Annotated in this window: 107 protein-coding genes and 3 tRNA genes (2 of these 110 only partly in view); 52 read left to right on the forward strand and 58 right to left on the reverse strand. The window is 67.4% G+C overall.

Annotation, left to right across the window (positions count from 1 at the left end; translation table 11 throughout):
• Positions 1–256 carry the 3' portion of a peptidoglycan-binding protein LysM gene (gene lysM, locus JYG37_RS11550; protein ID WP_050013247.1) on the forward strand. It extends 215 nt beyond the left edge of the window, so only the last 256 of its 471 coding nucleotides appear in the window; its start codon lies beyond the left edge, outside the window; it ends in the stop codon at positions 254–256.
• Between the two features lie 93 nt (positions 257–349).
• On the opposite strand, the gene JYG37_RS11555 is transcribed toward lysM, so the two are convergent.
• A complete protein-coding gene (locus tag JYG37_RS11555; protein ID WP_124554584.1) occupies positions 350–1,372 on the reverse strand; it encodes an asparaginase in 1,023 nt (340 codons plus the stop codon).
• Between the two features lie 271 nt (positions 1,373–1,643).
• Here JYG37_RS11555 and JYG37_RS11560 point away from each other — a divergent pair, with 271 nt between their 5' ends.
• The 3 genes from JYG37_RS11560 (at position 1,644) to JYG37_RS11570 (ending at position 3,486) form a co-directional block, all read left to right on the forward strand.
• The gene (locus tag JYG37_RS11560) at positions 1,644–1,934 is read left to right on the forward strand and encodes a PsiF family protein (protein ID WP_011549641.1); all 291 of its coding nucleotides are present in this window, start codon (positions 1,644–1,646) and stop codon (positions 1,932–1,934) included.
• Positions 1,935–2,192: 258 nt separating this feature from the next.
• A complete protein-coding gene (locus tag JYG37_RS11565; protein ID WP_012328676.1) occupies positions 2,193–2,642 on the forward strand; it encodes a membrane protein in 450 nt (149 codons plus the stop codon).
• Positions 2,643–2,898: 256 nt separating this feature from the next.
• Positions 2,899–3,486 carry a BPSL1445 family SYLF domain-containing lipoprotein gene (locus JYG37_RS11570; protein ID WP_050013250.1) on the forward strand — a complete coding sequence of 196 codons (588 nt, stop codon included), beginning with the start codon at positions 2,899–2,901 and terminating at the stop codon, positions 3,484–3,486.
• Between the two features lie 123 nt (positions 3,487–3,609).
• Here JYG37_RS11570 and JYG37_RS11575 read toward each other — a convergent pair whose 3' ends face one another.
• From JYG37_RS11575 to mltG, 9 genes are all read right to left on the reverse strand, one after another.
• Positions 3,610–4,674: a glycosyltransferase family 4 protein gene (locus JYG37_RS11575; protein ID WP_050013251.1), complete on the reverse strand. Its 1,065-nt coding sequence runs from the start codon at positions 4,672–4,674 to the stop codon at positions 3,610–3,612.
• 282 nt (positions 4,675–4,956) lie between these two features.
• Positions 4,957–6,132 (reverse strand): AAA family ATPase, encoded by a 1,176-nt coding sequence (locus JYG37_RS11580; protein ID WP_124652561.1) that lies wholly within the window; start codon positions 6,130–6,132, stop codon positions 4,957–4,959.
• A gap of 43 nt (positions 6,133–6,175) precedes the next feature.
• Positions 6,176–7,348, reverse strand: coding sequence for a mechanosensitive ion channel family protein (locus JYG37_RS11585; RefSeq protein ID WP_213345418.1), 1,173 nt, complete (start codon positions 7,346–7,348; stop codon positions 6,176–6,178).
• Between the two features lie 89 nt (positions 7,349–7,437).
• Positions 7,438–7,794: a Rap1a/Tai family immunity protein gene (locus JYG37_RS11590; protein WP_006485939.1), complete on the reverse strand. Its 357-nt coding sequence runs from the start codon at positions 7,792–7,794 to the stop codon at positions 7,438–7,440.
• Positions 7,795–7,916: 122 nt separating this feature from the next.
• A complete protein-coding gene (locus tag JYG37_RS11595) occupies positions 7,917–8,627 on the reverse strand; it encodes an ankyrin repeat domain-containing protein (protein ID WP_124652565.1) in 711 nt (236 codons plus the stop codon).
• 43 nt (positions 8,628–8,670) lie between these two features.
• Complete coding sequence (locus JYG37_RS11600) at positions 8,671–9,450, reverse strand: TatD family hydrolase (protein ID WP_050013255.1); 780 nt, start codon at positions 9,448–9,450, stop codon at positions 8,671–8,673.
• A 141-nt stretch (positions 9,451–9,591) separates the two neighbouring features.
• On the reverse strand, positions 9,592–10,620 hold the full coding sequence (locus tag JYG37_RS11605; RefSeq protein WP_050013256.1) for a DNA polymerase III subunit delta': 1,029 nt from the start codon (positions 10,618–10,620) through the stop codon (positions 9,592–9,594).
• Positions 10,621–10,638: 18 nt separating this feature from the next.
• On the reverse strand, positions 10,639–11,259 hold the full coding sequence (gene tmk, locus JYG37_RS11610) for a dTMP kinase (RefSeq protein WP_050013257.1): 621 nt from the start codon (positions 11,257–11,259) through the stop codon (positions 10,639–10,641).
• Entirely contained in the window at positions 11,259–12,278 is a 1,020-nt protein-coding gene (mltG, locus tag JYG37_RS11615; RefSeq protein ID WP_050013258.1) for an endolytic transglycosylase MltG, read from the reverse strand. The genes tmk and mltG overlap by 1 nt, the downstream gene beginning before the upstream one ends.
• 77 nt (positions 12,279–12,355) lie before the next feature.
• Here mltG and ygfZ point away from each other — a divergent pair, with 77 nt between their 5' ends.
• On the forward strand, positions 12,356–13,390 hold the full coding sequence (gene ygfZ, locus JYG37_RS11620; RefSeq protein ID WP_213345420.1) for a CAF17-like 4Fe-4S cluster assembly/insertion protein YgfZ: 1,035 nt from the start codon (positions 12,356–12,358) through the stop codon (positions 13,388–13,390).
• A 76-nt stretch (positions 13,391–13,466) separates the two neighbouring features.
• A complete protein-coding gene (locus tag JYG37_RS11625) occupies positions 13,467–14,312 on the forward strand; it encodes an NRDE family protein (protein ID WP_213345421.1) in 846 nt (281 codons plus the stop codon).
• A gap of 16 nt (positions 14,313–14,328) precedes the next feature.
• Here JYG37_RS11625 and JYG37_RS11630 read toward each other — a convergent pair whose 3' ends face one another.
• The 6 genes from JYG37_RS11630 to JYG37_RS11655 form a co-directional block, all read right to left on the reverse strand.
• Positions 14,329–14,775: a GNAT family N-acetyltransferase gene (locus tag JYG37_RS11630; RefSeq protein WP_175975455.1), complete on the reverse strand. Its 447-nt coding sequence runs from the start codon at positions 14,773–14,775 to the stop codon at positions 14,329–14,331.
• 41 nt (positions 14,776–14,816) lie between these two features.
• Positions 14,817–15,776, reverse strand: a complete 960-nt coding sequence (locus tag JYG37_RS11635; protein WP_213345423.1) for an alpha/beta hydrolase — start codon at positions 15,774–15,776, stop codon at positions 14,817–14,819.
• Between the two features lie 162 nt (positions 15,777–15,938).
• Positions 15,939–16,418 (reverse strand): PaaI family thioesterase, encoded by a 480-nt coding sequence (locus JYG37_RS11640; RefSeq protein ID WP_213345424.1) that lies wholly within the window; start codon positions 16,416–16,418, stop codon positions 15,939–15,941.
• Positions 16,415–16,729 carry a Dabb family protein gene (locus JYG37_RS11645; RefSeq protein WP_012328683.1) on the reverse strand — a complete coding sequence of 105 codons (315 nt, stop codon included), beginning with the start codon at positions 16,727–16,729 and terminating at the stop codon, positions 16,415–16,417. Before JYG37_RS11645 ends, JYG37_RS11640 begins: the two co-directional genes overlap by 4 nt.
• A 317-nt stretch (positions 16,730–17,046) precedes the next feature.
• A complete protein-coding gene (locus tag JYG37_RS11650) occupies positions 17,047–18,525 on the reverse strand; it encodes a sensor domain-containing diguanylate cyclase (protein WP_050013263.1) in 1,479 nt (492 codons plus the stop codon).
• A gap of 58 nt (positions 18,526–18,583) precedes the next feature.
• Positions 18,584–18,976, reverse strand: a complete 393-nt coding sequence (locus tag JYG37_RS11655; protein ID WP_124679869.1) for a hypothetical protein — start codon at positions 18,974–18,976, stop codon at positions 18,584–18,586.
• A 422-nt stretch (positions 18,977–19,398) separates the two neighbouring features.
• Here JYG37_RS11655 and JYG37_RS11660 point away from each other — a divergent pair, with 422 nt between their 5' ends.
• Complete coding sequence (locus tag JYG37_RS11660; RefSeq protein WP_213345425.1) at positions 19,399–21,540, forward strand: glucosidase family protein; 2,142 nt, start codon at positions 19,399–19,401, stop codon at positions 21,538–21,540.
• Positions 21,541–21,610: 70 nt separating this feature from the next.
• On the opposite strand, the gene JYG37_RS11665 is transcribed toward JYG37_RS11660, so the two are convergent.
• The 5 genes from JYG37_RS11665 to JYG37_RS11685 form a co-directional block, all read right to left on the reverse strand.
• Complete coding sequence (locus tag JYG37_RS11665; RefSeq protein ID WP_124630777.1) at positions 21,611–23,011, reverse strand: sensor domain-containing diguanylate cyclase; 1,401 nt, start codon at positions 23,009–23,011, stop codon at positions 21,611–21,613.
• 322 nt (positions 23,012–23,333) lie between these two features.
• On the reverse strand, positions 23,334–24,512 hold the full coding sequence (locus JYG37_RS11670) for an acetyl-CoA C-acyltransferase (RefSeq protein WP_050013266.1): 1,179 nt from the start codon (positions 24,510–24,512) through the stop codon (positions 23,334–23,336).
• Positions 24,513–24,551: 39 nt separating this feature from the next.
• Positions 24,552–25,184 (reverse strand): bifunctional nicotinamidase/pyrazinamidase, encoded by a 633-nt coding sequence (gene pncA / locus JYG37_RS11675; protein WP_050013267.1) that lies wholly within the window; start codon positions 25,182–25,184, stop codon positions 24,552–24,554.
• Between the two features lie 44 nt (positions 25,185–25,228).
• The gene (locus JYG37_RS11680; RefSeq protein ID WP_213345426.1) at positions 25,229–27,313 is read right to left on the reverse strand and encodes a 3-hydroxyacyl-CoA dehydrogenase NAD-binding domain-containing protein; all 2,085 of its coding nucleotides are present in this window, start codon (positions 27,311–27,313) and stop codon (positions 25,229–25,231) included.
• A 201-nt stretch (positions 27,314–27,514) separates the two neighbouring features.
• Positions 27,515–29,158 carry a 3-(methylthio)propionyl-CoA ligase gene (locus tag JYG37_RS11685; protein WP_050013269.1) on the reverse strand — a complete coding sequence of 548 codons (1,644 nt, stop codon included), beginning with the start codon at positions 29,156–29,158 and terminating at the stop codon, positions 27,515–27,517.
• A gap of 177 nt (positions 29,159–29,335) precedes the next feature.
• Here JYG37_RS11685 and JYG37_RS11690 point away from each other — a divergent pair, with 177 nt between their 5' ends.
• From JYG37_RS11690 to JYG37_RS11710, 5 genes are all read left to right on the forward strand, one after another.
• Positions 29,336–30,904, forward strand: a complete 1,569-nt coding sequence (locus JYG37_RS11690; RefSeq protein WP_089488547.1) for a protein adenylyltransferase SelO — start codon at positions 29,336–29,338, stop codon at positions 30,902–30,904.
• Between the two features lie 44 nt (positions 30,905–30,948).
• Positions 30,949–31,380, forward strand: a complete 432-nt coding sequence (msrB, locus tag JYG37_RS11695) for a peptide-methionine (R)-S-oxide reductase MsrB (protein ID WP_213345427.1) — start codon at positions 30,949–30,951, stop codon at positions 31,378–31,380.
• 128 nt (positions 31,381–31,508) lie between these two features.
• Positions 31,509–32,039 carry a septation protein A gene (locus tag JYG37_RS11700; RefSeq protein WP_050013272.1) on the forward strand — a complete coding sequence of 177 codons (531 nt, stop codon included), beginning with the start codon at positions 31,509–31,511 and terminating at the stop codon, positions 32,037–32,039.
• Position 32,040: 1 nt separating this feature from the next.
• Positions 32,041–32,349: a BolA family protein gene (locus JYG37_RS11705; RefSeq protein WP_050013273.1), complete on the forward strand. Its 309-nt coding sequence runs from the start codon at positions 32,041–32,043 to the stop codon at positions 32,347–32,349.
• A gap of 18 nt (positions 32,350–32,367) precedes the next feature.
• Positions 32,368–33,150, forward strand: coding sequence for a peptidylprolyl isomerase (locus tag JYG37_RS11710; protein WP_050013274.1), 783 nt, complete (start codon positions 32,368–32,370; stop codon positions 33,148–33,150).
• 170 nt (positions 33,151–33,320) lie between these two features.
• Here the strand turns inward: JYG37_RS11710 and JYG37_RS11715 are convergent, their stop codons facing one another.
• Together JYG37_RS11715 and purL are read right to left on the reverse strand one after the other, a co-directional pair.
• A complete protein-coding gene (locus tag JYG37_RS11715) occupies positions 33,321–33,869 on the reverse strand; it encodes a GNAT family N-acetyltransferase (protein ID WP_124630781.1) in 549 nt (182 codons plus the stop codon).
• A gap of 5 nt (positions 33,870–33,874) precedes the next feature.
• Positions 33,875–37,939, reverse strand: coding sequence for a phosphoribosylformylglycinamidine synthase (purL, locus tag JYG37_RS11720; protein ID WP_050013275.1), 4,065 nt, complete (start codon positions 37,937–37,939; stop codon positions 33,875–33,877).
• 329 nt (positions 37,940–38,268) lie between these two features.
• On the opposite strand from purL, the gene JYG37_RS11725 reads away from it, so the two are divergent.
• From JYG37_RS11725 to pgi, 3 genes are all read left to right on the forward strand, one after another.
• Entirely contained in the window at positions 38,269–39,570 is a 1,302-nt protein-coding gene (locus JYG37_RS11725) for an FAD-dependent oxidoreductase (protein ID WP_213345428.1), read from the forward strand.
• Positions 39,571–39,622: 52 nt separating this feature from the next.
• Positions 39,623–41,185 (forward strand): NAD(P)H-hydrate dehydratase, encoded by a 1,563-nt coding sequence (locus JYG37_RS11730; RefSeq protein WP_213345430.1) that lies wholly within the window; start codon positions 39,623–39,625, stop codon positions 41,183–41,185.
• A gap of 111 nt (positions 41,186–41,296) precedes the next feature.
• Complete coding sequence (gene pgi / locus JYG37_RS11735; protein ID WP_050013278.1) at positions 41,297–42,919, forward strand: glucose-6-phosphate isomerase; 1,623 nt, start codon at positions 41,297–41,299, stop codon at positions 42,917–42,919.
• A 68-nt stretch (positions 42,920–42,987) separates the two neighbouring features.
• Here pgi and JYG37_RS11740 read toward each other — a convergent pair whose 3' ends face one another.
• Positions 42,988–43,701 (reverse strand): ABC transporter ATP-binding protein, encoded by a 714-nt coding sequence (locus tag JYG37_RS11740; RefSeq protein WP_213345431.1) that lies wholly within the window; start codon positions 43,699–43,701, stop codon positions 42,988–42,990.
• On the opposite strand from JYG37_RS11740, the gene JYG37_RS11745 reads away from it, so the two are divergent.
• On the forward strand, positions 43,700–44,368 hold the full coding sequence (locus tag JYG37_RS11745; RefSeq protein ID WP_050013280.1) for an arylesterase: 669 nt from the start codon (positions 43,700–43,702) through the stop codon (positions 44,366–44,368). The two genes, JYG37_RS11740 and JYG37_RS11745, sit on opposite strands and share 2 nt — an antisense overlap.
• A gap of 72 nt (positions 44,369–44,440) precedes the next feature.
• Here the strand turns inward: JYG37_RS11745 and JYG37_RS11750 are convergent, their stop codons facing one another.
• The 7 genes from JYG37_RS11750 to tig all read right to left on the reverse strand — a co-directional run bounded on the left by JYG37_RS11750 (position 44,441) and on the right by tig (position 53,168).
• Positions 44,441–46,378 carry a SurA N-terminal domain-containing protein gene (locus tag JYG37_RS11750; RefSeq protein WP_050013281.1) on the reverse strand — a complete coding sequence of 646 codons (1,938 nt, stop codon included), beginning with the start codon at positions 46,376–46,378 and terminating at the stop codon, positions 44,441–44,443.
• Between the two features lie 209 nt (positions 46,379–46,587).
• Positions 46,588–46,664, reverse strand: a tRNA-Asp gene (locus JYG37_RS11755).
• 23 nt (positions 46,665–46,687) lie between these two features.
• Positions 46,688–46,763 (reverse strand) — tRNA-Val (locus tag JYG37_RS11760).
• 207 nt (positions 46,764–46,970) lie between these two features.
• Positions 46,971–49,394: an endopeptidase La gene (gene lon, locus JYG37_RS11765; protein WP_050013282.1), complete on the reverse strand. Its 2,424-nt coding sequence runs from the start codon at positions 49,392–49,394 to the stop codon at positions 46,971–46,973.
• Between the two features lie 197 nt (positions 49,395–49,591).
• Complete coding sequence (gene clpX / locus JYG37_RS11770; protein WP_006489345.1) at positions 49,592–50,863, reverse strand: ATP-dependent Clp protease ATP-binding subunit ClpX; 1,272 nt, start codon at positions 50,861–50,863, stop codon at positions 49,592–49,594.
• A gap of 164 nt (positions 50,864–51,027) precedes the next feature.
• The gene (gene clpP, locus JYG37_RS11775; RefSeq protein ID WP_006496351.1) at positions 51,028–51,681 is read right to left on the reverse strand and encodes an ATP-dependent Clp endopeptidase proteolytic subunit ClpP; all 654 of its coding nucleotides are present in this window, start codon (positions 51,679–51,681) and stop codon (positions 51,028–51,030) included.
• A 140-nt stretch (positions 51,682–51,821) separates the two neighbouring features.
• Positions 51,822–53,168: a trigger factor gene (gene tig, locus JYG37_RS11780; RefSeq protein WP_050013283.1), complete on the reverse strand. Its 1,347-nt coding sequence runs from the start codon at positions 53,166–53,168 to the stop codon at positions 51,822–51,824.
• Between the two features lie 392 nt (positions 53,169–53,560).
• Here tig and JYG37_RS11785 point away from each other — a divergent pair, with 392 nt between their 5' ends.
• Positions 53,561–54,706, forward strand: coding sequence for a glycerate kinase (locus tag JYG37_RS11785; protein ID WP_089488549.1), 1,146 nt, complete (start codon positions 53,561–53,563; stop codon positions 54,704–54,706).
• A gap of 62 nt (positions 54,707–54,768) precedes the next feature.
• On the forward strand, positions 54,769–55,218 hold the full coding sequence (locus JYG37_RS11790; protein WP_050013285.1) for a MarR family winged helix-turn-helix transcriptional regulator: 450 nt from the start codon (positions 54,769–54,771) through the stop codon (positions 55,216–55,218).
• Between the two features lie 198 nt (positions 55,219–55,416).
• Here JYG37_RS11790 and JYG37_RS11795 read toward each other — a convergent pair whose 3' ends face one another.
• Together JYG37_RS11795 and JYG37_RS11800 are read right to left on the reverse strand one after the other, a co-directional pair.
• Positions 55,417–56,415 (reverse strand): 2-dehydropantoate 2-reductase, encoded by a 999-nt coding sequence (locus tag JYG37_RS11795; RefSeq protein WP_050013286.1) that lies wholly within the window; start codon positions 56,413–56,415, stop codon positions 55,417–55,419.
• A 105-nt stretch (positions 56,416–56,520) separates the two neighbouring features.
• Complete coding sequence (locus JYG37_RS11800) at positions 56,521–57,672, reverse strand: helix-turn-helix transcriptional regulator (RefSeq protein WP_050013287.1); 1,152 nt, start codon at positions 57,670–57,672, stop codon at positions 56,521–56,523.
• A 132-nt stretch (positions 57,673–57,804) separates the two neighbouring features.
• Between JYG37_RS11800 and JYG37_RS11805 the strand changes: the two genes are divergently transcribed.
• The 6 genes from JYG37_RS11805 (at position 57,805) to JYG37_RS11830 (ending at position 62,081) form a co-directional block, all read left to right on the forward strand.
• Entirely contained in the window at positions 57,805–57,978 is a 174-nt protein-coding gene (locus JYG37_RS11805; protein ID WP_235356189.1) for a hypothetical protein, read from the forward strand.
• Positions 57,975–59,021, forward strand: coding sequence for a porin (locus JYG37_RS11810; RefSeq protein ID WP_213345432.1), 1,047 nt, complete (start codon positions 57,975–57,977; stop codon positions 59,019–59,021). Before JYG37_RS11805 ends, JYG37_RS11810 begins: the two co-directional genes overlap by 4 nt.
• 21 nt (positions 59,022–59,042) lie before the next feature.
• Positions 59,043–60,245, forward strand: a complete 1,203-nt coding sequence (locus JYG37_RS11815; RefSeq protein WP_050013290.1) for an MFS transporter — start codon at positions 59,043–59,045, stop codon at positions 60,243–60,245.
• A 14-nt stretch (positions 60,246–60,259) separates the two neighbouring features.
• Positions 60,260–61,369, forward strand: coding sequence for a histone deacetylase-like amidohydrolase (locus tag JYG37_RS11820; RefSeq protein ID WP_089488551.1), 1,110 nt, complete (start codon positions 60,260–60,262; stop codon positions 61,367–61,369).
• A gap of 111 nt (positions 61,370–61,480) precedes the next feature.
• On the forward strand, positions 61,481–61,711 hold the full coding sequence (locus tag JYG37_RS11825) for a hypothetical protein (protein ID WP_050013292.1): 231 nt from the start codon (positions 61,481–61,483) through the stop codon (positions 61,709–61,711).
• A gap of 70 nt (positions 61,712–61,781) precedes the next feature.
• On the forward strand, positions 61,782–62,081 hold the full coding sequence (locus JYG37_RS11830; protein ID WP_050013293.1) for a hypothetical protein: 300 nt from the start codon (positions 61,782–61,784) through the stop codon (positions 62,079–62,081).
• A gap of 148 nt (positions 62,082–62,229) precedes the next feature.
• Here JYG37_RS11830 and JYG37_RS11835 read toward each other — a convergent pair.
• Positions 62,230–62,316 (reverse strand) — tRNA-Leu (locus JYG37_RS11835).
• Positions 62,317–62,565: 249 nt separating this feature from the next.
• Here JYG37_RS11835 and hpnD point away from each other — a divergent pair.
• Positions 62,566–63,399 (forward strand): presqualene diphosphate synthase HpnD, encoded by an 834-nt coding sequence (hpnD, locus tag JYG37_RS11840; RefSeq protein ID WP_050013294.1) that lies wholly within the window; start codon positions 62,566–62,568, stop codon positions 63,397–63,399.
• A 10-nt stretch (positions 63,400–63,409) separates the two neighbouring features.
• Here hpnD and JYG37_RS11845 read toward each other — a convergent pair whose 3' ends face one another.
• From JYG37_RS11845 to JYG37_RS11855, 3 genes are all read right to left on the reverse strand, one after another.
• Entirely contained in the window at positions 63,410–64,630 is a 1,221-nt protein-coding gene (locus JYG37_RS11845; protein ID WP_089488553.1) for a DUF1501 domain-containing protein, read from the reverse strand.
• A 54-nt stretch (positions 64,631–64,684) separates the two neighbouring features.
• On the reverse strand, positions 64,685–66,190 hold the full coding sequence (locus tag JYG37_RS11850) for a DUF1800 domain-containing protein (protein ID WP_124630791.1): 1,506 nt from the start codon (positions 66,188–66,190) through the stop codon (positions 64,685–64,687).
• A gap of 134 nt (positions 66,191–66,324) precedes the next feature.
• The gene (locus JYG37_RS11855; RefSeq protein ID WP_006478566.1) at positions 66,325–66,603 is read right to left on the reverse strand and encodes a hypothetical protein; all 279 of its coding nucleotides are present in this window, start codon (positions 66,601–66,603) and stop codon (positions 66,325–66,327) included.
• Between the two features lie 258 nt (positions 66,604–66,861).
• On the opposite strand from JYG37_RS11855, the gene ompR reads away from it, so the two are divergent.
• The 4 genes from ompR to JYG37_RS11875 all read left to right on the forward strand — a co-directional run bounded on the left by ompR (position 66,862) and on the right by JYG37_RS11875 (position 70,341).
• On the forward strand, positions 66,862–67,596 hold the full coding sequence (gene ompR / locus JYG37_RS11860) for an osmolarity response regulator transcription factor OmpR (RefSeq protein ID WP_006478565.1): 735 nt from the start codon (positions 66,862–66,864) through the stop codon (positions 67,594–67,596).
• A gap of 41 nt (positions 67,597–67,637) precedes the next feature.
• Complete coding sequence (locus tag JYG37_RS11865; protein WP_050013296.1) at positions 67,638–68,999, forward strand: ATP-binding protein; 1,362 nt, start codon at positions 67,638–67,640, stop codon at positions 68,997–68,999.
• Positions 69,000–69,188: 189 nt separating this feature from the next.
• Positions 69,189–69,737: a peroxiredoxin gene (locus JYG37_RS11870; RefSeq protein WP_006478563.1), complete on the forward strand. Its 549-nt coding sequence runs from the start codon at positions 69,189–69,191 to the stop codon at positions 69,735–69,737.
• Positions 69,738–69,813: 76 nt separating this feature from the next.
• Positions 69,814–70,341 (forward strand): carboxymuconolactone decarboxylase family protein, encoded by a 528-nt coding sequence (locus JYG37_RS11875; protein ID WP_050013297.1) that lies wholly within the window; start codon positions 69,814–69,816, stop codon positions 70,339–70,341.
• Between the two features lie 126 nt (positions 70,342–70,467).
• Here the strand turns inward: JYG37_RS11875 and ispF are convergent, their stop codons facing one another.
• Both ispF and ispD read right to left on the reverse strand, forming a co-directional pair.
• Positions 70,468–70,953: a 2-C-methyl-D-erythritol 2,4-cyclodiphosphate synthase gene (gene ispF / locus JYG37_RS11880; RefSeq protein ID WP_050013298.1), complete on the reverse strand. Its 486-nt coding sequence runs from the start codon at positions 70,951–70,953 to the stop codon at positions 70,468–70,470.
• Between the two features lie 28 nt (positions 70,954–70,981).
• Positions 70,982–71,692 carry a 2-C-methyl-D-erythritol 4-phosphate cytidylyltransferase gene (gene ispD, locus JYG37_RS11885; protein WP_050013299.1) on the reverse strand — a complete coding sequence of 237 codons (711 nt, stop codon included), beginning with the start codon at positions 71,690–71,692 and terminating at the stop codon, positions 70,982–70,984.
• A 19-nt stretch (positions 71,693–71,711) separates the two neighbouring features.
• On the opposite strand from ispD, the gene mfd reads away from it, so the two are divergent.
• From mfd to JYG37_RS11905, 4 genes are all read left to right on the forward strand, one after another.
• Positions 71,712–75,269 (forward strand): transcription-repair coupling factor, encoded by a 3,558-nt coding sequence (gene mfd / locus JYG37_RS11890; protein ID WP_213345434.1) that lies wholly within the window; start codon positions 71,712–71,714, stop codon positions 75,267–75,269.
• 104 nt (positions 75,270–75,373) lie between these two features.
• Complete coding sequence (gene argE, locus JYG37_RS11895; RefSeq protein WP_089488555.1) at positions 75,374–76,594, forward strand: acetylornithine deacetylase; 1,221 nt, start codon at positions 75,374–75,376, stop codon at positions 76,592–76,594.
• 60 nt (positions 76,595–76,654) lie between these two features.
• Positions 76,655–77,674, forward strand: coding sequence for a threonine/serine dehydratase family protein (locus JYG37_RS11900; protein ID WP_050013302.1), 1,020 nt, complete (start codon positions 76,655–76,657; stop codon positions 77,672–77,674).
• Between the two features lie 145 nt (positions 77,675–77,819).
• Positions 77,820–78,254 (forward strand): DUF3574 domain-containing protein, encoded by a 435-nt coding sequence (locus JYG37_RS11905; RefSeq protein WP_050013303.1) that lies wholly within the window; start codon positions 77,820–77,822, stop codon positions 78,252–78,254.
• 83 nt (positions 78,255–78,337) lie between these two features.
• Here JYG37_RS11905 and JYG37_RS11910 read toward each other — a convergent pair whose 3' ends face one another.
• On the reverse strand, positions 78,338–80,860 hold the full coding sequence (locus JYG37_RS11910; RefSeq protein ID WP_050013304.1) for a penicillin-binding protein 1A: 2,523 nt from the start codon (positions 80,858–80,860) through the stop codon (positions 78,338–78,340).
• A 453-nt stretch (positions 80,861–81,313) separates the two neighbouring features.
• Between JYG37_RS11910 and JYG37_RS11915 the strand changes: the two genes are divergently transcribed.
• The 4 genes from JYG37_RS11915 to JYG37_RS11930 all read left to right on the forward strand — a co-directional run bounded on the left by JYG37_RS11915 (position 81,314) and on the right by JYG37_RS11930 (position 84,719).
• Positions 81,314–81,994 carry a PspA/IM30 family protein gene (locus tag JYG37_RS11915; protein ID WP_050013305.1) on the forward strand — a complete coding sequence of 227 codons (681 nt, stop codon included), beginning with the start codon at positions 81,314–81,316 and terminating at the stop codon, positions 81,992–81,994.
• Positions 81,995–82,084: 90 nt separating this feature from the next.
• Positions 82,085–83,266: a tetratricopeptide repeat protein gene (locus JYG37_RS11920; protein ID WP_050013306.1), complete on the forward strand. Its 1,182-nt coding sequence runs from the start codon at positions 82,085–82,087 to the stop codon at positions 83,264–83,266.
• A gap of 241 nt (positions 83,267–83,507) precedes the next feature.
• Positions 83,508–83,939, forward strand: coding sequence for a large conductance mechanosensitive channel protein MscL (gene mscL, locus JYG37_RS11925; RefSeq protein ID WP_050013307.1), 432 nt, complete (start codon positions 83,508–83,510; stop codon positions 83,937–83,939).
• 333 nt (positions 83,940–84,272) lie between these two features.
• Positions 84,273–84,719, forward strand: a complete 447-nt coding sequence (locus JYG37_RS11930) for a hypothetical protein (protein WP_006488003.1) — start codon at positions 84,273–84,275, stop codon at positions 84,717–84,719.
• Positions 84,720–84,785: 66 nt separating this feature from the next.
• Here JYG37_RS11930 and JYG37_RS11935 read toward each other — a convergent pair whose 3' ends face one another.
• Positions 84,786–85,679, reverse strand: coding sequence for an NAD(P)-dependent oxidoreductase (locus tag JYG37_RS11935; protein WP_176016011.1), 894 nt, complete (start codon positions 85,677–85,679; stop codon positions 84,786–84,788).
• Positions 85,680–85,847: 168 nt separating this feature from the next.
• Here JYG37_RS11935 and JYG37_RS11940 point away from each other — a divergent pair, with 168 nt between their 5' ends.
• Both JYG37_RS11940 and JYG37_RS11945 read left to right on the forward strand, forming a co-directional pair.
• Positions 85,848–86,057 carry a dodecin gene (locus JYG37_RS11940; RefSeq protein WP_011549586.1) on the forward strand — a complete coding sequence of 70 codons (210 nt, stop codon included), beginning with the start codon at positions 85,848–85,850 and terminating at the stop codon, positions 86,055–86,057.
• A gap of 221 nt (positions 86,058–86,278) precedes the next feature.
• On the forward strand, positions 86,279–87,208 hold the full coding sequence (locus JYG37_RS11945) for a LysR substrate-binding domain-containing protein (RefSeq protein ID WP_006478550.1): 930 nt from the start codon (positions 86,279–86,281) through the stop codon (positions 87,206–87,208).
• A gap of 101 nt (positions 87,209–87,309) precedes the next feature.
• Here JYG37_RS11945 and JYG37_RS11950 read toward each other — a convergent pair whose 3' ends face one another.
• Positions 87,310–88,722, reverse strand: coding sequence for an 8-oxoguanine deaminase (locus JYG37_RS11950; protein ID WP_089488557.1), 1,413 nt, complete (start codon positions 88,720–88,722; stop codon positions 87,310–87,312).
• Between the two features lie 505 nt (positions 88,723–89,227).
• Between JYG37_RS11950 and uraH the strand changes: the two genes are divergently transcribed.
• On the forward strand, positions 89,228–89,581 hold the full coding sequence (uraH, locus tag JYG37_RS11955) for a hydroxyisourate hydrolase (protein ID WP_089435183.1): 354 nt from the start codon (positions 89,228–89,230) through the stop codon (positions 89,579–89,581).
• A gap of 53 nt (positions 89,582–89,634) precedes the next feature.
• Positions 89,635–90,828, forward strand: a complete 1,194-nt coding sequence (locus JYG37_RS11960; RefSeq protein WP_213345435.1) for a urate hydroxylase PuuD — start codon at positions 89,635–89,637, stop codon at positions 90,826–90,828.
• 107 nt (positions 90,829–90,935) lie between these two features.
• On the opposite strand, the gene JYG37_RS11965 is transcribed toward JYG37_RS11960, so the two are convergent.
• A complete protein-coding gene (locus tag JYG37_RS11965) occupies positions 90,936–91,346 on the reverse strand; it encodes an ACT domain-containing protein (RefSeq protein WP_050013311.1) in 411 nt (136 codons plus the stop codon).
• 144 nt (positions 91,347–91,490) lie between these two features.
• A complete protein-coding gene (locus JYG37_RS11970; protein ID WP_124630794.1) occupies positions 91,491–91,895 on the reverse strand; it encodes a RidA family protein in 405 nt (134 codons plus the stop codon).
• Between the two features lie 151 nt (positions 91,896–92,046).
• Here JYG37_RS11970 and JYG37_RS11975 point away from each other — a divergent pair, with 151 nt between their 5' ends.
• Entirely contained in the window at positions 92,047–93,012 is a 966-nt protein-coding gene (locus JYG37_RS11975) for a LysR family transcriptional regulator (RefSeq protein ID WP_050013313.1), read from the forward strand.
• Positions 93,013–93,091: 79 nt separating this feature from the next.
• Here the strand turns inward: JYG37_RS11975 and JYG37_RS11980 are convergent, their stop codons facing one another.
• The 11 genes from JYG37_RS11980 to JYG37_RS12030 form a co-directional block, all read right to left on the reverse strand.
• Positions 93,092–93,604: an ureidoglycolate lyase gene (locus tag JYG37_RS11980; protein ID WP_213345436.1), complete on the reverse strand. Its 513-nt coding sequence runs from the start codon at positions 93,602–93,604 to the stop codon at positions 93,092–93,094.
• Positions 93,601–94,614 (reverse strand): allantoicase, encoded by a 1,014-nt coding sequence (gene alc / locus JYG37_RS11985; RefSeq protein ID WP_089467694.1) that lies wholly within the window; start codon positions 94,612–94,614, stop codon positions 93,601–93,603. Before alc ends, JYG37_RS11980 begins: the two co-directional genes overlap by 4 nt.
• A 75-nt stretch (positions 94,615–94,689) precedes the next feature.
• Positions 94,690–95,211 carry a 2-oxo-4-hydroxy-4-carboxy-5-ureidoimidazoline decarboxylase gene (gene uraD / locus JYG37_RS11990; protein WP_050013316.1) on the reverse strand — a complete coding sequence of 174 codons (522 nt, stop codon included), beginning with the start codon at positions 95,209–95,211 and terminating at the stop codon, positions 94,690–94,692.
• A complete protein-coding gene (puuE, locus tag JYG37_RS11995) occupies positions 95,208–96,161 on the reverse strand; it encodes an allantoinase PuuE (RefSeq protein ID WP_050013317.1) in 954 nt (317 codons plus the stop codon). Before puuE ends, uraD begins: the two co-directional genes overlap by 4 nt.
• Positions 96,162–96,308: 147 nt before the next feature.
• On the reverse strand, positions 96,309–97,100 hold the full coding sequence (locus JYG37_RS12000) for an aspartate/glutamate racemase family protein (protein WP_176016012.1): 792 nt from the start codon (positions 97,098–97,100) through the stop codon (positions 96,309–96,311).
• Between the two features lie 10 nt (positions 97,101–97,110).
• Positions 97,111–98,595: an NCS1 family nucleobase:cation symporter-1 gene (locus JYG37_RS12005; RefSeq protein ID WP_027809652.1), complete on the reverse strand. Its 1,485-nt coding sequence runs from the start codon at positions 98,593–98,595 to the stop codon at positions 97,111–97,113.
• A gap of 149 nt (positions 98,596–98,744) precedes the next feature.
• On the reverse strand, positions 98,745–99,449 hold the full coding sequence (locus tag JYG37_RS12010) for a GntR family transcriptional regulator (protein ID WP_050013319.1): 705 nt from the start codon (positions 99,447–99,449) through the stop codon (positions 98,745–98,747).
• Positions 99,450–99,755: 306 nt separating this feature from the next.
• Complete coding sequence (ldcA, locus tag JYG37_RS12015) at positions 99,756–100,694, reverse strand: muramoyltetrapeptide carboxypeptidase (protein WP_050013320.1); 939 nt, start codon at positions 100,692–100,694, stop codon at positions 99,756–99,758.
• 103 nt (positions 100,695–100,797) lie between these two features.
• Positions 100,798–101,394, reverse strand: coding sequence for a tRNA adenosine(34) deaminase TadA (tadA, locus tag JYG37_RS12020; protein ID WP_050013321.1), 597 nt, complete (start codon positions 101,392–101,394; stop codon positions 100,798–100,800).
• The gene (locus JYG37_RS12025) at positions 101,391–101,792 is read right to left on the reverse strand and encodes a DnaJ family domain-containing protein (protein ID WP_027784729.1); all 402 of its coding nucleotides are present in this window, start codon (positions 101,790–101,792) and stop codon (positions 101,391–101,393) included. The genes tadA and JYG37_RS12025 overlap by 4 nt, the downstream gene beginning before the upstream one ends.
• A gap of 279 nt (positions 101,793–102,071) precedes the next feature.
• Positions 102,072–103,295, reverse strand: a complete 1,224-nt coding sequence (locus JYG37_RS12030; protein WP_213346096.1) for an MFS transporter — start codon at positions 103,293–103,295, stop codon at positions 102,072–102,074.
• Positions 103,296–103,592: 297 nt separating this feature from the next.
• On the opposite strand from JYG37_RS12030, the gene JYG37_RS12035 reads away from it, so the two are divergent.
• The 8 genes from JYG37_RS12035 to JYG37_RS12070 all read left to right on the forward strand — a co-directional run bounded on the left by JYG37_RS12035 (position 103,593) and on the right by JYG37_RS12070 (position 109,823).
• Positions 103,593–104,363, forward strand: coding sequence for a GntR family transcriptional regulator (locus JYG37_RS12035; protein ID WP_124593982.1), 771 nt, complete (start codon positions 103,593–103,595; stop codon positions 104,361–104,363).
• Complete coding sequence (locus tag JYG37_RS12040) at positions 104,360–106,099, forward strand: fumarate reductase/succinate dehydrogenase flavoprotein subunit (RefSeq protein ID WP_089488558.1); 1,740 nt, start codon at positions 104,360–104,362, stop codon at positions 106,097–106,099. Before JYG37_RS12035 ends, JYG37_RS12040 begins: the two co-directional genes overlap by 4 nt.
• A gap of 11 nt (positions 106,100–106,110) precedes the next feature.
• Entirely contained in the window at positions 106,111–106,356 is a 246-nt protein-coding gene (locus tag JYG37_RS12045) for a 4Fe-4S dicluster domain-containing protein (protein WP_050013325.1), read from the forward strand.
• A 132-nt stretch (positions 106,357–106,488) separates the two neighbouring features.
• A complete protein-coding gene (locus JYG37_RS12050; RefSeq protein ID WP_050013326.1) occupies positions 106,489–107,493 on the forward strand; it encodes a HEAT repeat domain-containing protein in 1,005 nt (334 codons plus the stop codon).
• Positions 107,490–107,768: a gamma-butyrobetaine hydroxylase-like domain-containing protein gene (locus JYG37_RS12055; protein ID WP_050013327.1), complete on the forward strand. Its 279-nt coding sequence runs from the start codon at positions 107,490–107,492 to the stop codon at positions 107,766–107,768. Before JYG37_RS12050 ends, JYG37_RS12055 begins: the two co-directional genes overlap by 4 nt.
• 75 nt (positions 107,769–107,843) lie before the next feature.
• On the forward strand, positions 107,844–108,758 hold the full coding sequence (locus tag JYG37_RS12060; protein WP_349631909.1) for an NAD(P)-dependent oxidoreductase: 915 nt from the start codon (positions 107,844–107,846) through the stop codon (positions 108,756–108,758).
• Positions 108,759–108,807: 49 nt separating this feature from the next.
• On the forward strand, positions 108,808–109,281 hold the full coding sequence (locus JYG37_RS12065) for an NUDIX hydrolase (protein ID WP_080334221.1): 474 nt from the start codon (positions 108,808–108,810) through the stop codon (positions 109,279–109,281).
• Positions 109,282–109,373: 92 nt separating this feature from the next.
• Positions 109,374–109,823, forward strand: a complete 450-nt coding sequence (locus tag JYG37_RS12070) for an acetyltransferase (RefSeq protein WP_050013330.1) — start codon at positions 109,374–109,376, stop codon at positions 109,821–109,823.
• A gap of 3 nt (positions 109,824–109,826) precedes the next feature.
• On the opposite strand, the gene JYG37_RS12075 is transcribed toward JYG37_RS12070, so the two are convergent.
• Positions 109,827–110,414, reverse strand: a complete 588-nt coding sequence (locus JYG37_RS12075; protein ID WP_249745992.1) for a 2'-5' RNA ligase family protein — start codon at positions 110,412–110,414, stop codon at positions 109,827–109,829.
• A 152-nt stretch (positions 110,415–110,566) separates the two neighbouring features.
• Here JYG37_RS12075 and JYG37_RS12080 point away from each other — a divergent pair, with 152 nt between their 5' ends.
• Complete coding sequence (locus tag JYG37_RS12080; protein ID WP_124637773.1) at positions 110,567–111,184, forward strand: 3'-5' exonuclease; 618 nt, start codon at positions 110,567–110,569, stop codon at positions 111,182–111,184.
• A 468-nt stretch (positions 111,185–111,652) separates the two neighbouring features.
• Here the strand turns inward: JYG37_RS12080 and JYG37_RS12085 are convergent, their stop codons facing one another.
• Entirely contained in the window at positions 111,653–112,900 is a 1,248-nt protein-coding gene (locus tag JYG37_RS12085) for a type II toxin-antitoxin system HipA family toxin (RefSeq protein WP_124554634.1), read from the reverse strand.
• Positions 112,893–113,228 (reverse strand): helix-turn-helix domain-containing protein, encoded by a 336-nt coding sequence (locus tag JYG37_RS12090; protein WP_124554635.1) that lies wholly within the window; start codon positions 113,226–113,228, stop codon positions 112,893–112,895. Before JYG37_RS12090 ends, JYG37_RS12085 begins: the two co-directional genes overlap by 8 nt.
• Positions 113,229–113,484: 256 nt before the next feature.
• On the opposite strand from JYG37_RS12090, the gene JYG37_RS12095 reads away from it, so the two are divergent.
• A protein-coding gene (locus JYG37_RS12095; protein WP_249745993.1) for a hypothetical protein crosses the window boundary here: on the forward strand, positions 113,485–113,783 show its beginning. The gene runs 1,180 nt beyond the window's last position; the window shows 299 of its 1,479 coding nt (coding positions 1–299); its start codon is at positions 113,485–113,487; its stop codon lies beyond the right edge, outside the window.

Here is a 113,783-nt window from a genome sequence, read left to right on the forward strand (position 1 = left end):
CACGAAGGCGAAGGTCAAGGTCGCGGCCGGCAACGTGCAGGGTGTCGCGGGCGTCAACGACGACGATCTGCAGCCGGACGATCCGGAAGTGCGGTACCACGACGTGAAGCCGGGCGACACGCTGTCGGCGATCGCCAAGGAAGTGTACGGCGACGCGAACAAATATCCGGCGATCTTCGAGGCGAACAAGCCGATGCTGTCAAGCCCGGACCGGATCTACCCGGGCCAGAAGCTCGTGATTCCGCCGCAGTCCTGAGCATTCGCGCAGCACTGACGTAAAAATGGCAGGCTATTCATTGGCCTGCCATTTTTTATGCTTTCTACGCGCCGCCCGAGCGGCGGCCATCGGTCACAGCGTGTCGAATACGCGTTGCAATGCGTCGCGATCGCGAATGCCGTTCGCGAGTGCGAGCATCAGCAGCACACGCGCCTTGAACGGGTGCAGCGAGCCCGCGCTCACGAAACCGAGCGCATCGTCGCTCGCGGCGCCGTTGCGCATCACGTGCCCCGAACCGACGCGCGACGCACGGACCACGGCCACGCCCGCGTTCACCGCATCGGCGAGCGCCGTCTGCAGCGTCGCATGGATCGACCCGTTGCCGGTGCCCGCGACGACGAGGCCGCGCACGCCGGCCGCGACGAGCGCGTCGACGGCCGTGCGCGTCACGCCCGCATAGCTCGCGACGACTTCGACCGGCGGCCAGGTCGCGGCGATCGCCAGTTGCGCGTCGCGCGTGCGCGTGACGCGGCGGGCGAATTCGACGCGGCCGTCCTGCACCCAGCCGAGCGCACCGAGCTCCGGTGACTGGAACGCGTCGACCGCGTACGTGCTCGTCTTCACGACGTCGCGCGCGCCATGGATCCGGTTGTTGAACGCGACCAGCACGCCCTGCCCGCGCGCGGCCGGATGGGCGGCCACGGTCACCGCGTTCAACAGGTTCAGCGGGCCGTCGGACGACAGCGCGGTGGCCGGCCGCATCGCGGCCGTCAGCACGACCGGCTTGTCGCCCCGGACGACCAGATGCAGCGCGTACGCGGTTTCCTCGAGCGTATCGGTGCCGTGGGTGATCACGATGCCGTCGATGGCCGGATCGGCCATCAGCGCGTCGATCCGCGCGGCGAGCGTATTCCATAGCGGCAGCGCGAGATCCTTGCTGTCGATGCTGGCGACCTGCTCCGCGTCGATGCGTGCGACCGACGCGAGCGCCGGCACGGCGTCGACGAGGAAATTGACGCCGAGCGCGCCGGCCTGATAGCCAGCCGTGCTGGCCGCGTCGGGCGCGGCGCCGGCGATGGTGCCGCCGGTGGCGAGTACGGCGATGCGCGGCAGCGCCGCCGCGGACGAAGAGGATGCGGTGTTCGGTGTATTCATGGCCGCGATTGTAATGGCTCGCGCCCGGCATCCGGTAGGTCCGGCGCGAACGCGCGCTGCGCGCGCCCCGTGTCATGGTTTGTCCCGATCGCCGGCGCGTGCGCGCCGTCAACGGCCATGCCGCCCCCCGCGTTATAGAAAGGCCGTTTTGGTGTTTTCACATTGATTTGCCATAATCGGAGCGCGCGGCGCGATGCGACCCTGTTCACGTCGCGCCGGGCTTCGTGACGGCGTCGATATAAAACGCAATTCACCCCATGGGAGTGTCGAAATGAAAATCCAATCGCTCGTAGCCGCAGTGCTTCTCGGCGGCATGCTGGCTTCCCCCGCATTCGCGGCGAACAGCCAGCAGGACAAGATGAAGGCCTGTAACACGCAGGCAGCCGGCAAGACGGGCGATGAACGCAAGGCGTTCATGAAGGACTGCCTGTCGGCGAAGCCCGCGAAGGCGATGACGCAGCAGGAAAAGATGAAGGCGTGCAACACGCAGGCCACCGGCAAGAAGGGCGACGATCGCAAGGCGTTCATGAAGAGCTGCCTGAGCAACCAGCCGGCCGCCTGAGTTCCGGCGCTCCCGTCTCGAATGCCGCGCCCCGCTTCGGCGGGCGCGGCATTTTTATATTCGTTGCACGCGCATCGACGCACGCATTCCAGCGTTTCCCGCCCCGTTTTTCCGGCCTGCCGCCGCGGTGCCGTCACATGGTGCGGCAATTCGCCGCGTTTTCTTCTATGATGGCTGCAACGCGGCCCACCCAAGACCAAGAAGCGCCATCGGGCCGCCCTCGAGACGGACGCGCACGCGCGTCAAACGGAGGCTTGGATGGCATGGAGACAACACCGCTGGTTCCGCCGCTGGCTGATCGTGATCGTGTTCTGGGCGGTGCCCGTCGCGATCATCGCCGTGCGCGAGATCCGCGAGGAAATGGCGTACAACAAGGCGGACCTGCAGCTCGCGCTGACCACCTGGCAGCTCACCGACGCGCAGCAGGCCGCCGGCGCCGCCGCGAAGTGCCACGGGGATCCTGACGAAGCGCGCGCGGCCGGCTGCCCGGCCGACGTGCTCGCCGCCAACGCGCCGCGCCAGCAGGCGGCCCGCGACGAATACGTGGTGCGCCGCAATACGCTCGCCGGTTACCTGTGGCATGCGTTCGTCGGCTACTGGGTCGTCCCGGCCGCGTTCCTGTTCGCATGCGGCGTCGTGATCGCGCTGATCCGCCGCGCGCTGCGCCGCCCGCCGATCAAGCCGCCCGTTCCGCCCGTCACGCACTGACACCGACGCACACCGCAAGCGCCGCCGCTCTCCGCTCTCCGCTCGCCCCTCGCGTTCGCCGCACGCCGGCCACGCGCGGGCCACGCGTCGCGCGTCGGCGTCGTTTCGTCCGTTGGCGCGCCGCGACATCCCCGCGCGATTTGACGCTTTTTCACACGGCAACGAAAAGAGGCCGTAATCCGCTGTGATATAACTGCCGACGTGATCCGCTCCTTGAGCGAGACTCACTCCGAACGTCATCCGATGGAGAACAACGATGCAAAAACGGACTCTTGTGCTCAAAGCCGCCGCCGCGCTCATCGTCGGTAGCCTCGCGCTCACCGGTTGCACCACCACCCCGGACAAGCCGGACAACGCCGCGACCAACGCGTCGAAGCGTCAGTCGATCGACGCGAGCGTCGACGCCACGCTGTCGCGCATGTACTCCACCGTCAAGGGTTCGCGCGAGCTCGTCGCGAAATCGCGCGGCGTGCTGGTCTTCCCCGAAGTGCTCCAGGCCGGCTTCATCGTCGGCGCCCAGTCCGGCAACGGCGCGCTGCGCGTGGGCGGCAGCACCGTCGGCTACTACAACACGTCGTCGCTGTCGGTCGGCCTGCAGGCGGGCGCGCAGTCGAAGGCGGTCGTGTTCCTGTTCATGACGCAGCAGGCGCTCGACGAATTCCGCAACTCGGACGGCTGGGCAGCCGGCGCCGGCGCATCGGTCGCACTCGTGAAGATGGGCGCGAACGGAGCGGTCGACTCCAACACGGCCACGGCGCCGATCCAGGTCGTCGTGCTGACCAACGCGGGCCTGATGGGCGACGTGTCGATCAACGGCACGAAGGTCACGAAGCTCAAGATCTGACGTCGACGCACTGCCCGCGCGCATGGCGCGCGGGGCATGCGCAAACGGCGATGTCCTTGCGGGCATCGCCGTTTTTTTATCCGCCCGCGACGCGCGCCAGGTCGGACAGGTTGCTCAGGCCGATCAGGTCGTCGAATCGATCACCTTGAAGCGCGAGCGCTTCTGCGCGCGGATCACCGACTGGTACACGTCGACGTACTGCTGCGCCATCCGGCGCGACGTGAAGCGCTCCTCGAAGCGCTGCCGCACGCGCGCACGCGGCAGCAGATGCAGCCGGTTCACGGCGGCCACCGCGCTGATTTCATCCTCGACGATGAAACCCGATACGCCCTCGTCCACCACTTCGGGCACCGCGCCGCGGTTGAACGCGATCACCGGCGTGCCGCACGACATCGCCTCGATCATCACCAGGCCGAACGGCTCAGGCCAGTCGATCGGAAACAGCAGCGCATGCGCGCCCGACAGGAATTCGGCCTTCTCGTGATCGGCGATCTCGCCGATGTATTCGACGTGCGGCAACGCGAAGAGCGGCTTGATCTCGCGGTCGAAGTATTCCTGGTCGGCCGCGTCGATCTTCGCGGCGATCCGGATCGGCAGCCCGCACTGGCGCGCGATGCGGATCGCGGTGTCGACGCGTTTTTCCGGCGAGATGCGGCCGAGGAACGCGAGATAGCGCGGCTCGACCGGCTGCGGCATGTACAGCGTATCGGGCAACCCGTGATAGACGGTCGTCAGCCATTTCGCCTGCGGCAACGGCTGGCGCTGCGAATTGGAAATCGAGATCACCGGCGCCGTGTTGAACGTGTCGAACACCGGTTGCTGCTCGGGCAGGTCGAGCCGGCCGTGCAGCGTCGTCACGTAAGGCGTTTCCTGCCGGTTGAAGACCGAGAACGAGTAGTAGTCCATGTGGAAATGGAGCACGTCGAAATCCTTCGCGCGGCGCGCGACCGTCTCCATCAGCAGCATGTGCGGCGCGACGCGGTCGCGGATCGATGAATCGAGCCGCAGCGCGCGCGGCCACACGGGCTCGAGTTTCGCCCGCGTCGTCGAATCGCCGCTCGCGAACAGCGTCACGTCGTGGCCGAGCTCGACGAGCGCCTCGGTGATGTAGGACACGACGCGCTCCGTGCCGCCGTACAGCTTTGGCGGCACGGATTCGGTCAGCGGGGCGATCTGGGCAATTCTCATGGTCCACGTCTCCTGTGTCCTGTCCGTTGCGGCACGGCCGGCCGGTCCGCGCTCGCGCGCGCCGTCCGTCTCCCTGCCGCGCCGGCCGGCGTGGGGCCAGCCGGATATCTCATTATTATTCGCGATCCCGACGAGCGAAACCGCAGGTCTTGCATTTTTTGGGGGTTGTTACAGACCGGATACATTCGACCGAGCGGGCCCGGCCGCCCCGCGTCGGGCCCCGGTCGGGCCGATCCCGCGCCACCGGGCGCCGATCGCCACCCCGAGCACGCGATCGGGCTGTCAACGCGACGGCCACTTCCACGCCGGCAGGTCGCGCGAATCGGCATCGACGAGCGCGGTCGCGCCGAGCTGCTTGTCGAGCACCAGCGATTCGCAGCCGGCCTCGCGCTCGAGTGTCGCGATGAGCCGCGCCGCGTGCGACACGACCAGCACCTGCGAGTGCCGGGCCGCCTGCGCGATCAGGCGGCCGAGCGCGGGCAGCAGATCGGGATGCAGGCTCGTCTCCGGCTCGTTCAGCACCATCAACGCAGGCGGCCGCGGCGTCAGCAGCGCGGCCGCGAGCAGCAGGTAGCGCAGCGTGCCGTCGGACAGCTCGGCCGCCGCCAGCGGCCGCAGCAGCCCCGGCTGGCGCATCAGCACGTCGAAGCGGCCGCGGCCGCCCGGATTGTCGATCTCGACCGACGCGCCGGGAAACGCGTCGTCGATCGCCGCGTCGAGCGCCGCCGCGTCGCCGATTTCGCGAATCGTCTGCAGCGCGGCGGCCAGGTCCGCCCCGTCGTCCGCGAGCACCGGCGTATGGGTGCCGATGTGCGACTGGCGCGCCGGCGCCTGCGCATCGGTCCGGAAATGGTCGTAGAAGCGCCACGAGCGGATCCGTTCGCGCATCGCGATCATCTCGGGCGCGCCGATCGGATCGGCGAACTCGGTCATCATGCTGTCGAAGCTCGCGACCGGCTGCGGAATCGTCCGCCAGTCGCCCGATGCGGTACGCGCACGGATCTGCGCGCCCTGCCGGTCGACCAGCAGCGTGGACGGGCGCGGCACCGCGCCGCCCCAGATGCATTCGCGCTTGACCACCGGATCGAGCGCGAACTGCGAGCGGCTCGGCAGCGGCAGGCCGAGATCGATCGAATAGCCGAAATCGTCGCACGCGAAGCCGAGCTTCAGGCTTACCGGGCCATTGCGCACGGTGCCCGTCACCGGCACGTCGCCCGCCAGCATCGCGCGCGAAAAGCGCTCGGGGCCGGCCCACAGCGTCGACGGCAAGCCGCCTTCGCGCGCGAGCGACGGGATCACGCGGCCCTGTGCGGTATCGGCGAGCAGCCGCAGCGCGCGGTACACGCTCGACTTGCCGCTGCCGTTCGGTCCCGTGACGACGTTGAGCGCCGCGAGCGGCACGATCAGCTCGCGCAGCGAGCGGTAATTGGCGATGGCGAACGTCTTCAGCGCGGTCATGGAATTGGGCAACGGGGAATGGCAAGCAGGCGCCGGGCCGCGTTCAGCGGCCGTCGACGGCCTGCGGATCGGCCGCGGTGTTGGCCGCCGTGCTGGCGGCGGGCGACCGCGCGTGCGGCCGTTCGGGATTCGGCGCATCGGGCGCCGATTCGTGCGGATACAGCTCCATCCGGCTGCGCGGCAGGCATTGCGGATAGCGGTTTTGCAGATAGGCGATCAACCCTTCGCGCACGCGGCAGCGCAGATCCCAGCACGACGACGAGTCGGCCGCGCTGACAAGCGCGCGCAACTGCATCGTGCGCTCGGTCGCATCGGTCACCTGCAGCACCTGCACGCGGCCGTCCCACTCGGGCGCGACATGGACGAGCCGCGCGAGTTCCTCGCGCAGCGGCGCGAGCGGCGTGCGGTAGTCGACCGACAGATACACGGTGCCGATGATTTCCGCGCTGCTGCGCGTCCAGTTCGTGAACGGGTTCTCGATGATCCACTGCAGCGGCACGACGAGGCGCCGCTGGTCCCACAGCCGCACCGACACGAACGAGCCGGTGATTTCCTCGATGCGCCCCCACTCGCCCTGGATCACGACCACGTCGTCGAGCCGGATCGGCTGCGTGAGCGCGATCTGCAACCCGGCGATCAGGTTGCCGAGCACCGGCCGCGCGGCGATACCGGCGACCAGCCCGGCCACACCGGCCGATGCCAGCAGGCTCGCGCCGACCTGCCGTACGTTGGGGAACGTCATCAGCGCGGCGCCGGTGCCGATGATCACGATCAGCACCATCACGGTCCGCACGAGCACCTTGGCCTGCGTATGGACGCGCCGCGCCTGGAGGTTGTCGGCCGTATCGATCGGATGGGCCTGGATGATCGCGTCGCCGACGCCGGCCGCGAGCCGCACGAGCAGCCACGTGAGCGATACGATCGAGCCGACCGCGGCCGCGGCGCGCATGCCGCGCACGAACGATATGCCGTCGTCCGCCTGGACCCACAGGAATTCGAGCGCCAGCAGCGCCAGCACGACGAGCGACGGCTTGTCGATGTAGCGCAGGATCGCGCTCATCAGCGGATACGGCTGCGCGATGCGCTTGACGATGCGTGCGCCGAGGCGGTGCACGACCGTGACGACCAGTATGACGATGACCGACACGCCCAGCGTGCCGAGCCACGAATGCAACGGCGCATCGGCGATGCGCTGCAGTTCCTCGATTGAAATCATCGGCGCCCTCGAGTGATGAAGCGCGCAGGCTTCGTCCTGGATGCGTCGGCGACGTCCGGGCCACGCACGCGCCCGGACACGGCGTCAGATCAGTTGCCGCTCCTGCAGGGAAACGCCTTGCCGAGACCGAGCGACACCGCGGTGCTCGCGTTGTAGTCGGCCAGCTTCGGATTTTCCGCGATGTACTTGCGTACCGCGTCCGTCATCTGTTGCGCCCGGATGTCGGGCGGCAGGCAGAAGTACTGGCCGACGCGCGGCCCCGTGGTGCCGCCGATCGCATCGATCGTGTTGTAGACGCCGTCGGCGGCGCCTTCGATATAGGCCGCGCACGACGCCCGCGACTTGACGTCCGTCTTCGCGCACAGCCGGTCGAGATCCGCGCCCGTGAAAGCCGCCGCCGACAACGGCACGGCAAACGCCGCGGCACAAAACATTGCGCGCAACATGGTGTTCCTTCTTATGTCAATGCGGCCGGAGACCGCCTGCTGCCTTGGCCGGTGCGGCGCCGGACGCCCTGCTCCGGCCGGAAAGCCGGCCGGGCGGACACGCGCCGCCGCACCAAAAAACGTTATTTTGCACTCTTTTGAGCATCTGCCGGCGTCGCCGCACCGATACGCGTCGTTCGCTTGCTCAGGATCTCGATCGCGTCCGGCGCGTTGTAGTGCTTCGCGAACTCGAGCGCGGTGATGCCGAGCTGGTTCTTCACCTGCGGATCGGCGCCCTGGTCGAGCAGCAGCGTGACCGTCGACGCATGGTTGCCGCGCGCGGCCATCATCAGCGGCGTCGTGCCGTTCGGCGATGCGGTGTCGATGTACGCGTCGTGGTCGAGCAGCACCTTGACGACCGCATCCTGGCCGTTGGTCGCCGCGTAGTGCAGCGGCGCCCAGCCCTTCTTGCTCACTTCCGCGCCCTTGTCGATCAGCAGCTTGACGAGGTTGAGGTCGCCGTTCAGCGACGCGAGCATCAGCGCGTTTTCGCCGGCCTTGTCTTCCTTCTCGAGATCGACGTTCGGCGTCGTGGCGATCGCCGCCGCGACCTTGTCGGACTTCTCGCGTGCGGCGATCACGAGGAGCGGGTCGCCGTTCGGCGCGATCGTGTTCGGGTCGAGCTTGCCGCTCTTGAGCTGCTTGCCGATATCGGCGATGTCGTCGAACTTGACGGCCTTGACGATCGCGTCGAGCGACTCGGCATGCGCGCCGGCGGCGGCGAACAGGCCGCTCGCGACGAATGCGGCGGCAACGAGTGCGCGTTTGGGCAGATGGTTGGTCGGCTTCGTCATTGTTGTGGGCTCCTTCCCTGGGTTGTCGGCTGCGCGCCCGTCGTTAGCGGGCGATCTTGAACAGCCGGAAAAAGTTCTGCGTCGTCGCATCGGCGAGCGCCTCGACGGCGATCCCGCGCTCGGATGCGATAAAGCGTCCGACATGGCTGACGTACGCAGGTTCATTCGGCTTGCCGCGATACGGCACCGGCGCGAGGTACGGCGAGTCGGTCTCGATCAGCAGCCGGTCGAGCGGCACGCGCCGCGCGACGTCCTGCACGTCGGTCGCGTTCTTGAATGTGACGATGCCCGACAGCGAGATGTGGAAGTTCTGCGCGAGCGCCTGCTCGGCGACCGGCCACGGCTCGGTGAAGCAGTGCATCACGCCGCCCGGCACGTCCGCGCGCTCCTCGGCCATGATCCGCAGCGTGTCTTCCGACGACGAACGCGTGTGGATGATCAGCGGCTTCATCGTCGCGGTCGCCGCGCGGATGTGCGTGCGAAAGCGCTCGCGCTGCCATTCCATGTCGGCGATCGAGCGGCCTTCGAGACGATAGTAATCGAGGCCGGTTTCGCCGATCGCGACGACCTTCGGATGCGCGGCCAGCTCGATGAGCTCCGCGAGCGTCGGCTCGCGCATGTCCTCGTGATCGGGATGCACGCCGACCGACGCGTACACGTTGTCGTGCGCTTCGGCGATCGCGAGCACGTCGGGCAGCGTCTCGAGATCGACCGACACGCACAGCGCGTGCGTGACGTCGTGCTCGCGCATGTTCTCGAGAACGGCCGGCAGGCGGTCGGCCAGGCCCTTGAAATTGATGTGGCAGTGAGAGTCGACGAACATCGTGTTTCCTGAATACGTGAGACGGGCGCTCATGCGCCCGCCGGCATGCGGCACCGGGCGACGTAGGCGGGCCGGCCGGCCACGGTCGCGCCGCCGCGTGATCCGCTCATCGTTTCGCAACGCAACGGAAACAATGCCGGATCAACCAAACATTTCCCGATATCCGAGAAACAATTCCTCGAATACGAGCCGCGCGTTGAGCGGATGGTTCTCGGCCGTGCGCTGCCGCGTCACGGCCTTCATGAAGCGCGCGAATGCGTTCGCATCGACCGCTTCCGCGCAGCGCGCCAGGGCGGCCGCGTGCGTCGGGAAGTAGCGCGGCGCGCCGGCCATCCGCTGCGCGAGCAGATCGTACAGCCAGCGCTGCAGCCAGCCGAGCACCAGCGGCACCGGCAGCTTCTGCAGCGCCTCGCCGCACGCGAACGGATCGCAGCCCGCACCGGCGGCCAATTGCCCGAGCGTGTAATCGCGCAGCGGGCGATTCTCGTCGCTCGCGAGCGCCAGCGCGGCGAGCGGCGCGCCGCCGGCCTCGGCGAGCAGCGCGCTGGCGTGGTCGACGCCCTGCGCCGCGAGCCACGCGGCGGCGGCCTCCGGCGCTGGCACGGTCATCGGCCACTGCCGGCAGCGGCTGATGATGGTCGGCAGCAGGCGGTCGATGCGCGCCGACACGAGCAGGAACACGACGCCCGGCGGCGGCTCCTCCAGCGTTTTCAGCAGCGCGTTCGACGCGGCGACATTGAGCGCCTCGGCCGGATACAGCACGACGACACGCGCGCCGCCGCGGTGCGAACCGACCCCGCAGAAGTCGAGCAGCGCGCGCACCTGCTCGATCTTGATTTCCTTGCTCGGCGCCCGCGTCTTCTTGCCGCCTTCGTCCGCGTCGGCCGGCTTCGCGTCGTCGGCCGCGCCCGGCGCCTCGCCCGCCAGCGCCTCGGGCAGCACGATCCGGTAGTCCGGATGGTTGCCCTGCGAGAACCAGTTGCAGGCCGCGCAGGCGCCGCACGGCTCGCCGTTCGGCTGCGGCGATTCGCACAGGAAGCCCTGCGCGAGATGCTGCGCGAACTGCAGCTTGCCGATCCCGGCCTGACCGTGCAGCAGCAGCGCATGCGGCCATTGCGCGCGCAGTTGCTGCAGGCGGTCCCAGTCGTCGGTTTGCCACGGATAGATCATGGGTGCGTTCCTTGCGGGTTACAGCGCGGCGAGCACGCGTTCGAGCTGCTGGCGAATCTCGGGAATCGATCGCGTCGCGTCGACGATCGCGAAGCGGTGCGGCGCCTCTTCCGCGCGCCGCAGGTATTCGGCGCGCGTGCGGGCAAAGAACGCGTCGGACTCGCTTTCGAACTTGTCGGGCATGCGCGCGGCGCCGCGACGCTCGCTCGCGACCTGCGGCGCGACGTCGAACAGCACCGTAAGGTCGGGCTGGAAGCCGCCCTGCACCCAGCGCTCGAGCGTCTCGAGCTTGTCGCGCGGCAGCCCGCGGCCGCCGCCCTGGTACGCGAACGTCGCGTCGGTGAAGCGATCCGACACGACCCAGTCGCCGCGCGCGAGCGCCGGCTCGATCACGAGCGCGAGGTGCTCGCGACGCGCGGCGAACATCAGCAGCGCTTCCGTCTCGAGATCCATCGGCTGGTTCAGCAGGATCTCGCGCAGTTTCTCGCCGAGCTGCGTGCCGCCCGGCTCGCGGGTCACGACGACCTGCCGGCCGGCCGCGGCCAGCCGGCCCTGGAGGCGTTCGCAGAACCATTGCAGGTGGGTGGTCTTCCCCGCGCCGTCGATGCCTTCGAACGTGATGAATTTACCGCTCGCCATTATTGACCTCGTATGTATTTATCCACGGCCTTGTTGTGGTCGCCGAGCGTGTCCGAGAACACGCTCGTGCCGTCGCCCTTCGCGACGAAATAGAGCGCGCTCGTCGGGGCCGGATTGATCGCCGCCTGCAGCGCGGCGACACCCGGCAACGCGATCGGCGTGGGCGGCAGCCCGCGTCGGGTGTAGGTATTGTAGGGAGTGTCGGCCTGCAGGTCGCGCTTGCGCAGACGGCCGTCGTACGCGTCGCCGAGCCCGTAGATCACCGACGGATCGGTCTGCAGCGGCATGCCGATGCGCAGCCGGTTCGCGAACACGGCCGCGACGAACGCGCGATCGGCCGCGTGGCCGGTCTCCTTCTCGACGATCGACGCGATCGTCAGCATTTCGTAAGGCGTCTTGTACGGCAGCCCCGGCGTGCGCGCGGCCCAGGCCTCGTCGATGCGCGTCTGCATCAGGTGGTACGCGCGCCGGTAGATGTTCAGGTCGCTCGTGCCCTTGTCGAACAGGTAGGTATCGGGGAAGAACAGCCCCTCGCCGCTGCCGCGCTGCACCGCGCCGTCCGATGCGCCGATCGCGCGCAGCAGCTCGGCGTCGCTCATGCCGGCCGTCGCGTGCGACAGATCCGGGTTCGCGTCGAGCTCCGCGCGCATCCGCTTGAAGGTCCAGCCCTCGATGACCGTCGCGACGTACTCGTTCACGTCGCCGCGCGCGATCTTCTGCAGCACGTCGTAAGGCGTGATGCCGGTCTTGAATTCGTAGTTGCCCGATTTGAGCCGGCTCGACAGCCCGAGCACGCGCGTCATCGCGACGAACGCGAACGGCTCGACCGGCACGCCGCCGTGCTTGAGCTGCAGCGCGACGCTCTTCACGCTGCTGCGCGGCTTGATCGTGACGTCGAGCGATGCCGAGCCCAGCAACAGCGGCCGGGTCGCCCAGTAATACCCGCCGCCCGCGCCGGCAGCGGCCACAACGACGGCCAGCGCCACGATCGTCGCGGCGCATTTCTTCAGTAGGGACATGGAAACGTGACTCAGGTAAGACCCATATAATACTTGCTCGCCTCCGTCAAAGTCAGGGTTGACTGTTCCCTCATTCCATGAGCACACCGTTCGCTTCACCGGCTGCCCAGGCCGCATCTGCCTCGCTCCCCGTTTTCCCCCGCCCGCCTGCCGCCGATTTCGATGCGCCGGGCGCCTGCATGCCGCTGCCGCAGTTCGGCGTGATCGACGTGGCCGGCGACGACGCCGCGACGTTCCTGCACAGCCAGCTCACCAACGACATCGAGCATCTCGATGCCGGCAGCGCGCGGCTGTCCGGGTATTGCTCGCCGAAGGGCCGCCTGCTCGCGTCGTTCCTCACGTGGCGCGCCGGCCACGACGTGCGCCTGCTCGTGTCGAAGGACGTGCAGCCGGCCGTGCAGAAACGGCTGTCGATGTTCGTGCTGCGCGCGAAGGCGAAGCTGACCGACGCGAGCGACACGCTCGCGGTGGCCGGCTTCGCGGGCGACGTGCGCGACGCGCTGTCGGGCATCTTCGATGCGCTGCCCGACGGCGTGCACGTGAAGGTCGACGGCCCGGCCGGCGCGCTGATCCGCGTGCCCGATGCGGCCGGCCGCAAGCGCTATCTGTGGATCGGCCCGCGCGCCGAGGTCGACGCGCGCCTCGCCGCGCTCGCCGGCACGCTGCCGGTCGTGTCGCCCGCCGTATGGGACTGGCTCGACGTTCGCGCGGGCGAGCCGCGCATCACGCAACCGGCCGTCGAACAGTTCGTGCCGCAAATGGTCAACTTCGACGTGATCGGTGCCGTTAACTTCAGGAAAGGGTGCTACCCGGGCCAGGAAGTGGTGGCGCGCAGCCAGTACCGCGGCACGATCAAGCGCCGCACCGCGCTCGCGCACGTCGCCGGCGAGACCGATACCGTGCATGCCGGCATCGAGCTGTTCCACAGCGACGACCCGGGCCAGCCGTGCGGGATGATCGTCAACGCGGCGGCCGCGCCGGCGGGCGGCGTCGACGCGCTCGTCGAGATCAAGCTCGCCGCGCTCGACAGCGGCACGGTGCACCTCGGTTCGGCAGACGGCCCGGCGCTCGCGTTCGACGCGCTGCCGTACGCGTGGCCGACCGAAGCCTGATGCACTGACAACCCGTTCGCGCGCCGGCTCGCGAGTCGCAGCCGGCGCCCGATGTTTCCTGCGAGAGATTCGCCCGATGTGTCTGATTGCCTTCGACTGGCAGCCTGATGCCGCCGCCGGTCCCGTCTTTACCCTCGTCGCCAATCGCGACGAGTTCTTTCGCCGGACCAGCGCGCCGCTCTCGTGGTGGGAGGACGTGCCGGGCGTACTGGCCGGCCGCGATCTCGAAGCGGGCGGCACGTGGCTCGGCGTGTCGCGCGATGGCCGCTTCGCCGCGCTGACCAACTACCGCGCGCCGTTCGACATCCGCGCGGGCGCGCCGACCCGCGGCAAGCTGGTGTCCGACTTTCTCGGCGGCTCGCCCGTCGCACCGCTCGACTATCTTGTGGAGCTTGCCGAGCATGCGGCCGTGTACAACGGCTTCAACCTGCTCGTCGGCGACTGGCGCCGGCGCGAACTCGCGTGGTTCTGCAACCGCGCGCCCGAAGGTGAAAGCCGTGTCGCCGCGCCCGTCGCGATCGCGCCGGGCGTGCATGCGCTGTCGAATGCGCGGCTCGATACGCCCTGGCCGAAAGTGGTGCGCAAGCGCGCGGAACTCGGCACGCTGCTCACCGACAACCCGACCCCGTCGCTCGACGAGCTGATCGCACTGTTGCGCGACCCGCACGTCGCGGACGACGACGCGCTGCCGCACACGGGCATTCCGATCGAGCGCGAGCGCGCGCTGTCGGCCGCGTTCATCGAGACGCCCGAATACGGCACGCGCGGCACGACCGCGCTGCGCGTCACGATGAAGGAAGGCGTGCGGCTGACGGTCGAGGTCAAGGAGCGCAGCGACGACGACGGCTCGCACCGCACCGTCCGCCCCGGCGCGTTCGAGCGCGCGGTTACGTTCGATATCGACGCGGCGCGGCCGCGCTGAGCGCACACAACGCGCGCTACGGCGCGCGCGCCATCTCGACGTGCGGCACGCCGGCTTCGACGAACGGTTCGCCGACCGCCGCGAAGCCGTGCCGCAGATAGAACGACACCGCCGAATCCTGCGCGTACAGCCGCACGACGGCTTCGCCGCGGCGCCGCGCGGCGTCCAGCAGCGCATTCAGCACAGCCGATCCGACACCCTGCCCGCGCATGTCGGCCAGTACCGCGACACGGCCGATCGTGCCGGACGGCAATAGCCGCCCCGTCGCAACCGCGCGGCGCAGCCCGGTCGCCGCGTCGGTCCGGTACGCGACCGCATGCAGCGACAGCGGATCGTCGTCGTCGAGCTCCCATTCCGGCGGAATCTGCTGCTCGCGCACGAACACTGCGTCGCGAATCCGCGCGGCGTCGCCGCCCAGCACCGCCCAGTCGCCCGTTTCCACCCCGCCCACGCCGTTCGTCATCGCCATCCTCCCGCGGCGCGCACGCCTTCCGGCGCTCGCCGTCAAATCTCGTCGAATGCAGCCTTCAGCGCCGCGACCGCATCGGCATGCGCGACGCGCACCTCCGGCACGTAACCGCCCATCTTGAAGAATTCGTGGATCATCCCCGGATAGCAGACCAGCGTGACCGCGTTGCCGGCCGCGCGCAACTTGTCCGCGTACGCGGCGCCCTCGTCGCTCAGCGGATCGTATTCGGCCGTCGCGATCCACGCCGGCGCGACGCCCGCGAACGACGGCGCATCGCGCGTGCCGTCGAGCGGCGCGAAACGCCAGTCGTCGCGATCCGCCCGATCGCGCACGTATTGCGTGAAGAACCACTGGATCGTGTCCTGCGTCAGCAGGTGGCCGCTGGCGAGCCGCGCGTGCGATTCGGTGTCCTGGTCACGCGTCACACCCGGATAGATCAGCAGCTGCAGCGCAAGACGAATGCCCGCGTCGCGCGCGAGCACCGCGCAGACCGTCGCGAGCGTCCCACCCGCGCTGTCGCCGCCGACCGCCAGCCGCGCGGCGTCTATGCCGAACGCGGCGGCCTCGCGATGCAGCCATTGCAGCGCGTCGTCCGCGTCGTTCACCGCGGTCGGAAATTTGTGTTCGGGCGCGAGCCGGTAGCCGACCGACAGCACCGCGCATTGCGCATCGTGCGCGAACATCCGGCACAGCGCATCGTGCGTGTCGACGCTACCGACCGTGAAGCCGCCGCCGTGGTAGTACACGAGCGCGGGCAGCGGCTCCGCCAAGCTCGGCGCGACCGGCAGATACAGCCGCGCACCGATCGTGCGGCCGTCGCGCGTCGGCACCACGCATTCCTCCACCGAATGCATCGGCGCCGGCGCGACGTCGAGGATCGGCGCGCTCTTCTCGTACGCGGCGCGCGCCTGCTGCGGCGTCTGATGGTGATACGACGGACGTTTCGCGCGCTCGATCATGTCGAGCACCTGGGCGATCTTCGGATTCAGCGGCATCGGAGTGGACGGCGCGGCGTGGCGCCGTGAACGGACAAGCGTGACATGATGCCACGCGGAGGCTGGACGGGCGCGGCGAGCCGCGCCGTGTGCCGGCATTCCATGCTGCCAGACGAAACGGCCCTGCCGCATCGAAGAGACAGGGCCGCGCGTGGCGGATGCTTACGCGTCGCTCGGGCCGGGATGGGCGTCCGGCGCGGTGCGCGAGCGTTGCCGCTTGATGTCGCGGCCGACCGCGAGCCGCCGCATGTACTTGAACGTACCGAGCGCCTTCGCGACGAAATTGCCGTCGCTGTCGCGCACTTCGCCTTCGCAGTAGGCCATCGTCGTCGAGCGGTGCATCACGCGCCCGTAAGCGCGCAGCTCGCCGCGGCCCGGCTGCATGAAGTTCACCTTCATCTCGACCGTGACGACGCCGATGCCATCGTCGGTCAGGCTGCGCGCCGCCATCGCGAGCGCGATATCGGCGAGCGTCATCGTCACGCCGCCGTGCGCGATGCTCCACGTGTTCATGTGGCGCTCTTCGAGCGGCAGCACGATCTCGCTCGCACCGTCCTTCGCGAACACGAGCTGCACGCCGAGCAGATCGACGAACGGGCTTTCGATCGACGGGCCTTCCGTCGGGGTTGCCGCGTCGCTCATCGTGCGACGTCGACGATGTAGTCGACGCACTCGCGCGATTCGGCCACCGCGACGACGAATTTCTTCACTTCCTGGTGAACCGGATGCACCTGGTACGCGTCGAGCGCCGCCTTGTCGGTGAAATCGGAGACGAGCACGATGTCGGCGGTCGCGTCGAGGCCAGGTGTCGCCAGGCCGACGTCGATCTGCAGGGTGCCGGGCACGAGGTCGCGGCAGCCTTCGAGCTTTTCCTTCAGCTTCAGCGCGTTCTGTGCACGCGTCGCGCCTTCGGCGGATTCTTTCAACTTCCACATGACGATATGTCTGATCACTTCGTTCGCTCCTGTTCGTGTTGGTTCGGCGCTTGGCCGGGGACCCTTGGCAGTCGTGCACATTACGCCCGTTCGCCGGTCGCTTTCGTTCGCTCGGGATCTCGTCCGGTTGGAAAAAGCGGGCATCTTTGAAATCTTCACGGAAGATACCCGCTTTCTCGCCGTATCATTTACCGGCGTCAAGACGCCGACAAGCGAAGGCAGGCGACAAGCCTACCAAACTTACTGACGGCAATGGACTGTGTCTTGACGTGGGTCCGTCAGCTTTGGTCACTGCCGACATGAGTCTGACGAACGGCGCAATGCAACCATCTCCATCACTCCGCCGGCTGCAGCGCGGCAACCTTGTTCCGCCCGGTCGCCTTCGCGTAATACAGTGCCTCATCCGCCGCCTTGATCACGGCATCCGGCTGCCCTTCCTGATCCGGCATCCAGCACGCCAGGCCGATGCTCGCCGTCACACGCCCGTATTCGCTGCCGGCGTGCTCGAGGGCCAACGCATCGATTGCCGCGCGGATCCGCTCGGCAATCTGCGCCGCGCCGGTTTGTGGCGTGTCGGGAAGCAGCACGACGAACTCCTCTCCGCCATAACGCGCCGCCGTATCGGCCGGCCGACGAATATTGTCGCCGATGCACCGCGCGACCGCCGCCAACGCATCGTCCCCGGCCTGATGACCGTACGTGTCGTTGTAAGCCTTGAACCGATCCACATCCACGAACAGCAGCGAGAAAACGGAATGCGCACGTCGCGCGCGACGCCACTCCTGGTCCAGTACCTCGCCAAAGCTGCGGCGATTGCTCAGGCCGGTGAGACCGTCCGTCCGGGCGAGCAGCACGAGTTCCGATTCCGCCCGCATACGGCGCCGTAGCTGCGAACCGAGCAGAAGGGACAGTGCGATGAACGCCACCCCGAACGTCGCGACCAATCCGCCGATCTTGATCGCACGTTGCCGCCATGCGGCGTAAATGTCCTCCTCGGCCTCCGCCACCATGATGATCAGCGGCAGTTTCGGCAAATGCTTGAAGTAGTACAGGCGGCGCACGCCGTCGATCGATGACGTTTCGGAGAAGGCGCCCTCTCGCGCGGTCTGAAACCGCCGGAACGTCGCGGCTTTGCTGATGTCGCGGCCGATGGTATGCACATCGTACGGCTGACGCATCACCATCTTGCCGTCTTCGCCGATGAGCGAAATCGAGCCATGCTTGCCAAGCGAAAGCCCGGCGAAGAGCTGATGGAAATAATCGAGATTGACCGCGATAACGACGATGCCGCCAAACGATCCATCGGGGTTCGAAATCCGCCGCGTGAGCGCGATACTGAGCTTTCCCCCACGCAAACGGGAGACGAACGGGTCACTGATATAGAGTCCGACGTTCGGATTGTCGCGGTGGACCGTGAAGTATCGGCGATCGGAGAAATTACCCTTGCGCGGCTCGTCATAGCCCGAATCCAGAACGATATTGCCGCCTGCATCCATCACGAGCATCGAACCGAGAAATTCCGCGGTCATCGCGTGATCGAACAGCACCGACCGGCGCAGGCCCGGCGAAGCATCCATCACATCGCGGCGCTGCAACCCATGGATGACCGCCTGCAAAGACAGGTCGTACAACTCGATATTGCGTTCGATGTCGCGTTCGGCGATCAGTCCGAGGTTGCGGGACGTTTCCCTTGCCCGCTCCATCGCATCGTCACGGCTCTGCAAGAGTTGCAGCACGCATAGCGCCATGAGCGCGCATGCGATCACGGAAGCAATCGCCACGATGATGTAAGGGGCAGTCTTACGGGGATGCATGGGTCTCCTCACCGCGAATGCGCGCCCCTCGCGTCGAGCGCAGATTGCTCATACTAAATCAGTTGGGCCGATATTCGCGCCCGGCGCGAACGGAAAGGCTCAGCCGCGGGCGATTATAAATATCCAGCGCGAAAAATTGCCCGCTCGTAGCGGGCTTCTGCCTCCGATACACACGTTCGGCGCGCGTCATCGGCCGCGAACGAGCCGCTCGAGCTTCGCGCCGTCTTCGTCGAACTGCTTCAGCCGGCGAAGCGCCGATGGCGACGTCGCGTCGTCGTGCGGGCATACGCAGGAACGCGGATTGCCAGGCGGCCTTCGCGCGCGTTTGCCGCGCACGTCGGCCTGTCACGACACCGACCGACACAATCCGGCGATTCGTTTCCTGTCCGGCATCAATCGCCGGCGCGACAGCGTATTGCCGACCGGTTTTCAACCGATATCCGGAATGCATTAATCCGATCCCATTGAATCGCACATTTTACCGGCGCGACGGGTAATAATTGCGACCGGTTTTCAATTCAATATTGGAAAACAAAAACATTATTGACTTCGACTTTCCCGCAAATTTAGAATCGCCTACGACGGCCTACGTATCGTTTTCCTCGCCGCTCCGGATTCGCCACTCACCTGCGCGAAGGTCCTTCGCATCGGCCTTCCCGCCGGGCATCGACGTGCGCCCCTGTCGTTTTCAGCTTTCGGCATTTATCGACCACCCGGTTGTTTTTCAACCCATTTTCCTTTCGAAGAAACGCAATACCTCCATTCATTCCAGTCATTCGCCAAGAATGAATGCAAAGCAGCACCAAACGGACCCAAGATCCGCCAATTAGATATCCAGATAAAAAATCGCCAGTCATCAGGAGGGACATCAACATGCATCGCCTTGCGAAGTCGCTGTGTCTCGGGCTCGTCTGCGCCGGCCTGCTGTCGGCCTGCAATGACGACGACGTCCAGTCGACCACCCCGCCGTCGAACACCGCCGCGTTGTCGTTCCGCATGGATACCGGCGGCCAGATCAACGCGTTCTACCGGCAGGACAAGGTCGCCGCGCACCTGCTGGTACGCTCGTCGACGAAGCCGCGCCTGCTCGTGGTCTTCCCCGCCGGCAACAGCGGCACCGGGCTGTGGTTCGACGACACCGCGCAACCGGTGAACTGGAGCCTCGACACGCCGCCGTCCGCGCTGTCGGCCCCGGACGCACACGGCCGCCCGCTGTACGGCATCGGCGCCGACGTGTCGATCGACACCGCTACGCTGACGATCCGCCAGGGTGTGCTCAGCAACGTGCGCTTCCTGCGCGACTTCAACGGCGGCGCGACGATTCCGCAGCAGATCCTCACCGCGCCGACGGTCCAGGGCGGCACCGCGCAATGGCAACGCGACCGGCTCGACGGCGCGCCCGGCTATGCGCTGCGCATCACGCTGCGCGACGGCGGCAGCATCGCGCCGGCAGCGGGCGGCAAGCTCGTGCTGAACGCGCCGGCGGGCTCGCGCACGCTGAAGCTGCACATCGATGCGCTGTCGGGCGAGACGCCGCTGTCGCCGATCACGCACGCGGACCTGTTCGCTCCGTCCGTGAATCCCGACCCGGTCAGCCAGAACGTGCTCGAATTCCTGAGCTTCAACGACAAGCTGCTGGCGGGCTCGTGGCAGTACGACACGTACTTCGGCCGCGACACGCTGATCTCGGTCCGCATGCTGATGCCCGTGCTCGAACCCGCGGCGATCGAGGCCGGGCTGTCGTCGGTGCTGAGCCGCCTATCGGCCGACGGCAAGGTCGCGCACGAGGAAGGCATCGGCGAATTCGCGCTGATCGACAACCAGAAGAACGGGCGGCCGAACGACGCGACACCGACCTACGACTACAAGATGATCGACAGCGACTACCTGCTCGCGCCGATCGCGGCCGCGTGGCTGATCGACGATACGCGCGGCCAGGCGCGTGCGGCCGCGTATCTGGCGCAGCGCGGCAGCGACGGGCAAACCAACGGCAGCCGCCTCGTCGTCAATCTGCTGCACGTCGCGACGACCGCGCAGCCGTTCGCGCAGCAGCCGTCGGTCGCGAACCTGATTCACCTGCGGCCCGGCGAAATCGTCGGCAACTGGCGCGACAGTACCGACGGCCTCGGCGGCGGCGTGTACCCGTACGACGTGAACGCAGTGCTCGTACCGGCCGCGCTGCGCGCGGCGAACGCGTTCCTCGCCCGCGGCCTGCTCGATCCGTACCTCGACGCCGGGCAACGCGCGACGCTCGCCAACACGGCGAACGAAGCGGCCACGTGGGAAACGCAGGCGCCGCCGCTGTTCCAGGTCAGCGTGCCGGCCGCGCAGGCGGCCACCGACGTGTCGGCCTATGCGCCGTCCGCCGGGGTGCCGGCCGGCGCCGCGCCCAATGCGCCGCTGGCCTTCTATGCGCTCTCGCTCGACCAGCAGGGCAACCCGATCCCGGTGATGAATTCGGACGGCGGCTTCGCGCTGCTGTTCGGCGCGCCGCCGGACGATCAGCTCCAGCGGATCGTGACCGACGTCACGCGGCCGTTCCCGACCGGCCTCGTGACCGATGCCGGGATGCTGATCGCGAACCCCGCGTATGCGAACCCGTCGCTGTGGCCGAAGTTCACGAGTTCCGCGTATCACGGCACGGTGATCTGGTCGTGGCAGCAGGCGATGTGGGTGGCCGGGCTCGATCGCCAGCTGGCGCGCCAGGACCTGTCGGCCGCGACCCGCACGCTGCTCACGCAGGCGCGGCAGACGATCTGGCAGGTAATCTCGAACGGACGCGACATGCGCACGTCGGAAATGTGGACGTGGTCCTACGTGAACGGCAAGTACCAGACCGACGCATTCGGCACGCGCAGCGCCGATGCGACCGAAGCCAACGCGGCGCAGCTCTGGAGTACGACGTATCTCGCGATCCGCGATCCGCAGCAGCGCGCGGGCAAGTACTGGTGGCAAGCGTCGCAGCCGATGCAGGACGGGCAGCCGAAGCAGGCGACGGCGGTGGCGTCGCGCTAGCGCGCGGCCGGCACCGGCCGGCAAAAGCCCCGGGGGCGCCCCCGCCGCCGGGGCGGCGGTGACATGCGGATCATCGCGACACCACGCGGTTGCGCCCTTCCCGCTTCGCCTGATAAAGCCGCTCGTCGACCGCCCGCAGCAGCGCATCGACCGTGCCGCCGTCGACGCCGTATTGCGCGACGCCGACGCTGACCGTCACCTGCACGCGCTTGAAGTCCAGCCCGAACGGCGCACTCGCGATCGACGAACGTACGCGCTCGGCCGTCATCCGCGCGCCTTCGAGCGGCATCTCGGGCAAGAGCGCCATGAATTCCTCGCCGCCGACCCGTGCGAGCGCGCCCGCCGGCCGGATCGCCTCGAGGCACTGGCGCACGACGCCGCGCAGCACCTCGTCGCCGATCTGGTGCCCGTAGGCATCGTTGATGTTCTTGAAATTGTCGAGATCGAGCGCGAGCAGGCAGAACGGCGTGCCGTCGCGCTCGGCCCGCACGATTTCGCGCTCGACCTGCGCGATGAACTGCCGGCGGTTCGACGCGCCCGTCATGGGGTCGGTCGCGGCCATGTACTCGAGCTTCTGGTTCGTACGCCGCAGCTCCTGCAGCGCGCTTTCGGTGCGCGCCATCGATTCCGACAGCCGGCTCATCAGGTCTTCCTGGCTGTAGATCGCCGAGAACGAGCGCGTCGTCTGCAGCGCCTGCACGACACCGTAGCTCAGCAGGAAGAACCCGCCCGCGAAGATCGCGTGCGCGAGCCACCACATGTGATTCCACGGCTTGCCGAGGATGAACGCGAGCGACGACAGCGCGAACGCCATGATCGACACGCCGTAGATCACCATCAGCGGCGAGCGGATCCGTCGTGCGAGCAGCAGGCACACGTTCAGCAGCGAGAACACCAGCGCGCCGCCTTCCATCGACAGCCGCGTGCCGAGCGCGCCCGCGACCGGCGAATACGCGATGTACGCGACGGCCACGTTGACGATCAGGAAGAACACGATCCACGGCAGCCACGTGCGCACGCTCGTGCGCTTGTCGAGCCGGTCGGGCGGCCGCGAATACGACAGCAGCCCCGTGAGCAGCAGCGCCGACATCACGAACCGCGACGCAGGCCCGTACAGCAGGAACAGCCAGATATTGTGGTGCGCCATCCCGGTGAACGCGCCGTGCAGCGCGTAGATCATCGCGAAGCCGAGAAAGCCGAGCGTCAGCCAGCGCAGCAGCGGCTCGCCGGACGACCGGTAACACACCCACGTCACGTAGGTGACGAACGCGCCTTCGATCGTCGCCGCCGCGATCGCGATTTCATGGAAGGCGTGGTTCTCGAACACGACGCTCCGGTCGCTGAAGAACCACAGATAGGCAATCAGATAGGCCGGCAACAACGCGAATCCGACCAGCAGGCATTTCGCGTAGAGCCTGGCGGCCGCGCTGACGACGCGCGGCGGTTCCCCGGCTGCATAGGTCGTACTCATTCGGTCCCCGGTCGGTCTGCTGCGTTGGCTGGAATCTTCTCGGGACGGATCGCGCCCCCACGCGCGATCTGGCCCATCATGCCGAAAGGCAAATGTCAGAGCAAGTATAGGAGGGGTAATTCGTTTGACAAGTCAGGGGAAACGGCATTGCGGGGTGCATGCTTTTGTTTCCCCATCATTGCGAATGGCGCATCGGTCGCGCCGATTCGCTGCGGCGGGGGGGGGGGGGGGGCGCGGGGCGGGGGGGGGGGGGGGGGGGGGGGGGGGGGGGGCGGCGCCCCCCCCCCCCCCCCCCCCCCCCCCCCCCCCCGCCGGTCAAAGATCAGAGGATTTCAAACAAGCCGGCCGCGCCCTGCCCGCCGCCGATGCACATCGTGACGACCACGTACTTCACGCCGCGCCGCTTGCCCTCGATCAGCGCATGGCCGGTCAGGCGCGCGCCCGACACGCCGTACGGATGGCCGACCGCGATCGCGCCGCCGTTCACGTTCAGGCGGTCCTCAGGAATCCCGAGCGTGTCGCGGCAGTACAGCACCTGCACCGCGAACGCCTCGTTCAGTTCCCACAGGCCGATGTCGTCGACTGTCAGCCCGGCCTGCTTCAGCAGCTTGGGCACAGCGAACACCGGGCCGATGCCCATTTCGTCCGGCTCGCAGCCAGCCACCGCGAAGCCGCGGAACGCGCCCAGCGGCTGCAGCCCTTCGCGCTGCGCGGCCTTGGCGCTCATCACGACGCATGCCGACGCGCCATCCGAGAACTGGCTCGCATTGCCCGCGGTGATCACGCCGCCCGGCACGGCCGAACGGATCTTCGACACGCCTTCGAGCGTCGTGTCGGGGCGGATGCCTTCGTCGACCGAGACCGTCACTTCCTGCGTGAACAGGCGGCCCGTCGCCTTGTCGGCGATGCCCGCGAGCACGGTGATCGGCACGATCTCGTCGCGAAAACGCCCGGCTTCCTGCGCGGCCGCGGCCCGCAGTTGCGACTGCACGCCGTACGCGTCCTGGCGCTCCTTCGAGATCCCGTAGCGCTTCGCGACGTTCTCGGCGGTCTGCAGCATGTTCCAGTAGATCTCGGGCTTGTGCTGGACGAGCCAGCCTTCCTGGACCATGTGCCGGTTCATCTCGTTCTGCACGCACGAGATCGACTCGACGCCGCCGGCCACGTAGATCTCGCCTTCGCCCGCGATGATCCGCTGCGCGGCCAGCGCGATGGTCTGCAGCCCGGACGAACAGAAACGGTTCACCGTCATCCCCGGCACGCTCACCGGCAACCCGGCGCGCAGCGCGATCTGCCGCGCGATGTTCGCGCCGGTCGCGCCTTCGGGGTTCGCGCAGCCCATGATCACGTCCTCGACGCGCGCCGGATCGAGCTTCGCGCGCTCGAGCGCGGCCGCGACCACGTGGCCGCCGAGCGTCGCGCCGTGCGTCATGTTGAAGGCGCCGCGCCAGGATTTCGCGAGCGGCGTGCGGGCGGTCGATACGATTACGGCTTCGGTCATGCGAGTCTCCTTCGGTCCTGCTTCATGTTGGGGTCTGCGCTACGCCGCCGGGCGCGCGCTGGCGGACGTCGCATGCACGACGCCCGCTGCCTGCATCTGCTGCCATGCGTGCGCGAGCGACCCGTTCAGGTCGATCGCGCGGCACGCATCGTTGATCACCGCGGCTTCGAAACCGGCCGCGCGCGCATCGAGCGCCGACCACGCGACGCAATAGTCGGTCGCGAGCCCGCAGCACCACACGCGCTTCGCGCCGAGTTCGCGCAGATAGCCCGCGAGCCCCGTGCGCGTCGTGCGGTCGGCTTCGACGAACGCGGAATAGCTGTCGACCTGCGCGTCGCCCCCCTTGCGGATCACGAGCCGCGCATGCGGGATGTCGAGGTCGCGATGCAGCGCCGCGCCGTCGGTGTCCTGCACGCAGTGCACGGGCCACAGCACCTGCTCGCCGTACGGCAGCGCGAGCGTCGAGAACGGCTCGCGGCCCGGATGGTTCGCCGCGAACGACACGTGCTCGCGCGGGTGCCAGTCCTGCGTGAGCACGACCTGGTCGAAGCGTTGCGCGAGCGCGTTGATCACGGGCACGACCGCATCGCCGTCGGGCACCGCGAGCGCGCCGCCCGGCATGAAGTCGTATTGCACGTCGATCACGAGCAGGACGTCGTCGGTGCGTTTCATTGCGTGTCTCCAGACAGGATCGGTCGCGCAGCGATGCGGCGGCGTCAGCCGTTGAACCCGCGGCCGGCCTTCGCCCGTTCCGCGATCGACGGCGCGAGCTGCCATGCGTCACCGTTCGGCGCGGCCGCATAGCGGCGAATCGCGCGCTCGACGTTGTAGAGGCCGACCATGTCCGCGTACAGCATCGGGCCGCCGCGCCACAGCGGGAAGCCATACCCGGTCAGGTAGACCACGTCGATATCGGACGCCTTCGACGCGATCTTCTCTTCGAGGATCTTCGCGCCTTCGTTGACGAGCGCGAACACCAGCCGCTCGACGATCTCGTCGTCGCCGATCTTGCGCCGCTCGACGCCGCGCTCCTTCGAGTACGCGACGATCATCTCGTCGACGAGCGACGACGGCTTCGCCTTGCGGTCGCCCGGCACGTAGTCGTACCAGCCGGCGCCCGTCTTCTGGCCGAAGCGGCCCTGTTCGCACAGGCGGTCGGCGATCTTCGAATAGTGCAGATCGGGCTGCTCGACGTAACGGCGCTTGCGGATCGCCCAGCCGATGTCGTTGCCGGCGAGGTCGCTCATCCGGAACGGCCCCATCGCGAAGCCGAACTTCTCGATCGCGCGATCGACCTGCGCGGGCAGCGCGCCTTCCTCGAGCATGAACAGCGCCTGGCGGATGTACTGCTCGATCATCCGGTTGCCGATGAAGCCGTCGCACACGCCCGACACGACCGCCGTCTTGCGGATCTTCTTCGCCACCGCCATCACGGTCGCGAGCACATCCTTCGCGGTCTGCGCGCCGCGCACGACCTCGAGCAGCTTCATCACGTTCGCCGGGCTGAAGAAGTGCATGCCGACGACGTCCTGCGGGCGCTTCGTGAACGCCGCGATCTTGTCGACATCGAGCGTCGACGTGTTCGACGCGAGGATCGCGCCCGGCTTCGCGACTTCGTCGAGCTTCTTGAACACCTGCTCCTTCACGCCGAGTTCCTCGAACACCGCTTCGACGATCAGGTCGGCGTCCTTCAGGTCGTCGTAGGACAGCGTCGGCGTGATCAGCGCGATGCGTGCGTCGAGCTTCTCCTGCGTGAGCCTGCCCTTCTTCACCTGCGCGTCGTAGTTCTTGCGGATCGTCGCGAGGCCGCGCTCGAGCGCATCCTGCTTCGTCTCGAGCAGCGTGACCGGCAGCCCCGCGTTGATGAAGTTCATCGCGATCCCGCCGCCCATCGTGCCCGCGCCGATCACGCCGACCCGGCGGATCTCGCGCAGCGGCGTATCGGCCGGCACGTCGGGAATCTTGCTCGCCGCCCGTTCGCCGAAGAACGCATGGCGCAGCGCGCGGCTTTCCGGCGTCATCATCAGCGCGACGAAACCCTCGCGCTCGGCGATGCTGCCTTTGTCGAAGCCGTTCAGCACGCCGGCCTCGATCGCGTCGATGCACTTGTGCGGCGCGGGGAAATTCGGCGCGGCGGCCCGCGCGGAATTGCGCGCGAACTGGATGAAGCCCGCCGCGTTCTCGTGGACGATCTTGCGATCGCGGACGCGCGGATGCGGGCCGTTCTGCGCGCCGACCTTGCGCGCGAACGCGACGGCCGCGTCGAGCAGGTCGCCGTCGGCCATTTCGTCGAACAGCCCGCTCGTCGCGAGTTGCTCCGACGGCACCGGCGCGCCCGACACGATCATGTTCAGCGCGGTTTCGAGGCCGACCGCGCGCGGCAGGCGTTGCGTGCCGCCCGCGCCCGGCAGCAACCCGAGCTTCACTTCGGGCAGCGCGACCTGCGCGCCGGGCGCGGCGATGCGGTAGTGCGCGCCGAGCGCAAGCTCCAGCCCGCCGCCCATCACGACGCTGTGCAGCGCCGCGACGACCGGCTTCGCGCTTGCCTCCACCGCGCGGATCACGGTGTGCAGCGTCGGCTCCTGCAGCGCCTTCGGCGTATTGAATTCGGTGATGTCGGCGCCACCCGAGAACGCGCGACCCGCGCCGGTCAGCACGATGGCCGTGACCGACGGCTCCTGCGCGGCGCGATCGAGCGCGTCCATGACGCCCTGGCGGGTCGACAGGCCGAGCCCGTTGACGGGCGGATTGTTGAGCGTGATGACGGCCACGCCGTCGCGAGTCGAGTAATCCACTGCCATCTGCCTGCCTCCATGCATCGCGCGCCGGATTGGCTGCGCTTCATTGTGCGCGGTCGAACGGCCGCATGTCCGAATGAACGCAGGCAGCATACAACGAAAAAGCACGGTCGTTCAATTTTAATTTCGCTCCCGATCCGGGGACGGATCGGGGGATCGCATCGGGACCGAATCGCGGGCCGGCGGCAGCCCGGACGCGAAGGCTTACGGCGCGCACACCGCCGTCGGCAACACGTAATCGCGAAACGTCTCGCGCAGCTTCAGCTTCTGCAGCTTGCCGGTCGCGGTGTGCGGCAGCGATTCGACGAACACGACGTCGTCGGGAATCCACCATTTCGCGACCTTGCCCTCGTAGAACGCGAGCAGCGCGTCGCGGCTCAGGTTCGCGCCTTCGCGCGGCACCACGACGAGCAGCGGCCGCTCGGTCCATTTCGGGTGCGCGCACGCGATGCACGCGGCTTCGGCCACCCCGGGATGCGCGATCGCGACGTTCTCGATGTCGATCGAGCTGATCCACTCGCCGCCCGACTTGATCACGTCCTTGCTGCGGTCGGTAATCTGCAGGAAGCCGTCGGGGTCGATCGTCGCGACGTCGCCGGTCGGGAACCAGCCGTCCGCCAGCGGCGACGCATCACCGCGAAAGTAGTGGTCGATCACCCACGGCCCGCGCACCTGCAGTTCGCCGAACGCGACGCCGTCCCACGGCAGCTCGCGGCCGTCGTCGCCGACGATCCGCATGTCGACGCCGCAGATCACGCGCCCCTGCTTCTCGAGCAGCCGGCGCTGCGCGTCGAGCGGCCGCTGCGACTGCGCCCAGTTGAGCTTCGCGAGCGTGCCGAGCGGCGACAGTTCGGTCATTCCCCATGCATGGATCACGCGCACGCCGTATTCGTCCTCGAACGTGCGCAGCATCGCGGGCGGGCACGCGGAGCCGCCGATCACCGTGCGGTTCAGCGTCGAGAAACGCACGCCGGCCTCGCGCATGTAGTTCAGCAGGCCGAGCCACACGGTCGGCACGCCCGCGGAGAACGTCACGCGCTCGGCCTCCATCAGCTCGTACAGCGATTTCCCGTCGAGATCCTTGCCGGGCAGCACCAGCTTGCCGCCGGTGAGCGGCACCGCGTACGGCAGCCCCCATGCGTTGACGTGGAACATCGGCACGACGGGCAGCACGGCGTCCATCGCGGACAGGTTCATCGCGTCGGGCAGCGCGGCGCCGTATGCATGCAGCACGGTCGAGCGATGCGAATACAGCACGCCCTTCGGGTTGCCGGTCGTGCCCGACGTGTAGCAGAGCCCCGATGCCTGCTGCTCGTCGAGGCGCGGCCAGTCGTAGCGGCCGTCCTCGGCTTCGACGAGCGTTTCGTAGCAGAGGAACGGCGTCGCGCCGGACGGCAGGTGCGCGGCGTCCGTCATCGCGATCCAGCCCTTCACGTGCGGGCATTGCGGCGCGATCGCATCGACGAGCGGCGCGAAATTGATGTCGAAGAAGACGTAGCGGTCTTCCGCGTGATTGACGATGTACGCGATCTGTTCGGGAAACAGGCGCGGGTTGATCGTATGGCACACGGCGCCCATCCCGCCGATCCCGTAATACGCTTCCAGATGCCGGTAGCCGTTCCACGCCAGCGTGCCCACGCGGTCGCCGGTTGCGACGCCGAGCCGCGCGAGCGCCTGCGCCAGTTGCTTCGCGCGGCGTTCGCAATCGCGATACGTGTAGCGATGCAGGTCGCCTTCGACGCGCTTCGACACGATTTCCGTGTCGCCCGCATGCCGCGCGGCATGCGCGATCAGCGACGACACCAGCAGTGGCACATCCATCATCTGGCCCAGCAACGGCTTACCCATCGTCTTGTTCTCCGTGAGGATGCGAATCGGTGACCCGCCTGGCGGCCGTTTCCATCCGGAAGCAGCCCGCATGCGCGCCCGTCAGCGGCCCGGACGGGCGTGGCGCACGATGCGCGGGCCGCCATGCGGGCGGCGCGACGCCGCCTTACAATATCGGCTTACCCAGAGGCGCTCAACATGTCGTTTTCCCGAAGCGCAGCCGATGCGGCTGACACTCTCCCCGACCTCGCCGCGACGCTCGGCGCGCCCGCCGAACGCGCGTTCGTCACGCTCGGCGACGCGTTTCATACGCGGCTGCCGGCCGCGCCGCTGGCCGCGCCGTACGTCGTCGGCTTTTCCGACGAAGTCGCGCAGCTGCTCGACCTACCGCCCGCGATCGCCGCGCAGCCCGGCTTCGCCGAGCTGTTCGCCGGCAACCCGACGCGCGACTGGCCCCCGCACGCGATGCCGTACGCGTCGGTCTATTCCGGCCATCAGTTCGGCGTGTGGGCCGGCCAGCTCGGCGACGGCCGCGCGCTGACGATCGGCGAGTTGCCCGGCGCCGACGGCCGGCGCTACGAACTGCAGCTCAAGGGCGGCGGCCGCACGCCGTATTCGCGGATGGGCGACGGCCGCGCGGTGCTGCGCTCGTCGATCCGCGAATTCCTGTGCTCGGAAGCGATGCATCACCTCGGCATCCCGACCACGCGCGCGCTGACGGTGATCGGCTCCGACCAGCCGGTGGTGCGCGAGGAGATCGAGACGGCGGCCGTCGTCACGCGCGTGTCGGAAAGCTTCGTGCGCTTCGGCCACTTCGAGCACTTCTTCTCGAACGATCGCCCCGACCTGCTGCGCCAGCTGGCCGATCACGTGATCGACCGCTTCTATCCGGCCTGCCGCGACGCGGACGATCCGTACCTCGCGCTGCTCGAGGCCGCGACGCTGCGCACGGCCGACCTCGTCGCGCAATGGCAGGCGGTCGGCTTCTGCCACGGCGTGATGAACACCGACAACATGTCGATCCTCGGCGTGACGATCGACTACGGTCCGTTCGGCTTCGTCGATGCATTCGACGCGAACTACATCTGCAACCACTCGGACACCAACGGCCGCTATGCGTACCGGATGCAGCCGCGCATCGCGCACTGGAACTGCTATTGCCTCGCGCAGGCGCTGCTGCCGCTGATCGGGCTGCAGCACGGCATCGCCGACGACGACGCGCGCGCCGAGCGCGCGGTGGACGACGCCCAGGCCGTGCTCGCGAAGTTTCCGGAGCGCTTCGGCCCCGCGCTCGAACGCGCGATGCGCGCGAAGCTCGGCCTCGAACTCGAACGCGACGGCGACGCCGAGCTCGCGAACAAGCTGCTCGAGACGATGCATGCGAGCCACGCGGATTTCACGCTGACGTTCCGCCGGCTCGCGCAGATCTCGAAGCACGACGCGAGCCGCGACGCGCCCGTGCGCGACCTCTTCACCGACCGTGAAGCATTCGACGCATGGGCGAACCTCTACCGCGCGCGACTGTCCGAGGAAACGCGCGACGACGCGGCTCGCGCGGTTGCAATGAACCGCGCGAATCCCAAATACGTGCTTCGCAACCATCTGGCCGAAGTTGCGATCCGGCGCGCGAAGGAAAAGGATTTTTCGGAAGTCGAGCGGCTCGCGCGGATCCTGCGTCGCCCGTTCGACGAACAACCGGAGCATGAAGCGTACGCGGCGTTGCCGCCCGACTGGGCCGGCACGCTCGAAGTGAGCTGCTCGTCCTGAGCCCGCAACCCGCGCATCTCGACCGACCGATCAGGAGAACCCCCATGTCCCACGATTCCGACGACAAGACCTTCCCGTACCAGAAGGACGACGCCGAGCTGCGCCGCCGGCTCACGCCGATGCAGTACGAGGTCACGCAGCACGCGGCGACCGAGCGCGCGTTCACCGGCGAATACACCGACACCGAGGATGCCGGCATCTACAAGTGCGTCGTCTGCAGCACGCCGCTGTTCGAATCCGGCGCCAAGTTCCATTCGGGCTGCGGCTGGCCCAGCTACTTCAAGCCGCTCAACAGCGAGGTGATCGACGAGAAGGTCGACTACTCGCACGGGATGGTGCGCGTCGAGGTGCGCTGCAACCACTGCGGCGCGCATCTGGGCCACGTGTTCGAGGACGGCCCGCGCGACCAGACCGGTTTGCGGTACTGCATCAATTCGGCTGCGTTAAACTTCGAGTCCCGACCCGAAAACGAATGAGCGGCGCCGGGCGGATCTGCCGGGCGGCCAGCCGCGGGCCGGCCGCCCTGCTCCGCGACGGCGATGCCTGCCGGTCCCTACAACGGTGACAGGCCGCACATGCGGCCTGTCACGCAGCTGCGAGCGCCATGAAATTCCTGTTCGATCTGTTTCCGATCATCCTGTTTTTTGTCGCCTTCAAGGTCTGGGGCATCTTTACCGCCACCGCCGTCGCGATCGTCGCGACGCTGGCCCAGGTCGCCTGGGTCGCCTTCCGGCACCGGAAGGTCGACACGATGCTGTGGGTCAGCCTCGGCGTGATCGTCGTGTTCGGCGGCGCCACCCTCGTCCTGCATGACGAGAAATTCATTCAATGGAAACCGACTGTGCTGTACTGGCTGTTTGCGATCGGGTTGCTCGCCGCGCGTTATGCGTTCAGCAAGAACCTGATCGAGAAGATGATGGGCAAGCAGCTCACGCTGCCGCACCCCGTGTGGGACAAGCTGAACGCCGCCTGGGCGCTGTTCTTCGCGGTGCTCGGCGTCGCGAACCTGTACGTGGTGCACAACTTCACCGAATCGCAATGGGTGAACTTCAAGCTGTTCGGTACGACGGGCGCGATGGTCGTGTTCATCATCCTGCAGAGCCTGTGGCTCACGAAATACCTGAAGGACGAGTGACATGAGCGACGCCTTTCTCCACGCCTCCGCCGACGAACGCATCGCGCTGATCGAAGCGCGCCTCACCGCGTCGCTCGCGCCGCTGTCGCTCACCGTGCGCGACGACAGCGCGCAGCACGCGGGCCATGCGGGCGCGGCCGCCGGCGGCCATTTCACGGTCACGATCGTCTCGTCCGCGTTCGCGGGCAAGCCGCGCGTCGCGCGGCACCGGCTGGTGTATGATGCGCTCGCTGATGCGATGCAGCGCGGCATTCACGCGCTCGCGATCGTGGCTTACACGCCCGAAGAATTCAACGAATCTTCAATCTAGTCTCATTAGGAATTCCCGATGATCCTGAAATCCCCCCGCCTGTGGGTCGCGGCGGCTGCTTTTGCAGCGGCACCGGCATTTGCCCAGAACATCGCCGTCGTCAACGGCACGCCGATTCCGAAATCGCGCGCCGACGCGATGGTCGCGCAGCTCGTCCAGCAAGGCCAGACCGACGGTCCGCAACTGCAGCAGGCCGTGCGCCAGGAACTCGTGAACCGCGAAATCCTGATGCAGGAAGCGATTCGCGAAGGCATCCCGAACCGTCCGGACGTGAAGGCGCAAGTCGCCGTCGCGCAGCAGACCGTCGTGCTGCGCTCGATGATCGAGAGCTTCCTGAAGAAGAACCAGCCGACCGACGCCGAAGTGAAGGCGCGCTACGACGAACTCGTCAAGGGCGTGGGCGGCAACCGCGAGTACCACCTGCACCACATCCTCGTCGAGAGCGAGCAGCAGGCGAAGGACCTGATCGCGAAGATCAAGGGCGGCGCGAAGTTCGAGGATCTCGCGAAGCAATACTCGAAGGATCCGGGTTCGGGCAAGAACGGCGGCGATCTCGACTGGTCCGACCCGAAGGCGTACGTGCCGGAATTCGCGGCGGCCGCGCAGAAGCTGCAGAAAGGCCAGATGACCGACGCGCCGGTGAAGACGCAGTTCGGCTGGCACATCATCCGCGTCGACGACATCCGCGACATCGCGCCGCCGCCGTTCGACCAGGTGAAGGCGCAGATCGCGCAGCAGCTCGTGCAGCAGAAGCTGCAGGCGTTCGAGGAAGGTCTGCGCCAGCAGGCGAAGATCCAGTAACGCCGGCGCGTCGTACGCGCATCGACAAGCCGCTCTTCGGAGCGGCTTTTTCTTTTGGCGCGCACGAAACAGATATACCGCGACGCGATGGTGCGCGGCGCGCCGTGCAATAAAAAACCGCTCCGGAGAGCGGCTTTTCCACGCCAGGTGTCGCCCGCCCGCGGCATGCGCTACGCGGCGGGATGGAACACGTCGTGATAACGCACGTCGCCCGCCGGCAGCGGAGCCGATTCGTCGAACGACAGCGCGAGAAAATACTCGGCCGGCACGCCCGGAAACACGATGTCGCCGTGCGGTTCGAACCCGAAACGCGTGTAATACGCGGGCTCGCCGAGCACCACGCAGCCGCGCGCGCCGAGCCGACGCAACGCGTCGAGCCCCGTGCGCACGAGCCCGGCGCCGATGCTCTGCCGCTGGCAATCGGGCCGCACCGCGAGCGGCGCGAGCCCGTACCACTGCTGGCTGCCGGCCGGCTCGCCGCCGATCGCGACCGGCGAGAACGCGACGTGCCCGACGATACGTCCGTCGCACTCCGCGACGAGCGATACGCTCAGCGCACCGTCCGCACGCAGCGTGTCGACGATGCGCTGCTCGAACGCCCCGCCTTGCGGCTCGCCCGCGAACGCCGCGCGGATCACGCGGCCAATCGCGTCGGCCTCGCTCGCCCGCGCGTCACGCAGCGTGACGACCTCGACCGATGCGTTGGGGTCGAACATCATCCCGATCAGCCGATCCAGCGGCGCGCGTTGCGGAACACACGCAGCCACGGGCTCGCTTCACCCCAGCCTTCCGGGTGCCAGCTCATCGTGACCGTGCGATGCACGCGCTCCATGTGCGGCATCAGCACCGAGAAGCGGCCGTCGGCCGTCGTCACCGACGTGATGCCGGCCGGCGACCCGTTCGGGTTGAACGGATAGCGCTCGGTCGCTTCGCCGCGGTGGTCGACGTAACGCATCGCGACCGCGACGCGATCGATGTCGCCCTGCTGCGAGAAGTCCGCATAGCCTTCGCCGTGCGCGACCGCGACCGGAATCCGCGAGCCTTCCATCCCCGCGAAGAAGATCGACGGCGACTTCTCCACTTCGACGAACGAGAAGCGCGCCTCGAACTGCTCGGACTTGTTGCGCGTGAACTTCGGCCACGCTTCCGCCCCGGGGATCATCGACGCGATGCTCGACAGCATCTGGCAGCCGTTGCAGATACCGAGTGCGAACGTATCGGGACGCGCGAAGAACGCCGAGAACATGTCGGCGAGATTCGCGTTGAAGCGGATCGTCTTCGCCCAGCCCTCTCCCGCGCCCAGCACGTCGCCGTACGAGAAACCGCCGCATGCGACCGCCCCCGCGAAATCGGCCAGCGACGCGCGGCCCGCGAGCAGGTCGCTCATGTGCACGTCGTGCGCATCGAAGCCGGCGCGGTCGAACGCGTAAGCCGTTTCCAGATGCGAGTTCACGCCCTGCTCGCGCAGGATCGCGACGCGCGGCCGTGCGCCCGTCGCGATGAACGGCGCGGCGATGTCGTCGGCCGGGTCGAACGTCAGCACCGGCGAGATGCCCGGGTCGGCCGCGTCGAGCAGCGCGTCGTATTCGGCATCCGCGCACGCCGGGTTGTCGCGCAGGCGCGCGATGCGCCAGCTCACTTCGCTCCATGCGCGATGCAGTTCGGTACGCGGCGCGTCGAAGATCTTCTTCGCGTCGCGGTACACCTCGATCACGTCGCGATCGTTGACCGAGCCGATCACGTGCGAGCACGTCGACAAGCCGAACTCGCGCAGCGCGCCGAGCACCGCGTCGCGGTCGGACGCGCGCACCTGCACGACGGCGCCGAGCTCTTCGGAGAACAGCGCGCGCAGCGTGCGGTCGTCGCGCAGGCCGCTCGTCTGCTTCGCCCAGTCCTTCGCGTCGCCGTAGTCGGATTCGTGGTTCGGGTCGAGCGTCAGCATGTCGACGTTCAGCGACACGCCCGCATGGCCCGCGAACGCCATTTCGCATACCGTCGCCCACAGGCCGCCGTCCGAGCGGTCGTGGTACGCGAGCAGCTTGTCTTGCGCATTGAGCGACTGGATCGCGTTGAAGAAGCGCTTCAGGTCTTCCGCGTCGTCGACGTCCGGCGTCGTGTCGCCGACCTGCTGCGTGACCTGCGCGAAGATGCTGCCGCCCATGCGGTTCTTGCCGCGGCCGAGATCGATCGCGATCAGCACCGTGTCGCCCGCGTCGGCCACGCGGCGCAGTTGCGGCGTGAGATGACGGCGCACGTCCTCGACCGGCGCGAACGCCGAGATGATCAACGACACCGGCGACACGACTTCCTTCGCGACGCCCTGCTCATCCCACTTCGTCTTCATCGACAGCGAGTCCTTGCCGACCGGGATGCCGATCCCGAGCGCCGGGCACAGCTCCATGCCGATCGCCTTGACCGTGTCGAACAGCGCGGCGTCCTCGCCGGCCGTGCCGCACGCGGCCATCCAGTTCGCCGACAGCTTCAGCTTGTCGAGCGACGCGATCGGCGCGCTCGCGATGTTCGTGATCGCTTCGCCGACGGCCATGCGACCCGACGCCGGCGCGTCGATCACCGCGAGCGGCGTGCGCTCGGCCATCGTCATCGCCTCGCCCTTGAAACCGGCATAGTCGAGCGCGGTGATCGCGCAGTCGGCCACCGGCACCTGCCACGGGCCGACCATCTGGTCGCGCACCGACGTACCGCCGACCGAACGGTCGCCGATCGTGATCAGGAACGACTTGCTGCCGACCGTCGGGTGCTTCAGCACGTCGAGCGCGACGGCCGACAGCGCGATGCCCGTCACGTCGACCGGCGCACGCTCGGTCGTCACACGCGCGACGTCGCGGTGCATGCGCGGCGGCTTGCCGAGCAGCACTTCCATCGGCATGTCGACCGGGTATTCGTCCGCGCCCGTCGCTTCGTCGTCGACGAGCTTCAGCTCGCGTTCGTCGGTCGCGACACCGACTACCGCGAACGGGCAGCGCTCGCGCGCGCAGATCGCCTCGAAGCGCGGCAGGTCGGCCGGCGCGATCGCCAGCACGTAGCGCTCCTGCGCTTCGTTCGACCAGATTTCGCGCGGCGACAGGCCCGATTCCTCGAGCGCGACCTTGCGCAGTTCGAAGCGCGCGCCCTTGCCCGCGCCGTCGACGATTTCGGGGAACGCGTTCGACAGACCGCCCGCGCCGACGTCGTGGATGCTCAGGATCGGGTTTTCCGCGCCGAGTTGCCAGCAGCCGTTGATCACTTCCTGCGCGCGACGCTCGATTTCCGGGTTGCCGCGCTGCACCGAGTCGAAGTCGAGTTCGGCGGTGTTCGCGCCGGTCGCCATCGAGCTCGCGGCGCCGCCGCCCATGCCGATCCGCATGCCGGGGCCGCCGATCTGGATCAGCAGCGAGCCGGCCGGCACGTCGTGCTTGTGCGTGTGCTGATCCGCGATGTTGCCGAGGCCGCCCGCGATCATGATCGGCTTGTGATAGCCGTGCACCGTGCCGCCGACGTTCTGCTCGTACACGCGGAAGTAGCCGCCGAGGTTCGGGCGGCCGAATTCGTTGTTGAACGCGGCGCCGCCCAGCGGGCCATCGATCATGATCTGCAGCGGCGACGCGATGCGGTCCGGACGGCCGTACGGGCCGTGCACTTCGTTCGGATTGCGCTCGGCGACCGGCTGCGCGGCGTCGCGCGCGTTTTCCCACGGCTGGCGCGCATCGGGCAGGTCGAGGTTCGACACGGTGAAGCCCGTGAGGCCGGCCTTCGGACGCGCGCCGCGGCCCGTCGCGCCTTCGTCGCGGATCTCGCCGCCCGCGCCGGTCGCCGCCCCCGGGAACGGCGAGATCGCCGTCGGATGGTTGTGCGTCTCGACCTTCATCAGCGTGTGCGTGAGTTCGGTGTGGCGGCCGTAGCGCTCGCCCGGCTCGCCGGCCGCACCGGCCTTGCGCGGGAACCAGCGCTCGGCTTCGGCGCCGACCATGATCGACGAGTTGTCCGAATACGCGACGATCGTGCCCTGCGGGCTCAGCTTCTCGGTGTTGCGGATCATCGCGAACAGCGACATGTCCTGCGCTTCGCCGTCGATCGTCCACTGCGCGTTGAAGATCTTGTGGCGGCAGTGTTCGCTGTTGGCCTGCGCGAACATCATCAGTTCGACGTCGGTCGGGTTGCGTTCGAGCTTGCGGAACGCGTCGACCAGATAGTCGATCTCGTCGTCGGCGAGCGCGAGGCCCAGCTCGACGTTCGCGCGCTCCAGCGCGCCGCGGCCGACGCCCAATACGTCGACGGTCGACAGCGGCTTGGCCGGCAGTTCGTCGAACAGGTGTTTCGCATCGTCGCGCGCCGCGACCACGCTTTCGGTCATCCGGTCATGCAGCGCGGCCGCGACGGCCGCGCGCGCGTCGTCTGACAGCGCCTTCTTGCCGCCGAGCAGGCCCGACTTCAGCGTGACCGTGAATTCGACGCCGCGCTCGATGCGGCGCACCTGCGTGAGGCCGCAGTGCTGCGCGATGTCGGTCGCCTTGCTCGCCCACGGCGAAACCGTGCCGAAGCGCGGCAGCACGATGAAGGTCTCGGTCGCGCCCTTCTCGCCCGCCGGCTGGAACGGCGCGCCGTAGTGCATCAGCGCATCGATGCGCGCGCTGTCGTCGGCCGACAGCGGCTCGGCCGCATTGACGAAGTGCAGGAACTGGCCGCGCACCGCGACGATGTTGGCGTCGATTTGCCTGAGCGTGTCGAGCAGACGGGTTTGACGGAAATCGGAGAGGGCCGAAGCGCCGGGAAAACACGAGAAGTGAGCCATGGGCTGGACTGACGTCGATGAGTCGCGCGGGGTGGCGACGTGGGGCGAAAGGAAGGCCGTAATTATACCCGGAAGTCGGCCGCCCAAGACCGGCCAATCGGTAGTCCGGCTGCACCGCCACGGTGCTGGTGCGGGCGGCACGCGCGGCTGTCCGCCGGATCGGCCTCTATCGGCCCGGGCGCCGGCCGCCGCCGCATGGCCGCACGGCCATGCTCGCCCGCCGCCGGCTCGCGCACTTTTGGCGCTATCATTCCGGGTTCACCGGGCCCGGGCCCTCAGCGAATTCTCACCGGGCGGCGTGCGTGCCGCCCGTCATCGAAGCAATCTCAATGGATGTCATCGTCATCGGCGGCGGAATCAGCGGCGTCGCCACCGCCTACCAGCTGCGCGCGGCCGGCCATCGCGTATGCGTGGTCGAACGCCACGCGACCGTCGCGCAAGGCGCGACCTACGGCGACGGCGGCGCGCTGCTGCCGAGCCCGCTCGACGTCTGGTTCGGCCCGACTTTCATGCACCAGCGCCAGGCGCGCGACAGCGGCATCGTCTACAAGCCGGGCTTCAACGGCGGCGTGCGCCGCTTCGTCAAGCAGCTCGGCACGCTGCGCGAGCCCGATGCATTCGCCGCGCAGTACGCGCGGCTGCGCCCGCTGATCGACGTGTCGCGCGACGCGCTCGCCGATATCGAAGCCCGCCTCGAGCTCGAATTCGAGCAGAAGCCCGGCATCCTGCACGTCGTGCGCGATCCGCGCGACTGGGACGCGCTGCAGCCCGCGCTCGACCTGCTGCGCACACTCGACCAGCCGTACCGCACGCTCACCGCCGACGAATGCGTGGCGCTCGAACCGTCGGTACCGGCCGAGCCCGGCTTTGCCGGCGGCGTGCTGCTCGAAACCGAGCGCACCGGCAACTGCCCGCTGTTCGCGAAACTGGTCAAGCAGACGCTCGACGAGCATGGCGTGCAGTTCCGCTTCGGCGCGGACGTCGCCGCGATCCGCGTCGACAACGGCCGCGTCGCGGTCGAGCTCGCCCCGCCGGGCAACCGGAGCGCGGCGCACGCGCGCGAGGTCGACGTGATGTCGGCCGACGCGATCGTGGTCGCCGCCGGCGCCGGCAGCCTTGCGCTGCTCGAACGGCTCGGCTGGCGCCTGCCGCTGCACCCGGTGCGCGTCCATACGCTCACCGCGCCGGTCGCGTACGAAGAACATGCGCCGCACCTGAGCGTCGTCGATTCGATCAAGCGGATCTCGATCACGCGCACCCACCAGCGGCTGCGCATCGGCGGGGCCGCCGTGCTGCAGAGCCTGGCGGATACCGCGAAGCCGCTCGCCGAGCCGCTGTCGGAGGCCGCGCTCGCGCTGCTCGGCCAGGCCGTCCACGACTGGGTGCCCGGCGCCGCGAAGATCTCGGCCGCGCTGTCGTGGCAAGGCATGCAACTGCTGTCGCCGGACGGCTTGCCCGTCGTGGGTCCGACCCCGCATCCGCGCGTGTTCGTCAATTTCGGCCATGGCCCGGCCGGCTGGGGCCTCGCGTGCGGGTCTGCTAAAGTGGTGACCGACTATCTGGGCGGCAACGTCCAGCACTGGCCCGCCGACACGCTCGCCGCGCTGAACGCCGGCCGCTTCACGACCTGACCGCCGCGGGCCGGCCCGTGGCGGCATCCTTGCCAGCCGCCACGATCCCGCGATGACCGTTACCCCCGCTCCCCCCGTTCGCCCCCCGTTCCCCGATTCCGATCCGATCGCGCTGCTGCGCGTCGCCGACCTGCGCGCGGCCGAAGCCGACGCCGCCGCCGCGCTGCCGCCGCACACGCTGATGGGCCGCGCCGGCGCGGCCGCCGCGCGCTGGCTGTCCGAGCGCGTCGCCGGCGACGATCGCCCCGTCTGGTTCGCGGTCGGCCCCGGCAACAACGGCGGCGACGCGCTGGTGGCCGCCGCGCAACTCCAGCAGCTCGGCGTCGCGACGCATGCGTGGATGCCGGTGCCGGTCAAGCCGGACGACGCGCAATGGGCGCTCGGTCTCGCACGCTCGGCCGGCGTGCCGCTGTCGGCCACCCCGCCCGCGTCGCTGGAGGGCTATGCGTGGGTCGTCGACGGGCTGTTCGGCATCGGTCTCGGCCGCGCGCTCGATGGCGCGTTCGCCGAGCAGGCAGCACGCATCGCCACCCATGCGCGCGGCGGCGGCCGCGTGCTCGCGCTCGACGTGCCCAGCGGGCTCGACAGCGACACGGGCCGCATCGTCGGCGCGGGCGTCGCCGTGGCGGCCACGCAGACGCTCACCTTCATCGGCGCGAAGCCCGGCCTCTACACGGGCGACGGCCGCGATCTCGCCGGCGAAATCCACGTCGCGTCGCTCGACGTCGCGCCGCCCGCCGCGCCGGCCATCGTGCTGAACGCGCCCGCGCGGTTCGCCGCGGCGCTGCCCGCGCGCGCGTTCGCGTCCCACAAGGGCACGTACGGCAGCCTCGCGGTGCTCGGCGGCGACACCGGCATGTGCGGCGCGCCGATCCTCGCCGCGCGCGCCGCGCTGTTCGCGGGCGCCGGCAAGGTGCACGTCGGCTTCCTCGGCGCGGGCGCGCCGCCGTACGACCCGCCGTTCCCCGAACTGATGCTGCATCCGGCCGACACGCTCGACCCCGGCGCGATGACCGCGATCGCGGCCGGTTGCGGGCTCGGCACGCGCGAAGCCGCGGCGACACTCGTGCGCGACGTGCTCGCGCACGACACGGCGACGCTGCTCGATGCCGACGCGCTGAACCTCGTCGCGACGCACGCGGACCTCGCGACCGCCGTCGCCGCGCGTGGCGCACACGGCAATCCGTGCGTGCTGACGCCGCATCCGCTCGAAGCCGCGCGCCTGCTCGGCGGCGACACGGCCGCCGTGCAGCGCGATCGCGTCGCGGCCGCGCAGGCGCTCGCCGCGCGTTACGCGGCCATCGTCGTGCTGAAAGGCTCGGGTACGGTGATTGCGGCGCCCGACGGCCGCGTGACGATCAACCCGACCGGCAACGCGGCGCTCGCCACCGGCGGCACCGGCGACGTGCTCGGCGGCCTGATCGGCGCGCTGCTCGCGCAGCGGGTCGCGCCGTACGAAGCCGCGCTGGCCGGCGTCTACCTGCACGGCCTCGCGGCCGACACGCTGACCGCGACCGGCACCGGCCCGGCCGGGCTCACCGCCGGCGAGCTCGCGCCGATGGTGCGTACGCTGATCAATCGCCTTTTTTATCCGTCGCCGCGCGCCGACACGTAACGCCGCTATACTGACTGCCCCGCCGCACGGCGGGCCTTCTCGTCCGCCGGCTTTCCGATCACGATGAGCCGGCGCGGCATTCCTCCCGATTCACGCTTCACTCGAACCGCCATGACGCTGAAATCGCTCCCCGCCTGGACTGCCCTTCAATCCCACTTCGAACAGATCCGCCACGCGCGGCTGCGCGACTGGTTCGCGCCGGAAAACGATCGCGCGCCGACCCGCGCCGAACGCTTCACGATTCCGGGCGGCGGTCTCGCGGCCGATTTCTCGAAGAACCGCATCGACGACGAAACGCTGCGCCTGCTCGTGCAGCTCGCGCGCGACGCCGGCGTCGAAGCGCGCCGCGACGCGATGTTCGCGGGCGAGGTCGTCAACCCGACCGAAGGCCGCGCGGCGCTGCACACCGCACTGCGCGCGACCGATCCACAGGCGCCGTTCCACGCGCAGGTGAGCGCCGAGCGCGCGAAGATGGCGACGTTCGCGCGCGCCGTGCGCAGCGGTACGTGGACGGGCTATACGGGCAAGCGCATCCGCCACGTGATCAACATCGGCATCGGCGGCTCCGATCTGGGCCCGAAGATGGTCGTGCATGCGCTGCACCACGTCGCGACGCGCGAGATCTCGACCCACTTCGTGTCGAACGTCGACGGCGCCGATCTCGCGCGCGTGCTCGAACAGGTCGATCCCGAGGAAACGCTCGCGATCATCGTGTCGAAGACGTTCACGACGCTCGAGACGATGACTAACGCACGCTCGCTGCGCGACTGGTTCGTCGCGCGCGGCTGCCCCGAAGACGCGCTCGCGAAGCACTTCGTCGGCGTGTCGGCGAACCCGGCCGAAGTCGTGAAGTTCGGCATCGCGGCGGACAACGTGTTCGAAATGTGGGACTGGGTCGGCGGCCGCTATTCGCTGTGGTCGGCGGTCGGCCTGTCGATCATGATCGCGGTCGGCCCCGAACAGTTCGACGAACTGCTGGCCGGCGCGAACGACATGGACCGCCACTTCCGCGAAGCGCCGCTCGAGCGCAATTTGCCGGTGCTGCTCGGCCTGATCGGCATCTGGTACCGGAATTTCTTCGGCTCGCAGAGCTATCTCGTCGCACCGTACTCGGAAGCGCTGCACTACCTGCCGTCGTACCTGCAGCAGCTCGAAATGGAGAGCAACGGCAAATCCGCGCGCCTGGACGGCGCCTTCGTCGACTACCCGACGTCGGCCGTCACGTGGGGCGAGCCGGGCACCAACGGCCAGCATGCGTTCTTCCAGATGCTGCACCAGGGGCCAACGATCGTGCCGATCGACTTCATCGCGGTGCTGACGCCCGAGCATCCGCTCGCGAGCCATCATCCGAAGCTGCTCGCGAACTGCTTCGCGCAGAGCGAGGCGCTGATGCTCGGCCGCACGCTGGAAGAAGCGCGCAAGATCGCCGGGCCGGGCAAGGAGGCGCTCGCGCCGCACCTGACGTTCCCCGGCAACCGCCCGACCACGACGCTGCTCGTCGATGCGCTGACGCCGCGCACGCTCGGCGCGCTGATCGCGCTTTACGAGCACAAGGTGCTCGTGCAGGCGACGGTGTGGGACATCAATCCGTTCGACCAGTGGGGCGTCGAGCTCGGCAAGATTCTGGGCAAGGTCGTCGAGGCCGATCTGTCGGCCGACTCGGTCGATCCGGCGAAGCACGACTCGTCGACCACCGCGCTGATCGAGCGCGCCCGCGCGGCGCTCAAGCGTTGAAGCACTGACGCGACGGCGTCATGCCCGTGCCGGCCGCGCGCTTCACGCCGCGCGGCCGGCACGAACATTCACGCGTTGCGCGATGCCGCGTGCGGCGCGACGATGCGCCCCGCGTCGATGGTGACCGTCGTCGCGCAGCGGCGCGCGAGTTCGGCATCGTGCGTGACGAGCACGAGCGTCGCGCCGTGCATGCGGTTCAGTTCGAACATCAGGTCGATGACCGCGTGGCCGGTGGCCGCGTCGAGGCTGCCGGTCGGCTCGTCGGCGAACAGGATCGCCGGCCGCGTGACGAACGCGCGTGCGAGCGCGACGCGCTGCTGTTCGCCGCCCGACAGCAGCTTCGGATAATGCGCGGTGCGTTCGCCGAGACCGACCTGCACGAGCAGCGCCCGGGCGCGGTCGGCCGCATCGCGCGCGCTGATGCCGCCCTGCAGTTCGAGCGGCAGCATCACGTTCTCGAGCGCCGTCAGGTGCGGCATCAGCTGGAACGACTGGAACACGAAACCGACCGCGCCGTTGCGCAATGCCGCGCGCTCGTCCTCGTCGAGCTGGTCGAGCACGCGGCCGAGCAGGCGAACCGTGCCGCTCGTCGCGCTGTCCAACCCTGCGAGCAAGCCGAGCAGCGTCGATTTGCCCGACCCCGACGCGCCGACGATCGCGAGGCTGCTGCCCGGCTGCACGGCGAGCGTGATGCCGTCGAGGATCGTCAGCTCGCCCGTTGCATCGGCAACCCGCTTGAACACGTCATGGACTTCGATGATCGGATCGGTAATCTTGAACATGGACACGACATTTCGCTGGAAAAGACGCGCGGCGACCGCCGCGCTGCTGGGCACCCTGCTGGCCGTCACCGTGCCCGTACGCGCTGCGACGGCGCCGGCATCGAGCCCGCCCGTGATCGTCGTGCTCGGCGACAGCCTGTCGGCCGAATACGGATTGCCGCGCGACACCGGCTGGGTGGCGTTGCTGCGGCAACGGCTCGCGACCGAGCGAATCGATTATAGCGTCGCGAACGCCAGCGTCAGCGGCGACACCACGAGCGGCGGCCGTGCGCGGCTGCCCGCGGTGCTGCAGCGGCTCAAGCCGTCGATCGTCGTCGTCGAACTCGGTTCGAACGATGCGCTGCGCGGCGTGCCGCTCGCGACGACCGAACAGAACCTGCGCGATATCATCGCCGGCGCGCGACGTGCGCAGGCAAAGGTCGTGCTGGTCGGCATGTACGTGCCGCCCAATTACGGCCCCGACTACACGCAGAAGTTCCATGCGCTCTATACGCGGCTGTCGAAGGATCTCGCCGTGCCGCTCGTGCCGTTCCTGTTGGCCGGCATCGAGAACAAGCCCGAGATGTTCCAGGCCGACCAGATGCACCCGGCACGGCAGGCCCAGGGCATCCTGCTCGACAACGTATGGCCGGCGCTGAAGCCGCTGCTCGGCAAGCCGCACGGCTGACCGCGGCTGCACCGGAAAACAAAAAGCCCCGCTTCGAGCGGGGCTTTTCGATGGTTGCGGGCGAAACGATGCTCAGTTGTCGCCGTCCTGCTGCTGGCTGGCCGTCGTGCTGCCGTACAGCTTCACCTTCGAGCGATCGCGCAGCGCGGCGAGGTACGCTTCGCCTTCGCTTTGCGCGTCGACCTGCGCCATCTGCTGCTGCGCGGCGGCCAGTTGCTGCGGATCGACCGCGGAACCGGGGATCACCGCGTTCACGCGGTAGATCGCATAGCCGTCCGCACCGAGGTCGACACCGACGTAAGCCGGCAGCGTCTTCGCATCGACCTTGTAGACGGCGCTCAGCGCAGCCGGCGTCAGGCCCTGCGACTGCGTGCGCGACACCTTCTGCGCGGCCGTAAAGCCGTCGGCCGACTTCGACTTCTGCAATTCGGCCAGCTTCGCCGCACCGTCCTTCTTCGCGAGTTCCGCGGCCTGCTCGGCGATGACCTTCTGGCGCACGACGTCCTTGATCGCGTCGAGCGCGGGCACCGCAGCCGGCTTGTGCTCGGTCACGCGCGCCGAGATCAGCGTGTTGTTGCCGACGTCGATCGCCTGCGTGTTGTTCTGGTTCTTCACCGCGTCGTTCGCGAACACGGCGGCCAGGAACTTCGGATTGTTCAGCGGGCTCGTCGGCGGCAACTGCGGATTCGGCGTCGGCGTGACGGTGGCCGTCTGGATCGTCAGCTTGTACTTGTCCGCGGCCGGCTGCAGCGTCTTCGCCTTTTCGTAGACGGTCGACGTGAAACCTTCCGCATTGTCCGAGAACGCCTTCGCTGCGTACTGCTGCTTCAGGTCGATCGCGATCTGGTCTTTCACTTCCGCGAACGGCTTGACGACGGCCGGCTTCACTTCGGTCGCCTTCAGGATGTGGAAACCGAGATCCGACTGCACGAGACCGCTCACGTCGCCCTGCTTGAGCGAGAACGCGGCATCGTCGAACGCCTTGCCGCCCGCGGTCGAACCGCGCGTGATGAAGCCGAGGTCGCCGCCCTTCGCCGCCGACGGCGCGTCCTGCGAGTTCTTCTGCGCGATCTGCGCAAATTGATCGGGATGCGCTTTCACGTCGGCGAGCAGTTGCTCGGCCTTCGCTTTCGCGGCCGCCTTGTCGGCCGCGCTGGCGCTGCCCGGCGCGGCGATGAAGATGTGGCTCACGCGCACCTGCGCTTCGGTACGGAAGTGCGTCGGGTTGTCGTCGTAGAACTTCTTGATGTCCGCTTCGGTCGGCTGCGCGCTCGCGGCCGCCGCGGCCGGCGAATAGACGAGGTACTGGATCGTCGCGGTTTCCGGCGTCGCGAAGCTCTGCTTGTGCGCGTCGTAGTACGCGGTGAGCTGCGCGTCGGTCGGCTGGACCTTCGCTGCGAAGTCGCTCGTCTTCAGCACGAGCGCCTGCACTTCACGCTGCTGCGCGGCGAGTTCGGACAGGCGTTGCGCGAGGCTCTTCGGCGTGAACGCGCTCGACACGATGCTGGCCGGAATCTGTTGCAGCGACAGGCTGTAACGCACGCGCTCCTGATACTGCTCGGGCGTCATCCCCTGGAATGACAGCAGTTGCGCATAGCGTTCGACGTCGATCGTGCCGTCGGGCTTCTTCAGCGACGCGATCATCGGGTCGCTCATCAGCGCGTCGCGCACCGCGTTGTCGGACGCGGTCAGGTGCAGACGCTGCGTCTCGTCGGCCAGCACGCGTTGCTGGATCAGGCCGTCGAGCACCTGCTTGCGATGCTCGGGCGTGTCGAACATCTTGATGTCGAACTGCCCACCGAGCGCCTGGCGCGCCTGGTCGATCTGCTGGCGGAACGCGCCGTCGAATTCGACCCGCGTGATCTTGTGCCCGTTGACCGCCGCGACGTTCGCACTGTCGTCGAAGAAGCCGCGGAAGCCTTGGATCCCGACGAAACCCAGCCCCGGCAACACGATCAGGAGCAGGAGCGCCATCATCAGGCGCTGGTGATTACGGAAGAAATCGAGCATGCGTGACGGAAAAATTGGACAAAACGACCGATATTACAACATACGGGGTGGGACGGGAAAAAAGCAGGCAAATGCTGTGCGCGAACGGAACCGGAATCCGGAAGCCTCACAGGCGACTTTTCGCCACTCCGCAGTCACGCGCTCGCAAGCGGGCGCAAACCGAACGCACAAACAACAATGCCCGCACAAGGCGGGCATTGTTGTTTGTTTGGCGGAGCGGACGGGACTCGAACCCGCGACCCCCGGCGTGACAGGCCGGTATTCTAACCGACTGAACTACCGCTCCTTGGTCTGGCTGAATCGTGAAACTGGTGGGTGCTGAGGGGTTCGAACCCCCGACCTACGCCTTGTAAGGGCGCCGCTCTACCAGCTGAGCTAAGCACCCGTTTCCGATTCGTTCTGACTGCGATCTGCGTTTGCGCATCAACAATCAGCGAGCCCGCAAGTTTAATTCATCCCCGATCATTTTGCCAAGCCTGGCGCGCGAATTTTTTACGAACGCGCTCGCATGATTCCGATGCGCGTAAAAAAACCCGCGGACACCGCCGCGGGTTTTCGGGAACGACCGTCGGCAACGACGGTGTTCAGCGCCTCAGTGCTTGACGACTTCCGTCGAGCCGGCATCCTTCGCCGCCTCGCCGACCGGCGCCGCAGCCTTCGCCTCTTCTTCCGGCGGCAGCGGCGTCGGCGAACGCTCGAGCGCGAGCTCCAGCACCTTGTCGATCCAGCGAACCGGCACAATCTCGATCGCGTTCTTCACGTTGTCCGGAATGTCCGCGAGATCCTTCACGTTCTCTTCCGGGATCAGCACGAGCTTGATGCCGCCGCGATGCGCCGCCAGCAACTTTTCCTTCAGCCCGCCGATCGGCAGCACTTCGCCACGCAACGTGATTTCGCCCGTCATCGCGACGTCGGCCCGCACGGGAATACCCGTCAGCACCGACACCAGCGCGGTCGTCATCGCACCGCCGGCGGACGGACCGTCCTTCGGCGTCGCGCCTTCCGGCACGTGGATGTGGATGTCCTGCTTCTCGAACGCTTCGTCCTTGATACCGAGACGACGCGAACGCGAGCGCACGACCGAACGCGCAGCCTCGACCGACTCCTTCATCACGTCGCCGAGCGAGCCCGTACGAATCACGTTGCCCTTGCCCGGCATCACCGCGGCTTCGATCGTCAGCAGATCGCCGCCGACTTCCGTCCACGCGAGCCCCGTCACCTGACCGACCTGGTTTTCCTTCGCCGCGAGGCCGAAGTCGTACTTGCGCACGCCGAGAAACGTATCCAGATTCTCGCCATCGACCTTGATCGCGCCCGACGCCTTCTTCAGCAGCAGCATCTTCACGACCTTGCGGCAGATCTTCGACACTTCCCGCTCGAGCGAACGCACACCGGCTTCGCGCGTGTAGTAGCGGATGATGTCGCGAATCGCCTGCTCGGTGACCTCGATCTCGCCTTCCTTCAGCCCGTTGTTCTTTTTCTGCTTCGGCAGCAGGTAACGCTGCGCGATGCTGACCTTCTCGTCTTCCGTGTAGCCCGACAGACGGATCACTTCCATCCGGTCGAGCAGCGGCGGCGGGATGTTCAGCGAGTTCGACGTCGCGACGAACATCACGTCCGAAAGATCGAAGTCGACTTCGATGTAGTGGTCGGCGAACGTGTGGTTCTGTTCCGGATCGAGCACTTCAAGCAGCGCCGACGACGGATCGCCGCGGAAATCCATGCCCATCTTGTCGACTTCGTCGAGCAGGAAGAGCGGATTGCGCACGCCGACCTTCGCGAGGCTTTGCAGGATCTTGCCCGGCATCGAACCGATGTACGTACGGCGGTGGCCGCGGATCTCGGCTTCGTCACGCACGCCGCCGAGCGCCATCCGGACGAACTTGCGGTTCGTCGCGCGAGCGATCGACTGGCCGAGCGAGGTCTTGCCGACGCCCGGGGGCCCGACGAGGCACAGGATCGGCGCCTTGACCTTGTCCACGCGCTGTTGCACCGCGAGATACTCGAGGATCCGTTCCTTGACCTTCTCGAGGCCGAAGTGATCCTCGTCGAGCACCTGCTCGGCGTTCGACAGGTCGTTGTTGACCTTGCTCTTCTTGCGCCACGGCAGGCCGATCAGCGTGTCGATGTAGTTGCGCACGACGGTCGCTTCCGCCGACATCGGCGACATCAGCTTCAGCTTCTTCAGCTCGGCGTCAGCCTTCTTCTTGGCTTCCTTCGGCATGCGCGCGGCGTTGATGCGCTTCTCGAGCTCCTCGAGATCCGCACCTTCCTCGCCCTCGCCCAGTTCCTTCTGGATCGCCTTGACCTGTTCGTTCAGGTAGTACTCGCGCTGGCTCTTTTCCATCTGGCGCTTCACGCGCCCGCGGATGCGCTTTTCGACCTGCAGGATGTCGATCTCGGCTTCGAGCTGCGCGAGCAGATGCTCGAGGCGCTCGATGACCGGGAACATCTCGAGGATGTGCTGCTTCTGGTCGAGCTTCAGCGGCAGGCGCTCGGCGATCATGTCGGCGAGACGGCCGGCTTCGTCGATGCCCGACAGCGACGTGAGAATCTCCGGCGGGATCTTCTTGTTCAGCTTCACGTACTGGTCGAACTGCGACACGATCGCGCGACGCAGCGCTTCCGTCTCGGCGCTGTCGGCATGATCCGGCTCGAGCGGCATCACTTCGCAGGAGAACTGCGTCTCCTGTTCTTCGATGGACAACGCCTTCGCGCGCTGCAGGCCCTCGACGAGCACCTTCACGGTGCCGTCCGGCAGCTTCAGCATCTGCAGAATGTTGGCGATACAACCGACCTCGTACATGTCCTTTTCGGTCGGTTCGTCCTTGGCCGCGGTTTTCTGGGCGACGAGCATGATGTGCTTGCCGCCTTCCATCGCTGCTTCGAGGGCCTTGATCGATTTCGGCCGGCCCACGAAGAGCGGAATGACCATGTGCGGGAAAACGACGACGTCCCGCAGCGGCAGCAGCGGGAGCGTGATGCGTTCCGGCGGGAGAAGTTGGGTGCCTGACATTTCATTTCCCCATGAGTGGAATCAATTGTTCGGTAATTGAGGCCGCCACAACGAATTGCAAGCCTTCAAGTGCGGGAAATATTCGGTAAGAAAGTAACCACCGCGTGTCGAGTCAGAGTTACCCACAAGATAAACGAAAAAAAGCCGCCCACGGACTCATGAACGGCCTTTTTCGCTGAACATCGTCGGCAAGCCGGTCAGTTCGAACCCGCCACCTTCGGCGTGTCCTCGTAGATCAGCAAGGGCTTGCCGTCCCCATCGATGACATTCTCGTCGATGATGACCTTGCTGACCCCTTTCATCGTCGGCAGCTCGTACATCACGTCGAGCAACGCCTGTTCGATGATCGAACGCAAACCGCGCGCGCCGGTCTTGCGGCGGATCGCCTTGCGGGCGACCGCCTGCAACGCGCCCGGCCGGATTTCCAGCTCGACGCGCTCCATTGCGAACAGCTTGTGATACTGCTTGACGAGCGCATTCTTCGGCTCGACCAGGATCTTCATCAGCGCGGCTTCGTCGAGCTTGCCGAGCGTCGCGACCACCGGCAGGCGGCCGATCAATTCGGGGATCAGACCGAATTTGATCAGGTCTTCCGGTTCCGTTTCGCGCAGCACCTCGCCCGCGTCGCGTTCCTGCTTGCTCTTGACCGTCGCGCCGAAGCCGATACCGGTTTTCTCGGTACGATCGGTGATCACCTTTTCGAGACCGTCGAACGCGCCGCCGCAAATGAACAGGATGTTGGTCGTGTCGACCTGGATGAAATCCTGGTTCGGGTGCTTGCGGCCGCCCTGCGGCGGCACCGACGCCATCGTGCCCTCGACGAGCTTCAGCAGCGCCTGCTGGACGCCCTCGCCCGACACGTCGCGCGTGATCGACGGGTTGTCCGATTTGCGGCTGATCTTGTCGATTTCGTCGATGTAGACGATCCCGCGCTGGGCCTTGTCGACCTCGTAGTTGCAGTTCTGCAACAGCTTCTGGATGATGTTCTCGACGTCCTCGCCGACGTAGCCGGCTTCGGTCAGCGTCGTCGCGTCGGCGATCACGAACGGCACGTTGAGCAACCGCGCGAGCGTCTGCGCGAGCAGCGTCTTGCCGGAGCCCGTCGGGCCGATCAGCAGGATGTTGCTCTTCGACAACTCGACGTCGTCCTTCTTGTCGAGATGCTTCAGGCGCTTGTAGTGGTTGTACACGGCCACCGCGAGGATCTTCTTCGCGCGCTCCTGGCCGATCACGTACTGATCGAGGATGTCGCGAATTTCCTGCGGGCTCGGGAGATCCGACCGGGACAGGCTGGCCTCGACGCCGGCGGCAGCCGCCTCGTCGCGAATGATTTCGTTGCAGAGGTCGATACATTCATCGCAGATGAACACCGACGGGCCCGCGATGAGTTTTTTCACCTCATGCTGGCTTTTCCCGCAAAACGAGCAATACAACAGCTTCTCGCTGTTCGAACCTTTTTTGTCCGCCATGAATGTAGAGCCTCCGGACAGGTAAATGACATGATACGCCGATTGCTCCGGACGCCGCGCCTAGGGCGCGACCGGAGCCGGCTGGATGCGCTTGCCGCAGATGCTCAGGGCACTCGGGACGTTTGAGGGCGCCGGCCCGAATCGGGGCGGCACCCCGTTTAAGCTCACGGGCGCTTCAGCAGCACCTGATCGATCAGCCCGTACGCCTTCGCGTCCTCGCTCGACATGAAGTTATCACGGTCGGTGTCGCGCGCGATGCGCTCGACGTCCTGGCCCGTGTGCTGCGCGAGCAGGTTGTTCAACCGTTCCTTCAGGTACAGGATCTCGCGTGCCTGGATCTCGATGTCGGATGCCTGGCCGCGCGCGCCGCCGAGCGGCTGGTGAATCATCACGCGCGAGTTCGGCAGAGCAAAGCGCTTGCCCTTCGCGCCCGACGCGAGCAGGAACGCACCCATGCTGGCCGCGAGGCCCATGCACAGGGTCGACACGTCCGGCTTGATGAACTGCATCGTGTCGTAGATCGCCATCCCGGCCGACACCGAGCCGCCCGGGCTGTTGATGTAGAGGCTGATGTCCTTGTCGGGATTCTCGCTCTCGAGGAACAGCAATTGCGCGACCACGAGGTTGGCGGTCTGGTCGTTCACTTCGCCGACCATGAACACCAGGCGCTCCTTCAGGAGACGCGAATAGATATCGTACGAACGCTCGCCGCGGCCGCTCGTTTCGACGACGATCGGCACCAGCCCCAGCGCTTGCGCCTCGAAACCCTGCGGCGCGTTCGAAGCAAGCATGTCCAGCAATTCAGCGCGAGTGATCATTCAATGAACCTTGTTCGAATGGAAAATTGAACGGAAGGAAGCCGCCCGCCCAATCGCCATATTAATGGCAACCGTGCGCTTGACGTAAAAACGGCGTGCGGGCCGTCGCTCCGACAGCCGGCACGCCGCTAGAGCAACACTTACGCTTGCGCCGATGCGCTCGCGAGTGCCTCGAAGCTCACTTCCTTGTCCGTCACCTTTGCCTTGCCCAGCACGAAATCGACGACGTTGCTTTCAACGACGAACGCTTCCATCTCGGCGAGGCGCTGCTGGTTGGAATAATACCAGCGGACCACTTCCTTCGGGTCTTCGTAGCTCTTCGCGAACTCGTCGACTTCCGCGCGGATCTGTTCCGGCTTCGCTTCGAGGCCGTTCGCCTTCACCAGCTCGGCCAGCACGAGGCCCAGCTTCACGCGGCGCTCGGCCTGCTCGACGAACATTTCGGCCGGGATCGGCGCGTCCTTCGCGTTCGGCACGCCGCGCTGCGCCAGATCCTGGCGAGCCATTTCGACGAGACGTTGCTGGTCCTGCTCGATCAGCGCCTTCGGCACGTCGAGTTCGGAAATCTTCAGCAGCGCGTCCATCACCTGGTTCTTGACGATCGACTGCGTGCGACGCTTCGCTTCGCGCTCGAGGTTTTCCTTGATCTCGGCGCGCATCTTCGTGAGGTCGCCGTCTTCGATACCGAGCGACTTCGCGAATTCCGCGTCGATTTCCGGCAGGTGCGGCCATTCGATCTTCTTCATCGTGACCGTGAACTGCGCCGTTTTGCCGGCGACGTCCTTGCCGTGGTAGTCGTCCGGGAACTTGAGGTCGAACGTACGCTGTTCGCCGACCTTCAGGCCGAGCGCCGCCGTTTCGAATTCCGGCAGCATGCGGCCTTCGCCGAGCACGAACGGGAAATCTTCGGCCGTGCCGCCCGGGAACGCGACGTCGTCGATCTTGCCGACGAAGTCGACCGTCACGCGGTCGCCGTTCTTCGCTGCGGTGTCGTCGCCGCCGTCGCCGTGCTCGCCGGCTTCGCCGCGTGCGTGGTAGTGCACGCGCTGCTTGCGCAGGATGTCCAGCGTGCGGTCGATTTCGGCGTCGCCGATCGACGTGGTCGAGCGCTCGACTTCAGCCGTCGCCAGATCGCCGATCTTCACTTCCGGGTAGACCTCGAACGTCGCGTCGAACGCGTAGGCATTCTCAGCCTGCTCCTGCTTCGGCTCGAAGCTCGGCTGGCCGGCGACGCGCAGGTTTTCCGCGCGGCTGATCGTGAAGAATTCCTGGCCGATCTTGTCGCTCAGCACTTCGGCTTCGACCTGACCCGCGTATTGCTGGGCGACCATCTTCACCGGCACCTTGCCCGGGCGGAAACCCGGCATGCGCACGGTCTTCGCGAGTTTCTGGATGCGGGCGTCGATTTCCTTCTGCACGGTGTCTTTCGGCAAAGAAATCGTCACACGGCGTTCAAGCTTGCCGAGGTTCTCAACAACGTTAGCCATGGCTTCAATCGTCCTAAAATTATTCGAGCGAATCGGGTTTTCCTTGCCGTGCCTGCCTGCAGCATGCGGTGCGTCGCACTCGCACGCCGCGCCGGAGCGCCACGCCATCCCTGCACGCGCCGGATGGCTAGCGCAAGCGGCTCGGAGCACGGCTTTGGCCGGAAGAATCGAGTATTCTAGCAAACAATTTTCCTCATACGGCCAGATCGGTGCGACACGCGTGCGTCCCGCGCCGTCGACGGCCCGTTACACGGCCCATGCACGCGGATCGCGGCTATGCCGAACGGCGTATCCACCGCGCGCGCGCCATCCTGTAAGCTCCGATAGCGTGTGAGCCACTCTCGTGGCCCGACCGCTCATTCTTCACACCAATAACGCCTTCCGGAGACACCATGCCGCACCACCCGTCCGCGCCTGTCGTCGTCATCGCGCCCGATTCGTTCAAAGGCTCGCTTTCCGCCGAGCAGGTCGCGGACGCGATCGCCACCGGCATCCGCCGCGCGCGGCCCGACGCGGTCGTGCGCTGCTGCCCGATGGCCGATGGCGGCGAAGGCACGCTCAACGCGATGCTGGCAGGCGGCGGCACGCGGCGCACGCTGCGCGTGGCCGGTGCGTCGCTGGCGGCGCGCGATGCGGCGGTCGGCGTGATCGATGCGCGCACCGCGATCGTCGAGACGGCCGAGATCGTCGGGATCACCGACGCGGTCGGCATGAGCGTGCCGGTCGACGCGCGCAGCACGCGCGGGATGGGCGACGCAATCCGCACGCTGCTCGACGACGGCGTGCGCCGCTTCTTCGTCGCGCTCGGCGGCAGCAGCACCAACGACGCGGGCGCCGGGTTGCTCGCGGGCCTCGGCCTGCAATGCTTCGACGCCGGCGGCCAGTCGGTCGAGCCGGTGCCGTCGCGGCTCGCCGACATCGCGCACATCGACGCGTCGGGGCTCGATCCGCGCCTGAAGGAAACGGAATTCGTCGGCATGTCCGACGTCGACAACCCGCTGACGGGCGCGCATGGCGCGACCGCCGTATTCGGTCCGCAAAAGGGCGTGACGGCCGCCCAGGTCGCGATCCTCGATGCGGCCCTCGCCCGCTTCGCCGACCTGCTCGAAGCCGCGCTCGACCGCCGCGGCCGCGATCTGCCGGGTGCGGGCGCCGCGGGCGGCCTCGGTTTCGCGCTGCACATGCTCGGCGCACGCTTCGAGCCCGGCGCCGAAGTGGTCGCGCGCCAGGTCGGGCTCGACGCCGCACTGGCCGGCGCCGACTGGCTGATCACCGGCGAAGGCCGCTCCGACGTGCAGACGCTGCACGGCAAGGCGCCGTTCATCGCTTGCCGGCACGCGCGGGCTGCCGGCGTAAGCGCGTCGCTGCTGTCGGGCGCGGTCGACCCGGCCGCGCTGCCGCGCCTGTCCGAGCATTTCTCCGGCTGCTTTTCGCCGGCGCCCGGGCCGATCACGCTCGACGTCGCGATCCGCGACGCGGCCAATCTGCTCGCGAACGAAGCGGAACAGTTGACACGCCTGAAGTACGGTGCACACTGACCGTTGACCCGAGCGCGCGATACAGGAACAATCGGGCCCGCCCTTTTTCTTCAGGATTCGACATGAAAGGCCGTCAAGCCGGGCTCGATCAGTTTCTGACCTATCGCCTCCATGCGCTCACGAAGCGCTCCGACCGCGGGATCGGCGAGGTGTACCGGCACAAGCTCGACATCTCGCTGCCCGAGGCGCGCGTGATCGCCGCCGTCGGCGCATTCGGCCCGTTCTCGATCATGGATCTCGCGCGCCACACCAATCTCGACAAGAGCCAGGCGAGCCGCGCGGCGGAAGCGCTGCTGCGCCAGGGGCTGCTCGAGCGCAGCGCGAGCGACGAAGACGGCCGGATCGTGCTGATCGCGCTGACCACCGACGGTCGCGCGCTGCATCGCAAGATCATGCCGATCGTGCGCAAATGGAACGACGGCTTGCTCGCATGCCTGTCCGACAGCGAACGTCAGACGTTCGAGCGGCTGCTCGACAAGGTCGTCACGCACGCGATCGAACGCGACGACTGAGCCGCGTGGCGGGCCGCCATCGCCGGATTGGCGAGCGCTGGCGGCAGGTTTGATCCGACGAATCAGACAGGCCGCCCGGGTCGCGTCACGTGCGATCCGGGCGGCCCGTTTTGCATCATGCGGCCGACATCGCACGAAGCGCGCGTGGTCGCGTTGACGGCGTTGCCGGCGGCCGCGAATTCAGCCGCCCCGTGCGCACTACAACCCGCTGTTCGCCGCGCGCTGGCGCAACAACCCGAGCACCGCGTCGCAGTACGGGGTCGGCACGCCAAGCTTGCGGCCGAGCTCCGGAAACACGCCGAGGATCGGCCCGATCTCCAGCGAGCGCCCCGCCTCGAAATCCTGCAGCATCGACGTCTTGAATGCGCCGAGCTTGCGCGTAACCGCGATCCGCTCGGGGCCGCTCATCCCGGTGGACAGGCCGAGCCTCGCGCCGATCGCGGCTGCCTCCTCCATCATCCGCAGCGCGAGATCCTGCGTGAACGGATCGTCGAGCAACTGCTCGGCCGTCGACCCGGTCAGCGCGCTCAGCGGATTCATGTTCATGTTGCCCCACAGCTTCGCCCAGATCTCGGTCCGGATCGCGCGCGTCGATTCGACGTCGAAACCGCCGGCCGAGAGCGCGTCGGCGAACCGCGCGGTGGGCATGTCGAGCCGCGGATCGGGCGTGCCGACGATCAGCCGGTTGCCGCGCCCGCGACGCACGACACCCGGCGCATCGGTACTCGACGACAGGTGCACGACGCAGCCGATCGCCTGTGCAGGCGGCAACGCGGCCGACACCGCGCCGGCGGGGTCGACCGCATCGAGCGGCACGCCGTCGATTGCCCCTTCGAGCCCGTGCGTGAACCACCACGGCAGCCCGTTCATCGCCGCGACGATCACGGTGTCCGGCCCGACCAGCGGCGCGATGCGCGCGGCCAGCGCCGGCAGCGCCTGTGCCTTCAGCGCGATCACCACGTAGTCCTGCACGCCGAGCGCGGCCGCATCGTCGCTGGCGCGCACCGGCACCGACGAGATTGCGCCCGCCTCGTCGATCACGCGCACGCCGTGCGTATTCAGTGCATCGAGCGTCGCGCCGCGTGCGTACGCGCTCACGGTCATGCCGGCTCTCGACAACGCGGCCGCGAGCAATCCGCCGATCGCGCCGACGCCGACCACCGCCGTGCGCACCGACCCCGAATTCGTGTCCTTCATGATGGCATTCCGTCTCCTGGGAGCTGACGAGCATAACGCTCAATGGTTGCGTGCACAACCATTCTGGCAACGCAGTGCGCGCCGCCCGGCACACGTTCGTGCGCTTCAGCGCGGCACGCCGCCGGCTTCCACAGCTTCATCGTCGGTCGCGCCGCCGGTCGCGCCGAGCATGCCGGCGATCTGGCTCTTGTCGTGCATGCCGAGCTTGCGGTACGCGCAGCGCAGGTAGTGGCGCACGGTGGTCGGCGAGATCGCCATCTGCTGCGCGACTTCCTTGTGCGAACGCCCGGCGCCGTAATAGCGGATCGCCGCGAGTTCGCGCGGGCTCAGCCGGTCGAGCAGCGAGCGCGGCCGCGCGTCGATCTGGAACAGCCCCGCGACGGGCACGCACTGGATGCGCAGCGCGTCGCCGACGAACGGCCGGCCCGAGTGGCGCCGCAGGTACGCGACGAGCGGCTCCGGCACGCGCGCGCCGGCCCAGTCCGGCCATTCCGTGCGCAGCACGTCGTCGAAACCGTGATCGGCGTGGTGCAGCACCCCGAAGTTGTCGCACAGCGCACGCGCGGCTGGCGCGACCGTGTCGGCGCGCTCGCGTTCGCGCGTGAGCTGCGCGGCGCGATTGATCGTCAATGCGGCCGCGAGATGCGGAATGACCTCCTCGAAACGACGCGCGTCGTCGTCGCCGAACGGCCGGTTCAGGCCCTGACGGTAGATCGACACGAACGTCGTCAGGCCGAAGCGGCGATCGAGCGTACACACGAACATCAGTTGCGCGAGCCCGTATTTCACGCACCAGTCGCGAAACCGCGCATCGAGCCCCGGCTCGACAACCGACAGCCGCACCGCGCGGCCGTGTGCGCCGTGCAACGTGCGGTGCGCGAGCGGATCGCAATCGCGCACGCGCTTCCAGTCGCTGAAGAACGCGTGCGGCAACCGGTACAAAAAGCTGTTGTGCATCACCGGGCCGGTCGGCAGATGGGTCGCGACGCCCGTCCACGCGGCATCGAACGGCATGAGCGCCTGCAGCAGCGAAAAGAACCGGTACTCGAATTCGCCGATGGCGGACTGCGCGGCCACCGCGTACAGGTCGAGCAGCATCAGGCCGAGTGCGCGCTGCGCTGCGTCGCCACGCGTGACGCCGTCGAAATCGGCGCGACGGGACGGCCGCGGCGGCCACGCGAATTCGTCGAGCACGATGGCGGCCGGCACGTCGCGCAGCGCGTCGAGATCCTGCCCGATATCCGTCGTGATCCTCACCTTCCGCTCCCCTGCCCGGTCGGGCTGCTGATGTGCGCAACGACACCGGCCGATTATAGCGAGCGGCTTTTTTGGCGGGCCGGGGCGCCGGAACGCTCGCCAGCCCCATCCATTTGAACGGTGCGCCGCCGGTTGCTGCTGCGCAGCAACGCGCGCGGCGGCATCGCGGGGCCTTTGCGCCGTGCGTCGCGGGTTTTCCGCACCGTTCATCTGGACGACTGTTCGGCCGTTTTCCCGCTGCGGACACTGCGTCGCGACAACACCAACGACAAACCGATGCAGGACGGTATGGAGAACCCGACGTGACGACACCCCGCTTCATCCGCACGGCCGCGGCCGGCGCGGCGCTTGCCGCATGCGGCGCCGCCGCGCACGCGCAGTCCGCCCTCACGCTGTACGGCGCGCTCGACGCCGGCGTGCAATATCTGACGCACGCCGACGGGCATCGTTCGGCCGTGCGGTTGCAGAACTACGGCATCCTGCCTTCGCAGTTCGGGATCAAGGGCCACGAGGATCTCGGCGGCGGGTGGCGGGCGCTGTTCAAGCTCGAACAGGGCCTCAACCTCAATGACGGCACCGCGACCGTGCCCGGCTACGCGTTCTTCCGCGGCGCATATGTGGGGATCGCCGGGCCGGTCGGCACCGTCACGCTCGGCCGCCAGTTCAGCGTGCTGTTCGACAAGACGCTGTTCTACGACCCGCTCTGGTATGCGTCGTACAGCGGTCAGGGCGTGCTCGTGCCGATGAGCGCGAACTTCATCGACCACTCGGTCAAATACCAGTCGCCGTCGTTCGCCGGCTTCGACGTCGAGGCGCTCGTCGCGACCTCGGGCGTCGCCGGCAATACGCGCGCCGGACGCGTGCTCGAGCTCGGCGGCCAGTACACGAGCAACGGCCTGTCGGTCAGCGCGGTGCTGCATCAGGCGCACGGCGACGTATCGGCGGCGGCCGACGCGTCTGCGCGGCGTCGCGAACTCGGCACGCTCGCCGCGCGTTATGCATTCGCGACGCTGCCGCTCAGCGTGTATGCGGGCGTCGAGCGCCTGACCGGCGACCTCGACGCGGCCCGCACGATCGTCTGGGGTGGCGCGCGCTACCTGACATCGAACGGAATCGGCCTGAACGCGGGCGTCTACCACACCGATTCGCGCACGCCGGCGATCGGCCATCCGACGCTGTTCATCGCGAGCACCACGTACGCGCTGTCCAAACGCACCGTCGCGTACGTGAACCTCGGCTATGCGCGCAACAGCGGCCAGAGTTCGCAGACCGTCTACGAATACGACCCGACGCCGCTCGCCGGCGCGTCGCAGTTCGGCGCGATGGTCGGCATGTACCACCTGTTCTGATTCCGTCAACGAGATCCCGCCATGAAAACCTTGTCCTCCGATGCCGCCCTCTCGCCCGACGGCCGCGCATCGACATTCGCGCGCGCGACGCTCGTCGCGCTCGTCGTGTTCGCGGCCATCACGCCGCTGCTGCTGCTCGTGGCGCCCGCCGTCGCCGGTCGGCTGGCGACGCAGCTCGGTTTGTCCGCGTCGCAAATCGGCATCTACTTCTTCGTCGAACTCGGCGCGTTCAGCGTCGCGACCGTGCCGTCGTACCTGTGGCTCGGTCGCATCGACGCGCGCCGCGTCGCCGCGTTCGCCATCGCGGTGTTCGGCGCGGGCAACCTGCTGACCGCGCTCTGGATGCCGGGCTTTGCCGCGCTGCTCGCGCTGCGCGCCTTCACCGCGCTCGGCGGCGGCTCGCTGATGGTGCTCTGCATGACGAGCGCGGCGACGAGCAAAAACAGCGACCGGGTGTACGGCCTGTGGGTCGTCGGCCAACTGATCGCGGGCGCGATCGGCCTGTTCGTGCTGCCGCACGTGTTCGCCGCATTCGGGCTGCGCGCGCTGTACGTCGGGCTCGCCGCGCTCGCGCTGCTCGCGGCGCCGCTGTCGCGCGGCTTTCCGTCGTCGCTCGGCATGCGGACGGCATCCGCGCACACCGCGCGCAGCGACGCACCGCGAACGCCGCGACGCTTCGTCGTACTCGCCATCGCCGCGGTGCTGACGTTCTATCTCGCGATCGGCAGCGTGTGGACGTTCGCGAGCCGCGCGGCGGCCGAGGCCGGGCTCGATCCGCAGTCGACCGGCAACGTGCTCGCGATCGCGAGCGTGATGGGGATCGCCGGCGCGGCGCTCGCGTCGTGCGCGGGCGGCCGGCTCGCGCGGCGCGCAATGCTGGCGGCCGGTTACGGGCTGCTCGCGGCGTCGCTCGTCGCGCTCGCCGCGCTACGTGACACCGGCGGCTACAGCGCGGCGATCTTCGTGTTCAAGTTCGCGTGGACCTTCGTACTGCCGTTCATCCTCGCGACCGTCGCGCAGATCGACACGTCGGGCCGCCTCGTCGCGACGCTCAATTTCGTGATCGGCGCGGGGCTCGCCGCCGGCCCGCTGCTGGCGGGCTTGATGCTCGACGCCGGCGGCACGATGCGCGCGCTGTTCGCGGCCGCGACGGCCGTCGCGATCGTGTCGTTCGCCGCGCTGCGCCACATCGATCGCCGTTCTTCCGTTTCCTCCCAACCGTGACAGGTCACGCATCCATGAATCGCACTGCCTTCTTCACCGACGAACGCACTTTCTGGCATACCGGCGGCACGCACGCGCTGTTCTTTCCGGTCGGCGGCTGGGTCCAGCCGCCATCGAGCGCGGGCTACGCGGAATCGCCCGATTCGAAGCGCCGCTTCCTGTCGCTCGTGCAGGCATCGGGCCTCGCCGCGCAGTTGGACCTGCGCGGCGCCGAGCCCGCGACGGCCGCCGACCTGCTGCGCATTCATCCCGCGCACTATCTCGACGCGTTCCGCGCGCTGAGCGACGCGAACGGCGGCGACCTCGGCGAGCTCGCGCCGTTCGGCAAAGGCAGCTACGAGATCGCCGCGCTGTCGGCCGGCCTCGCGATCGCGGCGGTCGACGCCGTCGTCGGCAAGCGCGCGGCGAACGCGTTCTCGCTGTCGCGGCCGCCCGGCCATCACTGCCTGCGCGACCGCCCGATGGGCTTCTGCCTGCTCGCGAACATCCCGATCGCGATCGAAGCCGCGCGCGCGAAGCACGGCATCGAGCGCGTCGCGGTGATCGACTGGGACGTGCATCACGGCAACGGCACGCAGTCGATCTACTACGACGATCCCGATACGCTGACGATCTCGCTGCACCAGGACCGCTGCTTCCCGCCCGGCTACAGCGGTGCGGACGATCGCGGCGAAGGCGCGGGCGTCGGCGCGAACCTGAACGTGCCGCTGCTCGCGGGCAGCGGCGACGATGCGTATCGCCATGCGTTCGAGCGGATCGTGCTGCCGGCGCTCGTGCGCTTCCGCCCCGAGCTGATCGTCGTCGCGAGCGGCCTCGATGCGAGCGCGGTCGATCCACTCGCGCGCATGCAGCTGCATACCGACAGCTACCGGTTCATGACCCTCGCGGTGAAGGAAGCCGCGCAGCGCCATTGCGGCGGGCGACTGGTGATCGTTCACGAAGGCGGCTATTCGGAGGCGTACGTGCCGTTCTGCGGGCTCGCGATCGTCGAGGAACTGGCCGGCATTCGCACCGAGGTCGCCGATCCGATGCTCGACCTCGCGATCGCGCAGCAGCCGGACGAGCGGTTCGTCGCGTTCCAGCGCGCACTGCTCGACGAACTGGCCGTGTCGTTCGGGTTGTAACGCGCGGGAACGAACGTGACGGGGCCGGCCCGTGCCGGCCCTTGCGCGATCGGTGCGGATGGGGTTTCCTGTGTCTTTACCCCTGTTCCGGCACGAGGCCGCACTCTTCCGATGAAATCGTCCCCGCGCGACAACAACGACAACGCCAAAACGCGCCGCCAGCCGTCGAAGCTGGCCCTGAACATCGCCGCCGTGACGGTCGGCCTCATCACGTTCGCGATCGGCGCGGCGTGGGTAATCTATAGCTGGATCGTCGATCGCGAAGCGCAGTATTTCGCGATTCCGCTGGTGTTCTCGGTGCCGGTGATCGTGGCCGTCGCGATCCGCAGCTTTTGGGAATAAGTGCGGCGGAAACGACGAAGCGCTCATCTACGAGCCATTTGCAGGCCGGCATGCGTTCCCGGACTGTTGCATGCTGCCCTTCGATACAACACTGAGTGCGGACACAGCCAGCACCGTACCAACCGATTTCAGCACGGATTCCGCGGAAGGAGGCGCACCGCCCGCGATCCGCCACCCCGAGGAAGTCGACGTGGAAGCGGAGCAGTCCAGCGGCTTCCTGACGGTCGCGTCGGGTCTGGCGCTCCACGCCACGTTGTCGGCAGGCGTGGCCGCGACAGCCGGCATGGCCAGCATCAGCGCCAGAACGCCGATCGACGTGCGTATGGTGTGGGTCATCGACGGTCCCCGGTTGAACAGCCCGCGTGTATAAAAGGCTTTGCCATGTTACATGCCGCCGATTTAACGTGCCTGCGCAAACGGCATCCTCCCGGCTGACGGCCATCAACAAAAAAGCGCTGCGGTCAGCCGACCGGCAGCGCTTTTTCGCGAACGTGCCCTGACGGGGCACGTTCGACTTCTGGTGCGTGAGGCCGGACTCGAACCGGCACACCCTTGCGGGCGTCAGGACCTAAACCTGGTGCGTCTACCAATTTCGCCACTCACGCGTATTTCCGTCGCCTGATCGCGCGGGACGCAAGATGCGTGCTCCACGCGCCCGGGGCTTGCCCGGGACTTCTCACGCCGGCCCGAAAACCGGCACGCCCGATCAGGCGAGCGCGAGATTCTACCCGATCCGTTCGGCGTTGTCTCGCCCCGTCGGCGCCCGTCGTGCCGCGGTGCTAGAATGCCGCGCTCGACGTTTCGGCAGCGCGCCGCCGCGCGTCCCCCGAACCCGCCCCCACCCGATTTCGCCCGTGAACTTCGACGACTACTGTCAGCAAAAGGCCGCCCCCGCCGGCTCCAGCGTCTACTACGCGCTGCGCCAGGCGCCGCTCGCCACGCAGCCGCGCCTGACCGCGCTGTTCGCGCTGCGCCGCGAACTCGAGGAAACCGTCAAGGAAACCAGCGATCCGACCGTCGGACACACGAAGCTCGCGTGGTGGCACAAGGAACTCGCGGCACTCGCCGACGGGCAGCCGTCGCACCCGGTCACGAAGGCGCTCGCGCAGCATCACCCGGCAATCGCCGCGGAAGCCGATGCATTGCGCACGCTCGTCAACGGTTACGGGATGGACCTCGAACAGGCGCGCTACCTCGATTTCGCGAACCTGCAGCGCTATATCGCGCAGGTCGGCGGCACGTTCGCGTCGCTGGTTGCGCGCGCCAGTTCGCCGAATCCGGCCGATCCGCAGCCGTGGGCCGCGGACGTCGGCCGCGCGCTGATGCTCGCGCAATTCGTGCAGGAGCTCGGCAATGACGCGCGCCACGGCCGCATTTATTTGCCGATCGACGAACTCCAGCGCTACAACGTGACCGCGGCCGATCTGCTGAATCGCCGCTACAGCCCGGCCTTCACCGAATTGCTGCAATTCCAGACGACCCGCGCGCGCGAAGCGCTCGCGGCCGCCGATGCGGCGATTCCCGCCGCCGAACGTCGCGCGCAGCGCACACTGCGCGCGCAGCTCGCGCTGGCCGGGGCGCTGCTCGACGAAATCGCGCGCGACGGCTACCAGGTGCTGCACCAGCGCATTGCGCTCACGCCGATCCGCAAGCTGTGGATCGCGTGGCGCGCCGCACGCCGCCGCTGAGCGGCGCGCCTCACACCTTCAGCAGCGGCAGCGTATCGAAACGCTGCTGCAGCACGCGCGTCGCATCGAGCCCCCACCACGGCCCAAGCACGGTCGCGTAAAGCTGGCGGAAATCGACCGCGACCGGCAGGTTGCCGTTGCCGTCGAGCCGCCCGAGCGCCGGCGGCGCACCGTACAACCCGCCCGCCACGCGGCCGCCCATCACGAAATGCGGCGCGGCCGTGCCGTGATCGGTGCCGTTGCTCTGGTTCTCGCGCACGCGCCGCCCGAATTCCGCATACGTCATCACGAGCGTCTCGTTCCAGCGCCCGAGTTCGATCAACGCCGCGCGCATCGCGCTCATCCCGTCCGCGAACTGCTTGAGCAGCGCGGCGTGCTGCCCCGGCTGGTTCTGGTGCGTGTCGAAGCCGTTGAGCGTCAGGCGCAGCACCGCGACACCGTCCTGCGCGCCGGGGCCGGACGCTTCGCACGCGGCCAGCACCTGCATCGCGGTCTTGACCGACGTGCCGAACGCGCCGGCCGGAAAGGCCGTCCTGAATTCGCGCATCCCGCCGCGCGGGCGCAGCCGGTCGGCCGCCTTCACGATGTCGTTCTCGACGTCGATGATGTGCGCGAGCGCCGGGTTCTGCTCGCGCAGCGACGACGGTTCGGCGAGCCGGGCCGCACGGATGAACTGCGCGGGATTGACGAGCGCGATCGCGCGCGCGCCGTTCGACAGCGGCCCCATCTCGGCGCTGCCGAGCACGACGCCGTCCGCCGCGAAACCGGGCGGCACGGGCGCCTGCGCGAACGTGCGCGTGAGCCAGCCTTCGTGCAGGTACTGATCCGAGCGCGACGCGGTGTCCCAGATCTCGATCGAACGGAAATGCGACAGGTTCGGCTGCGGATAGCCGACCCCCTGCACGACCGCGACCTGCCCGTCGCGCCACAGCGGCATCAGCGGCGCGAGCGACGGGTGCAGCCCCGTCTGCGCGTCGAGCTGCAGCACCTGGTCGCGCTTGATGCCGATGCTGCGCCGGAGCGGGTAATACAACGGATCGGCATACGGCACCACCGTGTTGAGGCCGTCGTTGCCGCCCTTCAACTCGACGAGGATCAGCACGTTCGCATACCCGGTCGCGGACTTGCGCCCGGCCGGCGTCGCGGCAGCCGCCATCGCGGGCGCTTGCCACATCGACACGCCGGCAGCGACCGCGGCGCCTGCGAGCGTCAGAAAATCACGTCGGTTCATCGCACATCCTTTGGTTCGCCGCCGCGGCAGCTGCCCGCTTCGTCGTCGTTTGCATCATTTCAGTTGATAGGCCGGATCCATCAGCAGCGCCTCGAGATACGCGCTGCCGGTCGAATCCGTGTCGATCGCCGCGACCGGCGAAAGCTGCAACACCGCGTGCTGCAACTGCAGTTCGGTCGACAATCCCGCGACCGCCTGCGGCCGCGCGCGATACTGGGCGAGCCAGCGTTCGAGGTCGAAACGCAGGCCGCCGCGCGCCGGCTTCGCCGGCAGGCCGCGCAGGCCGACAGCGGACGCCGTGTCGATCACCGGCATCGCGTGCGCACGCGCGTTCGGCGGCGGCGTCATCGCGCCACGGGCCGGCGGCCGCATGCCGGCCGTCTCGGTCGCGCGGAACAGCTGCTCGACGAACTGCTTGCGCGACAGCAGCGTGGTGCTGTTGATCCACAGCGCGCCGCCCGGCCAACCCTTCACGTTCGGCGGATAGAACAGGTTCTGCCCGAGCGTGCGCACGGTGTCCGCGAGCATCTGCGGATCGCCGTACGCGACGTCGAACAGCCGCACCGACCCGACCACGAATTCCGCCGGCGACTTGACCAGCACGCCGCGGTTGCGCGGATCCCAGAACGCGTCGGTCGACCACAGCGCGGCGAGCGCCGCGCGAATGTCGTAGCCGCTCGCGCGAAACCGTTCGGCGACCGCATCGAGCGCACCCGGCTCCGGCGCATCGGACACGAACTCGCGCCACAGCTTGCCGGCGATGAAACGCGCGGTGCCCGGCCGCTTCAGCAGGACGTCGAGAAAGCCATCGCCGTCGAACGGCCCGGTTTCGCCGAGGATCGTCTTGTCGCCGGCATCGTGCCAGTCGGGCCGCACCGCGAAGCGCAGCGTATCGGGATCGACGGTCCAGCCCGTCATCGCGCGCGCGGCTTCGGTCACGTCGTATTGTGTGTAGTGCCCTTCGCCGAGCGTGAACAGCTCCATCACCTCGCGCGCGAAATTCTCGTTCGGCCGCCCCTTGCGATTGCTCGCGCCGTCGAGATACTGCAGCATCGCCGGGTCCTTCGCGACCGCGTGCAGCAGCGTGCCGAAGTTGCCGAGCGCCTCGCGGCGAAACAGCGCGTTCTGCGCGGCCATCGTTTGCGGATAAGGGACCTTGTCCTGTCCGGACGTGAAATGCCCATGCCAGAACAGCGTCATGCGCTCGGTCAGCGGCGACGGCGTCGCGACCATCTCGTTGACCCAGGCCGCGCGCAACGCATCATAGCGGCGATTGCGCTCGCGCTGCTCGTCGCGCCGCATGTCGGGCGTCAGCGCCTGGCGCTGCGCGCGCGTCGGCGGCGGCTCGGCGAGCCAGTCGGGCCACGTCGTGACGGGTTCGCGTCGCGCGCTGCCGAGGGTGTCGGCGACGACCTGCGCGCGCGTCATGCCGACGATGCGCGCGACCTCGGCGGGCGCGGGAGAGAAACCGGTGCGGCTGAGGAAAAACAGTGCGTCGTCGGCATCGAGCGGCGACTGCATGGCAGGCGACGGCGCCGGTGCGGCAGCGTTCGCTTTCATCGTCATGGACTCCGGGAACGCACCGGCGGTGCGGATGCCCGTACAACGGCATTCGGCAGCAGAAAGTTGACGGAAAAAGTGCTACGAATTCTTTCCGCGCGGACACTTCCGCGCAAGAAGAATGACGGCACGCGTCAGCGCTTGTACAGCTCGCGAACGGCGTCTTCGATGTGCTGGCGCAACAGGTGCCGCTCTTCGGGCGTCATGTGCCCGTCGCGGCGGCGCTGTTCGAGATCGGGAGGCACGGCGGAACGGACCGTCATATCGGCGGCGCGATCGGGTTGCGGCGCTTTGCCGCGCGGCAGCTTGCGCGACGATGCGCCCTGCTCGGGGCGCTGCGCATACGCGAAGTTCGACGCATACGGACCGGCAAGCGCGATCGTCAGCATCAGTGCAATCCGGGCAGATCGCATGACCGTCCTCGCTTCTTTGGTCGATTTGTTCCCTTCGTCACGCGGCAACCGGTTACCTCTGGTACTTGAAAAACCCTGCGGAATTCGGGTGTGCAAAGATGAAAGATGGAGTGCAGGGGAGTATCTACCGAATTTCGGCTTCGAGTAAAGGAATCTCTATAGCCTGCCTTTACTCGGCGCGACACTACGGGTAAATTTTGTAACCGACTGTAACGCACGAAAATCCCCGGCCGTGCGTCAATTCCCATTCGCGATAAGATGCCGATCATGGAAACGAAAAACCCCTCCAAGATTCTCGTCGTCGACGACGACCCTCGCCTGCGCGATCTGCTGCGCCGCTACCTCGGCGAACAGGGTTTCAACGTCTACGTCGCGGAAAACGCGACCGCGATGAACAAGCTCTGGGTACGCGAGCGCTTCGACCTGCTCGTGCTCGACCTGATGCTGCCGGGCGAAGACGGCCTGTCGATCTGCCGCCGGCTGCGCGGCAGCAACGACCGCACGCCGATCATCATGCTCACCGCGAAGGGCGAAGACGTCGATCGCATCGTCGGCCTCGAGATGGGCGCCGACGATTACCTGCCGAAGCCGTTCAACCCGCGCGAACTGGTCGCGCGCATTCACGCGGTGCTGCGCCGCCAGGCGCCGGCCGAACTGCCGGGCGCGCCGTCGGAAACCACCGAGGTGTTCGAGTTCGGCGAATTCTCGCTGAACCTCGCCACGCGCACGCTGACGAAGTCCGGCCAGGAAATTCCGCTGACCACCGGCGAATTCTCCGTGCTGAAGGTGTTCGCGCGCCATCCGCGCCAGCCGCTGTCGCGTGAAAAGCTGATGGAACTCGCGCGCGGCCGCGAATACGAAGTGTTCGACCGCAGCCTCGACGTGCAGATCTCGCGCCTGCGCAAGCTGATCGAGCCGGATCCGGGCAGCCCGCGCTTCATCCAAACCGTCTGGGGCCTCGGCTACGTGTTCATCCCGGACGGCGCCGCCTGAGCTTCTTCCTTCCCGGTTTCGCCCCGCCCACGGCCCGTCCCATGCGTATCGACCGGCGCCTTTTGCAGCTCGCGTTCGGCGGGCTGTTCTGGCGCACCTTCCTGCTGATCGCGCTGCTGATCTCGGTCAGTCTCGCCGCGTGGTTCCAGAGCTTTCGCGTGATCGAGCGGGAGCCGCGTGCGCAGCGCGTCGCGCTCCAGCTCGTCGCGGTCGTGAAGCTCACGCGCACCGCCCTGCTCTATTCCGATCCCGACTTGCGGCGCGCGCTGCTGCAGGATCTCGAGAGCAACGAGGGCGTGCGCGTGTACCCGCGCGAGAAAACCGACAAGTTCAAGCTGCAGCCCGACGAATCGCTGAACCGCCTGATCGAACACGACATCCGCAGCCGCCTCGGCGACGATACCGTGATCGCGCAGTCGGTCAACGACATTCCCGGCGTGTGGATCAGCTTCAAGATCGACGACGACGATTACTGGGTCGCGCTCGACCGCGACCAGCTCGACAACGTCACGGGCCTGCAGTGGGCCGGCTGGGGGTTGTTCGCGCTCGCGCTGTCGCTGTTCGGCTCCGCATTCATCACGAGCCTCGTGAACCGGCCGTTCTCGCGGCTCGCGCTCGCCGCGCGCCAGGTCGGTTCGGGCCAGGCGCCCGAGCCGCTGCCCGAGCGCGGGATGGGCGTCGCGGCCGACACCAACCGCAGCTTCAACCAGATGGTGCGCGACCTCGAACAGCTCGAGGCCGATCGCGCGCTGATGCTCGCGGGCATCTCGCACGACCTGCGCACGCCGCTCGCGCGGCTGCGGCTCGAAACCGAGATGAGCCCGTCCGACCAGGCGACCAAGGACGCGATGGTCGACGACATCGAACAGATGGACCGCATCATCGCGGCCTTCATCGACTATGCGCGCCCGTCGCAGCGCAAGCCCGAGCCCGTCGACCTGTCGTCGGTCGCGCACGAAGTCGCCGCGCGCGTGTCGGGCGAGGACGGCGTCGAGATCCGCACGCGGCTCGCGCCGAGCGCGATCATCGAAGCCGACGAGACCGACATGCGGCGCGTGATCGGCAACCTCGTCGAGAACGCGCGCAAGTACGGTCAGAGCAAACAGGACGGCATTTCGCGCATCACGCTCGAGACGCGCGTGTCGCATGCGCGCGTCGAGCTGTCGGTGAGCGACGAAGGCCCCGGCATTCCCGAGGATCAACTGCCGCTCGTGATGCGGCCGTTCTACCGCGTCGACACCGCCCGCACCAAGGCGGACGGCACGGGCCTCGGAATGGCGATCGTGCTGCGGCTCGTCGGCCGCTATCGCGGCGCGCTGCGCCTGCGCAACCGCCACCCGGAAGCCGGCCTCGAGGTCACGCTGGAATTCCCCGGCGCCGGCAAGGCGCGTGCGACCGCGTGACACGCTCGCGCACGCATCTTGCGCGTCACACTATCGACCCGGTTGACAAAAGCTATGAGAGTCGTTAGTCAAAATCTATTGAAGCGCCTTGCTAATAGTGTTATAGTTTTCCCCATGCTGTCACATCATCGTTGCAGCACCGAGGTAGCTTGACTCAGTCTTCTTCCCAACTCACACAGGAGTATCCGCATGAAAACCGTGGGCGATAAACTCGAAGCTTTCACCGTCGTAGCCGCGAAGCCGGGCTTCAATAATCACGAGGAAAACGGCCAGTCGGCGTTCGAGACCGTCACCGAAGCGTCGTTCCCGGGCAAGTGGAAGATCATCTACTTCTATCCGAAGGATTTCACGTTCGTGTGCCCGACGGAAATCGTCGAATTCGCGAAGCTCACGAAGCAGTTCGAAGAGCGCGACGCCGTCCTGCTCGGCGGCAGCTCGGACAACGAATTCGTCAAGCTCGCATGGCGTCGTGAGCACAAGGACCTCGACAAGCTGAACCACTACTCGTTCGGCGACGTCAAGGGCGAACTGATCGACCAGCTCGGCGTGCGCGACAAGGAAGCCGGCGTGGCCCTGCGTGCAACGTTCATCGTCGATCCGGACAACACGATCCAGCACGTGTCGGTGAACAACCTGAACGTCGGCCGCAGCCCGGAAGAAGTCCTGCGCATTCTGGACGGCCTGCAAACGGACGAACTGTGCCCGTGCAACCGCGCAGTCGGCGGCGCAACGCTGTAAGCGTAGCAATGCACGAAGCCCGCGGCGCACGTCCTGCCTGCGGGCTTTTTTAACGGCCAACCCATAGGAGATATCAATGGAATTCATCGACTCGATTAAGGCACGTATCCCCGACTACGCGAAGGACATTCGCCTGAACCTCGATGGCACGATCTCGCGCTCGTCGCTCGAAGGCACCGATGCGGTCGGCGTGGCGCTGGCGGCGGCCATCGCGGCGAAGAGCACGGTGCTCGTGAAGACGATCCGCGAAGCCGGCGTGCTGTCGCCCGAAGAGACCAACGCCGTGCTGACGGCGGCCGCGCTGATGGGGATGAACAACACCTGGTATCCGTATGTCGAGATGGCCGACGACGCCGACCTGAAGACGCAGCGCGCCGAATTGCGGATGGGTGCGTACGCGACGCACGGCGGCGTCGACAAGCGCAAATTCGAGATGTACGCGCTCGCCGCGTCGATCGTCGGCAAGTGCCACTTCTGCGTGAAGTCGCACTATGCGCTGCTGAAGAACGAGCAAGGGATGACGACGACGCAACTGCGCGACGTCGGCCGCATCGCGTCGGTGATCAACGCCGCCGCGCAGGTGATCGCCGCCGAAGGCGAATAAGCGGTTGCACGGCGCGCGGCCGTGAGCCGCGCCTGCTGCAAACGAAAATGCCACGCATTCGCGTGGCATTTTTCATTTCAACGGCGCGGCGTGCGGCGCGAACCGCACGCGCCGCCGTCAAGGTCGTCAGCCGCCCTGCTTCACCAGCAACGCGGCAGCCTGCGCCTCGATCCCCTCGCCGCGGCCGAGATAGCCGAGCTTCTCGTTGGTCTTCGCCTTCACGTTCACGCGATCGAGCGGCAGCCCGAGATCGGCCGCGATGTTCGCGCGCATCCCTTCGATATGCGGTGCCAGCTTCGGCGCCTGGGCGATCACGGTGGTGTCCACGTTCTGGATCGTGAAGCCGGCCGCCTTGATGCGTGCGGCGCACTCGCGCAGCAGCACGCGGCTGTCGGCGCCCTTGAATGCCGCGTCCGTGTCGGAAAAATGGCGGCCGATGTCGCCGAGCGCCGCCGCGCCGAACAGCGCGTCGGTGATCGCGTGCAGCAGCACGTCCGCGTCCGAGTGGCCGAGCAGGCCGCGTTCGTACGGAATCGTCACGCCGCCGATGATGAGGGGGCGCCCCTCGACGAGCTGGTGCACGTCGTAGCCTTGTCCGATTCTGAAATCCATGCGTGTTCCGATTGAGAGGGGGTGAATGTCAGGAAGCGTTCGCGGGGCGCGCGAGGATCGCTTCCGCGAGCGCGAAGTCTTCCGGATACGTGACCTTGAAATTGCGCAGGCTGCCCTGCACGACGCGCGGCGTATGACCAGCCCATTCGATCGCGCTGGCCTCGTCGGTCAGGTCGTGCCCTTCGCGCTGCGCCTGCAGGATCGCGTCGCGCAGCATGCCGATGCGGAACATCTGCGGCGTCTGCGCCTGCCACAGCGCGTCGCGCGACTCGGTGCGCGCGATCGCGTCGCCGCCGGCCGGCACGCGCTTGAGCGTATCGGCCACCGGCAGCGCGACGATCCCGCCGACCGGGTCGTCCTTCAGCGTCGCGACCAGCGTGCGGATCAGCGCCGGCGTGATGCCCGGGCGCGCGGCGTCGTGCACGAGCACCCAGTCGTGGTCGGTCGCGCCGAATTCGGCCAGCTCCAGCAGCCCGTTCAGCACCGACGCCTGCCGCGAGCCGCCGCCGCAGCGGCGCACCGCGAAGCGCAGGCCCGCGAAGCGGCGCGCGTCGAAATGGGAATCGTCGGGCGCGAGCACGACGAGCGTCTGCGCGAACTCGCTGCATGCGTCGAACGCAGCGAGCGTGTAGTGCAGCAGCGCGCGGCCGGCCAGCGTGCGGTATTGCTTCGGCACGGCCGAACCGGAACGGCTGCCCGTGCCGGCGCAAGGAATCAGGGCGAAAAGTCGGGGAGTCACGAAGGGAAACGCCGGAAAGGTGAAATCGAGAAGCGGATTTTATAATAGGTCTTTCGTCTCGACCGGCGCACGCGATGCGCCCGTGCACGCCACCCCTGTCGTCCCTATGCCAGATAACGCTTCCACCCCGTCCGCTTCACCCGTTGCCCGCGTCAAGCCCGGCCAGCGTTTTGCCTTCGACGGCGCGCACGGCTCCGCCGACGCGCTCGCCATCGCCCGTTATCTCGCCGACAACCGCCAGGACGTGCCGCTCCTCGCGGTGATCTGCGCGAACGCGGTCGACGCGCAGCGGCTGTCGCAGGAAATCCGCTACTTTTCGCCCGATGCGCGCGTGCGCCTGCTGCCCGACTGGGAAACGCTGCCGTACGACACCTTCTCGCCGCACCAGGACCTCGTGTCCGAGCGCCTCGCCACGCTGCACGACCTCGGCGAGGGCCGCTGCGACATCCTGCTCGTGCCCGCGACCACCGCGCTGTACCGGATGCCGCCCGCGTCGTTCATGGCCGCGTACACGTTCGCGTTCGCGCAGGGCGAGCGGCTCGACGAGGCGAAGCTGAAGGCGCAGCTCACGCTGGCCGGCTACGAGCACGTGAGCCAGGTCGTGCGGCCCGGCGAATACTGCGTGCGCGGCTCGCTGATCGACCTGTACCCGATGGGTTCGCCGCTGCCGTACCGGATCGACCTGTTCGACGACCAGGTCGATTCGATTCGCGCGTTCGATCCCGATACGCAGCGCAGCCTCTATCCGGTGCGCGACGTGCGCCTGCTGCCCGGCCGCGAGTTCCCGTTCGACGAAGCGGCGCGCACGGCCTTCCGCAGCCGCTGGCGCGAAACCTTCGAAGGCGATCCGAGCCGCGCGCCGATCTACAAGGACATCGGCAACGGCGTGCCGTCGGCCGGCATCGAGTACTACCTGCCGCTGTTCTTCGACGAGACGGCCACGCTGTTCCACTACCTGCCGCAGGACGCGCACCTCGTGTTCACCGGCGATCTCGACGCGTCGATCCGCCGCTTCACGGCCGATACGAAGCAGCGTCACGCGTTCCTCGCACACGATCGCGAGCGGCCGATCCTCGAGCCGCAGCGGCTGTTCCTGTCCGACGAGGATTTCTTCGCGTTCGCGAAGCCGTTCGCGCGCGTCGTGCTGCCCGCGCAGCCGGCCGGCGGCTGGGCGACCGCGCTGCCCGAACTGACCGTCGACCGCCATGCGGACGATCCGCTCGCGTCGCTGCGCACGTTCGTCGAATCGTCGGGCAAGCGCGTGCTGCTGACGGTCGAATCGGCCGGCCGCCGCGAGACGATCCTGCAACTGCTGGCCGAACACCACATGCGCCCCGCGTCGAACGACGACTTCGCGGGCTGGCTCGCGAGCGACGAACGCTTCGCGCTCGGCGTCGCGCCGCTCGCGAACGGCTTCGCGGTGCCGGGCGAAGGCTATGCGATCGTCACCGAAACCGAGCTGTACGGCGCGCTCGGCCGCCGCGCGGGCCGCCGCCGGCAGGAACAGGCGAGCAACGTCGACGCGATGGTGCGCGACCTGTCGGAGCTGAAGGTCGGCGATCCGGTCGTCCACGCGCAGCACGGCATCGGCCGCTACATGGGCCTCGTTTCGATGGATCTCGGCGAGGGCGAAACCGAATTCCTGCATCTCGAATACTCGGGCGACAGCAAGCTCTACGTGCCCGTCGCGCAACTGCACGTGATCTCGCGCTACAGCGGCGCCGACCCCGACAGCGCGCCGCTGCACGCGCTCGGCTCCGGCCAGTGGGAGCGCGCGAAGCGCAAGGCCGCGCAGCAGATCCGCGATACGGCCGCCGAGTTGCTGAACCTGTACGCACGCCGCGCGGCCCGCGAAGGCCATGCGTTCTCGCTCGACCCGCGCGACTACGTGAAATTCGCGGAAAGCTTCGGCTTCGAGGAAACGCCCGACCAGGCCGCGGCGATCGCGGCCGTGATCGGCGACATGACGAGCGGCAAGCCGATGGACCGCCTCGTGTGCGGCGACGTCGGCTTCGGCAAGACCGAGGTCGCGCTGCGCGCGGCATTCATCGCGGTGCTCGGCGGCAAGCAGGTCGCGCTGCTGTCGCCGACCACGCTGCTCGCCGAGCAGCACACGCAGACCTTCGCCGACCGCTTCGCGGACTGGCCGGTGCGGATCGTCGAGCTGTCGCGCTTCAAGACCGCGAAGGAAGTGAACGCGGCGATCGCGCAGATCAACGAAGGCAGCGTCGACATCGTGATCGGCACGCACAAGCTGCTGTCGTCGGACGTGCAGTTCAAGCGCCTCGGCCTCGTGATCATCGACGAGGAACACCGCTTCGGCGTGCGCCAGAAGGAAGCGCTGAAGGCGCTGCGCGCGGAAGTCGACGTGCTGACGCTCACCGCGACGCCGATCCCGCGGACGCTCGGGATGGCGCTCGAAGGGCTGCGCGATTTCTCGGTGATCGCGACCGCGCCGCAGAAGCGGCTCGCGATCAAGACCTTCGTGCGCCGCGAGGAGGAAAGCGTGATCCGCGAGGCGATGCTGCGCGAGCTGAAGCGCGGCGGCCAGGTGTACTTCCTGCACAACGAGGTCGAGACGATCGAGAACCGCAAGGCGATGCTCGAGGCGCTCGTGCCCGAAGCGCGCATCGTGATCGCGCACGGCCAGATGCACGAGCGCGAACTCGAACGCGTGATGCGCGATTTCGTCGCGCAGCGCGCGAACGTGCTGCTGTGCACGACCATCATCGAGACCGGCATCGACGTGCCGAGCGCGAACACGATCATCATGCACCGCGCGGACAAGTTCGGCCTCGCGCAGCTTCACCAGTTGCGCGGCCGCGTTGGCCGCTCGCACCACCAGGCGTACGCGTACCTGCTGGTGCACGATCCGCAGTCGCTGACCAAGCAGGCGCAGCGCCGGCTGGAAGCGATCCAGCAAATGGAGGAACTGGGCTCGGGCTTCTATCTCGCGATGCACGACCTCGAGATCCGCGGCACCGGCGAGGTGCTCGGCGACAAGCAGTCGGGCGAAATCCACGAGATCGGCTTCCAGCTCTATACGGACATGCTGAACGACGCGGTGAAGGCGCTGAAGAACGGCAAGGAGCCCGACCTCACCGCCCCGCTCGCCGCGACGACCGAAATCAACCTGCATGCGCCCGCGATCCTGCCGGCCGACTACTGCGCGGACGTGCAGGAGCGGCTGTCGCTGTACAAGCGGCTCGCGAACTGCGAGCACGGCGACGCGATCGACGGCATCCAGGAGGAATTGATCGACCGCTTCGGCAAGCTGCCGCCGCAGGCGCACGCGCTCGTCGAGACGCACCGGCTGCGGATCGCCGCGAAGCCGCTCGGCATCGTGAAGATCGATGCGAGCGAAGTCGCGATCGGCCTGCAGTTCGAGCCGAATCCGCCGATCGACCCGATGCGGATCATCGAGATGGTGCAGAAGCATCGCCACATCAAGCTCGCGGGCCAGGACAAGCTGCGCATCGAGACGCGCTCGCCCGATCTCGCGATCCGCGTATCGACGATCAAGGAAACGCTGCGCGCGCTCGGCCCGAAACAGGGGGCGGCCGTCGCGGCCCGCTGATGCCATCCTGACGGGCGCGACGTTGCTGCACCGCATCGCGCCCGACGAAGGCGGGCCGGCGCGTTTTTGAGTATGATTTCCCATTCATCAGACGGAGTTTTGCCATGTCCACTCTCGACGCGACGGCGCCGTCCGCCGCCACCGAAGGCGACGCATCGCTCGTCAGCCTGCCCTGGGTCAAGCAACTCGTGTCGATGGACACGACGAGCCGCGTGCCGAACCTCGGCCTGATCGAAACGGTGCGCGACGCGCTCGCCGCAAAAGGCATCGCGTCGACGATCACGCACGATCCGCGCGAGGGCTGGGCGAACCTGTTTGCCACCGTGCCCGCGCACGACGGTTCGACGAACGGCGGCATCGTGCTGTCGGGCCACACCGACGTCGTGCCGGTCGACGGCCAGCAATGGGACAGCAACCCGTTCGCGCCGGAAATCCGCGACGGCCGCCTGTACGGCCGCGGCACCTGCGACATGAAGGGCTTCATCGGCGCGGCGCTCGCGCTGCTGCCCGAGATGCAGGCAACCAAGCTCGCGAAGCCGATCCATTTCGCGCTGTCCTACGACGAGGAAATCGGCTGCGCCGGCGCGCCGCTGATGATCGCCGATCTCGTGAAGCGCGGCGTGCAGCCGTCGGGCTGCATCGTCGGCGAGCCGACCAGCATGCGGCCGATCATCGCGCACAAGGGCATCAACGCGTACCGCTGCTGCGTGCGCGGCCACGCCGCGCATTCGTCGCTGACACCGAAGGGGCTCAACGCGATCGAGTATGCGGCGCGCCTCATCTGCCACATCCGCGACATCGCCGACCGTTTCCGCGCCGAAGGCCCGTTCGACGAGCTGTACGACGTGCCGTTCACGACCGCGCAGACGAGTACGATCCAGGGCGGCAACGCGATCAACACGGTGCCGGCCGAGTGCCGCTTCGACTTCGAATTCCGCAACCTGCCGACGCTCGATCCCGAGCAGATCTTTACGCGCATCGAAGCGTATGCGCAGCAAACGCTGCTGCCGCAGATGCGGCGCGAGCATCCGAACGCCGCGATCGAGTTCTCGAAGATCGCCGCGGCGCCCGGCCTCGACGCAACCGAACAGGCGGCGATCACGCAGCTCGTGCGCGCGCTGACGGCCGACCAGGACAAGCGCAAGGTCGCATACGGCACCGAGGCCGGGCTGTTCGAACGCGCGGGCATCCCGAGCGTCGTGTGCGGGCCCGGCAACATCGAGCAGGCGCACAAGCCGAACGAATATGTCGAGCTCGCGCAGCTCGCCGGCTGCGAGCAGTTCCTGCGCAAGTTCATCCGCAGCATGTCGGTCGACGCGCACTGACTGCCTCCCGCCACGCCGGCCCGCGTGTGCGGGCCGGCCCACTCCGCTACCCGCCACGTCATGTCGACTGAACAACAGGGCACTGCCCATACGACGATCGACGGCGAGCCGATTCCGACGCTCGACGAAATCGCCGCACAGCATTTCGCGTTGTCGCCGTGGGTCGCGCGCACGCCCGTGTTCGAACGCGCCGACCTGCCCTCCCTCGAAGGCACGCACGTCAACTTCAAGTTCGAGCTGCTGCAGGCAAGCGGCAGCTTCAAGGCGCGCGGCGCGTTCACGCATCTGCTCGCGCTCGACGAAGCCCGCAAGAACGCCGGCGTCACCTGCGTGTCGGCCGGCAATCATGCGGCGGCCGTCGCGTATGCGGCGATGCGGCTCGGCAGCAGCGCGAAGGTCGTGATGTTCCATACCGCGAGTCCGACGCGCATCGCGCAGTGCAAGCAGTACCGCGCGGAAGTCGTGCTGGCCGGCAGCGCGTCGCAGGCGTTCGATCTCGTGCGGCGCATCGAGGCCGAGGAAGGCCGCTTCTTCATTCATCCGTTCAACGGCTATCACACGATCCTCGGCACCGCGACGCTCGGCTACGAATGGGCGACGCAGACGCCGGACCTCGACGCGGTGATCGTGCCGATCGGCGGCGGCGGGCTCGCGGCCGGCATGGCGACCGCGCTGCGGCTCGCGAACCCGCGCGTGCACGTGTACGGCGTCGAGCCGGAAGGCGCCGACGCGATGAGCCGCAGCTTCGCGGCCAATCACACGATCAAGATGAGCGCGATGCAGACCATCGCCGATTCGCTGATGGCGCCGCACACCGAGGAATACAGCTACCAGCTGTGCCGGCGCCACCTCGACCGCATCGTCACCGTCTCCGACGACGCGCTGCGCGCCGCGATGCTGTTCCTGTTCTCGCACCTGAAACTGTCGGTCGAGCCGGCCTGCGCGGCCGCGCTCGCCGCGCTGCTCGGCCCGCTGCGCGAAACGCTGCAGGGCAAGCGCGTCGGCGTGCTGCTGTCGGGCACGAATACCGACCCCGCCACACTCGGCATGCATCTCGCGCACGCGCAACTGCGGCACTGACGCCGCATCCCGCGTGCGCCGGCCATCCTAGGGTTATCCCCAGATTATGTTGACAGCCCTGTTGATAACCCGCCGGACCCGCTCGCAAGTGATTGAGCGCGCAGCGTTTTGCGCGCGCGAAGGTCGATCGTCACGAAATGGGCAGATGCGGCGGCTGGCCGCATGCTCGATTGCATTCGCGCTGCTCGCCGGTTGCGCGGCACCGCCCTCGCCCACCTCCCACGCGCAACCTGCGGCCTGCACGCAACCGGGCGAAAGCCGCATGCTGCAGGCCGACCTGCTGTTCGGGCGCGACGTCGCCGGCCGCGGCCCCGTCACCGATGCCGAACGCGCGGCCTTCCTCGCCGACACGGTCACGCCGCGCTTCCCCGACGGCCTCACCTACTGGGACACGCACGGCCAGTGGCGCGACCGCTCGAGCGGCGCGATCACGCGCGAAGACAGCTTCGTGCTCCGTATCATCGCCGACGATACGCGCGACACGCGCACGCGGCTCGCCGCGATCCGGCAAGCGTACGTCGAGCGATTTCACCAGCAATCGGTCGGCATGACCGTCGTGCCGGCCTGCGCGTCGTTCTGATTCACCGTCTTCCGCTGGCGGCCGCGCGCAAAAAAACGGGCACCCGAAGGCGCCCGTCGCATGGCTGAAGCCCAGCGTCCCGCTTATTTGCTCTCGAACATGTCCATGATCTGCTGCTTCTCCTGCGGCGTGACGGGCGGCGGCGCCAGCCCGGCCGCGCCGGCCGAACCGAGTGCGTCGTTCGCGCTGATCGCGTTCTCGGCCGGGTTGATGTCGACGTTCGCGACGAAGCCGTTGCCCGGCGTGCGATCGGCGTAGTACAGCTCGCCGTCGATCGTCGTCAGGCCGTCCGGCATCGGCATCTGCTGCTCGGGCACGCCGTTCAGCGCGGTGCGCATGTAGTTCACCCAGATCGGCAACGCGAGCTGTGCGCCGAATTCGCGGCTGCCGAGGCTCTTCGGCTGGTCGAAGCCCATCCACGCGACCGCGACGAGCGATTGCTGATAGCCGGCGAACCAGCCGTCCTTCGCGTCGTTCGTGGTACCCGTCTTGCCCTGCAGGTCGTTGCGGCCCAGCGCGTTGGTGCCCGCGCCCGTGCCGCCCGTCGCGACCGAATGCAGCAGGCTGTTCATCACGTATGCGTTGCGGCCTTCGATCGTGCGCGGCGCCGTGCCGCCCGCGACCACCGGCTGCGACTTCTGCAGCGGCTGGCCGCGCGCGTCGTCGACTTCGGCGATCAGGTACGGATCGACCTTGTAACCGCCGTTCGCGAACACCGCGTAGCCGGTCGCGAGCTGCAGCGGCGTCACGAGGCCCGCGCCGAGCGCCATCGGCAGGTACGGCGGCGTCTTCGCCGGATCGAAGCCGAAGCGCTGCGTCACGTACTGCTGCGCATACTGCGTGCCGATCGACGCGAGGATCCGGATCGACACCAGGTTCTTCGACCGCTGCAGGCCGGTGCGCATCGTCATCGGGCCGTCCGGCTGGTCGTCGTCCTTCGGCTCCCACGCGGTGCCGCCCGGCACGCTCGGCGGGAAGTACAGCGGCGCGTCGTTGATCATCGTCGCCGGTCCGAGCCCCTTGTCGAGCGACGCCGAGTAGATGAACGGCTTGAACGACGAGCCCGGCTGCCGCCACGCCTGCGTCACGTGGTTGAACTTGCTCTTGTTGAAGTCGAAGCCGCCGACGAGCGAGCGGATCGCACCGTCCTGCGGCGCGATCGCGACGAGCGCGCCCTCGACCTGCGGCAGTTGCACGACCTGCCAGCCCGTCTTGCCGTCCTTCAGCACGCGCACGACCGAGCCCGGCTTGATCCGCAGCGCGTTGTTCGCGCGCGGGCTCAGCGCGGCCGACACGAAGCGCAGCCCGGCCGGGCCGATCGTCGTGGTCGCGCCGCCGACGAACTGCACCTCGACCGCGTTCGGCGATGCCGACAGCACGACCGCCGATTGCAGGTCGCCGTTGTCCGGGTGGTCGGCGAGCGCGTCGTCGATCGCCTCGTCGCGCTCGTCGCCGGCCGCGGGCAAGTTGATCGACGCTTCGGGGCCGCGATAGCCGTGACGGCGCTCGTAGTCGAGAATGCCGCGACGCACGGCCTGATACGCGGCTTCCTGGTCGGCCGAATTGATCGTCGTCGTAACGGTCAGCCCGCGCGTATAGGTTTCGTCCTTGTATTGCTCGTACATCATCTGCCGCACCATCTCGGCGACGTACTCGCCGTGCACCGCGTACTGGTTGCCCGGCGTGCGCACGTGAATCTCTTCCTTGATCGCCTGGTCGTACTGCGGCTGCGTGATGTAGCCGATGTCGAGCATGCGCTTCAGGATGTATTCCTGACGCACCTTCGCGCGCTTCGGATTGACGACCGGGTTGTACGCGGACGGCGCCTTCGGCAGCCCCGCGAGCATCGCCGCTTCGGCGACCGTGATGTCCTTCAGGTCCTTGCCGAAGTACACGCGCGCCGCGGCCGCGAAGCCGTACGAGCGCTGGCCGAGATAGATCTGGTTCATGTACAGCTCGAGGATCTGGTCCTTCGTCAGGGCCTTCTCGATCTTGTACGCGAGCAGCATCTCGTAGATCTTGCGCGTGTAGGTCTTCTCGCTCGACAGGAAGAAGTTGCGCGCGACCTGCATCGTGATCGTGCTCGCACCCTGGCGCGCGCCGCCGTGCATCAGGTCGGCCACGCCCGCGCGCAGAATGCCGAGGAAATCGACGCCGCCGTGCTCGTAGAAGCGGTAGTCCTCGATCGCGAGCACGGCCTTCTTCATCACGTCGGGAATGTCCTGGAAGCGCACGAGGCTGCGGCGCTCCTCGCCGAACTCGCCGATCAGCACGTGATCGGCGGTGAAGACGCGCAGCGGCACCTTCGGCTGGTAATGGGTCAGCGCATCGAGCGACGGCAGTTGCGGCGCCATCACGACCAGCGCGTAGCCGACGATCAGCGCGCCGACGACGGCCAGCGTCGCGAACAAGCCGACGAACCACAGCGCGACGCGCGAGCCGAACGTGCGGCGGCGCCCTCCGCCACCGCCACCGCGCTGCTGCGCGCGGCGGCCGTCGTCGCGATCGTCGTCATCGGGGTAATAGGCCCCGGACGGCGAACGGCGCAGCGTGTAGTGGGGTTCGTTCCTGTCGGAAGAAGAAGGCGGTCGTTTGATAATTGGCATGTCGGAATGGCGGGCGTACGTGGCGCCCTCGGACGCATGCGGAAATGCAAGCGGATGAATCAGAGTGGGTGCATCGAGATGCGGCTGTCACGTCGACAGACCCCGCCGCGCGGCGATCCGTTCCCGCGACGTGACAGCGCATTTTAATGAAATCGACCGGGTGCCTTCGCGATTTTTTGTAAAAATTCCCGCAATGCCGTGATTTGCGGCACGTATTGTCGGCATCCTCGGCCTATGATGGACACGCAATACGGCGCACGCAGGCGATTTTCTTTCAGTCGCGAAAGGTTGGCGTCCCGATGCGCGAGCCGCTTGAACTCGCGCGTTTAAGCCGTATTTAAGTGAACCGGTGGTGTAATATCCGCCGGCTCACGCGGGCCGGAACCGAAGCGGGACCGGCTCGCGACGGGCATTGCCGCGGTCACGCGGCGCCTTTCAACCACGGAGGATTTCATGTCGCTTTTCGACTCTATTTCGCGCACGATCAAAGGCCTGCTGAACGATGCGGCCGATTCGGTACAGGATCCGTCGCGCGACGCACGGCAGATCGTGCGGGAGCTCGACGACAGCATCGGCCGTGCCGAGAATTCGCTGATCGAGATCGAGGCACAGGTCGCAACCCAGCGCAGCAAGCGCGATGCGGCCGACGACAAGGTGAAGAAGTACGAGGACGGCGCGAAGCGCGCGCTGCAAGGCGGCGACGAAGCGCTCGCCCGCGAGGCGCTCGCGGCCCAGTCGAACGCGGAAGCCGAGCGCGATGCGCTCGCGGCCGAGCTGGCGACGCTCGAGCCGTCGGTCGACAAGCTGAAGGGGCAGATCGCCGACATGCGTCAGCGCCGCAACGACCTGAATGCGCGCTCGAACATCCTGCAGGCGAAGCAGGAAATCGCGCAGGCGAAGGACGTGGCCGCCAGCGCGCTGGGCGGCATCGGCGGCAAGAACCTGTCCGAGGATTTCCAGAAGCTCGAGGACAAGGTCGCGCTGCAGAACGCCCGCTCGGACGCGCGTCTCAATTCGGCCGACACGTCGAGCGGCAAGGCGCTCGACGACAAGCTCGCCGCGCTGAACAAGGGCCCGTCGGTGGAAGATCGCCTCGCCGCGCTGAAGAAGCAGCTCGATACGCCCGCGCAGTAACCGCCGCCGCGGGCCACCGCGCCGCGCCCCGGCCCGGGCGCGCGGCGCGAACCGATCGTCAGGAGACGGGCGCATGCGCCCGGTTCGACCATGAAGAAATCTCTCGCCGCACTCGGCCTGTCGCTGATGTTGCTGTCGTCCGCCGCGTTTGCGGTCCCGTCGCTTCAGCAGGTCGAGCAGTCGATCGCGCAGCGCAACTGGCAGCAAGCCGACACGCAGCTGTCGCAAGTCATCGACGCCCATCCGAACAACGCGCATGCGCGCTATCTGTACGCGCAGGTGCTGGACCGCGAAGGCCGCGCGTCCGACGCGCTCGCGCAACTGCAGCGCGCGAAATCGCTCGATCCGCAATTGAAGTTCACCGACGCGTCGCGCTTCGCGCAGACGGAGTCGCGCATTCGCGCCGACGCCGCGCGCGTGAGCGGCAACACGCCGTCGGCCACGCAGGCCGGCACGCTGCAGCCGGGGCTCGCCCCCGCCGTCGCGCCGGCCGAAAAACACGGCCCGTCGACCGGCATGTGGATCGGCCTCGGGCTGATCGTCGCCGTGATCGCGCTGGTGCTGCGCTGGACGCTGCGGCGCGCGCGCACGGCCGACAACGGCCGTGCCGACGACGAACGCCGCACGCAGCTCAAGCGCGCGACCGACGTGCTGAACGACATCCGGCCGCTGAAGCTCGATGCGAAACTGTCGACGGCGCCCGGCGCCGCGGCGCTGACCGGCGAACTCGAAGCGATCGAGAACGACGCGCGCACGCTCGTCGAGACGCTGTCGAACGGCAAGAATCCGGTGCCGCCGTATCGCGTCGATGAACTCGAACAGCGCCACGCGAGCGTGAAGGCGCGCGTCGAAGGCCGCCCCGACCCGGCCGCGCAGCCCACGGCGCCAGCGAACGGCAGCGGCTCGGTGTACGCGCAGGAAGCCGACCGCATGACGGGCGCCCAGGGTCAGCCGTATCAGCAGCAGCCCTACCCGCCGCAACCACCGTATCCGCAACAGCAGCCGCCCGTCGTGATCCAGCAAGGTGGCGGTTTCGGCGGCGGAATGGGCGGGCTCCTGACCGGCGTGCTGCTCGGCGAAGCGATGTCCGGCGGCCGCGAGCGCGTGGTCGAACGCGACGTGATCGTCGACGGCGAAAACCGTCGGCAGGACACCGATCCGGGCTTCGACCTCGGCCGCGGCGACGATTCGAGCTGGAGCGACGGCAACAGCGGCGGCAGCGGGATGGATCTCGGCAGCAACGACGACGGCTGGACCGACGACAACACCTGAGTGAGTACGGGTGCACCGGGTGTCGACCTGCATGTCGACGCTCGGCCACGCACGCCACGCGCTGCGGCATGACCGGCCGCGCCGACGCGCGGATTTGTCAATCATTTCAAGATGGGCTACCGGCAATAGGGCACGTTCGCTATCATGCGGCCATCGGCGTGCCACCGACCTTCATTCGACGCAAAGCAATCCTGCGCGTCGCGGCACGCCTCCCCCCGCCCCAACCAGGAGAAAGCCGCTCATGAGCATCATCAAGGAATTCAAGGAGTTCGCCGTCAAGGGCAACGTGATGGATCTCGCCGTCGGCGTGATCATCGGTGGCGCGTTCTCGAAGATCGTCGACTCGGTCGTGAAGGACCTCATCATGCCGGTCATCGGCGTGCTGACCGGCGGCCTGGATTTCTCGAACAAGTTCGTTCTGCTCGGCACCATCCCGCCGTCGTTCAAGGGTAATCCCGATTCGTTCAAGGACCTGCAGGCCGCGGGCGTCGCCGCATTCGGCTACGGCTCGTTCATCACCGTGGCGATCAATTTCGTGATCCTTGCGTTCATCATTTTCCTGATGGTGAAATTCATCAACAAGCTGCGCAAGCCGGACGAAGCCGCGCCGGCCGCGACGCCGGAAGACATCGTGCTGCTGCGCGAGATCCGCGATTCGCTCAAGCAGCGCTGACCGCGACACGCTCCGCCAGCCAGGCCCGCCCCGCGCGGGCCTTTTTATTGCGCATGCGATGCACCGCCGCATGCGGCGTATCTCACTTTTTTGTGACGAGCGAATGCACGCGCGGGAAAAGCAGGTCTATGATGGAGACTAAACGACAGTACGGGCGCCAAGACGCTGGCTGTGTCGATCATGGCGAGCAGGTCGACGGGAGACATTGATCGTCGTACTGCACGAATGCAGCATTTTCGTGTGCTATAAAGGATCGACATGCGGCGTACATAGCCGGGAGTGGGTCGCATGAAAGTGCCGCATTTCTTGCAATTGTTTTTGAGGCGAGTGTTTATGTCCTTCCCGAAAAAACGTCGGCGTGCGCCGCAGGATGGCCAGGAGTCGTTCCTCGCGGTCTTGCGCCACTCGAAGCCGTTTGCCCAGCTCGACACCAAGATTGCCCGCGCTCGCGCGCAGGACGAACCCGTCCTCTATGCGCACGTGCTGCCGGGCCTCGACGTGCTTCTGTGCAGCGTGCGCGGCGCGCAGCCGCCCTATCCGGCCATCGCCGAGCTGCGCAAGCGCTGCATCGAATCGATCGCGAATGCGCTCGAGCAGCCGCTCGACGGCCTCGAGAACGGCGGATACTGGTACGAAGCGAACGGCTTCGGCTTCCTCGTGTTCGCCAGCCGGGCGCGGGCGCGCATCCTGCCCGAGTTTGGTGCAGGCACGAAGGCGAGCCTGCGCGGCGGCCTCGGCCGTCAGAACGCGGGCGACACGACACCCCGCTCGCTCGGCTGATCCGCCAGTCATTCGATGGGCCGCCTCCGGGCGGCCCATCTGCCATTCACACGCCCCGCTTGCCCGTCACGACGCCTGCTGGCGGCCGTTGCCCGGCCGCACGATGTCGATGAACGCGGCGAAATCTGCGCCGGCGAGTCCCTGCGCGGCGCCGAGCCTGAGCACCTGCTGCACGGTGGCCGACACGGGCATCACCGCGCCGGTGTCGCGCGCGGCGTCGGCGATGGCATCGACATCCTTCTGGAACGTACTGAGCGCGCCGATCGGCGGATGACCGCCCGACGTCATGCGCGGCACGAACGTCTGCAGCAGCACCGAATCGGCCCAGCCGCCGGCCAGCGCCTCGGCCAGACGCGCGGCGTCGATGCCGCTCGCCTGCGCGAGGCCGACCGCCTCGGCGATCGCGGTGACCGTCGCGGTGACGATCGCCTGGTTGCACAGCTTCGCCGTCTGGCCCGCGCCGGCATCGCCCATGTGCGTGATGCGCGACGCGTACGTGTCGATCAGCGCGCGCACCGCGTCGAGATCGGCCGCGCGGCCGCCGGCCATCACCGCGAGCGTGCCGGCCTGCGCGCCCGGCACGCCGCCGGACACCGGCGCATCGACCCAGCCGACCCCGAGCGCGGCCGCGCGCGCCGCGTAGTCGCGCGTGGCGGCGGGCGGAATGCTCGAATGATCGACGATGCGTCGCAGGCGGCGCGCGTTCGCGTCGCCGGAAAGCAGCCCGTGCTCGCCGAACACGACGTCGCCGACCGCCCGGCCGTCGAGCACGCACACGAACACCGTCTCGACGCGCTCGGCCAGCTCGTGCGGCATGCCCGCCACCTGCGCGCCGTCCTTCACCAGCGCGTCGGCCTTGTCGCGCGAGCGATTCCATACGCTCACGCGATGCCCGGCCGCCAGCAAATGCCGAATCATCGGCGCGCCCATCAATCCTGGTCCGCAAAATCCGACCTCCACGATGCGCCTCATCTCCGATATGGGTTGCAGTTGCCGCCCATCATACCTATCACTCAAGAAGCCGGGCATGCACGGGACCGTAGCGGGACCGTAGCGGAACCGTAGCGGAACCGCTTCGGGACCGCGCGTTGCCCCGGCAATACAGACCGATATCCCAGGGAGCGCATCATGAGCGACCACGTGTACAAGCTGATCGAACTGACCGGTTCGTCGCAGCAATCGAGCGACGACGCGATCCGCAACGCGATCTCGAAAGCCGGCAAGACGCTGCACAACCTGCACTGGTTCCAGGTGACCGAAACGCGCGGCCACATCGAAGGCGACCAGGTCGTGCACTGGCAGGTCACGCTGAAGGTCGGCATGCGTATCGACGACTGACGCGCCGCACGCGCCACGCGACGCCCCACCACCGGATGCGTGCAATGCGCATCCGTGCGGCGCTGCGCTCGCCTGCATTTCGCCCCGTTCCGGCCCCTTGTCGAGGCCCGGCCGGCGGGTAGCCGCGGGTATCCATCTCTTGACGCTGATTTTCGTTCATATTAAAAACGATATACCCACCCCATTCCTCGATCAGCCCAGCCATATAAACCGGAGATAACATGAGTCAGCAACGCGAGGCGATCGACACGTACCTCTTGCGCGTCTTGCACACCTTGTTGATGGAGCGCAGCGTCACGCGCGCGGCCGTCAAACTGAACCAATCGCAACCGGCGATCAGCGCCGCGCTGCGCCGCCTGCGCGACATCACCGGCGATCCGCTGCTGGTGCGCGGCAAATCCGGCATGGTGCCGACCGAATACGGGCTGCGCCTGCTCGAGCCCGTGCAGAACGCGCTGCGCGAAATCGAGCGCATCAAGTTTCAGCAGCACAACTTCGACCCGGCCACGTCGATCCGCTGCTACCGGATCGGCTGCCCCGATTACCTGAACGTGCTGTTCGTACCGACCGTCGTCGAACGCTTCCGCCTGGCCGCGCCGAATGCGACGCTCGAGTTCCATTCGCTCGGCCCCGCGTTCGACTACGAGCTCGCGCTGGAAGACGGCAAGCTCGACATCGTCGTCGGCAACTGGCCCGAACCGCCCGAGCAGCTGCACCTGTCGAACCTGTTCGTCGACGAAATCGTCTGCCTGATGAGCAACACGCATCCGTTCGCGAAGCGCGGCGGGCTCACGCTCGACCAGTACCTGAACGCGCCGCATCTCGCGCCGACGCCGTACTCGGTCGGCCAGCGCGGCGCGATCGATGTGCATCTCGCGCGCGAACGGCTCAAGCGCCACGTGGTCGTCACGCTGCCGTACTTCAACCTCGCGCCTTACGTGCTCGTGAAGTCGGACCTGATCTTCACGACCACGCGGCTGTTCGCCGATCACTACGCGAAGTTCCTGCCGCTGTCCGTCGTGCCGGCGCCGCTCGACTTCCCGCCGATGCAGTACTACCAGCTGTGGCACGAGCGCTGCCATTACTCCGACGAAGTGCGCTGGCTGCGCAGCCTCGTCGCCGAGGCCACCCGCACGCTGATCGAGGCGTAATCGCATACGGCGCGCGCCACGCGCCCGCCGGGCACGCCGTTGCGCGGCGGGTGTGACGGCAACGGCCGCGCGACGTGCGGCGCGACCTCCCCGCCGACGCGTCAGCGCGACGCTTCCACGAGTGCTTGCGCCAGCGCGTTGTGACGCTCGATCACCGGCGGCAGATCGAGCGTCGCAAGGCGCCCTTCCCGCACCACCAGCTTCCCGTTCACCACCGTGTACGCCGTCTGCGACGGCGCGCAGAACACGAGCGCCGCGACCGGATCGTGCAGCGCGCCCGCGAACAGCGGCTGACGCAGGTCGAACGCGGCGAAATCCGCGGCCATGCCCGGCTTCAACGCGCCGATGTCGTCGCGGTTCAGCACCTTCGCACCGCCGAGCGTCGCGATCTCGAGCGCTTCGCGCGCGGTCATCGCGTCGGGCCCGAAACCGACCCGTTGCAGCAGCAGCGCCTGACGTACCTCGGCCACCATCTGCGCGCCGTCGTTCGACGCGGAACCGTCCACGCCAAGCCCGACCGGCACGCCCGCGAGCCGCATCTTCTTCACCGGCGCGATGCCGGACGCCAATCGCATGTTCGAGCACGGGCAATGCGCGACCCCCGTGCCGGTGCGCGCGAACAGGCCGATGCCCGCATCGTCGAGCTGCACGCAGTGCGCATGCCACACGTCGTGGCCGACCCAGCCGAGATCTTCCGCATATTCGGCGGGCGTCATCCCGAACTTCTCGCGGCTGTACGCGATGTCGTTGACGTTCTCCGCGAGGTGCGTGTGCAGCGACACGCCGTATTCGCGCGCGAGCACGGCCGCGTCGCGCATCAGCTCGCGGCTCACCGAGAACGGCGAGCACGGCGCGACCACCACACGCAGCATCGCGTAGCGGCCGTCGTCGTGATAGGTCTCGATCAGGCGCTGCGCGTCGCGCAGGATGTCGGGCTCGCGCTCGACGACCGAATCGGGCGGCAGCCCGCCGTCGCGCTGGCCGACGCTCATCGCGCCGCGGCTCGCATGAAAGCGCATGCCGATCCGCTGCGCGGCGCCGATGCTGTCGTCGAGCCGGCTGCCGTTCGGGTAGATGTACAGATGGTCGCTCGACGTCGTGCAGCCCGACTGCAGCAGCTCGGCCATCGCGGTGAGCGTCGACACCTCGATCATCTCGGGCGTCAGGTGCGCCCAGATCCGGTACAGGTTCGTCAGCCAGCCGAACAGTTCGGCGTTCTGCGCGGCCGGCACCGCGCGCGTGAGGCTCTGGTACATGTGATGGTGCGTGTTCACGAGCCCCGGGATCACGAGGTGGCCGCGCAGGTCGAGCACTTCGTCGGCCGTGTCGGGCAGCTCGGCGCTCGGGCCGACCGCGACGATCCGGTTGTCTTCGATGTAGAGCCCCGCGTCGCGCAGTTCGCGGCGCGTGTCGTCCATGGTCACGAGCACGTCGGCGTGCTTGACCAGCAGGGTCCTCGGGCGGGATGAGGAAGGGGTCGGCGCGCGTGCGCCGGCGTGCTGCTCGAGATTCATGCGTTCTCCGCGTCGGTCTGGCTCCAGGGGCTGTCCTGGAAGCGGTCACACAGCCGTTCGAACGCTGAATCGCGGCACGCCCCGGTGCCTGCGTCCGTTCGAACGCCCTGGCCCGGTTACCCGGCGTGCTCGCCGTCTTCGGGGTACGCGCGGCCACCGGCCGACGCGCACGGCGGGAGGATCGCCCAAGCGCGCGCCGCACACAATACACGATCGCGAATACCGTGCTTCAGGGATTCGGTATGGTACGCCGCCCGACGCCCCGCGCGTGCCCGGCATCGGTGCGCTCGGCCCTGTCCGGCGGGCCGTCGACAGCCGCTCATGCGCGGCGCATTATCTTCGATATCGCGCACGTATTTGCACGGGGAACCTTTTTACAATGCCTGCACGGCGCTCGCTTCACGCTCGCCGACGGGTATGTAGCCACGTGACGTGGAGCCTCGATCCGCCGCACAGTCATGGATCGAGTCGCCGCCGAACCTCGCATTCACACAAGGAACAACGAATGGGAAAGCTCACTACCCACGTACTCGATACGGCGCACGGTCGCCCCGGCGCCGCCATCAAGGTGGACCTCTACGCGCTGGACGGCGAATCGCGCCGCGCGATCAAGACCGTGCTGACCAATAGCGACGGCCGCTGCGACGAACCGCTGCTCGAAGGCGCGGCACTCGCCGCCGGCGAATACGAACTCGTGTTCCATGCCGGCGACTACTTCGCGGCGCTCGGCGTGAAGGTGCCCGAACCCCGCTTCGTCGACCGCGTCGTGCTGCGCTTCGGCATCGCCGACGTCGGCTCGCACTACCACGTGCCGCTGCTCGTGTCGCCGTGGTCGTACAGCACTTATCGCGGCAGCTGACATTCGAATCAGCACCTGCATCAAGACAAACGATCTGAGTCTGGAGGAGTTTCATGGAAGGCTTCATCACCGACTGGCTGAACCTCGCACTGCGATGGCTGCACGTCATCGTCGCCATTGCGTGGATCGGCGAGTCGTTCTATTTCGTCGCGCTCGACAACAGCCTGAAACCGCCGACCGACCCGAACCAGCGCAAGCGCGGGGTGTTCGGCGAGCTGTGGCACGTCCACGGCGGCGGTTTCTACAACATGCAGAAATACACGGTCGCGCCACCGGAAATGCCCGATGACCTGCACTGGTCGAAGTGGCCGTCGTACACGACGTGGCTGTCGGGCTTCACGCTGTTCTTCGTGCTGTACCTGCTTGCGCCGAACACGTACCTGATCGACAAGAACGTGCTCGACATGGGCCCGGTCGTCGCCGTCGCGTCCGCACTCGGCTTCCTAGCGGCCGGCTGGATCGTGTACGACTCGTTGTGTCGCCTGCTCGACACCAACGACCGCGTGCTCGGCATCTGCGTCGGCCTGTACGTCGTCGCCGCCGCGTACCTCGCGTGCCACATCTTCTCGGGCCGAGCCGCCTACCTGATCGTCGGCGCGATGCTCGCGACGATCATGTCGGCGAACGTGTTCTTCGTGATCATCCCGGGCCAGCGCAAGATGGTCGACAAGATGCTCAAGGGCGAGGAACCGAACCCGATCTACGGCAAGCGCGGCAAGCAGCGTTCGGTGCACAACACGTACTTCACGCTGCCGGTCGTGTTCGCGATGCTGTCGAACCACTATGCGATGACGTACACGAACAAGTTCAACTGGGTCGTGCTCGTGCTGATCATGCTGGCCGGCGCGCTGATTCGCCAGTTCTTCGTGATGCGTCACCGCGGCAAGCAGCTGTGGTACCTGCCGATCGGCGGCGTCGCGCTGCTGTCGGGCGCGCTGGTGTGGACGATGCCAAAACCGGTCGCGCCGGAAGCGCAAGCGGCCAACGCACCGAAGATCGCGATCAACGACATCATGCCGATCCTGCAGCAGCGCTGCGTCGAGTGTCACTCGGCCAAGCCGACGCTGATGGGCAGCGCACCGGCGGGCGTGATGTTCGATACGCCGGACGAAGTGTCGAAGAACGCGCAGCGCATCTACGACCAGGCCGTGCGCCTGAAGGCGATGCCGATCGGCAACGTCACGCACATGACCGACGACGAGCGGACGAAGCTCGCCGCCTGGTTCGAGGGCGGCGCGGTCAAGTAAGCCGCCCGCCGGGCGCCGGAAGTCATTCGCCGGCGCCATTCTCTCCGTTCGCGGGCCCGGTCACACGGGCCCGTTTTTTTCCCACGCGGAGGAATGCCATTCGCGTGTCAGCCGCGCATCGCGTCGCGCTGCAGTGCGACGAGTACATCGCGTGCACGCGGGCCGTCGACGAACGGCACGAAGATGTGATCGTGGTAAGCGGCGGCCATCACGTTGCAGCTGATGCCAGCCGCGCCGAGCGCCCGCGCGAACGCGGCCGTGAGGCCGACGGCCGCGAGGTCGGAATGCACGGTCAGCGTGATCCACGCGGCGCGGAACAGCACCGGCCAGCCGCGGCGCGCGGCCGTCTCCTCGTCGACCACGACCGTCACCCCCTCCGCTTCGCGGAACGTCGCAATCACTTCGGATAACGATACGTCTGCGGCGTGCGGTAGCGCGATGAATGCGAATGCACCCGGATGCAGTTCGGGCTGCATCGTGCGCAGCAGGACCGCGAGGTCGTTTTCAGGCTGGCTCATCGGAAGATCGCGCCGGGAACCGGACGTCATGTGGTGGCGATGCGGGCACGATAGCACGCGCTACACGTGCGCCATCGCGACTTCGTCCGCGAGCGCGGGCGCCACGTCGACGCTCACGTCGAACGGTCGCACGACGCGCCCCGCTCACCCGTCGACCGTCTCCGGCAACCGCGCGATCGCCTTGATCTCGAACTGAAACCCGTACAGCCAGGTCACGCCGACGGCGGTCAGCGTCGGATGCGGTGCGTCGCCCCAGTATTCGGGGACGATCTCCCAGACCCGCTCGAACGTCGCTTCGGGGTCGACGAGGAACACCGTCACGTCGACGACATCGTCGAACGTGCAGCCGGCCGCGCGCAGCACCGCATTCAGGTTGTCGAACGCGCGACGAACCTGCGCGCCCAGTTCCGGCTCGGGCGAGCCGTCCTCGCGGCTGCCGACCTGCCCGGATACGAACAGGAAGCCGTTCGAGCGCAGCCCCGGCGAATAACGGTTGCGGTCATACAGCGCCTGGCGACCCGGCGGAAAAACTACGCTACGCTTTGCCATTCGACACCTCCATCGGTCTTGTCGGGCGACGTGCCCTTGCATCAACGATGGAGGCACTTTAAGGACCGTTGCGCGGCGGATAAACCGGCAACCCTGTCCAACACTGTTTGCGCATTCCAAACAATCTGCGACCGACGCGGAGCTCCGACCGATGGATCGATTCGACGCAATGCAGGCGTTCGCCCGCGTGGTGGAAGCCGGCAGCTTCACGAAGGCAGCCGACACGCTGCACATGAGCCGCACCACCGTCACGCAACTGGTGCAGCAGCTCGAAGCGCGGCTGCGCGTGAAGCTGTTCAACCGCACGACGCGCAAGGTCGTCGTCACCGCCGACGGCGCCGCGTACTACGAGCGCGTCGTGCGGCTGCTGGCCGACATGGACGATGCCGAAACGAGCCTGTCCGCGGCGTCGGCGTCGCCGCGCGGGCGGCTGCGCGTGGACGTGCCGACTCCGTTCGCGCGCCTGATCCTGATCCCCGCGCTGCCCGCGTTCCATGCGCGCTATCCGGACATCCAGCTCGACATGGGCGTGAGCGACCGCGTGGTCGACGTGATCGGCGAGAACGTCGATTGCGTCGTGCGCGGCGGCGAACCGACCGACCGCGCGCTGGTCGCGCGCCGCATCGGCGACCTGCGGCTCGGCGTGTACGCGTCGCCCGCCTATCTCGCGCGCGCCGGCACGCCGTCGCATCCGGCCGAACTCGAAGATACGCATCATCGGGTCGTCGGCTTTCTGTGGGCGCGCACCGGCAAGACGCTGCCGTTCGCGATGGAGCGCGACGGCGAGCAGGTCAATGTGCGCGGGCGCTACGTGCTCGCGGTCGACGACGGCAATGCGTACCTCGAAGCCGGCCTCGCGGGGCTCGGCATCCTGTGGCTGCCCGACTACATGGCCGCCGCGTATCGCGCGAGCGGCGAACTGGTGCCGCTGTTCGAACCATGGCAACTCGAACCGATGCCGATGTATGTCGCGTTCCCGCCGAACCGGCACGTCAGCGCGAAGCTGCGCGTGTTCGTCGACTGGGTCGCCGAGCTGATGGCGCAGCATGCGCCGGTCGCGAATCGGCAGCGCGGCGGCAACGGTTCGCGCAATATGCGCAAGGCCGCGGCAACCTGATTCGCGAGCGAGCCAACGAGTGCATATAAAAAACCCGCGCAGGCCGCGCGGGTTTCGACAGACGGACGATCAGCCTGACTCAGGCCGTCACCGCATCGAGCGCATCCTCGGTGAGCCACAGCGACTCCTGCAGATCCTGCTCGTTCAGGTTCTGCCCGTCCCCGCCGCGATCGACGACGATGAAATCGCTGACGCCACCCAACGCGATCAGCGGGTGGTGCCACACGCCCTTCGCATAGTTCACGCCCTGCCAGCCGCTCGTCACGAACGCGCGGATCTTCGCCGGATCGAGCTCGCCCGCGGGCGCGACGACGACGAGATACGGCTGGTCGTTCAGCGGCACGAACGCCTGGCTGCCGAGCGGATGCCGCTCCAGCATCTTCACTTCGAACGGCAGCGTGCGCGGCTGGCCGCGGAACAGGTTGACGAGCGGGCGGCCGCCCTCATCGGTCACGTCGACTTTCGCGAGATCGTGAAAGCGGATCGTCGTGCCAAGGTTGATCGGGATCTGCTTCGCCCCTGCCGTTTCGATCACGTCGCCGAACGGCGCAAACGCTTCCCTGGTCAGCGGTTCGATGACAAGCGTCTTCATTTGTCGAGCGTCCCCCACAGACGCAGGCGCGACACGCCGCCGTCCGGAATGATGTTCAGTCGCACGTGCGTGACGGGACCGAGCGACGCGATCTCCTGTTCGAAGTAGTGCTGCTTGTCCATCTGCAGCTTCTGTTCGCCGAGCAGCACCGGCCAGAACATCGACTGCGTGATCAGCGAGCTGTCGGTGCCGCCCGATACATACGCGGCCTGGATCGAGCAGCGATCCGGGTAGTTGCCCTTGAAGAACGCGGTATCGACTTCGATCTTGCGGATCACGCCCGGCTGCGCGAGCGCGATGATCGCCCAGTCGTTGCCCGGCTCGCGGCGGCGGCGGGTTTCCCAGCCGTCGCCCATGTTCACGCCGCGGCCCGGCAGCAGCAGGTTCGACGCGACGCCGAAGTGCTGGTTGTTCGCCGCCACCACGTAACCGCCGTTTTCCATCGCCGCGAGGTCGAACTGCTCGGTCGCGCTCGCGCCGGCCCAATCGAGCTGCGGCTGGCCGTACACGCGCAGGCGCGCGATGCCGCCGTCCGGATAGATGTTCACGCGCAGATGCGTGAACGCGCGCGCGTCGCTCGCTTCGACGTAGTGATGGCTGTTGCCTTGCAGCGTCGTCGACGGGACGATTTCGACCCACTCGGTCGCGTGCGTCGGCGCGCCGTCGGCCACGAACGCGGCCTCGATCGATGCGGCCGGCGGGAAGTTGCCGGTGAAGTGGCTCGTGTCGATGTCGAAGCCCTTGATCACGCCCGGGCGCGCAAGCTTGACGATGCACCAGTCATAGCCGGTCGTGCGCTTGCGGCGCGTTTCCCAGCCGTCCATCCACTTGCCGTGGTCGTCATACTTGCCGGGGATGAAGACGGCCGGCTCGGGGTTCAGCATCCGGTCCTTCGGCGCGAAGAAATCGTCGCTGGCCTCGAGCGCCTGCGCACCGAGACGCGGGTCGGCAAGATTCACGTAGCGCCGCGTGAAATCGGGTGCGTTCGGATCGAGAAGCGGAACAGCCATGATGTTTCCTTGTTTCAGTGAGACGATCGGACCGCCGCGACGCAGCGGGCCGTATTGCGGTGTCAGGCGGCGGTGTCAGGCGTCGATCAGGTCGTCGAGGCGAAAGCGCGCGATCCGGTAGATCTGGTCAAGGCTCGCACGCAGCTCGTCGTCGCGCGAATGATTCACGCGCGACTCGAAGTTCGCGATGATGCCGTGGCGGTCATAGCCGCGCACCGCGAGGATGAACGGGAAGCCGAATTTCTCGCGATACGTGCGGTTCAGCGTCAGCAGCTTGTCGAATTCTTCCTGCGTGCACTGGTCGAGGCCCGCGCCGCTCTGCTCGCGGGTCGATTCGGCCGTCAGCTCGCCGCGCACGGCGGCCTTGCCGGCCAGCTCCGGGTGGGCGTTGATCAGCGCGAGCTGGCGCGCTTCGCCGCCGGTTTCCACCGCGTCCGACATCGTCTCGTGCAGCGCGTCGATGCTCGCGAACGGCCGCTTGCCCGCGGCGACCTCGGCCACCCACGGCGAATGTTCGAAGATCCCCGACAGCGCCGCGACGAATGCGCTCGGCGCCATCGTATTCAGTTGTTCCAACGTGTAGCGCATCGCCTTCATGCTTTCCCTTCGTTTCGATGATTGGGCTGATACGGATGATGTTCACGCCAGTGACGCGCGATATCGACACGGCGCGTCACCCATACGCGATCGTGCTGCTCGATGTGATCGAGGAACCGCTGCAGCCCGCGGAACCGGCCCGGCCGGCCGAGCAGCCGGCAATGCATGCCGATCGACAGCATCTTCGGCGCTTCGTCGCCCTCCGCGTACAGCACGTCGAACGCGTCGCGCAGGTACTGGAAGAAGTGGTCGCCGGTGTTGAAGCCCTGCGGCGTCGCGAAGCGCATGTCGTTCGTGTCGAGCGTGTACGGCACGATCAGTTGCGGCGACGTGCGGCCGCCCGACACCTCGACGTCCATCCAGAACGGCAGGTCGTCGCCGTAGTTGTCCGAGTCGTACAGGAAGCCGCCGTATTCGGCGACGAGGCGATGCGTGTTGGGGCTGTCGCGGCCCGTGTACCAGCCGAGCGGACGCTCGCCCGTCACGCGCTCGATCGCTTCCATCCCGAGGCGCATGTGCTCGGCTTCGAGTTCCGGCGTCATGCTCTGGTAGTGAATCCAGCGCCAGCCGTGGCACGCGATTTCATGGCCGAGCTCGACGAATGCCCGCGCGAGCTCCGGATGACGCTCGATCGCCATGCCGACGCCGAATACCGTCAGCGGCAGCCCGCGCTTCTCGAATTCGCGCAGGATGCGCCACACGCCGGCCCGCGACCCGTATTCGTAGATCGACTCCATGCTCATGTGGCGGTCCGGATACGCGGCCGCGCCGACGATTTCGGACAGGAACTGCTCGGAGCCCGGATCGCCGTGCAGCACGCAGTTCTCGCCGCCCTCCTCGTAGTTCAGCACGAATTGCACGGCGACGCGGGCGCGCCCCGGCCAGTTCGCCTGCACGGGATGGCGGCCGTAGCCGATCAGGTCGCGAGGATAGTTGGGATCGAGTGACATGGTTCGGAATGCAACGAGAGCGGGCTGGAATAATGGGTTCGCATCGACCGCGCGGTGCCGTGGGCCGGCCGCGCGAGCCGATGCGATGACGGCCCAGTGTAGCGAAAACGTTGATACGCGCCCATACAGCGGCGCAGATAGTGCATGTCAGACGGTGTGTATGTGCGGTTGCGGCAAATTCGGCGGAGGCTCCGCCGCATCCCCGCCCGGCGGGCTGAAGCGTGCGAATTCGCCGTCGTAGCGCTTCGGCAGCGGCCGCGCATAATCGCCGCGCTTCGCGGTTGCGAGTCGCAGCGCAACGAGCGCCTCGGCCCACTTCACGGCCGCCGTGACGCCCTCGACCACCGGCGCGCCGATCTGCTGCTCGATCTCGTGCGCGAATTCGGCCATCCCCGCGCAGCCGAGCACGATCGCGTCGGCGCCGTCCTCGTCGAGCGCGCGCCGGCATTCGTCGACGATGATCCGGCGCGCGGCCGAGCCGGGCCGGTCGAGTTCGAGCACCGCGACGTCGGTCGCGCGCACGTTGCGGCAGAACCGCTTCATCCCGTAGCGCTCCGCGAGGTGCCATGCCATCCCGCAGGTGCGCGCGAGCGTCGTGACGACCGAGAAGCCCGGCGAGAGCACGCTCGCCGCATGCATCGCGGCCTCGGCGATGCCGATCACCGGCCCGCGCGCAAGCTCGCGCGCCGCGTAGAGGCCCGGATCGCCGAAACACGCGATCACGTACGCGTCGCAGCCGTCGCGCTCGCCACGCGCGACCTCGGCGAGCAGGCCAGGCGTCGCGAGCGCCTCGTCGTAATAGCCTTCGATCGACGGCGGCCCCATCGGCGGACTCACGGCCACGATCTCCGTGCCGACAGCCGCGACCTCGCGTGCGCAGCGGCCCATCGCATCGGTCATCCGCTGCGTCGTATTCGGATTGATCAGTCGGATCTTCATCGCATGCTCCTCACGCCTTCGCGCTCGCGAGTAGCCGATAGAACACGAAGCCGAGCCCCGCGCCGATGAACCACGAGAAATTCGCGAGGGCCTGCCAGCCCGGCACCATCACGCAGACAACCGCGATCACCGCGGCCGGCAGCAGCGCGGCCAGCGCACGGCGGTTCACGCCGCCGGTGTACCAGTAGGCGCCGCTTTCCGACATCGTGTACAGGTCGTCGCGCACGAGGCGGCCGCGCTTGACGAGGTAGAAATCGGCGATCAGCACGCCGTACAGCGGGCCGATGAACGCGCCGAGCACGTCGAGCGTGTAGTGGATCACGGCCGGGTTGTTGAACAGATTCCACGGCGTGATGAAGATCGATGCGACCGCCGCGAGCATCCCGCCCGCGCGCCAGCTGATCAGGCGCGGCGCGACGTTCGAGAAGTCGAACGCCGGCGACACGAAGTTCGCGACGATGTTGATGCCGATCGTCGCGATCGTGAAGGTCAGCGCACCGAGGATCACCGCGGTCGGATGGTCGATGCGGCCGACCGTCGCGACCGGGTCGGTGATCAGTTCGCCGAACACCGGCAGCGTCGCGGCGGTAGTGATCACCGTGACGAGCGAGAACGCGAGAAAGTTGACGGGCAGCCCCCAGAAATTGCCGCGCTTCACGTCGCCGAACGAGCGGCAGTAGCGCGAGAAATCGCCGAAGTTCAGCATCGGCCCGGAGAAGTACGACACGACGAGCGACACGGCGGTGATCATCACCGGAATCACTTCCGCGCCGTGATACTTGACGCCGCCGAGATTGATGCCGATGTTGCGCCAGCCCGCGCGCCATACCATGTATCCGGCGAGGATGAACATCACGACATAGACGGCCGGGCCCGCGAAGTCGATGAACTTCTTGATCGTCTCCATCCCGTTCCAGAACACGAACGCCTGCAGCACCCACAGCAGCATGAAGCCGGCCCAGCCGACCGCCGACAGCCCGAGGAAGCCGTAGCGATGAACGTCCGCATACGGCAGCCATTGCGGGAAGAATTTCAGCACGACGATCACGAGCGCGCTCGACGCGAGATAGGTCTGGATGCCGTACCACGCGATCGCGATCAGCCCGCGGATCACGGCCGGCACGTTCGCGCCGAGCACGCCGAAGGTCGCGCGGCACGCGACCGGATACGGCACGCCGATCTGCTGGCTCGGCCGCGCGATCAGGTTGCACAGCGCGTTCACGAGGCCGATGCCGACGATCAGCGCGATCAGCACCTGCCAGCTTGTCAGCCCGAGCGCGAACAGGCTGCCCGCGAACACGTAGCCGCCGACGCTGTGCACGTCCGACATCCAGAACGCGAAGATGTTGTAAGAGCCCCATGTCTGATTCTTCAGGGGTGCCAAATCTTCGTTGTACAAACGTTCGCTGTAACCGTCCGGCAGTGCCGGACCGCCGCCCTCGCCGCCTTCTTCCGCCGGATAGGCGCTGTCGTGCGCCACACTGAACTGAGCCATGACTTCTCCTTGACGCGGCCGCAAGGCCGCTCCACCGTCATCGATATCGCTCCGGATCGTCGCCCGGAGTCGGACCCGCGGCCCGCGGCAAACACCGCGGGCCTGCATTTCGCTCGTTCTGTGGCGCGCGGCCGGGTTCGCGTCGCCGCTCAGGCGCCGCCGAACACTTCGCGCAAATCGACCTGCCCTTGCGCGGGCCGGTCCAGCATCTTCAGTTCGACATGCTGCAGGTGGCGCGCCATCAGCGTCACCGCCTGCTTCGGATCGCCCGCCTCCAGCGCGGCGAGGATCTCGTCGTGGTCGTCGCACGAGCACGGGCTGCGCCCGTGCGATTCGTACAGCGCCGACATCAGCGTCGAGCGTGCGACGAGCCCTTCGAGGCACTCGCTGAGCGTCGCATTGCCCATCAGCGTCGCGAGCGCCGTATGGAATTCGCCCGACAACCGGATCCATGCCGCGAAGTCGTGCCGCTCGAACGCCTTGCGTTCCTTGTCGATCAGCGCCGCGACGCCCTTCAGCCGCCTGGCGCCGGGGCCGGTCGCGAGCCGCTCGACCACGGCCAGCTCGATGATCCGGCGCATCTCGAACACTTCGTGCACGTCCTGCAGCGTCGGGCTCGCGACGAATGCGCCGCGGTTCGGCTCCAGATCGACCAGCTTGTCGGTCGCGAGCTGCGCGAGCGCCTGGCGGATCGTCCCGCGCTTCACGCCGAACACGTCGCAGAGCTGCGCCTCCGTCAGCTTCGCGCCGGGCGCGAGCCGATGCTCGAGGATCGCGGTGCGGATCCGCTCGGCGATCGCTTCGGGGCTGGCCGCACCGGACGGAGAGGAATCGGGCTCGTTCATGATCTGCATCGTGTGATGGTCCTCATCCTAGGGTGGACATAAAGATTGTCAACAATTCTTTTTCAGGATTTCGCACAATCGGCGTGCGCCGGGGTGTCTCCATTCGGTGCGGCGCGCACGAAATCCATGCATGACAGTCCTGACAGGCAAGACGGGGGCCGTTCTCGTCGTATACCCGCCCGGTCATTTTGTTGACAAAAATGGTGCAAAAACGCGTGACGATCGTGTTGGTGTCGACGAAAAACGCGGACCGTTAGTTGCACATCTACATAAAAAAAAGGCGGGAAGCCCGCCTTTCGATCGATCGCGCCGGCATCAGCCGAGATGCGGATAGTCGGACAACGTGAGCCGGAACCCGTGCGCATTCGCGACCAGTTGCGCCTGTGCCCCGAACGGCAGCGTCAACAGGTCGGGCACGTGACCGAACTGGAGCCCCGTGATGACCGGGATGCCCATCACCGCGCGCACCTGATCGATCATCGCCTGCATGTCGTAGCCGTTGTCGTACTCGAACGGCCGCGCGCCGGTGAACTGGCCGAGCACGAGCGCCTGCTGCCGCGCGAGCAGCCCCGACAGGTGCAGTTGATAGATCATCCGCTCGATCCGGAACGGCTGCTCGTTGACGTCTTCGATGAACAGGATGCCGCCTTCGATGTCGGGCATGTACGGCGTGCCGACCAGCGACGTGAGGATCGCGAGGTTGCCGCCCCACAGCGTGCCCGTCACGTTCACCGTCTGCACCTGCGGTGCGTCGGCGACGATCGTCGTGCTCGACTGCGTCAGCGTCTGCCAGAAATGCTGCATCGTGAAGTCGCTGGGCGTTTCCGCGCCGAAGTCGGCCGACAGCATCGGGCCGCCGAACGTCTTGATGCGCGCCTTCGCGTACAGCGCCAGTTGAATCGCCGTGAAGTCGCTGTGACCGACGAGCGCGACCGGCTGGTCGCGCAACCGGCGTTCGAGCCCGCGATAGTCGAGCCCGTGCAGGATGCGCGCGGCGCCGTAGCCGCCGCGCACCGCGAGCGCGATGTCCGGCAGCGGCCGTTCCGGATCGGCGAGGCGGTTCAGGTCGCCTGCCCGCTCGCCGTCGGTGCCGCCGAAACGCTGGAAGCGCCGCTGCGTCGCCTCGATGTTCTCGATGCGCTGCTGCGCGGTGCTGAGGCGCTCGAGCGCGCGGTTGATCGCGTCGGGGTCGTGCGGATAGCCGGACGGCGCCAGCAGGCGGATGGTGTAGGACGCGGCGGGCTGGAAGGACATGGCGAAAGGTGTCGGGATCGTCAAACCTGCTTAGAGGGACCGAACCGTGTCCGGTTCACGAAAACCGTGCGCGCCCGGGACGCCGGGCGCGGCGAGCGGCGGCCTATGACGCGCCGGATTCGGCGTCGCGGGCAAGCCGCGCTTCGCGCAGCGCGCGACGGCGCTCGGCGAAGAACGACTTCAGCGCGGCGCCGCACTCGTCGGCGAGCACGCCGCCGGTCACTTCGGTGTGGTGATTCAGTTGCGGATTCGCGAAGGCATCGATCACGCTGCCGCACGCGCCCGTCTTCGGGTCGGCCGCGCCGTAGACGACCCGCGCGATGCGCGCGTGCATGATCGCGCCTGCGCACATCAGGCACGGCTCGAGCGTCACGTACAGCTCGCAGCCGGGCATCCGGTAATTCTGCAGCTGCTGCGCGGCCATGCGCAGCGCGGCCATTTCGGCATGCGCGGACGGGTCGTGCCCGCCGATCGGATGGTTGAAGCCGCGGGCGATCACTTCGTCGCCGCGCACGAGCACCGCGCCGACCGGCACTTCGCCGGCCGCGCGCGCCTCTTCGGCGGCAGCCTGCGCAAGACGCATGAAATGGAGGTCGCGCGCCGCGACGGGCGCGGTTTCGTGAACGGGAGAATCGGCGGCGGGGTCAGCGGCCGCGGCGGCTGCAGAGCGTGCTGCGTCGTGCAGCGCGTCGGACGTCACATCGTCCCCGCTTCGGCGGGCGCGTCGTCGAGCCCGCGCTCGCACAGGCGTTCCGCGATGCGCCGGCAGTAGTCCCGCGGCATCACCATCGGGCCGCCGCGCAGCGATTCGAGCGCCATGTCGAGCGCGAGGATCTTCGCCTGCAGCCGGCAACGCGCGGCACGGTCGCTGACCGCCTGCACTTCGTCGTGCAGGTTGCGCAGCGCGCGCAGTTGCTCGACGGCCGGCGGCACGAAGCCCGCGTTCTTCAGGATACGGTTGGCCACCCGCACCTCCTCGGGCACGAGCAGGTCGTCATCCAGCGCCTGCGGCGCGCCGGTACCCGGCAAATCGTCGAACTCGCCCCGCGCGGCGGCGGCGGCAATACGTTGTTCGACCAGGGCGTCAAGCAGTCTCATCAGTCAATCGGAACAATGCGGCAGGGCGAATTCTAGCAGGGTGACGCCGGTATGACAGGCCCTTCGAATACATGCTCGATATTGTGGTTTTAGGGGCCGAATCGCCGCGCATGCGCGCCGATCGCCGTCAGTTGCCGCTCTGCTGCGCAGCAGCAGGCTGAGCGCGGTTTGGACGCGTGCAAATGGAACGCGTATCCGGGCCCATTTTTTATCCACGTCGATGCGGCCGGCCGCCGTCGATCGCGTGAAAATGCGACGCGCGTCGCTTCCGCTGCCCGATTACGCAGCCACGGTTTCCGGCCGCGCCTTCGCGAACGGGCGGAACATCGTCGCGATCAGGAACGCGCCGATCCCGATCGCGAACGAGCCGAGGTACAGCCGGCCATAGCTGCCGAACGCATCGACGATCAGGCCGCCGGCGACCGGGCCCGCGGCCATCCCGAGGCTGCCGGCCATCGCGCAGCCGCCGATCACGGTGCCCATCATCCGCAGCGGGAAATTCTCGCGCGCGAGCACGGAATACAGCGGCATCACGCCCGCATAGATGAAACCGAACAGCGTCGCGACCGCGTAGAAGCCGTCGAGCGTGCGCACGAAGTAGTAGCCGAGCGCGCCGAGCGCCTGCGCGAGCAGCCCCGCCACCAGCATGCGCTTCGCGCCGAGCCGGTCGCCGAGGATCCCGAACGCGATCCGGCCGCCCATGCCCGCGAGTCCTTCGACGCTGTAGATCGACACCGCGACGATCAGCGGAATCCCGCAGGTCACCGCGTAGCTGACCGTATGGAAGATCGGGCCCGAATGCGTCGCGCAGCAGAAGAAGTTGGTCAGCACAAGCACCATGAACTGCGGCGAGCGCAGCGCATCCGCGACCGACATCGCGGCGGGCGCGCCGGCGAACGCCGGCGCAGCCGCCGCGTGCGCGGATTCGGGATCGAGCGCGGGCGCCCGGCGCACCAGCAGCGACACCGGAATCATCACGACGGCCGCCAGCGCGGCGATCAGCAGCATCGACGTGCGCCAGTCGCGCACCGACACGAGCCACGCAGCGAGCGGCGCCATCGTCATCGGCGCCATCCCCATGCCGGCCGACACGAGCGAGACCGCGAGGCTGCGGTGCGTGTCGAACCAGCCGGTCACGCACGCCATCATCGGCGCGAATATCGCGGCCGTCGCACCGCCGACGGCCAGGCCGAAGGTCAGCTGGAACGCGAGCAGCGACGGCGCGCGGCTCGCCAGCGCGAGGCTCGCCGACAGCAGCGCGGCGCCCGCGATGGCGACCGGCCGCGTGCCGACGCGGTCCGACAGGCTGCCCCACGCCAGGCTCGCGAAGGCCATCGCGATGAAGCCGAGCGTCATCGCGGCGGAGATGCCGGTCATCGACCAGCCTGTATCGCGCGCGATAGCCCGCAGGAACACCGGCAACGAAAACATCGCGCCGATCGCGACGCAGCCCATCAGGCCGCCTGCGGCGACGATCACCCAGCGGTATCGGGAATCCGGCATGTGGCGTGTCATGTGGCTTCTCCTCGTTCGTTGCGCCATTCGCGGCAACCGGCCGCCGGCCGCATGGTGCGGCGCACTGCCCGGTCGATATCGATACGACGGGCGGCACATCGGGAAATCGACATGCGCGCCGCATGGGTCGCGAATTTTTTATTTTGGGCGAATCCGCTCGGCTCGCAAGGGTCGGATCGCGCGCCCCACTTTTCCTCAACGGGAAATTCGAAATCAGAAATCGTTGGTTGGGGCACGCACTCGCGCTGGCTACACTCACCCCATCTTGTCATAACAAGTTGACCGATGCCCCCACCCAACGTCGTGCCGCTGTCCGCGGCCCCGCTCTACGTGCAGATCAAGGACACGCTGCGCGCGCGCATTCTCGACGGCACCTACGCGCCGCACAGCCGGATGCCGTCCGAGCACGCGCTCTGCGCGATGTTCGACGTCAGCCGCATCACGGTGCGCCAGGCGCTCGGCGACCTGCAGAAGGAAGGCCTGCTGTTCAAGCTGCACGGCAAGGGCACGTTCGTGTCGAAGCCGAAGGCGTTCCAGAACGTGACGTCGCTGCAGGGCTTCGCGGAGGCGATGTCGTCGATGGGCTACGAGATCGTCAACCAGTTGCGCAGCCTGCGCACGGTGAAGGCCGATCGCCATCTCGCGACGAAGCTGAACGTGCCCGAAGGCGCGCCGCTCGTCGAGATCCATCGCGTGCGACTGCTGAACCGCGAACCCGTGTCGCTCGAACAGACCTGGGTGCCGGAAGCGCTCGGCAAGCGTCTCGCCGGCGCCGATCTCGCGACCCGCGACATCTTCCTGATCCTGGAGAACGACTGCGGCATCCCGCTCGGCCATGCCGACGTGTCGATCGACGCGATCCTCGCGGACGACGACATCGTCGACGCGCTGCACGTCGAGGAAAGCAGCCCGGTGCTGCGCATCGAGCGCCTCACGCACGACGCGTCGGGCGCGCCGATCGACTACGAATACCTCTACTTCCGCGGCGACGCCTTCCAGTACCGGTTGCGCGTCGACCGGCAGAAGGCGCGCAAACCTGCAAGGAACCCGCGATGAATACCCATGTGCACGAATACGACATCGTCGTGGTCGGCGGTGGCACGGCCGGCCCGATGGCGGCCATCAAGGCGAAGGAACGCGATCCGTCGCTGCGCGTGCTGCTGCTCGAGAAGGCCAACGTCAAACGCAGCGGCGCGATCTCGATGGGGATGGACGGCCTGAACAACGCGGTGATTCCCGGCCATGCGACGCCCGAGCAGTACACGCGCGAGATCACGATCGCCAACGACGGGATCGTCGACCAGGAAGCCGTGTACGCGTACGCGACGCACAGCTTCGCGACGATCGAGCAGCTCGACCGCTGGGGCGTGAAGTTCGAGAAGGACGGCACCGGCGACTACGCGGTGAAGAAGGTCCACCACATGGGCTCGTACGTGCTGCCGATGCCGGAAGGCCACGACATCAAGAAGGTGCTGTACCGGCAACTGAAGCGCGCCCGCATCGCGATCACGAACCGGATCGTCGCGACGCGCGTGCTGACCGACGCGCAGGGTCGCGCGAGCGGCGTGCTCGGCTTCGACTGCCGCACCGCCGATTTCCACGTGATCCGCGCGAAGGCCGTGATTCTCTGCTGCGGCGCGGCCGGCCGCCTCGGCCTGCCGGCGTCGGGCTACCTGATGGGCACGTACGAGAACCCGACCAACGCGGGCGACGGCTACGCGATGGCCTATCACGCGGGCGCCGCGCTCGCGAACCTCGAATGCTTCCAGATCAATCCGCTGATCAAGGATTACAACGGCCCGGCGTGCGCGTACGTGACGGGCCCCTTGGGCGGCTTCACCGCGAACGGCAAGGGCGAACGCTTCATCGAATGCGACTACTGGAGCGGCCAGATGATGTGGGAGTTCTACCAGGAACTGCAGAGCGGCAACGGTCCCGTGTTCCTGAAGCTCGACCATCTCGCGGAGGAAACGATCCGGACCATCGAGCAGATCCTGCATACCAACGAGCGGCCGAGCCGCGGCCGCTTCCATGCGGGGCGCGGCACCGACTACCGCAGCCAGATGGTCGAGATGCACATCTCCGAGATCGGCTTCTGCAGCGGCCACAGCGCATCGGGCGTGTACGTGAATGCGCGCGCGGAGACGACCGTGCTGGGGCTGTACGCGGCCGGCGACATGGCGGCCGTCCCGCACAACTACATGCTCGGCGCGTTTACGTACGGCTGGTTCGCCGGGCAACACGCGGCCGACTACGTGGCCGGCCGCGAACACGCGCCGGTGGACGACGAACAGGTCGATGCCGAGCGCACCCGCGCGCTCGCGCCGCTGCTGCGCGAGCGCGGCCTGGCGCCGGCGCAGGTCGAGTACAAGCTGCGCCGCATGGTGAACGACTACCTGCAACCGCCGAAGGTGACGCGCAAGATGGAAATCGGGTTGCAACGTTTTGACGAAATCACTGAGGATATCGAAGAAATCAAGGCGAACAACCCGCACGAACTGATGCGCGCGGCCGAAGTGCGCGCGATCCGCGATTGCGCGGAAATGGCCGCGCGCGCATCGCTGTTCCGCACCGAGAGCCGCTGGGGGCTGTACCACCATCGCGTCGATTTTCCGCACCGCGATGATGCCGAATGGTTCTGCCACACGTGGCTGCGCAAGGACGCCGCCGGCGCGATGCGCAGCGAGAAGCGGCCGGTCGAACCGTACGTCGTGCCGCTTGCCGACGACGAACGCGGCGCCTACGCGCAGTTGCGCATCCGCGAACCGGCCGCGCCCGCGGCCGCCCTGTGAGGAACCTTGCCATGCCCCATACCCCGCACGACACCTTCCAGCGCAGCAGCGCGCCCGTGACGATCGACGAGTCGCTGTGCATCGCCGACAAGGGCTGCACCGTCTGCGTCGACGTGTGCCCGCTCGACCTGCTCGCGATCGACGTCTCCAAGGGCAAGGCGTACATGCAGTTCGACGAATGCTGGTACTGCATGCCGTGCGAACGCGACTGCCCGACCGGCGCGGTCAAGGTCGACATCCCTTACCTGCTGCGCTGACACGGCGCGCCACCTGCGCACCGACGACAGCACGACCGAGCCCGTGTTTATCGACATCAAGCGCCGCTGTCTCGCGCTGCTGCGCGACGCGGCCTGAGCGCAATTGCCCATTCACCGCACCGACTTTTCTCCATGACCGCTTCTTCCTCCGCTTTCCCGCTGCCCGGCGTGCCAACTGTCGATCACGCCGATCAGGCCGCGCTCGTCGCGCGCCTCGCCGCAGCCGATGCATCGGTGCGTCGCATCGCGCTGCTCGAACTCGCCGATCTCGAGGCGCCCGAGCTCGTGCCATCGTTCGTCGCGGCGCTGCGCGACGACCCGTCCGCCGACGTGCGCGGCGAGGCCGCGCGCGTGCTCGACGCGTGGGAGCAGCCCGATGTCGTCGACGCGCTGTGCCACGCGCTGCTCGATCCCGACGATGGCGTGCGCGCGACGGCCGCGCAAAGCCTGTCCGAACTGAAGGACGCGGCATCGGGCGCCGTGCTGTGCCGCTGGGCCGACCGGCCCGAGCCGTTCGTGCGCGGCGCCGTGCTGCGCGGTTTGCGCGAGTTGCGCGACCCCGACGCGTTCGCGCCCGCGCTGCATGCGCTCGACGCGAGCACCGCGGCCGTACGCGCCGAGGCGGTCGTCGTGCTCGGCTGGCTCAAGGACAGCCGCGCGCTGGCGCCGCTCGCGCGCATCGCGACCACGGACACGGATGCGGACGTGCGGCGCGCCGCGGTCAGCGCGATCGGGTTTGCGGCGGCCGACGATACCGCGGTCGTCACCGCGTTGCTCGTGGCGCTGCGTGACACTGAATGGCAGGTGCGCGAGGAAGCGGCGGCCACGCTCGGCAAGCTGCGCGCCGCCGTTGCGCGCGACCCGCTCGTCGCCGCGCTCGACGACGATTACTGGCAAGTGCGCGTGCGCGCCGTGCGTGCGCTCGGGCAATTGCGCGATGCGGCCGCGGCATCGGCCGTCGTCGCGCTGCTCCCGCATGCGATCAGCAACCTGCGCAAGGAAGCCGCGCTCGCGCTCGGCGAATTGCGCGACCGGGCGACACTGCCCGCGCTGCACGACGCACTCGACGATCGCGACCCCGACGTCCGCAAGGCCGTGCGGATCGCGATCGGACAGATCGACGACGCATCGCGATGATCGCGCCGACCGACATCGCGCTCGATCACCCGGCGCGCGCATTGACGCTGCGCTGGCCCGACGGCGCCACGCAACGTATCGGTTATGCGCGGTTGCGCAGCGATTGCCCGTGTGCGGAATGCCGAAAGGTCCGGCTCGACGGCGGCCACATCGACGCGCGGCCGGGCCTGACACTCGACGGCATGGAAGCGCTCGGCTACGGCGTACGCTTCCTGTTCGGCGACGGCCATGCACGCGGCATTTATCCGTGGCCGTATCTGGCGGACCTCACGTAGGGGCGACGACGCGCTTCCGTGGTCGCGCGGGCCGGATGGCAGGCGCGCGAAAACGCTGCGATACTGACGCCCACGATCGTCGCCACCTACCGTGGGAGCCGCACCATGCAAACCGCAGTCGGATTCATCGGCCTTGGCGTGATGGGTACGCCGATGGCGCTCAATCTCGCGCGGGCCGGCACGCCGCTCGTCGTGTGGAGCCGTTCGCACGACAACGACGATGCGCTGCGCGCCGCCGGCGCACGCGTGGCCGAGGACATCGACAGCGTATTCGCGTCCTGCCGCACCGTGATCCTGATGCTCGCGAACGACGCGGCGATCGACGCCGCCCTCGCGCGCGGCACGCCGGCTTTTGCCGCCCGGGTCGGCGCACACACGATCGTCAACATGGGCACGAATGCGCCCGACTATTCTCGCGTGCTCGCCGATGAAATCGCCGCCGCGTCGGGCCGCTACGTCGAGGCGCCGGTGTCGGGCTCGCGCAAGCCGGCCGAAGCCGGACAGCTCGTCGTGATGCTGGCCGGCGCGCCGACCGACGTCGATGCCGTCCGCGCGCTCGTGAAGCCGCTGTGCCGCGACAGCTTCGTGTGCGGCGACGTGCCGTCGGCGCTGACGATGAAGCTCGCCGTCAACCTGTTCCTGATCACGATGGTCACCGGTCTCGCCGAGGCCACGCATTTCGCGCAACGTCACGGTATCGACCTCGCGCGCTTCGCCGACGTGCTGAATGCCGGCCCGATGGCCAGCGACGTGTCGCGCGTGAAGCTCGGCAAGCTCGTCGCGGGTGATTTCTCGGTGCAGGCCGCGATCACCGACGTGCTGAAGAATGCGCGCCTCGTCGCCGAATCCGCGCGCGGCATCGGCATCGCGTCGCCGCTGCTGGACATCTGCCACGCGCTTTACGGCGAGACCGAGCAGGCCGGACATGGCGCGGCCGACATGGTCGCCGTGATTCGTGCGATCGAACGGCGTACCGGGGACGCGCGATGAGCGGTGTGCACGTGCACGCGTTCGTTCCCATCGACGGGTAGGAGCGACCATGTCCGCAACCGACAACGCTGCTTGCTTGCGCCCCGTTCCCGCCGTGATCGGCATCGTGCTGCGCGAACGCGATGTGTTGCTCGTGCGCCGCGCGAATCCGCCCGACGCAGGTTGCTGGGGCTTTCCCGGCGGCAAGATCGAGTCGGGCGAGCCGCTCGCGGACGCGGTCGTGCGCGAGATCGCGGAAGAAACGATGATCGACGTCGAAGCGCTCGACGCCTTTACCGCGCTGGATGCGTTCGATTACGATGCGCACGGCGCCGTGCGCCAGCATTTCGTCATGATCGCGGTGCTGTGCAGATGGCTGCGCGGCACGCCGGCCGCCGGCGACGATGCACTCGACGCGCGCTGGTTCGGCATCGACGAACTCGACCGCGACGATTTGCCGATGAGCGCGGGCGTGCGGGACGTCGCGCGACGGGCGATGGAGCGGGCGGCGATGCTGGGCCGCGCGCGTCCGCCATTCGCCTGACACTTCCGCTGTCGCTTGCGCATCGGCGCGACGCGTTCGCTCCGTCATGGAGCCGGCTAGCCTCCGAGCGCCGAATCATCACACATCAAACCATGCTCAGAATTCGACAATCCACCGAGGCCGACGGCACACGTGTGCTGGATATCTGGCGCCATGCCGTCGACGCCACGCATCACTTCCTGAGCGACGACGATCGTCGTTCAATCGAGTCCGAAGTCGTCGCATTTCTGCCGGGCGCACCGCTCGATCTGGCCGTCGACGAGCGCGATCGCGCGATCGGCTTCATGCTGCTCGACGGCAGCCACATGGAAGCGCTGTTCGTCGATCCCGCGCACCATCGCGCGGGAGTCGGGCGGTTGCTCGTCGAAGAGGCGCTCAAACGCCATCCCGACCTGTCGACCGACGTCAACGAACAGAACGAAGCGGCGGCGGGATTCTATGAACGGCTCGGATTCGAGCGCTGCGGGCGATCGGAGCTGGATGGACAGGGGCGGCCGTATCCGCTGATTCACCTTCGTTATCGCGGTGGCGATCGGGACTGAAGATCATCCCGGCGGGCTACCGGTCGTCAGCGGCCAGCGCCCCAAAACGTCGTAGTGCGACTTGCCGAGCCAGCTATCGATCAGGGCGAAGTCGAATACGGTCCAGGTAATCGGCTCGATCCGGTACTCATCGGGCCTCTGTGCACCATACAGCAGCGTCACGTGCGGGGTAAAACTCGACGGAAAAACAGGCACACCCGCCCGTTTCAACGCGTCTCGCAACTGCCGTCGAAAATCGATCAAGTCCTCCAGACCGGCCTTCCCCGTCAGCACCAGCGACTGACGACCGGACCGCCGGTTGAAACTGATGATCTTGTCGAACGTCACGGAGAAAGATGGCACGTCGATGCGGTCCGCCACCGCACGTGCCCGTACAAGGGTAGCGCCCGGCACATAGGCGAAGTCGCCCAGAGAACCCAGCGTAATGTGCAGACGCTCGATGCCCACCATGCTGTCCTTCTCCAGCCGCATGCTTTCGACAAGGCCAGTAATGCGCGCCGCCGTGGCCAGGTCCGGCATCACGGCGAAAAAGAAGCGGTGCACGGGAACCGGCGGCGGCGCATCGAATCCGGGTAGCGTCAGTTGAGTCACGGCAGCATCTCCATCTAGCCTGGAGCGAGATTTGATTATCGTCAATCGGTAGCCTGCTCGCTCCCGCTCGACGAATCCGCCGTTCGCGCGCCCGAAGATGCTACCCTCTTGGCCACACTCGACACCCTCTGATGACGCACCTGAATTCAACCATGCAAACCGTCGCGGTACTGGATTTCGAAACCACAGGGCTATCGCCGAATCTGGGCGACCGCGCAACCGAAATTGCCGTCATCCTGCTGCGCGACGGGCAGGTCGTCGACCGTTTCCAGAGCTTGATGAATGCCGGCCGACGCATCCCGTCCGATGTCGTTGCGCTCACCGGCATCACGAACGACATGATCGCGGCGGCGCCGCCCGCGTCCGCAGTCATGAAGGAAGCGGCGGCGTTCGTCGGCAAGCATGCGGTCGTCGCCCACAACGCCGGCTTCGACAAGCGCTTCTGGCAGTCGGAACTGGGGATGCTCGGCATGTCGGCCGACCATCCGTTTGCGTGCACGATGCTGGTGGCGAGGCGGATCTATCCCGACGCCCGGAGTCACCGCCTGTCGAGCCTGGCCGAGATGCTGCGGCTGCCGCAAACGGGCCGTGCGCACCGGGCGATGGTCGATGCCGAGATGGCCGGGCATCTTTGGTGCCGGTTGCAGCAGGAAATTTCGCGGACTTATGGACTGGATCGGATCGATCACGCGTTGATGTCGCGGGTGCAGGCGACGACCAAGGCGAAGGTGCCGATGTATTTGCGGTCGCTCGGGCGGGCGTGTACGTGACGCATCCGATGCCGGAACGGAAAACACCTCGCTCGCTGGCTGACTGCACGCGTTAACGCAAAACGACCTGGCAATTGAATTGCCAGGCCGCTTCTTGCTCCTCGTGAGCCGGGGCAGCACGCCAACCGAACCAGCCCTCCCGCTTGCAAACTATCGCGACATCAAACGATGCGCAACGACACAAGCGGAATCGAACGCCGATTCAGTCGGAATGCTCACTCCCACTCGATTGTCAATCTGGGGCTGGAGCCTTTTGGGGACGGCGTTTCCGCCTGGTCACGCGGCGTCGATACCGTCAACGATACCGAAAATCATGCTCGGCAGTTGATGGCTGTTATCGGAACGCCCCGGAGCATCAATGCTCGTTTTGTTTGAAAGATCACGAACATTGGCCGTCCCAAGGCGATTTGCGGCTGCAATACCGTCGCTGATACCGTCAGCATCTTTAGAGCACGGTCCTCGATACCGTCACAGCCGCAATGCGGCGCTAAGATCGTCGTGCTCGAAGGCACTGGCCATACGTGCCATCTCTGCGCGTGTGCAACCAACTTCCTGGGCAACCGCTTGCCATGTCCGGGTAACGTCGGCTACCTCCCGGATCGTGGCCCGAGCCTGTTTCAGCGTCAGGCCAAAAAACTCCGCCGCATTTTCCAAGAGCCCCACCGAGCACGTTCCCTCGTCGAGATCGATATTCGTCGTCAGGATACGCGCCTTCAGATCGGTTGGCGTGGGATTGAGGTCATAGGCTGGTGACAATACCCACCCATCGCGCCCCGCCCATAGAAAGCCGTGGTTGCGCAAGTGGTCGTCCACATTGGAAACCAAAACATTGAACGTCACGCGGCGATACAGCTGCGCGGCGTCGGCCCGCGCCTTCGCCCCGTGTTGCGTCAGTGCGTCAACTAGTTCGGGATAACTGCCGCGTTGACCGTCCCGCGATCCCGTCATCGACATAGCCGAGAGAAAGGGAACGCGAATATTACCCGCGCGATCGAAACGACGGGACAGCAGCACCGGCTTGCCTGCTACGCGGAGCAGTTCGTGGTGCGGAGTGGATATGCCGGCGCGTTCCGCCAATAGCAGTGCGATTTCCTCCCAGGTCTCGATGCTGTAGTCATCGGTCTCCTTCGGGAATTTGGCGATCGACAAATGACCGTACTGGTCGATGACCGAGGCCTTGGGACGTGCGCCGCCGAGCGACGACCCGGGCGCAAAGATAAGTTGCAGATCCTCATCGGTTTCCTCGTCCCGCAGGATGCGCTCGGTGATTTGTAGCAGCCGCCCCAATTCAATGAGCGCGGGAACCCCGGCGGGCACCGGCGCTTGGAACTCGTCCTCTCCGCTCCAGCGAAACCGCAAGGCTCCCAGACGCGTTTCATCGGCTACGCCCAGCAAATAGTCCAGTTCGCTGAGTGTACGGACGCGCCGTCCTTCTCGTTCAGCTTGGCGACGCTCGGCGCGCTGCATGAGACGGCGCCCCCAGGTATCCGGCGCCGAATCGCCTATCGAACCGAAGATCGGTTGATCAGGCAGCGGTGGAAACACGCCTCGCGTCAATGCCAGTGCTGGTTCGATAGAAAAACACTCGTCGTCGGCCAGCCAGGTCTCGTCATATTCGAACGTGACCGTTGCTTCCCGACGCGACGCATGGCGTCTGAGCAGCCCCACTGGTCGCGGCGCGCCATCGAGATCAATGTAGACGTCAACATCAGCCATGGTCACCCTTCCCGCCGCTACGAGGGAGCCGGATGCGCTGCGGCAATGCCGCGGTTGCCAACGACTGCCCAACCGTATCTCGGGCCACATCGGCGATCTCCGACAGCCCGCCCAGAAGACCAAGCGCCTGCAACACGGCCGCATAGATGCCGATGCTCACGCCCGGATCACCCGCTTCGACGCGCTGCAGAGTCGCTCTGGACGTAAAAGCCCGTTCGGCAATCACCGCCATGGTCAACCGGCGGCGACGACGCGCGTCGTGAATATCGGCGCCCAATTTCCGCAACGCCCGCCGGACGCCGGCAGAAGGAGCGTGAGGAGTCGGCATTTTACCACCTTCGTAAGTCTTTATATCCGATAATGTATCACGAAGATAACACTAACCGCCAATGATATGACTACGGAGGACGATCACGGGCCAAGCCATTTCATAAGCCTCGAAGAGCCGACATTCCGGATAATTCGTGAGAGATGCGGTAATCGGTACCGTCATACTCGTCGCTAAACTCGGCAAAGTCTGGTAACAATTGCGGTAGTATGATGATCTTTCAAATTCCTTTCATTAAAAATACGGATAGGTCTTGATGGATGGCCAAGCGACAACCACCGCCCTTGCAGACACGCTGACAACGTTGGGCAGCTTTGGCCTGCTCGACCTGTCCCGGCAACAGCGCAACCTCCTGCTACTTCGTCCGGTATTCCAGCTTGAGCGCTATAAGATGATGCTCGGGGACGAAAGCAGTTCAGACCGCAGCCTCTTCCAGGGTGTCGACACGCATTACCTTGCATTGTCAGCACTCGATCAGATGATGGAAGCCACCACGGTCTCCAGTGGAAGTACCTCGACAGAAATCATGACGCATCTTGCCGACGTCGCAATACG

Source organism: Burkholderia sp. LAS2 (genome assembly GCF_018417615.1).
GTDB lineage: Bacteria > Pseudomonadota > Gammaproteobacteria > Burkholderiales > Burkholderiaceae > Burkholderia > Burkholderia sola.

Bases quoted from the DNA above. Each gene is read 5' to 3' on its own strand.
- puuE (WP_050013317.1), bottom strand. From the start codon at position 96,161: ATGTCACTCGATCCCAACTATCCTCGCGACCTGATCGGCTACGGCCGC.
- JYG37_RS12050 (WP_050013326.1), top strand. From the start codon at position 106,489: ATGACCGCTTCTTCCTCCGCTTTCCCGCTGCCCGGCGTGCCAACTGTC.
- JYG37_RS11960 (WP_213345435.1), top strand. From the start codon at position 89,635: ATGGAAGGCTTCATCACCGACTGGCTGAACCTCGCACTGCGATGGCTG.
- JYG37_RS11785 (WP_089488549.1), top strand. From the start codon at position 53,561: ATGCCGCACCACCCGTCCGCGCCTGTCGTCGTCATCGCGCCCGATTCG.
- ompR (WP_006478565.1), top strand. From the start codon at position 66,862: ATGCCGATCATGGAAACGAAAAACCCCTCCAAGATTCTCGTCGTCGAC.
- lon (WP_050013282.1), bottom strand. From the start codon at position 49,394: ATGTCAGGCACCCAACTTCTCCCGCCGGAACGCATCACGCTCCCGCTG.
- JYG37_RS11830 (WP_050013293.1), top strand. From the start codon at position 61,782: ATGCTGCCCTTCGATACAACACTGAGTGCGGACACAGCCAGCACCGTA.
- JYG37_RS11750 (WP_050013281.1), bottom strand. From the start codon at position 46,378: ATGCTCGATTTCTTCCGTAATCACCAGCGCCTGATGATGGCGCTCCTG.
- pgi (WP_050013278.1), top strand. From the start codon at position 41,297: ATGACGCTGAAATCGCTCCCCGCCTGGACTGCCCTTCAATCCCACTTC.
- JYG37_RS12065 (WP_080334221.1), top strand. From the start codon at position 108,808: ATGTCCGCAACCGACAACGCTGCTTGCTTGCGCCCCGTTCCCGCCGTG.
- JYG37_RS11825 (WP_050013292.1), top strand. From the start codon at position 61,481: ATGAAATCGTCCCCGCGCGACAACAACGACAACGCCAAAACGCGCCGC.
- JYG37_RS12000 (WP_176016012.1), bottom strand. From the start codon at position 97,100: ATGAAGATCCGACTGATCAATCCGAATACGACGCAGCGGATGACCGAT.
- JYG37_RS11710 (WP_050013274.1), top strand. From the start codon at position 32,368: ATGATCCTGAAATCCCCCCGCCTGTGGGTCGCGGCGGCTGCTTTTGCA.
- JYG37_RS12070 (WP_050013330.1), top strand. From the start codon at position 109,374: ATGCTCAGAATTCGACAATCCACCGAGGCCGACGGCACACGTGTGCTG.
- JYG37_RS11815 (WP_050013290.1), top strand. From the start codon at position 59,043: ATGAAAACCTTGTCCTCCGATGCCGCCCTCTCGCCCGACGGCCGCGCA.
- JYG37_RS11910 (WP_050013304.1), bottom strand. From the start codon at position 80,860: ATGCCAATTATCAAACGACCGCCTTCTTCTTCCGACAGGAACGAACCC.
- msrB (WP_213345427.1), top strand. From the start codon at position 30,949: ATGTCCCACGATTCCGACGACAAGACCTTCCCGTACCAGAAGGACGAC.
- JYG37_RS11970 (WP_124630794.1), bottom strand. From the start codon at position 91,895: ATGGCAAAGCGTAGCGTAGTTTTTCCGCCGGGTCGCCAGGCGCTGTAT.
- JYG37_RS12085 (WP_124554634.1), bottom strand. From the start codon at position 112,900: ATGGCTGATGTTGACGTCTACATTGATCTCGATGGCGCGCCGCGACCA.
- JYG37_RS11700 (WP_050013272.1), top strand. From the start codon at position 31,509: ATGAAATTCCTGTTCGATCTGTTTCCGATCATCCTGTTTTTTGTCGCC.
- JYG37_RS12045 (WP_050013325.1), top strand. From the start codon at position 106,111: ATGCCCCATACCCCGCACGACACCTTCCAGCGCAGCAGCGCGCCCGTG.
- JYG37_RS11850 (WP_124630791.1), bottom strand. From the start codon at position 66,190: ATGAAAGCGAACGCTGCCGCACCGGCGCCGTCGCCTGCCATGCAGTCG.
- JYG37_RS11605 (WP_050013256.1), bottom strand. From the start codon at position 10,620: ATGATCTATCCGTGGCAAACCGACGACTGGGACCGCCTGCAGCAACTG.
- JYG37_RS11705 (WP_050013273.1), top strand. From the start codon at position 32,041: ATGAGCGACGCCTTTCTCCACGCCTCCGCCGACGAACGCATCGCGCTG.
- JYG37_RS11650 (WP_050013263.1), bottom strand. From the start codon at position 18,525: ATGCATCCCCGTAAGACTGCCCCTTACATCATCGTGGCGATTGCTTCC.
- JYG37_RS11855 (WP_006478566.1), bottom strand. From the start codon at position 66,603: ATGCGATCTGCCCGGATTGCACTGATGCTGACGATCGCGCTTGCCGGT.
- clpX (WP_006489345.1), bottom strand. From the start codon at position 50,863: ATGGCGGACAAAAAAGGTTCGAACAGCGAGAAGCTGTTGTATTGCTCG.
- uraH (WP_089435183.1), top strand. From the start codon at position 89,228: ATGGGAAAGCTCACTACCCACGTACTCGATACGGCGCACGGTCGCCCC.
- JYG37_RS11580 (WP_124652561.1), bottom strand. From the start codon at position 6,132: ATGACCGCGCTGAAGACGTTCGCCATCGCCAATTACCGCTCGCTGCGC.
- JYG37_RS11630 (WP_175975455.1), bottom strand. From the start codon at position 14,775: ATGACGAACGGCGTGGGCGGGGTGGAAACGGGCGACTGGGCGGTGCTG.
- JYG37_RS11625 (WP_213345421.1), top strand. From the start codon at position 13,467: ATGTGTCTGATTGCCTTCGACTGGCAGCCTGATGCCGCCGCCGGTCCC.
- JYG37_RS11665 (WP_124630777.1), bottom strand. From the start codon at position 23,011: ATGAGTACGACCTATGCAGCCGGGGAACCGCCGCGCGTCGTCAGCGCG.
- JYG37_RS11585 (WP_213345418.1), bottom strand. From the start codon at position 7,348: ATGATTTCAATCGAGGAACTGCAGCGCATCGCCGATGCGCCGTTGCAT.
- JYG37_RS11655 (WP_124679869.1), bottom strand. From the start codon at position 18,976: ATGCATTCCGGATATCGGTTGAAAACCGGTCGGCAATACGCTGTCGCG.
- JYG37_RS12010 (WP_050013319.1), bottom strand. From the start codon at position 99,449: ATGCAGATCATGAACGAGCCCGATTCCTCTCCGTCCGGTGCGGCCAGC.
- JYG37_RS11560 (WP_011549641.1), top strand. From the start codon at position 1,644: ATGAAAATCCAATCGCTCGTAGCCGCAGTGCTTCTCGGCGGCATGCTG.
- JYG37_RS11595 (WP_124652565.1), bottom strand. From the start codon at position 8,627: ATGACGAAGCCGACCAACCATCTGCCCAAACGCGCACTCGTTGCCGCC.
- JYG37_RS11690 (WP_089488547.1), top strand. From the start codon at position 29,336: ATGTCGTTTTCCCGAAGCGCAGCCGATGCGGCTGACACTCTCCCCGAC.
- JYG37_RS11945 (WP_006478550.1), top strand. From the start codon at position 86,279: ATGAGTCAGCAACGCGAGGCGATCGACACGTACCTCTTGCGCGTCTTG.
- JYG37_RS12030 (WP_213346096.1), bottom strand. From the start codon at position 103,295: ATGCCGGATTCCCGATACCGCTGGGTGATCGTCGCCGCAGGCGGCCTG.
- JYG37_RS11845 (WP_089488553.1), bottom strand. From the start codon at position 64,630: ATGAACCGACGTGATTTTCTGACGCTCGCAGGCGCCGCGGTCGCTGCC.
- JYG37_RS11905 (WP_050013303.1), top strand. From the start codon at position 77,820: ATGCGGCGGCTGGCCGCATGCTCGATTGCATTCGCGCTGCTCGCCGGT.
- JYG37_RS12040 (WP_089488558.1), top strand. From the start codon at position 104,360: ATGAATACCCATGTGCACGAATACGACATCGTCGTGGTCGGCGGTGGC.
- JYG37_RS11660 (WP_213345425.1), top strand. From the start codon at position 19,399: ATGCATCGCCTTGCGAAGTCGCTGTGTCTCGGGCTCGTCTGCGCCGGC.
- JYG37_RS11875 (WP_050013297.1), top strand. From the start codon at position 69,814: ATGGAATTCATCGACTCGATTAAGGCACGTATCCCCGACTACGCGAAG.
- JYG37_RS12055 (WP_050013327.1), top strand. From the start codon at position 107,490: ATGATCGCGCCGACCGACATCGCGCTCGATCACCCGGCGCGCGCATTG.
- mltG (WP_050013258.1), bottom strand. From the start codon at position 12,278: ATGTCCCTACTGAAGAAATGCGCCGCGACGATCGTGGCGCTGGCCGTC.
- JYG37_RS11640 (WP_213345424.1), bottom strand. From the start codon at position 16,418: ATGAGCGACGCGGCAACCCCGACGGAAGGCCCGTCGATCGAAAGCCCG.
- purL (WP_050013275.1), bottom strand. From the start codon at position 37,939: ATGGCTCACTTCTCGTGTTTTCCCGGCGCTTCGGCCCTCTCCGATTTC.
- JYG37_RS11920 (WP_050013306.1), top strand. From the start codon at position 82,085: ATGAAGAAATCTCTCGCCGCACTCGGCCTGTCGCTGATGTTGCTGTCG.
- JYG37_RS11685 (WP_050013269.1), bottom strand. From the start codon at position 29,158: ATGGGTAAGCCGTTGCTGGGCCAGATGATGGATGTGCCACTGCTGGTG.
- JYG37_RS11915 (WP_050013305.1), top strand. From the start codon at position 81,314: ATGTCGCTTTTCGACTCTATTTCGCGCACGATCAAAGGCCTGCTGAAC.
- JYG37_RS11740 (WP_213345431.1), bottom strand. From the start codon at position 43,701: ATGTTCAAGATTACCGATCCGATCATCGAAGTCCATGACGTGTTCAAG.
- JYG37_RS11745 (WP_050013280.1), top strand. From the start codon at position 43,700: ATGGACACGACATTTCGCTGGAAAAGACGCGCGGCGACCGCCGCGCTG.
- JYG37_RS12080 (WP_124637773.1), top strand. From the start codon at position 110,567: ATGCAAACCGTCGCGGTACTGGATTTCGAAACCACAGGGCTATCGCCG.
- JYG37_RS11865 (WP_050013296.1), top strand. From the start codon at position 67,638: ATGCGTATCGACCGGCGCCTTTTGCAGCTCGCGTTCGGCGGGCTGTTC.
- JYG37_RS11715 (WP_124630781.1), bottom strand. From the start codon at position 33,869: ATGATGTTCGACCCCAACGCATCGGTCGAGGTCGTCACGCTGCGTGAC.
- JYG37_RS11940 (WP_011549586.1), top strand. From the start codon at position 85,848: ATGAGCGACCACGTGTACAAGCTGATCGAACTGACCGGTTCGTCGCAG.
- JYG37_RS11725 (WP_213345428.1), top strand. From the start codon at position 38,269: ATGGATGTCATCGTCATCGGCGGCGGAATCAGCGGCGTCGCCACCGCC.
- JYG37_RS12090 (WP_124554635.1), bottom strand. From the start codon at position 113,228: ATGCCGACTCCTCACGCTCCTTCTGCCGGCGTCCGGCGGGCGTTGCGG.
- JYG37_RS11680 (WP_213345426.1), bottom strand. From the start codon at position 27,313: ATGGCAGTGGATTACTCGACTCGCGACGGCGTGGCCGTCATCACGCTC.
- JYG37_RS11590 (WP_006485939.1), bottom strand. From the start codon at position 7,794: ATGTTGCGCGCAATGTTTTGTGCCGCGGCGTTTGCCGTGCCGTTGTCG.
- JYG37_RS11670 (WP_050013266.1), bottom strand. From the start codon at position 24,512: ATGACCGAAGCCGTAATCGTATCGACCGCCCGCACGCCGCTCGCGAAA.
- alc (WP_089467694.1), bottom strand. From the start codon at position 94,614: ATGGCTGTTCCGCTTCTCGATCCGAACGCACCCGATTTCACGCGGCGC.
- JYG37_RS11965 (WP_050013311.1), bottom strand. From the start codon at position 91,346: ATGAGCCAGCCTGAAAACGACCTCGCGGTCCTGCTGCGCACGATGCAG.
- ldcA (WP_050013320.1), bottom strand. From the start codon at position 100,694: ATGTCCTTCCAGCCCGCCGCGTCCTACACCATCCGCCTGCTGGCGCCG.
- JYG37_RS11950 (WP_089488557.1), bottom strand. From the start codon at position 88,722: ATGAATCTCGAGCAGCACGCCGGCGCACGCGCGCCGACCCCTTCCTCA.
- JYG37_RS11900 (WP_050013302.1), top strand. From the start codon at position 76,655: ATGTCGACTGAACAACAGGGCACTGCCCATACGACGATCGACGGCGAG.
- mscL (WP_050013307.1), top strand. From the start codon at position 83,508: ATGAGCATCATCAAGGAATTCAAGGAGTTCGCCGTCAAGGGCAACGTG.
- JYG37_RS11795 (WP_050013286.1), bottom strand. From the start codon at position 56,415: ATGAAGGACACGAATTCGGGGTCGGTGCGCACGGCGGTGGTCGGCGTC.
- tmk (WP_050013257.1), bottom strand. From the start codon at position 11,259: ATGGCGAGCGGTAAATTCATCACGTTCGAAGGCATCGACGGCGCGGGG.
- ygfZ (WP_213345420.1), top strand. From the start codon at position 12,356: ATGAGCACACCGTTCGCTTCACCGGCTGCCCAGGCCGCATCTGCCTCG.
- JYG37_RS11820 (WP_089488551.1), top strand. From the start codon at position 60,260: ATGAATCGCACTGCCTTCTTCACCGACGAACGCACTTTCTGGCATACC.
- JYG37_RS12005 (WP_027809652.1), bottom strand. From the start codon at position 98,595: ATGGCTCAGTTCAGTGTGGCGCACGACAGCGCCTATCCGGCGGAAGAA.
- JYG37_RS11930 (WP_006488003.1), top strand. From the start codon at position 84,273: ATGTCCTTCCCGAAAAAACGTCGGCGTGCGCCGCAGGATGGCCAGGAG.
- clpP (WP_006496351.1), bottom strand. From the start codon at position 51,681: ATGATCACTCGCGCTGAATTGCTGGACATGCTTGCTTCGAACGCGCCG.
- JYG37_RS11600 (WP_050013255.1), bottom strand. From the start codon at position 9,450: ATGTTCGTCGACTCTCACTGCCACATCAATTTCAAGGGCCTGGCCGAC.
- JYG37_RS11570 (WP_050013250.1), top strand. From the start codon at position 2,899: ATGCAAAAACGGACTCTTGTGCTCAAAGCCGCCGCCGCGCTCATCGTC.
- JYG37_RS12035 (WP_124593982.1), top strand. From the start codon at position 103,593: ATGCCCCCACCCAACGTCGTGCCGCTGTCCGCGGCCCCGCTCTACGTG.
- JYG37_RS11730 (WP_213345430.1), top strand. From the start codon at position 39,623: ATGACCGTTACCCCCGCTCCCCCCGTTCGCCCCCCGTTCCCCGATTCC.
- JYG37_RS11870 (WP_006478563.1), top strand. From the start codon at position 69,189: ATGAAAACCGTGGGCGATAAACTCGAAGCTTTCACCGTCGTAGCCGCG.
- JYG37_RS12025 (WP_027784729.1), bottom strand. From the start codon at position 101,792: ATGAGACTGCTTGACGCCCTGGTCGAACAACGTATTGCCGCCGCCGCC.
- ispF (WP_050013298.1), bottom strand. From the start codon at position 70,953: ATGGATTTCAGAATCGGACAAGGCTACGACGTGCACCAGCTCGTCGAG.
- JYG37_RS11575 (WP_050013251.1), bottom strand. From the start codon at position 4,674: ATGAGAATTGCCCAGATCGCCCCGCTGACCGAATCCGTGCCGCCAAAG.
- JYG37_RS11635 (WP_213345423.1), bottom strand. From the start codon at position 15,776: ATGCCGCTGAATCCGAAGATCGCCCAGGTGCTCGACATGATCGAGCGC.
- JYG37_RS11555 (WP_124554584.1), bottom strand. From the start codon at position 1,372: ATGAATACACCGAACACCGCATCCTCTTCGTCCGCGGCGGCGCTGCCG.
- tig (WP_050013283.1), bottom strand. From the start codon at position 53,168: ATGGCTAACGTTGTTGAGAACCTCGGCAAGCTTGAACGCCGTGTGACG.
- uraD (WP_050013316.1), bottom strand. From the start codon at position 95,211: ATGAAGGCGATGCGCTACACGTTGGAACAACTGAATACGATGGCGCCG.
- pncA (WP_050013267.1), bottom strand. From the start codon at position 25,184: ATGAAACGCACCGACGACGTCCTGCTCGTGATCGACGTGCAATACGAC.
- JYG37_RS11790 (WP_050013285.1), top strand. From the start codon at position 54,769: ATGAAAGGCCGTCAAGCCGGGCTCGATCAGTTTCTGACCTATCGCCTC.
- JYG37_RS11975 (WP_050013313.1), top strand. From the start codon at position 92,047: ATGGATCGATTCGACGCAATGCAGGCGTTCGCCCGCGTGGTGGAAGCC.
- argE (WP_089488555.1), top strand. From the start codon at position 75,374: ATGTCCACTCTCGACGCGACGGCGCCGTCCGCCGCCACCGAAGGCGAC.
- JYG37_RS11980 (WP_213345436.1), bottom strand. From the start codon at position 93,604: ATGAAGACGCTTGTCATCGAACCGCTGACCAGGGAAGCGTTTGCGCCG.
- JYG37_RS11565 (WP_012328676.1), top strand. From the start codon at position 2,193: ATGGCATGGAGACAACACCGCTGGTTCCGCCGCTGGCTGATCGTGATC.